The organism is Methylocaldum sp. 14B, assembly GCF_002005105.1.
Classification (GTDB): domain Bacteria; phylum Pseudomonadota; class Gammaproteobacteria; order Methylococcales; family Methylococcaceae; genus Methylocaldum.
Window position 1 is genome coordinate 1 of sequence record NZ_MSCV01000025.1, and the last position, 92,335, is coordinate 92,335.

Annotated in this window: 100 protein-coding genes and 1 tRNA gene; 24 read left to right on the forward strand and 77 right to left on the reverse strand. The window is 54.8% G+C overall.

What is annotated here, in order from left to right:
• Positions 1-49 precede the first annotated feature (49 nt).
• Positions 50-730, forward strand: coding sequence for an NnrU family protein (locus B2A78_RS17040; RefSeq protein WP_077731219.1), 681 nt, complete (start codon positions 50-52; stop codon positions 728-730).
• A 224-nt stretch (positions 731-954) separates the two neighbouring features.
• Positions 955-1,161, forward strand: a complete 207-nt coding sequence (locus B2A78_RS17045; protein WP_077731220.1) for a DUF6494 family protein — start codon at positions 955-957, stop codon at positions 1,159-1,161.
• Positions 1,162-1,705: 544 nt separating this feature from the next.
• Here the strand turns inward: B2A78_RS17045 and moaA are convergent.
• Together moaA and B2A78_RS17055 are read right to left on the reverse strand one after the other, a co-directional pair.
• The gene (moaA, locus tag B2A78_RS17050) at positions 1,706-2,707 is read right to left on the reverse strand and encodes a GTP 3',8-cyclase MoaA (protein WP_077731221.1); all 1,002 of its coding nucleotides are present in this window, start codon (positions 2,705-2,707) and stop codon (positions 1,706-1,708) included.
• Between the two features lie 125 nt (positions 2,708-2,832).
• Positions 2,833-4,038, reverse strand: coding sequence for an HDOD domain-containing protein (locus B2A78_RS17055; RefSeq protein ID WP_077731222.1), 1,206 nt, complete (start codon positions 4,036-4,038; stop codon positions 2,833-2,835).
• Positions 4,039-4,739: 701 nt separating this feature from the next.
• Between B2A78_RS17055 and B2A78_RS17060 the strand changes: the two genes are divergently transcribed.
• Together B2A78_RS17060 and odhB are read left to right on the forward strand one after the other, a co-directional pair.
• Positions 4,740-7,592 (forward strand): 2-oxoglutarate dehydrogenase E1 component, encoded by a 2,853-nt coding sequence (locus B2A78_RS17060; RefSeq protein ID WP_077731223.1) that lies wholly within the window; start codon positions 4,740-4,742, stop codon positions 7,590-7,592.
• Positions 7,567-8,817, forward strand: coding sequence for a 2-oxoglutarate dehydrogenase complex dihydrolipoyllysine-residue succinyltransferase (gene odhB / locus B2A78_RS17065; protein WP_077731224.1), 1,251 nt, complete (start codon positions 7,567-7,569; stop codon positions 8,815-8,817). Before B2A78_RS17060 ends, odhB begins: the two co-directional genes overlap by 26 nt.
• Here odhB and B2A78_RS17070 read toward each other — a convergent pair.
• Both B2A78_RS17070 and B2A78_RS17075 read right to left on the reverse strand, forming a co-directional pair.
• Entirely contained in the window at positions 8,803-11,220 is a 2,418-nt protein-coding gene (locus B2A78_RS17070; protein WP_168175466.1) for a PAS domain S-box protein, read from the reverse strand. The genes odhB and B2A78_RS17070 overlap by 15 nt on opposite strands.
• A gap of 798 nt (positions 11,221-12,018) precedes the next feature.
• A complete protein-coding gene (locus B2A78_RS17075; protein WP_166642602.1) occupies positions 12,019-12,633 on the reverse strand; it encodes a response regulator in 615 nt (204 codons plus the stop codon).
• An 861-nt stretch (positions 12,634-13,494) separates the two neighbouring features.
• Between B2A78_RS17075 and B2A78_RS17085 the strand changes: the two genes are divergently transcribed.
• From B2A78_RS17085 to B2A78_RS17110, 6 genes are all read left to right on the forward strand, one after another.
• The gene (locus B2A78_RS17085; RefSeq protein WP_168175467.1) at positions 13,495-15,567 is read left to right on the forward strand and encodes a VTT domain-containing protein; all 2,073 of its coding nucleotides are present in this window, start codon (positions 13,495-13,497) and stop codon (positions 15,565-15,567) included.
• 10 nt (positions 15,568-15,577) lie between these two features.
• Entirely contained in the window at positions 15,578-16,282 is a 705-nt protein-coding gene (locus B2A78_RS17090; RefSeq protein WP_077731229.1) for an endonuclease/exonuclease/phosphatase family protein, read from the forward strand.
• 173 nt (positions 16,283-16,455) lie between these two features.
• Positions 16,456-16,641: a hypothetical protein gene (locus B2A78_RS17095; protein WP_077731230.1), complete on the forward strand. Its 186-nt coding sequence runs from the start codon at positions 16,456-16,458 to the stop codon at positions 16,639-16,641.
• A gap of 430 nt (positions 16,642-17,071) precedes the next feature.
• Complete coding sequence (locus B2A78_RS17100) at positions 17,072-18,793, forward strand: ABC transporter ATP-binding protein (protein WP_240502571.1); 1,722 nt, start codon at positions 17,072-17,074, stop codon at positions 18,791-18,793.
• A gap of 518 nt (positions 18,794-19,311) precedes the next feature.
• Positions 19,312-19,779 carry an FKBP-type peptidyl-prolyl cis-trans isomerase gene (locus B2A78_RS17105; protein ID WP_077731232.1) on the forward strand — a complete coding sequence of 156 codons (468 nt, stop codon included), beginning with the start codon at positions 19,312-19,314 and terminating at the stop codon, positions 19,777-19,779.
• 51 nt (positions 19,780-19,830) lie between these two features.
• A complete protein-coding gene (locus B2A78_RS17110) occupies positions 19,831-22,374 on the forward strand; it encodes an ATP-binding protein (protein WP_077731233.1) in 2,544 nt (847 codons plus the stop codon).
• 75 nt (positions 22,375-22,449) lie between these two features.
• Here B2A78_RS17110 and B2A78_RS17115 read toward each other — a convergent pair whose 3' ends face one another.
• Positions 22,450-23,412 (reverse strand): carotenoid biosynthesis protein, encoded by a 963-nt coding sequence (locus tag B2A78_RS17115; RefSeq protein WP_077731234.1) that lies wholly within the window; start codon positions 23,410-23,412, stop codon positions 22,450-22,452.
• Between the two features lie 178 nt (positions 23,413-23,590).
• Between B2A78_RS17115 and B2A78_RS17120 the strand changes: the two genes are divergently transcribed.
• Entirely contained in the window at positions 23,591-23,902 is a 312-nt protein-coding gene (locus B2A78_RS17120; RefSeq protein WP_077731235.1) for a pyrimidine/purine nucleoside phosphorylase, read from the forward strand.
• A gap of 12 nt (positions 23,903-23,914) precedes the next feature.
• Here B2A78_RS17120 and B2A78_RS17125 read toward each other — a convergent pair whose 3' ends face one another.
• The 5 genes from B2A78_RS17125 to B2A78_RS17145 all read right to left on the reverse strand — a co-directional run bounded on the left by B2A78_RS17125 (position 23,915) and on the right by B2A78_RS17145 (position 27,414).
• On the reverse strand, positions 23,915-24,628 hold the full coding sequence (locus tag B2A78_RS17125) for a tetratricopeptide repeat protein (protein WP_077731236.1): 714 nt from the start codon (positions 24,626-24,628) through the stop codon (positions 23,915-23,917).
• Positions 24,629-24,689: 61 nt separating this feature from the next.
• On the reverse strand, positions 24,690-25,667 hold the full coding sequence (locus B2A78_RS17130; RefSeq protein ID WP_077731237.1) for an NAD(P)H-quinone oxidoreductase: 978 nt from the start codon (positions 25,665-25,667) through the stop codon (positions 24,690-24,692).
• Positions 25,668-25,703: 36 nt separating this feature from the next.
• Positions 25,704-26,195, reverse strand: a complete 492-nt coding sequence (locus B2A78_RS17135) for a protein disulfide oxidoreductase (RefSeq protein WP_077731238.1) — start codon at positions 26,193-26,195, stop codon at positions 25,704-25,706.
• Positions 26,196-26,199: 4 nt separating this feature from the next.
• Positions 26,200-26,913, reverse strand: a complete 714-nt coding sequence (locus B2A78_RS17140; protein ID WP_077731239.1) for a SprT family zinc-dependent metalloprotease — start codon at positions 26,911-26,913, stop codon at positions 26,200-26,202.
• A gap of 3 nt (positions 26,914-26,916) precedes the next feature.
• On the reverse strand, positions 26,917-27,414 hold the full coding sequence (locus B2A78_RS17145; RefSeq protein WP_077731240.1) for a GreA/GreB family elongation factor: 498 nt from the start codon (positions 27,412-27,414) through the stop codon (positions 26,917-26,919).
• A 223-nt stretch (positions 27,415-27,637) separates the two neighbouring features.
• Between B2A78_RS17145 and B2A78_RS17150 the strand changes: the two genes are divergently transcribed.
• Positions 27,638-29,449, forward strand: coding sequence for a bifunctional diguanylate cyclase/phosphodiesterase (locus B2A78_RS17150; protein ID WP_077731241.1), 1,812 nt, complete (start codon positions 27,638-27,640; stop codon positions 29,447-29,449).
• Here B2A78_RS17150 and lpxB read toward each other — a convergent pair.
• From lpxB to B2A78_RS17235, 17 genes are all read right to left on the reverse strand, one after another.
• A complete protein-coding gene (lpxB, locus tag B2A78_RS17155; RefSeq protein WP_077731242.1) occupies positions 29,425-30,630 on the reverse strand; it encodes a lipid-A-disaccharide synthase in 1,206 nt (401 codons plus the stop codon). The genes B2A78_RS17150 and lpxB overlap by 25 nt on opposite strands.
• A complete protein-coding gene (locus tag B2A78_RS17160) occupies positions 30,623-31,720 on the reverse strand; it encodes a DegT/DnrJ/EryC1/StrS family aminotransferase (RefSeq protein ID WP_077731243.1) in 1,098 nt (365 codons plus the stop codon). Before B2A78_RS17160 ends, lpxB begins: the two co-directional genes overlap by 8 nt.
• Before the next feature lie 106 nt (positions 31,721-31,826).
• Positions 31,827-32,762 carry a Gfo/Idh/MocA family oxidoreductase gene (locus B2A78_RS17165; protein ID WP_077731244.1) on the reverse strand — a complete coding sequence of 312 codons (936 nt, stop codon included), beginning with the start codon at positions 32,760-32,762 and terminating at the stop codon, positions 31,827-31,829.
• Positions 32,763-32,813: 51 nt separating this feature from the next.
• A complete protein-coding gene (gene lpxA / locus B2A78_RS17170; RefSeq protein WP_205780816.1) occupies positions 32,814-33,602 on the reverse strand; it encodes an acyl-ACP--UDP-N-acetylglucosamine O-acyltransferase in 789 nt (262 codons plus the stop codon).
• Between the two features lie 27 nt (positions 33,603-33,629).
• Entirely contained in the window at positions 33,630-34,559 is a 930-nt protein-coding gene (gene xerD, locus B2A78_RS17175; protein ID WP_077731245.1) for a site-specific tyrosine recombinase XerD, read from the reverse strand.
• Positions 34,560-34,686: 127 nt separating this feature from the next.
• The gene (gene rplS, locus B2A78_RS17180; RefSeq protein ID WP_077731246.1) at positions 34,687-35,037 is read right to left on the reverse strand and encodes a 50S ribosomal protein L19; all 351 of its coding nucleotides are present in this window, start codon (positions 35,035-35,037) and stop codon (positions 34,687-34,689) included.
• Positions 35,038-35,048: 11 nt separating this feature from the next.
• Positions 35,049-35,798 carry a tRNA (guanosine(37)-N1)-methyltransferase TrmD gene (gene trmD, locus B2A78_RS17185; RefSeq protein ID WP_077731247.1) on the reverse strand — a complete coding sequence of 250 codons (750 nt, stop codon included), beginning with the start codon at positions 35,796-35,798 and terminating at the stop codon, positions 35,049-35,051.
• 12 nt (positions 35,799-35,810) lie between these two features.
• On the reverse strand, positions 35,811-36,311 hold the full coding sequence (rimM, locus tag B2A78_RS17190; RefSeq protein ID WP_077731248.1) for a ribosome maturation factor RimM: 501 nt from the start codon (positions 36,309-36,311) through the stop codon (positions 35,811-35,813).
• 26 nt (positions 36,312-36,337) lie between these two features.
• Positions 36,338-36,601 carry a 30S ribosomal protein S16 gene (gene rpsP / locus B2A78_RS17195; protein WP_077731249.1) on the reverse strand — a complete coding sequence of 88 codons (264 nt, stop codon included), beginning with the start codon at positions 36,599-36,601 and terminating at the stop codon, positions 36,338-36,340.
• Positions 36,602-36,826: 225 nt separating this feature from the next.
• Positions 36,827-36,919 (reverse strand) — tRNA-Ser (locus tag B2A78_RS17200).
• 24 nt (positions 36,920-36,943) lie between these two features.
• The gene (gene csrA / locus B2A78_RS17205; protein ID WP_077731250.1) at positions 36,944-37,150 is read right to left on the reverse strand and encodes a carbon storage regulator CsrA; all 207 of its coding nucleotides are present in this window, start codon (positions 37,148-37,150) and stop codon (positions 36,944-36,946) included.
• A 133-nt stretch (positions 37,151-37,283) separates the two neighbouring features.
• Entirely contained in the window at positions 37,284-38,513 is a 1,230-nt protein-coding gene (locus B2A78_RS17210) for an aspartate kinase (protein WP_077731251.1), read from the reverse strand.
• Between the two features lie 25 nt (positions 38,514-38,538).
• Positions 38,539-41,139, reverse strand: coding sequence for an alanine--tRNA ligase (alaS, locus tag B2A78_RS17215; RefSeq protein ID WP_077731252.1), 2,601 nt, complete (start codon positions 41,137-41,139; stop codon positions 38,539-38,541).
• A gap of 40 nt (positions 41,140-41,179) precedes the next feature.
• The gene (locus B2A78_RS17220; RefSeq protein WP_168175468.1) at positions 41,180-41,620 is read right to left on the reverse strand and encodes a regulatory protein RecX; all 441 of its coding nucleotides are present in this window, start codon (positions 41,618-41,620) and stop codon (positions 41,180-41,182) included.
• Between the two features lie 17 nt (positions 41,621-41,637).
• Positions 41,638-42,687, reverse strand: coding sequence for a recombinase RecA (recA, locus tag B2A78_RS17225; protein WP_077731254.1), 1,050 nt, complete (start codon positions 42,685-42,687; stop codon positions 41,638-41,640).
• Between the two features lie 40 nt (positions 42,688-42,727).
• On the reverse strand, positions 42,728-43,303 hold the full coding sequence (thpR, locus tag B2A78_RS17230; RefSeq protein WP_077731255.1) for an RNA 2',3'-cyclic phosphodiesterase: 576 nt from the start codon (positions 43,301-43,303) through the stop codon (positions 42,728-42,730).
• A complete protein-coding gene (locus B2A78_RS17235) occupies positions 43,287-43,781 on the reverse strand; it encodes a CinA family protein (RefSeq protein ID WP_077731256.1) in 495 nt (164 codons plus the stop codon). The genes thpR and B2A78_RS17235 overlap by 17 nt, the downstream gene beginning before the upstream one ends.
• A gap of 54 nt (positions 43,782-43,835) precedes the next feature.
• Between B2A78_RS17235 and mutS the strand changes: the two genes are divergently transcribed.
• A complete protein-coding gene (gene mutS / locus B2A78_RS17240) occupies positions 43,836-46,400 on the forward strand; it encodes a DNA mismatch repair protein MutS (protein WP_077731257.1) in 2,565 nt (854 codons plus the stop codon).
• Positions 46,401-46,438: 38 nt separating this feature from the next.
• On the opposite strand, the gene B2A78_RS17245 is transcribed toward mutS, so the two are convergent.
• The 9 genes from B2A78_RS17245 to rpsB form a co-directional block, all read right to left on the reverse strand.
• Positions 46,439-47,158, reverse strand: a complete 720-nt coding sequence (locus B2A78_RS17245) for a DsbC family protein (protein WP_077731258.1) — start codon at positions 47,156-47,158, stop codon at positions 46,439-46,441.
• Positions 47,159-47,189: 31 nt separating this feature from the next.
• Positions 47,190-48,551 carry an RIP metalloprotease RseP gene (rseP, locus tag B2A78_RS17250; RefSeq protein WP_077731259.1) on the reverse strand — a complete coding sequence of 454 codons (1,362 nt, stop codon included), beginning with the start codon at positions 48,549-48,551 and terminating at the stop codon, positions 47,190-47,192.
• Between the two features lie 7 nt (positions 48,552-48,558).
• Positions 48,559-49,746 carry a 1-deoxy-D-xylulose-5-phosphate reductoisomerase gene (gene ispC / locus B2A78_RS17255; protein ID WP_077731260.1) on the reverse strand — a complete coding sequence of 396 codons (1,188 nt, stop codon included), beginning with the start codon at positions 49,744-49,746 and terminating at the stop codon, positions 48,559-48,561.
• A gap of 1 nt (position 49,747) precedes the next feature.
• The gene (locus B2A78_RS17260; RefSeq protein WP_077731261.1) at positions 49,748-50,737 is read right to left on the reverse strand and encodes a phosphatidate cytidylyltransferase; all 990 of its coding nucleotides are present in this window, start codon (positions 50,735-50,737) and stop codon (positions 49,748-49,750) included.
• A 22-nt stretch (positions 50,738-50,759) separates the two neighbouring features.
• Positions 50,760-51,548, reverse strand: a complete 789-nt coding sequence (uppS, locus tag B2A78_RS17265) for a polyprenyl diphosphate synthase (protein ID WP_077731262.1) — start codon at positions 51,546-51,548, stop codon at positions 50,760-50,762.
• Positions 51,549-51,694: 146 nt separating this feature from the next.
• Positions 51,695-52,252 carry a ribosome recycling factor gene (gene frr, locus B2A78_RS17270; protein ID WP_077731263.1) on the reverse strand — a complete coding sequence of 186 codons (558 nt, stop codon included), beginning with the start codon at positions 52,250-52,252 and terminating at the stop codon, positions 51,695-51,697.
• Positions 52,253-52,254: 2 nt separating this feature from the next.
• Positions 52,255-52,977, reverse strand: a complete 723-nt coding sequence (gene pyrH / locus B2A78_RS17275; protein WP_077731264.1) for a UMP kinase — start codon at positions 52,975-52,977, stop codon at positions 52,255-52,257.
• Positions 52,978-53,068: 91 nt separating this feature from the next.
• Complete coding sequence (gene tsf, locus B2A78_RS17280; RefSeq protein WP_077731265.1) at positions 53,069-53,953, reverse strand: translation elongation factor Ts; 885 nt, start codon at positions 53,951-53,953, stop codon at positions 53,069-53,071.
• Positions 53,954-54,073: 120 nt separating this feature from the next.
• Positions 54,074-54,859: a 30S ribosomal protein S2 gene (gene rpsB / locus B2A78_RS17285; RefSeq protein WP_077731266.1), complete on the reverse strand. Its 786-nt coding sequence runs from the start codon at positions 54,857-54,859 to the stop codon at positions 54,074-54,076.
• 232 nt (positions 54,860-55,091) lie between these two features.
• Between rpsB and map the strand changes: the two genes are divergently transcribed.
• The 3 genes from map to B2A78_RS17300 all read left to right on the forward strand — a co-directional run bounded on the left by map (position 55,092) and on the right by B2A78_RS17300 (position 58,982).
• Positions 55,092-55,895 (forward strand): type I methionyl aminopeptidase, encoded by an 804-nt coding sequence (map, locus tag B2A78_RS17290; RefSeq protein ID WP_077731267.1) that lies wholly within the window; start codon positions 55,092-55,094, stop codon positions 55,893-55,895.
• Entirely contained in the window at positions 55,861-58,524 is a 2,664-nt protein-coding gene (gene glnD / locus B2A78_RS17295; RefSeq protein WP_240502573.1) for a [protein-PII] uridylyltransferase, read from the forward strand. Before map ends, glnD begins: the two co-directional genes overlap by 35 nt.
• A gap of 143 nt (positions 58,525-58,667) precedes the next feature.
• Complete coding sequence (locus tag B2A78_RS17300; RefSeq protein ID WP_077731269.1) at positions 58,668-58,982, forward strand: DUF6763 family protein; 315 nt, start codon at positions 58,668-58,670, stop codon at positions 58,980-58,982.
• Positions 58,983-59,022: 40 nt separating this feature from the next.
• Here the strand turns inward: B2A78_RS17300 and ald are convergent, their stop codons facing one another.
• From ald to B2A78_RS17345, 7 genes are all read right to left on the reverse strand, one after another.
• On the reverse strand, positions 59,023-60,129 hold the full coding sequence (gene ald, locus B2A78_RS17305) for an alanine dehydrogenase (RefSeq protein ID WP_077731270.1): 1,107 nt from the start codon (positions 60,127-60,129) through the stop codon (positions 59,023-59,025).
• 637 nt (positions 60,130-60,766) lie between these two features.
• Complete coding sequence (locus tag B2A78_RS17320) at positions 60,767-60,967, reverse strand: Rho termination factor N-terminal domain-containing protein (protein ID WP_077731273.1); 201 nt, start codon at positions 60,965-60,967, stop codon at positions 60,767-60,769.
• A 100-nt stretch (positions 60,968-61,067) separates the two neighbouring features.
• The gene (gene glk, locus B2A78_RS17325) at positions 61,068-62,069 is read right to left on the reverse strand and encodes a glucokinase (RefSeq protein WP_077731274.1); all 1,002 of its coding nucleotides are present in this window, start codon (positions 62,067-62,069) and stop codon (positions 61,068-61,070) included.
• A 28-nt stretch (positions 62,070-62,097) separates the two neighbouring features.
• Positions 62,098-62,580, reverse strand: a complete 483-nt coding sequence (locus B2A78_RS17330; RefSeq protein ID WP_086134459.1) for a DUF411 domain-containing protein — start codon at positions 62,578-62,580, stop codon at positions 62,098-62,100.
• 14 nt (positions 62,581-62,594) lie between these two features.
• Positions 62,595-63,020 carry a secondary thiamine-phosphate synthase enzyme YjbQ gene (locus B2A78_RS17335; RefSeq protein WP_077731275.1) on the reverse strand — a complete coding sequence of 142 codons (426 nt, stop codon included), beginning with the start codon at positions 63,018-63,020 and terminating at the stop codon, positions 62,595-62,597.
• Positions 63,021-63,298: 278 nt separating this feature from the next.
• Positions 63,299-64,288, reverse strand: coding sequence for an ABC transporter ATP-binding protein (locus B2A78_RS17340; RefSeq protein WP_086135217.1), 990 nt, complete (start codon positions 64,286-64,288; stop codon positions 63,299-63,301).
• On the reverse strand, positions 64,285-64,977 hold the full coding sequence (locus B2A78_RS17345; RefSeq protein ID WP_077731277.1) for an ABC transporter permease: 693 nt from the start codon (positions 64,975-64,977) through the stop codon (positions 64,285-64,287). The genes B2A78_RS17340 and B2A78_RS17345 overlap by 4 nt, the downstream gene beginning before the upstream one ends.
• A 180-nt stretch (positions 64,978-65,157) precedes the next feature.
• On the opposite strand from B2A78_RS17345, the gene B2A78_RS17350 reads away from it, so the two are divergent.
• The 4 genes from B2A78_RS17350 (at position 65,158) to B2A78_RS17365 (ending at position 69,552) form a co-directional block, all read left to right on the forward strand.
• Positions 65,158-66,903, forward strand: coding sequence for a proline--tRNA ligase (locus B2A78_RS17350; protein ID WP_077731278.1), 1,746 nt, complete (start codon positions 65,158-65,160; stop codon positions 66,901-66,903).
• Positions 66,904-67,057: 154 nt separating this feature from the next.
• Entirely contained in the window at positions 67,058-68,254 is a 1,197-nt protein-coding gene (gene dapC, locus B2A78_RS17355) for a succinyldiaminopimelate transaminase (RefSeq protein WP_077731279.1), read from the forward strand.
• A 16-nt stretch (positions 68,255-68,270) separates the two neighbouring features.
• On the forward strand, positions 68,271-69,086 hold the full coding sequence (gene dapD / locus B2A78_RS17360; protein WP_077731280.1) for a 2,3,4,5-tetrahydropyridine-2,6-dicarboxylate N-succinyltransferase: 816 nt from the start codon (positions 68,271-68,273) through the stop codon (positions 69,084-69,086).
• A 61-nt stretch (positions 69,087-69,147) separates the two neighbouring features.
• Complete coding sequence (locus B2A78_RS17365) at positions 69,148-69,552, forward strand: hypothetical protein (RefSeq protein WP_077731281.1); 405 nt, start codon at positions 69,148-69,150, stop codon at positions 69,550-69,552.
• Between the two features lie 109 nt (positions 69,553-69,661).
• On the opposite strand, the gene B2A78_RS17370 is transcribed toward B2A78_RS17365, so the two are convergent.
• Positions 69,662-70,984: an AMP-binding protein gene (locus B2A78_RS17370; RefSeq protein WP_168175470.1), complete on the reverse strand. Its 1,323-nt coding sequence runs from the start codon at positions 70,982-70,984 to the stop codon at positions 69,662-69,664.
• A gap of 415 nt (positions 70,985-71,399) precedes the next feature.
• Between B2A78_RS17370 and B2A78_RS17375 the strand changes: the two genes are divergently transcribed.
• The 3 genes from B2A78_RS17375 (at position 71,400) to B2A78_RS17385 (ending at position 74,744) form a co-directional block, all read left to right on the forward strand.
• Entirely contained in the window at positions 71,400-71,912 is a 513-nt protein-coding gene (locus B2A78_RS17375; protein WP_166642596.1) for a DUF3015 domain-containing protein, read from the forward strand.
• A gap of 160 nt (positions 71,913-72,072) precedes the next feature.
• Positions 72,073-73,851 (forward strand): DUF4105 domain-containing protein, encoded by a 1,779-nt coding sequence (locus B2A78_RS17380; protein WP_077731284.1) that lies wholly within the window; start codon positions 72,073-72,075, stop codon positions 73,849-73,851.
• Positions 73,852-73,904: 53 nt separating this feature from the next.
• Entirely contained in the window at positions 73,905-74,744 is an 840-nt protein-coding gene (locus B2A78_RS17385) for an alpha/beta hydrolase (protein ID WP_086135212.1), read from the forward strand.
• A gap of 21 nt (positions 74,745-74,765) precedes the next feature.
• Here the strand turns inward: B2A78_RS17385 and B2A78_RS17390 are convergent, their stop codons facing one another.
• The 4 genes from B2A78_RS17390 to tatA are packed head-to-tail and all read right to left on the reverse strand — an operon-like array spanning position 74,766 to position 76,849.
• Entirely contained in the window at positions 74,766-75,491 is a 726-nt protein-coding gene (locus tag B2A78_RS17390; protein ID WP_077731285.1) for an SAM-dependent chlorinase/fluorinase, read from the reverse strand.
• 41 nt (positions 75,492-75,532) lie between these two features.
• A complete protein-coding gene (gene tatC, locus B2A78_RS17395; RefSeq protein ID WP_077731320.1) occupies positions 75,533-76,282 on the reverse strand; it encodes a twin-arginine translocase subunit TatC in 750 nt (249 codons plus the stop codon).
• Between the two features lie 19 nt (positions 76,283-76,301).
• A complete protein-coding gene (gene tatB / locus B2A78_RS17400; RefSeq protein WP_077731286.1) occupies positions 76,302-76,628 on the reverse strand; it encodes a Sec-independent protein translocase protein TatB in 327 nt (108 codons plus the stop codon).
• A 17-nt stretch (positions 76,629-76,645) separates the two neighbouring features.
• Positions 76,646-76,849, reverse strand: a complete 204-nt coding sequence (gene tatA / locus B2A78_RS17405; RefSeq protein WP_077731287.1) for a twin-arginine translocase TatA/TatE family subunit — start codon at positions 76,847-76,849, stop codon at positions 76,646-76,648.
• Between the two features lie 507 nt (positions 76,850-77,356).
• Here tatA and panD point away from each other — a divergent pair.
• A complete protein-coding gene (gene panD / locus B2A78_RS17410) occupies positions 77,357-77,737 on the forward strand; it encodes an aspartate 1-decarboxylase (protein ID WP_077731288.1) in 381 nt (126 codons plus the stop codon).
• A gap of 94 nt (positions 77,738-77,831) precedes the next feature.
• On the opposite strand, the gene folP is transcribed toward panD, so the two are convergent.
• From folP to rpsJ, 29 genes are all read right to left on the reverse strand, one after another.
• Positions 77,832-78,641, reverse strand: coding sequence for a dihydropteroate synthase (folP, locus tag B2A78_RS17415; RefSeq protein ID WP_077731289.1), 810 nt, complete (start codon positions 78,639-78,641; stop codon positions 77,832-77,834).
• Positions 78,642-78,862: 221 nt separating this feature from the next.
• Positions 78,863-79,228, reverse strand: a complete 366-nt coding sequence (rplQ, locus tag B2A78_RS17420) for a 50S ribosomal protein L17 (RefSeq protein WP_077731290.1) — start codon at positions 79,226-79,228, stop codon at positions 78,863-78,865.
• A 19-nt stretch (positions 79,229-79,247) separates the two neighbouring features.
• Entirely contained in the window at positions 79,248-80,243 is a 996-nt protein-coding gene (gene rpoA, locus B2A78_RS17425) for a DNA-directed RNA polymerase subunit alpha (protein WP_077731291.1), read from the reverse strand.
• A 16-nt stretch (positions 80,244-80,259) separates the two neighbouring features.
• The gene (gene rpsD, locus B2A78_RS17430) at positions 80,260-80,880 is read right to left on the reverse strand and encodes a 30S ribosomal protein S4 (protein ID WP_077731292.1); all 621 of its coding nucleotides are present in this window, start codon (positions 80,878-80,880) and stop codon (positions 80,260-80,262) included.
• 15 nt (positions 80,881-80,895) lie between these two features.
• Positions 80,896-81,282, reverse strand: a complete 387-nt coding sequence (rpsK, locus tag B2A78_RS17435; protein WP_077731293.1) for a 30S ribosomal protein S11 — start codon at positions 81,280-81,282, stop codon at positions 80,896-80,898.
• 33 nt (positions 81,283-81,315) lie between these two features.
• Positions 81,316-81,672 carry a 30S ribosomal protein S13 gene (gene rpsM, locus B2A78_RS17440; protein WP_077731294.1) on the reverse strand — a complete coding sequence of 119 codons (357 nt, stop codon included), beginning with the start codon at positions 81,670-81,672 and terminating at the stop codon, positions 81,316-81,318.
• Between the two features lie 83 nt (positions 81,673-81,755).
• Positions 81,756-81,869: a 50S ribosomal protein L36 gene (gene rpmJ, locus B2A78_RS17445; RefSeq protein WP_077731295.1), complete on the reverse strand. Its 114-nt coding sequence runs from the start codon at positions 81,867-81,869 to the stop codon at positions 81,756-81,758.
• Between the two features lie 43 nt (positions 81,870-81,912).
• On the reverse strand, positions 81,913-83,238 hold the full coding sequence (secY, locus tag B2A78_RS17450; protein WP_077731296.1) for a preprotein translocase subunit SecY: 1,326 nt from the start codon (positions 83,236-83,238) through the stop codon (positions 81,913-81,915).
• Complete coding sequence (rplO, locus tag B2A78_RS17455) at positions 83,239-83,673, reverse strand: 50S ribosomal protein L15 (RefSeq protein ID WP_077731297.1); 435 nt, start codon at positions 83,671-83,673, stop codon at positions 83,239-83,241.
• A complete protein-coding gene (rpmD, locus tag B2A78_RS17460; protein WP_077731298.1) occupies positions 83,674-83,859 on the reverse strand; it encodes a 50S ribosomal protein L30 in 186 nt (61 codons plus the stop codon).
• On the reverse strand, positions 83,856-84,374 hold the full coding sequence (rpsE, locus tag B2A78_RS17465) for a 30S ribosomal protein S5 (protein ID WP_077731299.1): 519 nt from the start codon (positions 84,372-84,374) through the stop codon (positions 83,856-83,858). Before rpsE ends, rpmD begins: the two co-directional genes overlap by 4 nt.
• Before the next feature lie 8 nt (positions 84,375-84,382).
• On the reverse strand, positions 84,383-84,736 hold the full coding sequence (rplR, locus tag B2A78_RS17470) for a 50S ribosomal protein L18 (RefSeq protein ID WP_077731300.1): 354 nt from the start codon (positions 84,734-84,736) through the stop codon (positions 84,383-84,385).
• A gap of 7 nt (positions 84,737-84,743) precedes the next feature.
• Positions 84,744-85,277, reverse strand: a complete 534-nt coding sequence (rplF, locus tag B2A78_RS17475) for a 50S ribosomal protein L6 (RefSeq protein WP_077731301.1) — start codon at positions 85,275-85,277, stop codon at positions 84,744-84,746.
• A 20-nt stretch (positions 85,278-85,297) separates the two neighbouring features.
• Positions 85,298-85,693, reverse strand: coding sequence for a 30S ribosomal protein S8 (gene rpsH, locus B2A78_RS17480; protein ID WP_077731302.1), 396 nt, complete (start codon positions 85,691-85,693; stop codon positions 85,298-85,300).
• Positions 85,694-85,754: 61 nt separating this feature from the next.
• On the reverse strand, positions 85,755-86,060 hold the full coding sequence (gene rpsN / locus B2A78_RS17485; protein ID WP_077731303.1) for a 30S ribosomal protein S14: 306 nt from the start codon (positions 86,058-86,060) through the stop codon (positions 85,755-85,757).
• A gap of 8 nt (positions 86,061-86,068) precedes the next feature.
• Positions 86,069-86,608 carry a 50S ribosomal protein L5 gene (gene rplE / locus B2A78_RS17490; RefSeq protein WP_077731304.1) on the reverse strand — a complete coding sequence of 180 codons (540 nt, stop codon included), beginning with the start codon at positions 86,606-86,608 and terminating at the stop codon, positions 86,069-86,071.
• A 17-nt stretch (positions 86,609-86,625) separates the two neighbouring features.
• A complete protein-coding gene (gene rplX / locus B2A78_RS17495; protein WP_077731305.1) occupies positions 86,626-86,943 on the reverse strand; it encodes a 50S ribosomal protein L24 in 318 nt (105 codons plus the stop codon).
• A 16-nt stretch (positions 86,944-86,959) separates the two neighbouring features.
• Positions 86,960-87,328, reverse strand: a complete 369-nt coding sequence (gene rplN / locus B2A78_RS17500) for a 50S ribosomal protein L14 (protein WP_077731306.1) — start codon at positions 87,326-87,328, stop codon at positions 86,960-86,962.
• Between the two features lie 40 nt (positions 87,329-87,368).
• Positions 87,369-87,629, reverse strand: coding sequence for a 30S ribosomal protein S17 (rpsQ, locus tag B2A78_RS17505; RefSeq protein ID WP_077731307.1), 261 nt, complete (start codon positions 87,627-87,629; stop codon positions 87,369-87,371).
• Complete coding sequence (gene rpmC, locus B2A78_RS17510; protein ID WP_077731308.1) at positions 87,626-87,820, reverse strand: 50S ribosomal protein L29; 195 nt, start codon at positions 87,818-87,820, stop codon at positions 87,626-87,628. Before rpmC ends, rpsQ begins: the two co-directional genes overlap by 4 nt.
• The gene (gene rplP, locus B2A78_RS17515) at positions 87,820-88,233 is read right to left on the reverse strand and encodes a 50S ribosomal protein L16 (RefSeq protein ID WP_077731309.1); all 414 of its coding nucleotides are present in this window, start codon (positions 88,231-88,233) and stop codon (positions 87,820-87,822) included. Before rplP ends, rpmC begins: the two co-directional genes overlap by 1 nt.
• Positions 88,234-88,249: 16 nt before the next feature.
• Entirely contained in the window at positions 88,250-88,921 is a 672-nt protein-coding gene (gene rpsC, locus B2A78_RS17520; protein WP_077731310.1) for a 30S ribosomal protein S3, read from the reverse strand.
• Between the two features lie 9 nt (positions 88,922-88,930).
• Complete coding sequence (gene rplV, locus B2A78_RS17525) at positions 88,931-89,266, reverse strand: 50S ribosomal protein L22 (RefSeq protein WP_077731311.1); 336 nt, start codon at positions 89,264-89,266, stop codon at positions 88,931-88,933.
• Between the two features lie 16 nt (positions 89,267-89,282).
• Positions 89,283-89,555 carry a 30S ribosomal protein S19 gene (rpsS, locus tag B2A78_RS17530; RefSeq protein WP_077731312.1) on the reverse strand — a complete coding sequence of 91 codons (273 nt, stop codon included), beginning with the start codon at positions 89,553-89,555 and terminating at the stop codon, positions 89,283-89,285.
• Positions 89,556-89,573: 18 nt separating this feature from the next.
• Entirely contained in the window at positions 89,574-90,401 is an 828-nt protein-coding gene (gene rplB / locus B2A78_RS17535) for a 50S ribosomal protein L2 (protein WP_077731313.1), read from the reverse strand.
• Positions 90,402-90,447: 46 nt separating this feature from the next.
• Positions 90,448-90,741, reverse strand: coding sequence for a 50S ribosomal protein L23 (gene rplW, locus B2A78_RS17540; protein ID WP_077731314.1), 294 nt, complete (start codon positions 90,739-90,741; stop codon positions 90,448-90,450).
• Positions 90,738-91,352 carry a 50S ribosomal protein L4 gene (gene rplD / locus B2A78_RS17545; protein WP_077731315.1) on the reverse strand — a complete coding sequence of 205 codons (615 nt, stop codon included), beginning with the start codon at positions 91,350-91,352 and terminating at the stop codon, positions 90,738-90,740. Before rplD ends, rplW begins: the two co-directional genes overlap by 4 nt.
• A gap of 10 nt (positions 91,353-91,362) precedes the next feature.
• Entirely contained in the window at positions 91,363-92,001 is a 639-nt protein-coding gene (rplC, locus tag B2A78_RS17550) for a 50S ribosomal protein L3 (RefSeq protein WP_077731316.1), read from the reverse strand.
• A gap of 18 nt (positions 92,002-92,019) precedes the next feature.
• Positions 92,020-92,331: a 30S ribosomal protein S10 gene (rpsJ, locus tag B2A78_RS17555; protein ID WP_026609162.1), complete on the reverse strand. Its 312-nt coding sequence runs from the start codon at positions 92,329-92,331 to the stop codon at positions 92,020-92,022.
• Positions 92,332-92,335 lie beyond the last annotated feature (4 nt).

Sequence of the window (92,335 nt, forward strand, 5' to 3'; positions counted from 1 at the left end):
TTAAGTAAACACCCATGAACCGCAGCCAACTCGAATCCGGAGCATCCTCATGACCCAGCTTACGCTTGCCGCCTTGTTTTTCGTCGGCATTCATTTCTTGATCGCCGGCACCCGATGGCGGGATCGGCTGATCGAGAAATACGGCGAGCGGATCTACCGCATCGGTTTTTCCAGCCTTTCGCTGCTCGGCCTAGTCTGGCTGATTTACGCCTACCGCCGTGCGCCTTACATCGAAACCTGGGGACAGCTCGCGTGGTTCAAACCCGTCGCGGCGCTTTTGATGCTGGTCGCTTTTTTCCTGGCTGTCGTCGGCTTAACGACACCCAATCCGACTGCGGTAAACGGCGAATCTCTGCTCTCTGAAGCAGAGCCGGCACGAGGCATTCTGCGGATCACCCGTCATCCCTTTCTTTGGGGAATCGGCCTGTGGGCCATCGTGCACCTGATCGCCAACGGCGATGCCGCAGCACTCGTGCTGTTCGGGTCCTTGCTGATCCTAACGATAGGTGGAACCCGCTCGATAGACGCCAAGCGTCAAAGGCACTTCGGAGAGCAATGGGCGAAATTCACGGCCGTTACGTCCAATATACCTTTCAACGCCATCCGAGAAGGGCGCAATCAGCTCAAATTGACCGAGATCGGTTGGTGGCGCATCACGCTGGCCGTAGTGCTTTATCTCGCAATACTGCATTTCCACAGCAAACTATTCGGAGTTTCGCCGCTCTTCTGAGTTTATTAATCTGGCCCGTAAATACCCTCCTGGTATTTCGGGCCGGCGCCCAGGCCGCTACACGCTTAGGCCTTGGCTCACGAGGCTGGTCGCCGCGCCGGGGCGCATCCCTGCCCCGGATTAACCCGGTCTATATTGATAGGCCGGGTTAATAACAGCACCGGGATCAAGTCCCGAAATTTTGCATCGAAACTTGAGATTCTTGAAATTTAGGAGTCACGGCAATGAACGACGATACTTTCAACATGGACATCCGCAAGTTCCTGAAAAAGGTCGGTGTGACTTCGCAGCGGGAGATCGAGCTGGCCGTGCACGACGCGCTGCAAGCCGGCAAGCTCGTCGGAAACGAGAAATTCGCCGTCAAGATGACCTTGGAAGTTCCGGCCCTGAACATCCATCACGTCATAGACGGCGAGATCGCTCTGGAGTAGTCCCTTCAAACACGTTCGTCGGCAAAGGATTGCCGACCTACGAATGGGTACGGGCGGTGTCCCCGTCCACGCCGCTATAAAGCGATGAAAAACGCTCTAGCGCGCCGCCCCTCGACGGCGGGCTCAGCCGCAATGCTATTAAGTTAAGCCGTCATTCCGGCAGGGATTGCTCACCCCATCCCTGGGGTTCGTCCTACGGACCGTGCTCCGCACGTCCAAATTTGCTCCTGGCAAATTTGTGCCGGACAAATCGGCAGGGCGAGGCGCAATGCGGCGAGCGGGCAGGCCAGGGAAGGACTGCCCCGGACTCGCGAGCGAAGCGGGACGGCGTAGCGTGGCGAGGCCGATTTGCACACGAAGCGCCCGTAGGGTGCCGCACAGGGACTGTGCGGCATGAATCCAGTGCACAAGGAAGTGATCGGCCTCTGCCGTCCATGGCTTTTGGACCCCGGCATTCCAATCGCAAACGGTGTCTTCGGGAGCACCGAAGCCACCCTTCCCTGCCGGGGTGACGTCATTCGTCTTAACTTAACGGCATTGGGGCTCAGCCGCCGGTAGCGTTCATGTGGCGGAAGATGACGGGCTGTGCCTTGATGTCGAAATAATGCCGTTCGGGCTTGATCGCCATCGAATCGACGATCGCATGTTTCAGCTTGTGCATATCGCCGGGATTGGCTCGCAAGACCCGTTTCAGATCTATCGAGTGTTCGTTGCCCAGACAGAGCAGCAACCGGCCTTCGGCCGTCACTCTCACGCGGTTGCAGGTTCCGCAGAAATTGTGGCTGTGCGGGGATATGAACCCCACACGTGTGTGGGTGCCGGACACGCGGTAATAACGGGAAGGTCCGCCTGTGGTTTCCGGCGTGGGCAGCAGGACAAAACGCCGGTCGAGATCCCGCTTGATGTCGTCGCTGGAATAATACTCCTCGGCACGGTCGTGCCCATCGACCGCGCCCAGCGGCATCTCTTCGATGAAGCTAATGTCGATGTTCTTGGCGATCGCATAGTCGACCAGATCGCTCACCTCGTCATGGTTGCGATTCTTGAGCACGACGGCATTGATTTTGAGTCGTTCGAAACCGGCATCCAGCGCGGCGTCGATCCCGCGGAGCACCTGATCCAAGTCCCCTATCCGGGTCATCTTCCGGAACCGGTCGCCATCCAGCGAATCGAGACTGACATTGATGCGCTTTACTCCGGCGGACTTCAGCAGCAATGCGGTTTTTTCCAGCTGCGATCCGTTGGTCGTCAAAACCAGCTCTCTCAAGCCCCGCAGCTTGCCGATTTCTTGCAATAGATCGACCGCGCCCTTGCGCACCAGGGGCTCTCCGCCCGTGATGCGTATCTTTTCGACGCCGAGTTCCACGAACGCCGTGGCGACGGCCAGGATTTCCTCGAGCGTCAAGATCTGAGCGCGGGGCAAAAAAGCCATGTCCTCGCTCATGCAATAAATGCAGCGAAAGTCGCAGCGGTCGGTGATGGAAATGCGAACGTAACTGATACGCCGCCCGAAGCGGTCTATCAATTGCGCGGGTAAAGCCGCCATAGTCTAGTCATTCCGATCGGGTAGGTTCGAAAGCTTAAATCACGATTTTCCCACGAAGGCGGCCCAATAGCCAAGCAAATCACTCAGGATTTCATCTCCATCTTCTTCCGTTCATAAAGTCCCGGTTAAGAAACCTCCAGCGCCTTTCGAACGTCCGTCGCCCAGCGGATCGATTCCACGTAAGCGCTCGCCGGTACGCCCTGTTCAAACTTGCAACCCTGAATTTCACCGGGCTCGGCGCGCTCGAATGCAATCGCGGCGCGGAGCACATCGCCGATCGGGCCGCTACCATGCAGCAGCGCCTCATCGATGCGGTCATCGAGGTTCAAGTGTCGCAGAATGTCCTCCTTGGGAACGTCCATGACGGCGTCCAGCAGGGAAAATAACCCGGTTATGTAATAAAGCTCGGTATTTGGCCGTTTCATTCGTTCGGCCAGCAGCTCGCAGGTTCGCGCCCGTACCAGTGCCGTGGTCAGCAACTCGCGCGGGCGGTAATCGACGGAATTGACCAGAATGACCGACGCCCAGTTTTTGATCCGCTGTACGCCGAAGAAAATCACGGCCCGGCGGATCGAGTCGATCCGCTTCGTCACACCGAAAAATGCGGCATTGACTAATCGGAGCAGCTTATAACTCAGGGTCATATCGCGCGTGATGATCGCCTCGGCCTCGGCGACGTCGACCTTTGGACTTTGGAGCCGCGCAAGCAGTTCGAGCACGGCCAGGCGGTTTCCCGGTATATCGCAACTGCGCAAATGTCGGGGCCGCTCGAAAAACATGCCTTCGTAATAATCGAAACCCAGCTTGCGGAAACGATCGTATTCGTCCGGCGTTTCTATGTCTCTCACCAGAAGATGCAGATTTTGGTCGTGGCGGGCCGTCCAACTGATCTTAAAACCGTTCAGCTTTCTGGCATCCAGGGAGCAGATCGATACGAAGTCGGCCTCGCGCCTAAGTTCGACCAAATCGCAGGACGGATTATGAAGCGCGATGGTAAAACCCTCGTCGGCCAGGCGGGATACGGTTTCCTCCGCCGCACTATCATTCAAGACGTCTCCCGATACCGCCAGAACCACCTGGGACTTCGGCCAGGCCAATCCTTCGCATACGGTTAAAGAAGTGGACGGCACCCGGAGCATCGCTCGGCTATCGCCGACCAAATCTCTCAAATCCAGCGCCTGGCCGGCCTGCCGCACCGCTTCGGTCCACCGATCTTCGCTGTCTTTGGTCCCTACGCTCAGAGCTTCACCGCTGCAAAAGCTAAGCTCGTAGCCGTATACATCGAGAGTGTGCGTGTATATGGGCACACGGCCGATCAACCCATCGAACATACTGTCTCCCCCACCGTATTTCGTCCAAAATGAAACCAAGCAAGAGGCTAGCACAAGAAACTTTCATGCGCTCGACGTGTTGTCGCCGCGTGGAATGACGACCAAAATCGGCCGACTACCGGTCGTTTAGCCTGCTCCGGAATAATTTATTAATCAGGCCCGTAAATACCCTCCTGGTATTTCGGGCCGCCGCCCAAGCCGGTACACGCCCGGCCTGGGCTCACGCGGCTTGTCGCCGCGCCGGGGCATCCCTGCCCCGGATTAACCCGACCTATATTTATAGGCCGGGTTAATATCGATCAGACCCGTAAATACCCTCCTGGTCTTTCGGGCCGCCGCCCAGGCCGGTTACACGCTTAGGCCTAGCTCACGCGGCTGATCGCCGCCCCGGATTAACCCGGCCTAATTTAGAAGCCGGGTTAATAACGTAGACTTAGACTGTGACGGACGTGGACGGAAACAACGGACTGCCGCAATGGCGAGAAACGACGGCACCGGTGCCGTGTCGGTCCCTCCGGCAGCTTGGTAGCAGGAAATTTTCCGGGCTTTATCGGAGATAAAACTCGGCTCAAAATTGTCTTTAAGTATACGCATACGTATACGCGTCCCACAGTCTGGCCAAACGGACTGACCACCACACGGTAGGCGCAAGACCTTCGTTTAAAATCTCAAAGAACGGGACGGACACACGAGACAACCTAATGAATAAGCTCTTACAACTCTTTAAAGACGCATCGGCTTTCAGCGAAGACAACGTCGGTTTTCTCGAAGATCTCTACGAGAGATTCTTGCGGGATCCCGAGTCCGTCGATGAAAGCTGGCGGGAGAAATTCCGGTCGATCCAGCACGAATTGACAAGAGAGGAGCCCGCAGCCGAAAGAGAGCGCCGCGTCATCAAAGCGGCAATCGGGGAATCCGAAGCGGAAGAAATGCTGCGCAAGCAATCCGCTGTAGACCGGCTGATTTATCAATACCGAACCCGCGGCCATCAGTCCGCCGACAACAACCCGTTAAAGCTATCCCCCCCGGCAGCGCTGAAGGATTTGGACCCTGCCCATTACGAGCTGAGCGAAGATGAGCTGGACCGTCCGTTTTACATCGACATCCTGCGAAGCCCGGAACGGCTGCCATTGCGCGAGATTCTCTCGATGCTGCGGCAGACCTATTGCGGACACGTCGGTGCGGAATACACGCATATCGTCGACAGCGACATCAAGCGATGGATCCAAAAGCGGCTGGAAAGCACGCGCGCCCGCGGAAACTTCAGTGCCGAGGAAAAGAAATGGATGCTGAAGCTCCTTACCGCCGCCGAGGGTATAGAAAAATACCTGCATCGGAAGTACGTGGGCCAAAAGCGGTTCTCGCTCGAAGGGGCGGAAAGCCTGATTCCGCTGCTGGACGATCTGATCCAGCGGGCAGGCGAAAAAGGAACCAAGGAAATCGTGATGGGCATGGCCCACCGAGGGCGGCTGAATGTGCTCATCAACATCCTTGGGAAAAAGCCCAGCTCGCTATTTCAGGAGTTCGAAGGCATATATCCGAACGCACCGCCATATGCCAGCGCAGGCGACGTGAAATATCACATGGGCTTCTCATCGGACATCGAAACGGGCGGCGGCATGGTGCATCTTGCCCTGGCCTTCAATCCTTCGCATCTCGAAATCATCGATCCGGTCGTGGAAGGTTCCGTGCGCGCACGCCAGGACCGGCGCGAGGACGAAGACGGCGAGACCGCCGTACTCCCGGTCCTGATTCACGGCGACGCCGCTTTTGCGGGGCAAGGCGTCGTCATGGAGACGCTCAACATGGCCGAAACCCGTGCTTATACGACGGGTGGAACCATACATGTCGTCATTAATAACCAGATCGGCTTCACCACCAGCAACCCGTTCGATGCCCGATCCACGCTGTATTGCACCGATGTTGCGAACATGATTCAGGCGCCGGTTTTTCACGTAAACGGCGACGATCCCGAAGCGGTGCTCTATGTCACCCGGCTCGCTCTCGATTATCGGATGAAATTCAAGCGAGACGTGGTGATCGATCTTATCTGCTATCGCCGCCACGGGCATAACGAGGCGGATGAACCGGCTGTGACTCAACCTTCGATGTACCGGTTTGTCCGCAACCATCCGCCGGTTCGGAAGCTTTACGCCGACCGATTGATCGCCGAAGGAGTGGTAACCCCCGACGTCGTCCAGCGCATGGAGGAGGATTACCAAAATGGTCTGAAGAAAGACGAAACATTCCTCCGGCCGATCGTTCACGACGCCATGAGCTACTACAAAACCCGCTGGGATCACTACCTCGGCACCGAGTGGACGCTGCCCTGCGATACAGGTTTGCCACAGAAAACGATTCAAGACCTGTCGCAGCGACTGATCGGCATTCCGCCGGGATTTGCCCTTCATCCGCGTGCGGCGGCGATCATGGAAAGCCGGCGCAAAATGGCGGCCGGGGAAATACCTCTCGACTGGGGATATGCTGAAACTCTGGCCTATGCCTCGCTGCTGACCGAGGGTTACGCCGTACGTTTGACCGGTCAAGACGTGGGACGCGGAACGTTTTTTCATCGTCACGCAACTCTGTATGACCAAGATTCCGGCGATACCTATATTCCGCTTCAGAACCTCAGCGACAACCAGGCGCGTTTTTACATTTACGACTCGCTGCTGTCCGAAGAAGGCGTGCTCGGGTTCGAATACGGCTACAGCAGCTCCGAGCCTGACACCCTGGTCATTTGGGAAGCCCAATTCGGAGACTTCGCCAACAATGCCCAGGTTGTGATCGATCAATTCATCACCTCGGGAGAGACCAAATGGGGACGGCTCAGCGGACTGACCATGCTTCTGCCACACGGCTACGAAGGCCAGGGCCCCGAACATTCATCGGCCCGGATCGAGCGCTATCTGCAACTATGCGCCGAACAGAACATTCAGGTGTGCGTGCCGACGACACCGGCTCAGATCTTTCATCTTTTGCGCCGGCAGATGCTGCGACCTTACCGGAAGCCGCTGATCATCATGACGCCCAAAAGCCTGCTGCGGCACAAATTGGCCACGTCGCGGCTGGAAGAATTGTCGGACGGAAGCTTCCGCAACATCATCGGCGAAATCGACGCCCATGACCCGGCCAAGATCACCCGCGTCATCCTCTGCACCGGCAAGGTGTTCTACGATCTTCTGGAGACTCGGCGCAAGGAAAACCTTCACCACGTCGCCATTATCCGCATAGAGCAGCTCTATCCCTTTCCTTACGATCTCTTCATGCAGGAACTGGCGGCTTACCCCCAAATGAAAGAATTGATCTGGTGTCAGGAAGAACCGGAAAATCAGGGCGCGTGGCACCAGATCAAGCACCGCTTCCTGAGCCTGCTGGAAAAGGACATCGTCCTCAGCTATGCTGGACGGCCGATGTCTGCTGCGCCCGCCGTAGGCCAATTCCACCGGCATTTGGAGCAGCAGAAGAAAGTTGTCGAAGACGCATTGTTTGGAACCGTGCCCCGTCAAGAGCCTTTAGGAATAGTTCATGCGCATCGAAGTCACCGTGCCTAATCTGCCCGAGTCCATCACCGACGCGACCTTGCTCGACTGGCGTAAACAGCCGGGCGATACGGTGCAGAAAAGCGAGACTCTCGTCGACCTGGAAACCGACAAGGTGATCCTCGAAGTTCCCGTGCCGGACAACGGCGTGCTGCAGGAAATCCGACACGCCAAGGGTGACGTGGTCGGGAGCGGTGAGCTTCTGGCGGTCATTGAAACAGAGGCCCGTCCCGCGGTCGCCGAAACTGCCGCGCCCCCGGAAATACCGGCAAAGCCGGAACCGGCGGCTGTGCCCGAGGCGGTACCCAGACCCGTGAGGTTCGCCCAACCCATGGGACCTTCGGTACGCAGGCTGATCATGGAGCATAACCTCGATCCGGCGCAGATAAAAGGCACGGGACGCGAGGGCCGTTTGACCAAGCAGGACGTCCTGGATTATCTGGAATCGCAAAAACGCAAGACCGTCGAAGCGGTTGCGCCGGCTCGGAGGCCGGAGCCGGCACCGAAGGAGAGACCCGAGGTCAGAGCGACGGAAGGCCGGGGCGAACGACGTGTGCCGATGACCCGGCTTCGAGCCCGCATCGCAGAGCGCATGATCGAGGCGCAACACACGACCGCAACATTGACCACATTCAACGAAGTCAATCTGCAGAAGATCTTCGACCTGCGGAATCAGCACCGCGCACGTTTCGAGCAGGAATATAAGATCAAGCTGGGCTTCATGTCCTTTTTCGTCAAGGCGGCGGTGGAAGGCCTCAGACGCTTTCCGATCATCAACGCTTCGATCGACGGAAACGACATCGTCTACCACGATTATTACGACATCGGCATCGCAGTATCCACCGATCGCGGGCTAGTGGTGCCGATCCTGCGTGACGCCGACCGTCTCAATTTCGCCGAAATCGAAAAGGCGATCATCGATTTTTCACAAAAAGCGCGGGACGGCAAACTCAGCTTCGAAGAGTTGAGCGGCGGCACGTTCACCATCACCAACGGCGGCATTTTCGGATCGATGCTCTCGACCCCGATCCTCAATCCGCCGCAGAGCGCCATTCTCGGCATGCACGTCATCAAGGACCGGCCAGTGGTCGAGGACGGACAGATCGTGATTCGACCGATGATCTACCTGGCCCTTTCCTACGATCATCGCATCATCGACGGCCGCGAAGCCGTGACTTTTCTGTTCACGTTAAAGGAACTGCTGGAAGATCCGGTCAGATTGCTACTGAAGATCTGAAGCTAAGGCTTTAATAGGCTGCGCCTCGTCCTCGGCCTCGGTCCGATCTGGTTTTCGCCCGGACGATTGGTCGAACAAAGGCAATCGAATCGAAAATTCGGCGCCCTGATCTTTGCCGGCGCTAGCCACCGAAATTTTACCGCCATGCATCTCCACCAGGCTTTTTACGAGAGCCAAGCCGACACCGAGTCCGCTATGGCCACTATGCAGCGGCCGTTCGAACTGAACGAAGGGTTCGAAGATATGTTCGAGCGCGTCCGGCTCAATCCCGATGCCGTTGTCTCTCACCTTAATCGAGATTTCCCGTCCCGTCTGCTTCATCGCCAACTCTATCCGGCCTTTTACAGGCGTAAATTTTGCGGCGTTCATCAATAGATTGGCGATGATCTGCGAGAGCCGTGCCGGGTCGCCCCAAAGATAAATCGGCTGGCCGGCTGCACTATGCACCAACTCCTGCTGGTTCTTTTCGATCACCGGCCGACAGACTTCGATAGCATGGGCGATCACCGAAGCCATATCGGTGACTTCAAAACTCAGCTGTAACTTGCCCCTCGCGACCCGCGATATATCCAAAAGATCGTTGATCAGCCGAGTCAAATATTTAACCTGGCGCTCGATGCTATCGGTAGCCGATTCGAGCAATTCCGGCCGTTCCGAGCCACGCCGTTTCAATAATTGCGCCGAAGTCAAAATCGGCGCGAGCGGATTCCGGAGTTCGTGAGCCAAGAGGGCAATGAACTCGTCCTTTCTTCGATCGGCCTCGCGCAGTGCTTCTTCAACCTCCTTGACGTGACGCAAGCTCTCTTCCGCGCGTTTCCGGTCGGTAACATTGGAAAGAACGCCAACCAGTCTCCGGCCGCTCTCCCGGTTGCCCAAAACATGCTGTCCCCGCGCTTCGACCCAGTTCGATTGTCCATCCGGCGAGACAATGTGGAATTCCTGGCTATAGCTCTCGGCGGGCTGATCGCCGCTCTCGGGAACCGAGGGCAAGTTCCGTTCCGCGATATCCCGTACCCAGGCCAGAAATTGGTTCTCGAAACCGATAGCTGAATGCATATCCGTCGGGTCCAGCCACGTTATTCCGCCGCTCGACGAATCACGCTCCCACACCGCCATGCGGCCGGCTTCGAGGGCCAGCAGCAGGCGTGCTTGACCGTCCCTCCATGCTTTCTCACCGCATTTCATTTGATGGATATCCATAGCGATACCCACCCACTGGCGGACCTCGCCGCGTTCGTCGCAAAGCGGCAAAGCGCGGATGAGATGCCAGCGATACTCTCCGGTCCGATGACAGCGGAATCTGAGTTCTGTCTCGTAAGGGAGCTTTTTTCTTAGCGCCTCCGGCTGCTCGGTGAATACTCGCTCGCGATCTTCGGGGTGCAATACCGACGTCCATCCCTGCCCACGACTCTGTTCCAAGGTCAAACCACTGTACTCGAGCCAATGATGACTTGCGTAGACCAAAGTGCCATCCGGCGCAGCCGTCCAGATCACGAGAGGAGACACCTCCGCGAGAAGCCGGTATCTTTCTTCGCTTTCCCTTAGCGTGTCCTCGAAGCGCTTTTGCCCGGTGATATCTTTAACGGCAACATTTACGCCGGACACAAAGCCATCGTTTTCTTTTATCGGAAAAAAACTCGCCAGCAGAACCCGCTGTGTTTGAGAACTGTTCGGCGTTGTCCCTGAAATCTCTTTTTCCAGAATCGGCTCGCCCGATACGATCACCCGCCGCAGTAAGGGAATGATTGCTCGACCGACCTCCGGTACCACCTCCTGTATGTCCCGCCCGATATGTGCTTCCACGGGAACTCCATGAATTTCGGCAAGCCGACGATTAATTCGGACAAAGCGCAGATCCCGGTCGAGAAAGCAGAGACCTACCGGCGCCGTGGCATAAATACCCTCGATTTCTGCAAGTTGCGATTTGACGGCACGCTGGCTGCGCACCACCGACTCCTCCAATTTCCGGCGACGCACGATTTCTTGCTCCAGCATTTGTTGGCGGCGCGCAGACTCGTGGGCTTGGAATCTGGAAAGCCGGTGCCAGTGACCGATCCCGCTCAGCAACAGCCCCTCGGCTACGAAAAATACGAGCCGAACCTGTTCATCCATATAGGGAAAAAGTCGCTGGATGCCGAAAGCGGATTCTCCGAAAAGAAAATGATCCGCTGCCAGCCCGAGAATCAGCGCCAATATCCCGGCGCCGAATCCGCCTAGGAAGGCACCCACGGCAACCGGAATTAGCAGCAATAGGCTGATCGGAGCCGGTCGGTTCATCGCATGGGTCGCGGCGATCAACCCTAGGATAACCATCAGAGAGGCGAGCGCGGCAATATAGGGCTTAAGAACGGCGAATGCATTCCTGGGCTTCAACGTCTCGCTGGATTTATTGAAGCTGGACACGCCTGACCTCCGTTCCGATAACCCCGGGCAACACTTGCCAAGTCCTAAGCACATTTATCCATCCCAACCCGAATACGATGACGGAATGGACGATAAAAGCTCCTACGTATTTGTATCAGCTACAGATTGACTAACGGCCATCGCGGCACTGCGGTCAGGCTGCGACGATCGGTAGCTTATATTTCGAAGATAAGAACGATTCGTTCAGTCACGCCGAGTTTATTGGAACATTCGGCTCATATGAAAGACCTGAACGCTCTGTGGCCGTAGAGTACGATGTCTAACGCCGATTCGAATGTACGTACTCTTACGTATGTCTGGATTACGCTCTCTGCCTTATCTGCTACCAAAAGGACCCGTGACGCAGAACCAAGAGGAATTTACGGCCTATGCCAGTAATTCCAAATCGCTTTCAATAAGGCATTAATTTTTGTAGGGTGGGTTAGGCCGCGAGGCCGTAACCCATCGAGCGACCTCGAATCGGTGGGTTACGCTCCGCTAACCCACCCTACGTAATGTTCACTCGAATGCCGAATGGAATAAGCCGTTCGCTCGAAGCTTGTCAAAGGGTTTCTATGGCCTACTGGAATAGGCTCCTGATGGTGACGTTCGGTTAACCGACGCCGGAACTGATTCTGGAGCGCAACGCTTCTAGGTTTCGCAAATAGGCGACAAGCTTTGGTTCCCAAGCGGCGACACAAGCCAACGCTGTCGTGCCAAACGACAGTCATCAACCCGCTACAAACCGTACCAACTCAGCCCAAGTATGGCTCGCCCGGTCAAATCTCGTCGTGACGATTAACGGATTCCCATCTGAATCGCGAGTGCCACGAGATCGGCGAGTGACTGAACGCCCAGCTTCTCCATAATGCGGGCACGGTGGATTTCAGCGGTACGATGACTGATGCCCAATGCCTTGCCGACCTGTTTGGCCGAATAGCCACGTGCTAGGTACACCAAAATTTCCTTTTCACGCGGTGTCAGATTAGCGTATAGAGCATCAAGCTCGTGCTGACGCGACTTTTCTTCGTAACGCTGATAACTGAGAGCGAGTGCGTTTCTTATCGCCGGTATCAGGACGTCGGCATCGACGGGCTTTTCAAGAAAATCTACGGCTCCACCCTTGAAGGCTGCTGTCGATTTGGGCACGTCGCCAAATCCCGTCAGAAAAATGATAGGAAGGTTAAATCCCCTCTCAGTAAGGATCTGTTGCAAATCCAACCCGGAAATTTGCGGGAGATTGATATCCAGAATGAGGCATCCTTGTTGCTCGGGCTTCACCGAAGCCAGGAAATCAGGCCCGGACAGGTAGGTTTCAACAACAAATCCCTCAGCCCTCAGTAGCGCTGCCAAGGCATCGCACACGTCGGGGTCATCGTCGACGATGAAAACTGTTAGTCCATTAACAGCCATATCTAACGCCTTTCCAATTAGTATGGTTTCGAGGGTATGCGGTCGGTATTTTCCATGAAGGTCATGCATTTGTATATACGAATATGCAGCCAAACCGGCCCGAAATATGATCGATGAATACGTTATCCTATCTCCCCAAATACAGCTTTGTAAACCTAGGCTTACGTCTATATCGGTTTCGAGAGACCATATTCGTAAGAATGACAAGCTGCATCACGATGAGACAGCGGATCGTTTTTCCGAAGCGAAGGACATTCATCTTAGCGATCAACCCATCCCGCACCTCGCAAACGGCTACAGCAACGCCGAATTGAACCCGCCCCCTCTCGTTTAGACAAGCGAATCCGCATTGTTTGGAGAGCTAGCCGCTAACCCGCATTTCTCACACTCCTCCAATCGCAAACGGGCCTTTAATCGGCCCCTTCCAATCGCAAACGGTCGCTTTAGTCGCGACCCTTCCAATCCTCCTGGAGCACCGGAGCCGCCCTTCCAATCGCAAACGGTTGCTTTAGTCGCACCCCTTCCTTCGTCGGCACATCCTACAGCCTGATGTGCCGGCTACGCCTTCGCCGTCGCTCGGTCCATGCTGCGCCCACAGCATCGTCTCGACGCCCTCGCAACGAAAGGGTGTGAGAAATGCGGGCTAGAGCTTGTCAAACACTCTAAAAAGAGATTCGACCGTTGTTTCCGCGATCTCGATCATACAAGCCGTCAGACTTGCTCCGGCAATTTTCAATGCCTTTAGATCACCACCAAGGGACAAGAATGAGGAATTTCGATGCCCAACGAGAAGGCGAGAACCGCATACTGCAACCTGGACGCAACTGTTGGCGAATTGCCCGCGCCCGTCGAGCTTCATTTTTGATCGACAGCTCGGCGTATTTTCCGGCCTTGCGAGCGGCAGCGACTCGTGCTCAGCGATCTATTTTCATCATCGGCTGGGATATCGACAGCCGAACCAAGTTAGCCCAAGACGGCGTCAGCGATGGATTTCCGATCCAGCTCGGCGACTTTCTGAAAGCGCTTATCGAAGACCGCCGCGGATTGGATGTCTATATTTTGAATTGGGACTTCGCAATGCTTTATGCACCCGGCCGCGAAGTCCTGCCGATTTACACGCTTGGCTGGCAAAGACATCGGCACCTTCACTTTTATCTGGATGGCCGGCATCCGGTCGGTGCCTCGCACCACCAGAAAATCGTCGTGATCGATGACGCCGTGGCCTTTGTCGGTGGCATGGATCTCGCCCAGGAACGTTGGGATACGCCGGACCATGAACCCAACGCCCCCTACCGTCGAAGATCCAACGGCCAAGCCTACGCCCCGGTCCACGATGTGCAGATGATGGTGGACGGAGAAGCAGCTGCGGCGCTCGGCATGTTAGCCCGTGAGCGCTGGCGCAATGCGACAGGCAACCAACTCCGTGCCGACAGCGATGCCGGAACCGATCCCTGGCCCCCGTCGATCGTCCCGGACATCAGCGATGTCGATGTCGCAATCGTCCGAACGGTCCCACGGTTCAACGGCGGTGTCGAAATTCTCGAACTCAGGGAACTGTACGTCGATGCAATCCGGTCAGCGAAGAACACGATTTATATCGAGAACCAGTATCTGACGGCTTCTTCGGTCGGCGCTCTGCTCGAATTGAGACTTCGTGAGCCGAATCCGCCGGAGATCGTCGTCGTATCGCGACTGACCGGCGGCGGTTGGCTCGAGCAAACGACAATGGAAGTCTTGCGGGCTCGATTGCTTCGCCGCCTTCGCGCAGCCGACCGACATGGCAAGTTCCGGATCTATTATCCCGACTGCGATGGGCTGAACGATCAGTGCATCAACGTACATTCCAAACTGATGGTGGTGGACGACCGCCTTGCGCTCGTCGGCTCGGCGAATCTTAACAATCGCTCGATGGGGCTGGACACGGAATGCAATCTTGCCATCGAAGCGACCGAGCCAAATACGGCAAAAGCGATTACAGGTTTAAGAAATCGCTTGCTGGCCGAGCATTTGGGCGTCGGAACGGATCGAATGGAACTGGCTATCAGACAGGCGGGCTCGCTGATTGTCGCCATAGAAAGCTTACGGGGAAACCCGCACACGCTTCGGCACCTTGAAGGCGAAGTATCGCCCGAGGCCGATGCCCTTCTACCCCAGGCCAGCGTAGTCGATCCGGAAGCGCCCATCGATCCCGATCGATTGATCGACGAACTCATCCCCGTGGAACACCGGCCTTCCGCCCGCAAACGGATTACCGCCACCCTCAGCCTGCTCGCAGCTATCGGGGCGCTTGCGGCCGCGTGGCGCTGGGGGCCACTGCACGAATGGCTCGACAAGGAGACGCTGATCAATGTCGGACGCACACTGCAACGGACTCCGGCAACGCCGGTATGGGTCATCGGCGCCTATATACTTGCCGCTATAACAGCGATACCGATCACATTGGTGATCTTCACGACGGCAGTTGTGTTCGGTCCTATCACGGGTTTTGTTTATGCGATTCTCGGGTCGCTGGTAGGTGCCTCTCTCACCTTTGCGCTCGGCCACGTTTTCGGTCGAGATATCGTGCGGCGACTGGGCGGCGCCCGACTCAATACGCTCAGCCGCTGGCTGCGTCATCGTGGCTTGCTGGCCATGCTTACGGTCCGGTTGATACCCGTCGCGCCGTTCACCGTGGTCAATTTAGTTGCGGGAGCCTCCCATATCCGTTTCCGCGACTTTCTATTGGGAACGATCTTTGGGATGGTCCCCGGCGCCATGGCCATCACGGTTTTTTCGGATCGCTTGGCTGCTGCGGTCCATCACCCGAGTCCGATCAATATCGCCTTGCTCGTCGCCGCCGCCGCCATTATCGGGGCTGCCGCATTCGCTACGCACCGATGGCTGCGTCGGCGCGAAGCGGAAAACACGGCATGCGCCGGCGGCTCGATCGGGTAACGGGTCCGGCATGTCGTTAGTCGTTGCAACTTACAATGTTCACGACTGCATCGGACGAGACGGACGTTACGATCCGGAGAGAGTCCTGACCATCATTCGGGAACTCGATGCCGACCTCATCGCGCTCCAGGAACTGCAATGGGAGCCTGAAGTCGCTCTCGACCTGCTTCAGCATTTCGCCTCCCGTCTGCACTACCGGGCCGTTCCGGGCCCGACGCTGCTCCGCCGCAACGGGCACTACGGCAACGCCATCCTTACCCGGCTGCCGGTTCGTAACATTAGGCGTGTCGATCTCAGCATACCGCACCGGGAACCCCGTGCAGCGATCGATTTGTCGGTCGACAGTCCTTGCGGGCCTCTTCGCGCGATCGGGACTCATTTGGGATTGTTTCCCGGCGAGCGGCGGAAACAAATGACCCGGCTTCTGAGCATACTGGCCGATGCCCCGCCGCCCGCGCTTCTCTTCGGCGATCTGAATGAGTGGTTTCTATGGGGAAGGCCTTTTCGCTGGCTGCGCAACCATTTCGGACACATACCCGATATCGCCACTTACCCGTCCATATTTCCTCTGTTCCCTCTCGACCGAATTTGGGTCAAACCCCGCGAGCTTCTTGCGGACATTGCGGCATACTCAACGCCTCTGGCACGCGAAACCTCCGATCATCTGCCCTTGCGGGCAGTACTGAAACCGGCGGATTCGAGCTCGAATCCGTAAGGTTTTTTTACGTTCACTGTCTCAGGAATGACTCATAGTTACTTATCTATAACTCGATATTCATAAGGAATTCTGATTTACCTGCGACTTGAATTTTTTTATAAATTGACTACCGAGGCTTTGCCGAGGTGCAGGACTTAATTCGCAAACTCACTCAAAATAAGGAAAGTACCATGAGAATCAAAGGAGACTATTTGAGGAAGAGTCTGCCAGCGCTTTTAGACAAATGGGCAGACGATGTTGATAGGCTGGATATCCGGATTCAACCCGATGACGAAATGGATGCAGACAACGAAGACCGCTATGAACGCCCCCATTCGATCGGCTTCGAGTCTGGCTTCCACGCGCAAGCCCGTTAGCGAATGCTTACGGATTGACGCGACCCCACTCGTCCGAGCATTTCGGCTATCCCTATAATCCCGAGGACCCGAGGCTCCGCCTCGCTTCGTTGCCCGATCCGTTCGGGCAACGAAGCTAACCACAGACGCGGGCGTAGTCCGCCCGCCGCTCATGTCGTCAACAACGCCTGTCTTGCGACTTTCGCGACAGAGTTGTCCTCTTGCCCCAAAAGCAGTAATCGACGAGATTTTCCGGGCTCGTGCGGATAGATAGCGCCTGAGTCGCCCTGAAACTGACCGCCGCCACCGTTTCCCCAAACACACTGCCTTCATCATGAACGATTCGACAAGGTTCGCTTTTAAACGCGCAACTGACGCCCCCGCTCTGCCGAATACCAGCGTTCGCTTCATTATTCACTGTATGGCAGGGTTTCGTGGATGGTTTCTGCTGATGCTGATTCTGGAAACGGGACAGGCCATGAGCAACATCCTCGTACCCTACGCCATCGGGCAAATCATCGATGGCGTGACCGAGGCAAGCGGTGATTCGATTCCCTTGACGGAGCGCTTGAAAACGCCCTTGATGCTTTTCGCCGCATTGAATATCGCCGAAATCCTGTTCAGCCGGGCCAGCGGCGCCTGTCTGATCATGGTGGGACCGCGCTTGCGCAAAAGGACAACGCAAATACTGTACGCCTACCTGCAGCACCATTCCGTCCGGTATTTCAGCGGGCATTTTGCCGGCGCACTCGCGCACCGGATCACCGAAACCGCCATGAGCGTCAATCATACCGCTTGGGCGATTCTCTTCGATTTCTGGCCGGTCGGAGTCGTATTCGCCGTGTCCGTCGCGTTGCTGCTGAGAACTCACGATAATCTCGGATGGTTCGTAGCGGCCTGGGTGCTGGTCTACGTAGGCGTATCGTTCTGGCTGGCCAAACGCTGCCGTCCTTACGCTCAGGCTTATGCCGAAACCCGCAGCCAAGTGAACGGCAAAATCGTCGACTCCGTGACTAATATCCTGAATGTCAAATTGTTCGCCCGACTGCGTCACGAGCGGGATTATCTCGACCGTTATCTCGAAACGGAGGTCAAAGCCGGGCGCCGGACTTTCTGGTACATGGAGCGGGTGCGCTGGTTTCAGTTCATATCCGCGGCTGCCTTGAAGGTAGGCACGATATACTTCGCCTTGAGGCTCTGGGACCAAGGTCTGATCGGGGTCGGCGACTTCGCGATGAGCGCCGGACTGGCGCTTCTGATCATCGGTGATGCCCGCAATCTCAGCCGCCGCTTTCTGGAGTTCTTCGAATATGTGGGCAATGTCGGCAACGGCGTCACCACCATCGTCAGACCCCATGACATCGTCGATACGCCAAAGGCACAACCATTGCGAATAACGCGCGGACGGATCGAATTCCGCGATGTCCGGTTCGGCTATGTGCCGGGACAGTGGGTATTCGACGGGTTGAGCGTCGTCATCGAGCCCGGTCAGCGGGTCGGCCTGGTCGGATTCTCGGGCTCCGGAAAATCCAGCTTCGTCGGGCTGATCCTCCGCTACTACGAACCTCAAGGCGGTCAGATCCTGATCGACGGCACCGACATCGCTCACGTAACCCAGGACTCGCTTCACGAGCAAGTCAGTCTGATTCCCCAAGATCCCAGCCTATTCCATCGTTCGCTGCGGGAAAATATACGTTACGGACGGCCGGACGCCGAAGATGCCGAAATCGCCGCCGCAGCGCGAATGGCGCGCGCCGACGAGTTCATCGACGGCATGAAAGACGGCTACGACTCCCTGGTGGGCGAACGCGGCGTCAAGTTGTCCGGCGGCCAGCGGCAACGTATCGCAATTGCCCGGGTCATGGTCAAAGACGCGCCGATTTTGATACTCGACGAGGCTACGTCCAGTCTCGATTCGATAACGGAAAAGGCGATTCAGGACAATCTCGATCGGCTAATGGGCCAAAAAACGGTCATCGTCGTCGCCCACCGCTTATCCACGATCGCGCATCTCGACCGTATCCTGGTCTTCGACCGAGGCCGCATCGTCGAGGACGGGAATCACCGGGAATTGCTTGCAGCAAAAGGCTTTTACCACAAATTGTGGACCATGCAGGCAGGGGGTTTTCTTCCCGATACGAGCACAGATCTCTCGCGTTATGCAGCGCAGTAGCGAGACTGTTTACTTGACGCCACTCTTGCAGAAGCAGGCCCAGCCGAGTAAAAACGTGGTTCGCTCGATGATTCGAGCTGCTATTCGGACTCGGCTTTTTTTCTTGTCCGACAATATGCCGCGCATTGGAGCCCGTGCGACAGTGCGCCTCGAAGAACCTACTTGCGGCCCGATTGCTGTGTTGCGCGTGCTCGGACAGTCCTGCGGCACAGGGACGTACGCCGCACAGGACTGCGGAATCCTCATGTACTCCATGTACACTCCGGTTCCTGTGTCGCGGCTCCCATCCGTGGGAGCCGCCCTTAACGGGGCCTGCCATTGGCAGTCCAAATTGGCAATGTCCTTCCGTGGACTTTGCCCTTCGGACGAACGCGGTTCGTCTCATTCCGCTCCCTGCGGAATGGTCGCTTTCGGCGGATTTGTCCGGACGTCTTGGACTCGGGCCGCAAGTAGTTTTTTCGAGGCGCCCAACACGGCATCCGGTTCGCACATCAAACCTAAAATGGAGTGTAAACACTATGAAGAAACTCGGATCTTTTGCCCGAGCAGTTGCTCTTGTCATATTCGGGCTGTCCGGCTGCACCCCTTCGCCGTCTGCCGATGCAGAAAAACACAAGCGGGAAAGCTTGAAATTTTTGGTCGACAACGAGAAAAAGCCCGGCATCTTGAGTACCGCGAGCGGGTTGCAGTACCAGATCCTTAGCGAGGGCAACGGCCTTTCACCGAAGGCCACCGACACCGTAACCGTTAACTATCGCGGCAGCCTGATCTCGGGCCAGGAATTCGACAGCGGCGAAAACGTGAGTTTTCCTTTGAACGGGGTTATTCGCGGCTGGACCGAAGGTTTGCAACTCATGAAGGAAGGCGCCAAATACCGCTTTTTCATCCCCCCTGAACTGGCCTACGGCGAACGTGGCGCAGGCCGCGTGATTCCGCCAAACGCGGCTCTGATCTTCGATGTGGAACTGGTAAAGGTTAATCCTTAATCGGATCTGACTGCGCAACCGGATGCGGTTTTCACTTCAAGTGCGCCTACCATGTTCGAAAATCTCTTCGATTCTCAGACGATCAAAGATTTCATACCTCACGGGACATGCCTTCTTTGGCGCTCCGATTTGCTGCTTCTTCATGTCCTATCGGATTCGCTGATTACGGCGGCTTATTATTCCATCCCCGCGGCACTGATTTTCTTCGTCCTCAAGCGGCGGGACCTTGAGTTCCGCTCGATCTTTGTCCTGTTCGGCATCTTCATCATGGCGTGCGGGACAACGCATCTAATGGAAATCTGGACGATTTGGCATCCCAATTACGTGCTGGAAGGATTCGTCAAACTGTTTACCGGCCTAGTCTCGATCGCGACCTCGGTCCTGCTTTGGCCGCTGATTCCCCACGCCCTCAAACTCCCGAGTCCTGCCAAGCTCGAAGAGACAAACCGCCAGTTGCAGCATGAGATCGAAGAGCGCAAAGGGAAGGAGCAGGAAATCAGACAACTAAACGCCAATCTCGAAAAAATGGTGGAGCAACGCACCGCGCAACTGGTCGAAGCAAACGCCCAACTCGAGGACGAAATCTTGGAGCGCCTCCGCATCGAGGAATCGTTACGCGAATCGGAAAGCCGCTATCGCACGTTATTCGAGCAAATGCCCGATGCGCTGGTGCTGATGGATATCGAAAGCGGCAAATTGATCGACTTCAATCCGAAGGCTCACCAAAATCTCGAATATAGGCGTGACGAATTCCGGAAACTGCGAATAAGCGATATCGATCGGCAGCAATCGGAAGAGGACATCAGACGACATATCGAGAAAACTCGTGATACCGGGGAAGATGTATTCGAAACCGAGCATATTACAAAAAGCGGCATCGTACGGAATATCCGCGTCACCACCAAGGTCATTCAGCTCAATCAAAAAAAATTGATCCAAGCGGTATTCACAGATATCACCGACTACAAACAGCTTGAGCTTGCTCTGCGCACCCAACAGCAGAAATTGGAGCAATCCCAGAATCGGCTCGAATATATCGTCAATACCAGCCCATCCGTAATTTACATACTCTCCCGAACGGGCAATCCGGAATGCCCCTTCAAGGTCGATTTCATGGGCGAAACCATAACCCTGGTGACCGGCTATGAACCGCACCAATGGTATTGCGACGAGACCTTCTGGATCGATCATGTTCATCCGGACGACCGTGCTGCCGCTCTGGAAAATCAAAGCCTCCTGATTAGTCAAGGCGAACTCACGCATCAATACCGGTTTCGACACAAGGACGGCTCGTACCGGTGGATTCACGACAAGCTTAGATCGCTTCGAGATTCCGAGGGAAACATGATCGAAGCGATCGGCGCCTGGGTCGATATTACGGAACGCAAGCAAGGCGAACTGGCCCTAAAGGAAGCAAAAGAGGCCGCCGAAGCCGCGAATCGCGCCAAAACCGAGTTTCTCGCCAACATCAGCCACGAGTTGAGAACTCCTTTGAACGGAATACTCGGGTTTACCCAGGTGCTTCAAAAACAGACCGATCTCACCTCAAAACACAAGGAATATCTGGGTTATATCGGCCGCTCCGGACATCATTTGCTGACATTGATCAACGATCTGCTCGATTTATCCAAAATCGAGGCGGGGCGACTGGAGGTGGAAAATTCCATTTTCCATTTCGTAGAGTTTCTCGACGGCATTGCCGAGATGTTCGAATTCCGAGCAATAAATAAGGGCGTTGGTTTTATCTATGAAAAGGCCGCGACTCTACCCGAATACGTTATCGGTGATGAAAAGCGCTTACGGCAGATACTCATCAATCTCCTCGGCAACGCCATAAAGTTCACCCATCAGGGGTATGCCGCTCTGAAAGTCTTCAGTCATGGAGAAACCGTCTATTTCCGGATTGAAGATACCGGCCAGGGTATCGCCGAAGAGGATATGGGACGAATTTTCCTGGCCTTCGAGCAAGTGGCCGATCACGACTCTACGGAAGGAACAGGCTTAGGGCTAGCTATCAGCAAGCGGTTGGTGGATGCCATGGGCGGACAAATCGACGTGCAAAGCACTCGCGGCCAAGGCAGTGTTTTTACGGTTTCGCTGGCGTTGCCGGCAGCATCGAATCCGTCGAAACCGAAAGCCGATGAGAATCAGGTCATTGGTTACACCGGAAAAGCGCGACGGATCATGATCGTCGACGATAATCCGGATAATCTGACGATGCTGTCGGCGCTTCTGGAATCACTGGATTTTGTCATAGAAACGGCCTCGAACGGCAGAGAATGCTTGGACAAGTTCGCGCTTTTCGAACCTGACCTGATCATGATCGATCTCTTGATGCCCGATATGGATGGGGCAGAAACGGTCAAACATTTACGGCAGACGGAATCCGGGCAAAACGTCAAAGTCATCGCAGTCACCGCGCATGCGTTCGATGACATCAGAGACATGTGCCTGGCATCGGGCTTCGATGACTTCATCACCAAGCCGGTAGATCTCGGGGATTTGCTGAACAGCCTGCAAAAATCCTTGGGCCTGACCTGGCGCTACGCCGACACCGGTTCACATGCAAAGCCGGCACGCGCCAAGGCCTCGTAACCCTGCCCGGATCTTATGTCAAGAATTATCTCCGGTCGGATGTGGGCCGCGCCGGTTTGTGCGACGCCGGAGCTGTCAAAAACCTTCATGGTCTTGCGACGCCGCAACGAGCGTTGCCGGCGGCGACGCCCCGCGTGGTTCGTCGTCGCTGCGGACAGCAGAACCCAACGGATAGGTACCGATTCGTTCCCGTATATCGTCGCCCTTTACACGGTTGGAAGGCTTGGTCAGCTGCGCCGCGGCGAGTACCAGGATCGGCGCGATGATGAAGCTGCCGGTCAGCGCCTGTAACTTCAATTGTTCTTGATCGGGAACCGCCTCTACCCCATAGGCGAGCCAGTAAGTCACTCCCAGTTGAAAAATCACGATGCCGCTCCAGAAACACGGAGCGAACAATCCCTTCAACGGCACATAGACCAGTCTAACCGGCTCTCCGCGCCTTTGCTCCCGGTCCAGCAACAGCCGATCGATGCGCTGATTCAGCAAAATCGTCACCGTCGCGACGATATACCAGCCGGCGTAATTTTCGAGGGTCACGCCGAAATGAACGCCAGGGTCAGGATAATGATAAATGTCCCCCAAGAACCAATATTTGCCGAGGTTGGCGATCGGGTCGACGATAAGGTCGACGACCAGCATAAGAAATGCACCGAGCAGCAACACCGACACCGAATTTCGGACCTCTACCGAGGTTACGCGCTGCACGTCGTACGCCTTGATCCATAGGGGAGACATAAAGAACTGCGCCAGCGAGAAACTGACATAGCTGAGAAATGAAAACGACAGGCTGTCGAAGAACGGAACGCCAAAAACGACCAAATCGTTGCTCAGCGCCTCGTAATGGTAGACATACTTCCCGAACGGAATTCCATGGTTGATGCTCCCCCATTCGGCCAGCAGAGCCACCAAATAGCTGCTGATCACCCAGATCACCGTTCGCCGAGCGCCTTGCTCCAGCCAGGAAAGCAGCAGGAATGCGATCAGAAAAACCGTGATGTACGGACGATGGATCAAGGACCAGAGGAGTTGCTCGAACATTCGACAGGTGCGAGGTTTACGAAACCTTTCATATTAACCGGCAAGGACTTTGACGGCCAGGTGGCCTGAATGCTCATTCACCAACTCGATATCGATTACGCTCTCCGTGAAACCGCGAGATTCTTCAAGACGCCGAACCGTCACGTATAATGGCGGCCTTTGTTTTTAAGGAGCCACCATGTCGCAATTCGACAACGTCAGCGTCGTCAAGAAAGCCAATGTCTATTTCGACGGCAAATGCATCAGCCATACCGTCCTTTTTCCGGACGGCAGCCGCAAGACTGTCGGCGTGATCTTCCCGTCCGCCCTGGCTTTCAGCACCGCCGCGCCGGAAACCATGGAAATCAATGCCGGCGCTTGCCGAGTGCGCTTAGCGGGCGAGACGGAATGGAAAACTTACGGGGCCGGCGATTCATTTGAAATTCCTGGCAACAGCCGATTCGATATCGAAGTGATTGACATGCTGGATTATGTTTGCCACTTCGCCTGAGACAAACAAAAACTAACGCGATTGGCTCTTATGGTTCATCTTGGTCTTTTGAGTCGCTTTCTTCGATGCTTTCTTAACGTGCGCGTTTTTTGCCTTTGGCTTCTCTAGCGAAAGCGCCTCAGCATTCTCCTTTTGCTTCTGCCACTCGGCGAGACGGTCCAAAGCCAGGGCCATTTCGCCGGGAGCCATTTCCTCGACCAGGCTGTCCTTGGCATCGGCCGCGTTCTGATTACCCTGTTCTGCCGCGAGCGTGTACCAGAAATACGCCTGAGCATTGTCCTTGTCGATGCCGTTGCCGGATGCATAAAGCGAACCCAGCACGGCTTGGGCGCTGGCATCGCCCTGCTCGGCCGCTTTGCTGAACCAACGCGCAGCTTCGCCCATGTCGATCGGAGCTCCCAGACCATAGAAGTAAAGAACGCCGAGCTTGCTTTCGGCCGTTGTATCGCCTTGCCTGGCCGCTTGCTCGTACCAGTGCCGCGCCTCGACATAGTCCAGCGGCACACCTAGCCCTTTCATGTAAAGATTGCCCAAATTGACTTGAGCTTCCGGCATGCCCTGCTCCGCCATAGGCTTGAATTCAGCGAAGGCCGCGGAATAGTCACGCTGTTCGATGGCCGCCATACCTTCCTCGAATCCGGCCCAAGCCGATGCCGGGGAGACCAGCCAGACGCTCGCCGCCAATAACGTCAGAACTGGAAATTTCTTGTAGCCAACTGAGATCACGATTTATTCCGGTTTCTTGAATTCAGCTAAAAAAGCGCGCAAGCCGCTAGCCTGTCCGCACTCAAGCGACCGACAAGACGATCTTGCCCATATGCCGGCTGCTTTCCATCAGTCGATGGGCTTCTGCTGCCTTGGCCAAGGTAAACGTGGCGTGCACCACCGGCTTGACGTGACCCGATTCGAGCAGCGGCCACACTTTCCGCCTCAGCGCATCGGCAATCGTGGCCTTCTCTTCCACGCTCCGCGGCCGCAAGGTTGAGCCGGTCAAGGTCAGACGGTTCAAAAAAATGGGAAGCAGGTTGATTTCCGCCTTGGGTCCGCCCTGAACCGCGATCACGACCAAGCGGCCATCTGCGGCGAGACAACTGAGATTCCGCTGGAGATAAGGGCCGCCGATCATATCGAGAATCAGGTTCACGCCCTTGCCCTCAGTCAGTGCCTTGATGCGGTCGACGAAGTCTTCCTCGCGATAGTTGATCGCGGTAGCCCCGAGCTGCTCGCAGAACCGGCATTTTTCCGCGCTTCCCGCGGTTACGAACACGCTGGCGCCGAATGCACGGGCCAATTGAATGGCCGTGGTGCCGATGCCGCTGCTGCCCCCGTGTACCAGCATGCTTTCTCCCGGTTTCAGCCCGCCCCGCTCGAATACATTGGTCCAGACCGTGAAAAACGTCTCAGGCATGGCGGCGGCATCGATCGGCCCAAATCCTTTCGGCATAGGTAAACAGAGTGCCGCGGCGGCCACGCAATATTCAGCATATCCCCCGCCGCTCACCAGGGCACAAACCGATTCGCCGATGGCGGGCTCACGCACGCTTTCGCCCAAAGCTACCACTTTGCCCGCGACTTCCAAGCCCGGTATATCGGACGCTTCCGGCGGAGGCGGGTAAAGCCCTTTGCGCTGCATGACATCCGGCCGGTTCACCCCGGCCGCAGCTACCTTGATCAGCACTTCGCCAGGCCCCGGCTGCGGCATCGGTCGCCGACACAACTGCAAAACCTCCGGACCGCCCGATTGGGCGATCTCGACGGCCGCCATCGTGCCGGGGAAAATACCAGTCAAATCAAAAAACTCCTATAGACCCGCCAGCCAAAGCCGCAACCGGAGCCCCAATTCGCTGGTGTAGCCGATGGTGGAAAAGCGAATATGACCGTCAGGACCCAAAATAAACACGGCCGGTACACCCCGAATTCCGTAGTCTCTGCCGATAGCGCCATCCTGGTCGAGAACTACCGGAAACTCGAATCCTTCCCGCTTGACGTACTCACGGACCTCGGTTTCGTCCCCGGAAAGCAGCGCCACGCTGACCAGCGGCGTATCTCGTGCCAATGATCGAATGGAGCTCTGCATCGCCTTGCAGATCTGACACCAACTCGCCCAAAAGTAGATTACGGCCGGCCGTCCTTCCGGCTTGGGTACATCCAACGCCGTGCCGTCCAAAGCAGTTGCCCGTATCGGGGGCGGCATCCCGGACACCAAGCTGCGAGTGGCGATCAACTGCACACCGATGTACAGCACAACCGCGGTACTGCCGAATACCACTATTTGCTTCAGCTTGTTTGCCACGGCGCTACTCGAACCGTCTCAAAAGAGCCGCACCGTTCTGGCGCAGCCACTGGCGTTCGCCGGAATAGGCGGGCAGATGCCGGGCGACTAAGGCCCAGAAATCGGCCGAGTGATTCCGATGGCGGATGTGACATAGTTCATGCACAACCACGTATTCCAATACCGACGGCGGCGCAAAAGCCAGAAGCCAGTTCAGGTTGATGTCGTTCCTAGGGCCGCAACTCCCCCATCGGCTACTCATCCGCTTGACCCTAATTTGACGCGGATACAATCCGAAGCGAACAGCATGTCTTTGTATGATGAATCCGGCCTGATCTCGTATCCACAACTTCGTCCAGTTAAAAAGTGCATTCCTGGCGAGATGCGGCTGGTTCTCCGTACCCGCAGGTACGGAGACCAGGAAATGGCCATCATACTGGATATGCGTCCGCCGCCCGGTATGCTCGCGGATCACGAGCGGCACTTCACGACCTTGAAACGGAACGGTCGAACCGTTCTCCAAACGCTGCGCCGGCCCGGATTGAGCAGTCGTCGAACGCATCTCCGAAAGCTTGCGTTCGGCCCAGTCGCGATGCTTGTGCAAGAACGCCAGGGCTCGAGCTTCGCTGATCGTGGGCGGCACGACGAGCTCGATTCCTTCGGGTTTCGCGACCAAACGAAGATGCTTGGCCCGTCGGCTATGGCGAATGCTGTAAGGCAAAGGAAAGCCTGACGACACGGCCTAGCCTTTTCGAATCGCGACGACTTCCAATTCCTTATCCCCCACCGGTCTCTTCCACGTCACTACATCCCCCACTTGAGCCTCCAGTAAAGCCCGTGCCAAAGGCGACATCCAGCTGATCTTCTCATGAGTCGCATCCGCCTCGTCCTCGCCAACGATGGTAAAACGCAGCGTCTGGCCGTCGGAATCGAGAACCTCGACCGTTGAACCGAAGCGTACCTTGTCGTCGGACTGGGCTTCCGGCTGCACCACCACGGCGCTTTGAACACGCTCCTCGTAATAGTGCAAATCGCGCTCCACCTGCTTAAGCTGTTGCCGGGCGCCCAGATCGTCGTTCCCAATCAGGGCCTCTTTTTGCGCACTAAGCTCGCGAACCCGCCGTTGCAGCTGCGCCAATCCCTGCGGAGTAACATAATTGGTATACGAGCTCCGAGGCCGTTCGGGAAGATCGTCACCAAGCTGTTCGCCATCCGGTTCTTTGACAAAAGCGCGACTCATGATAACCACCTCAAAATCTTACCGAGAGAGGCATGGAAAAATCCCGTGCCCGGAAGTGCCGAGGCATTCGGCGTCATTGCCGAAGCCAATGCCAAGGCCAGTTGCAATTTATGTTTACACGTTCCTAAAACGTTTGCTGTCATATTTGTCGGTCAAAATGATACAAACTGCTATAGTTCATCATTAAACGACTGCCTCATTCACCGATCGCGACGAGTCCTAGGTGCAGAAGCAAGAAGTCCACGTCAAAAGCCTGCTGGATCGTATTCTCGCGCTGGAACAGCTAACCGTTTTGTTTCAGCCGATAGTCGTATTGGATAAACAAGCGATTTTTGGATATGAGGGCTTAATTCGAGGACCGTCCGAATCTTTGCTACATAGGCCCAACGTTCTGTTCGCCGCGGCGGCCAAGTATGGGCGCCTGGTGGAACTGGACTTTCTCTGCCGCAAGCTCATCATCCGCCAATTCGCCAAACTCGCTCTGTCGGGACATCTCTTCGTCAACATCAATCCCATTACCTTGACCGACGACGAATTCATTCACGGACGAACACTCATGTACCTACAGAATCACAAATTGGATCCGGATCGCGTCGTTGTCGAAATCACCGAAACGCAACCCATTCAAGACTGGACAGTTTTTCAGCATGCCCTCCAGCACTATCGCGGAATGGGTTTCAAAGTCGCCTTGGACGACCTCGGAGCCGGCCATTCCAGTCTTAAGCTCTGGTCAGAGCTGAATCCGGATTTCGTCAAGATCGATCGGCATTTCATCGAGGGCGTCGACGAAGACCAAACCAAGCGCCAATTCATCAAGTCCATCATAGAAATCGCCAAGTCTCTGGGTTGCCAGACTATAACCGAGGGTATCGAACATAAACACGAATATGCTGCCTTGCGCAACCTGGGCATCGACATGGCCCAGGGATTCTATTTTGCTCCACCGAAAAAGACTCCCGATATCGCGCTTAACCCGCAACTGTTCAGTGACCGACAAAAACGCAACGTTTATTCGGAAAAGCTGACGATCGCACACCTGTTGAAAGAAGTTCCGACCATATCGCCACAATCAACCATGGAAGAAGTCGGCGATCTCTTCCGAATCAGTGAAACGCTCCAATCGGTGGCCATTGTAGACAATGGCGAACCCTTGGGACTGATTTTGCGCAACGACCTGATGAATCTCTTGGCGAGCCGATACGGACGCGACTTGCATGGTCGAAAACCCATACAGGAATTCGCCTTCAGGCCAACGCTCAAGTTCGACCTCCACACATCCCTCGAGGACGTCAGTCGCTGCCTGACCAGCGCGGTCAATCACCAAACGGACGAATTCATTATTACGGAAAACGGACGTTTGATCGGCAAAGGCACTCTTCTGGATCTCCTGAGCACGATCACCGATTTGCAGATCACTAAAGCCCGCTACGCGAACCCGCTGACACTATTGCCCGGTAGTGTTTTGATTCAACAGAAACTGGATGAGTTCCTGCGTAATCGAGAGGATTTCGTCGTCGCATATTGCGATATCGATTACTTCAAAGCTTACAATGACGTTTATGGCTATTTACGCGGCGACGATCTCATCCAGCTTGTGGGCCGACTCATGACAGAAACGGCCGATACCGATTTGGACTTTGTAGGGCATATCGGCGGCGACGATTTTATCGTCCTGTTCCGGAGCGCCGACTGGAAAGAACGCTGTCGACACCTGTTACAAACCTTCGAGACGCTCGTACCGGAACATTACACCGCCAAAGACCGACAAATCGGCGGCATCGAAGCGTGCGACAGGTATGGAGAGAAACGATATTTTCCTTTCGTATCTCTTTCGATCGGCATTTTGCCGGTGGCCGCGAGTCAGAATGGCTTGACCAAGGAAGTTATCGCCGAACTGGCATCGATAGCCAAAAAGAAGGCTAAGGAATCTTGCGGCAACGCGATGTACATCGAAAATCTCGAGAGCGAAGAACGAATCAATCTGACTTCGACCCTGGAAGAAATCGCCATTCAAACCAAGTTGTTCATGCACTGACTGACTGATTGATCGGATGCCGCTTTCGGCTTCGATTCCAAGTTCAGCATTTCCGCTGCCAGCTGCGCGAGTTTGAGCGCGCCATTCTTGTCTCCCAAGTCGTCCCTGATTTGCCTGAGCGCCTGCCGCATCGCTTCTGCATAATCGTGATCCCGAAGAATTCGGGTGATCTCGCCGGCGATATTGTCCGGCGCCGCATCGTGCTGAATAAACTCGCGGACCACATGACGACCCGCCAAAATGTTCGGCAATCCGATATAAGGGATGCGGACCAGCAGGCGCCCCAACCAATAACTGAGCGGAGTCAGCCGATAGACGATTGCCATCGGTATACCCAGCAATGCCACTTCAAGCGTCGCGGTGCCGGAAACGGTGATCACGGCATCGCAGCATTGCAGGGCATCGTAATCCTGCCCTTCGATCACGCGGACGGGTAGATCGCTAAGCGCAAGATGGCTGTGCAGCAACTCGTCCGATATCGAAGGGGCGCGAAAAAGAACGAATTGCGCTCCCGGAAACTCGTGCGCCAACCGTCCCGCAGCGCCTAGAATCACGGGCAGAAGCCGGTTAATCTCGTTGACCCGGCTACCCGGCAACAGTCCGATAACCGGGCGTTTGCCCGCAAATCCGAATTTAGCCATAGCTTCGGATCGCTCCATGGAGGGCTTTACCTTTCCCGCCAAAGGATGGCCCACGTAGGTCACCGGTATTTTATAGGCCTCGTAGAACGGCACTTCGAACGGGAATATCACCGCCATGTGGTCCACGATCCGACCGTAGCTCTTCACCCGCCCAGGGCGCCAAGCCCAAACCTGCGGACTCACATAGAACAGGACTTTGACGCCGCATTCCTTTGCCTTCCGCGCCAAACGAAAGTTGAACTCCTTGTAGTCGACACAGATCAGCAAATCCGGTTTCTCTTCGCAAGCTATCTGCTGCATCGAACGGAGCGCTCGCCGAATTTCACCGTAATGCTTGGCCACTTCGGCGAGCCCGATGACGGCGAGATGGGTGGAGTCGCAACGGAGTTCAATCCCCGCCTCGCGCATTCTGACGCCGCCCATGCCGATGCCGCGGAGGTTCGGGATGAGTTTTTTGAGCTCCCGAAATAGATGGGCGGCGTGGAGGTCACCGGACGCTTCTCCGGCGCTCAACATGACGAGAGGCGAGCGCTCAGTCATTCAAAGCCGCACGGATGACCGACTCGATGCGGCGGACATCGGCTTCCGGAAGTTCGGGGTAAATGGGCAAGGACAGGCAACGCGCCGCGACCGCTTCCGTGACCGGCAGAGTTAGCCCGGCACACTCTTCGGCAAATACCTTCTGCCGATGCAACGGCACCGGATAATAAACCGCGCAGGCGATGCCGGACTTCTGGAGTGCCTGCATGACGGCGTCGCGCCGGTCGGTCAGCAGTGTGTACTGATGGTAAACGTGTACGCCTATGCCGTCCTCATAAGGCGTGGTTACCGACAGATCCGCCATCAGGTCCGAATACAGATGGGCAACACGACGGCGATTGTGGTTGAAATCGTCGATACGTCGCAGCTTGATGCGCAGGATTGCCGCCTGCAATTCGTCGAGCCGGCTGTTGTAACCGATCACGTCGTGGTAGTACCGCACCTCGGACCCGTGGTTACGCAACACCTTGACCTTGTCGGCGATATCATCCTCATTCGTGGTGACCAAACCGCCATCGCCATAGCAGCCGAGATTCTTGCTCGGAAAAAAGCTGAATCCGGCGCTCACGCCGAAGCTGCCGGTCTGCTGCCCGCCGATGGATGCACCGAACGACTGGGCGCAGTCTTCCACCATCCTGAGCCCGTGCTTTTCGCAGATCGCGGAAATCCGCTGCATGTCCGCCGGCTGGCCAAACAAGTGTACCGGCATGACGGCCGCAGTCTTTTCGGTGATCGCCGCCTCGATGGCATCAGGATCGATATTGAAGGTCTTGGGATCGATGTCCACGAAAACAGGCTTGGCGCCAACGTAGCGAATGGCTTCCGCCGTCGCGATAAAGGTAAACGGTGTCGTAATGACCTCGTCCCCTTCGCCGATACCGGCTGCCAAAAGGGCCAAATGCAGGGCGTCGGTTCCCGAAGCGACACCGATCGCGTGCTTGATCCCCAGATAAGCCGCCGTTTCCTCTTCAAAGGCCTTGACGTTCGGCCCCAGAACAAAGGCGCAGCTATCCAAGACCTGCCTCAAGCTTTGATCGATTTCGTCCTTGATTTGCAGATATTGGGCTTTTAGGTCGACCATGGGGATCATGAGATCTATCTCTCCTGTAGGCGTTGTCATGACAAGCGTTGCGTAGCGACATTAAGCCCCCGCGACCGCAGCGCCAGGGGCAGGAAAACCATTCAGGCGTGAATGGTCAGGCGTTGAGTAGCCGGGTGATTTCGGTAGCCGTTGCCAGAGCGCGCCGTCCGGCATGCCCGGACACTAAAGGCTCGCGTCCGTTCCGGATGCAAGCGACGAAATGCTTGATCTCCTCCATCAGAGCATCTCCGTTGTCGAACACGGACTCTTCACTGACGATTTCCGGTATGCCGGGAAACATCTCGCCCTCACCTTTACGATGGCGCGTCAGCGCGCGATTTTGGAAATCAACGGAAATATAAGCATTGGGCATGAACATACGCATCTTGCGTTCGACTTTCTGGCTGACGCGGCTGGCCGTGACGTTGGCCACGCTGCCATTCTTGAACGCAATGCGCGCGTTGGCGATATCGACGTCACCGGTCAATACCGGCACGCCTTTGGCGTCGATGCGGTCGACTTCACAATCGACCAAATCCAGGATGATATCGATATCGTGGATCATAAGATCAAGCACTACGCTGACGTCGTTGGCGCGTGGTTTGAACGGCGCCAAACGGTGCGATTCGATAAAAATCGGCTTGTCCTCGGTCAGATCGAGAGCCAATAGAGCGGCGTTGAAGCGTTCCAGATGCCCCACCATGAGCACGCGGCACTTTTCTTCGGCGATGCGGATAAGCTCATCGGCCTCCTCTACCGTCACCGTGATCGGCTTTTCCACCAGCACATGCGCTCCCACCGCCAAGAAATCCTTGGCCACTTGGTGATGCAAGCTGGTCGGTACCACGATGCTCACGGCATCGACTCGGCCGAGCAGTTCCCGGTAGTCAGTCAGCGCCTGGCTACCGGTCTTATCCGCTACGGCTTGGGCTGTCCGCAGATCCGTATCGACTACGGCGACCAATTCGCAATCAGGAAGTGCAGCATATTTTTCCGCGTGGAACTTCCCCAAGTAACCGACTCCGATCACGGCACATTTCAGTGAACTCATGGCGCTTTTTAAACTGAGAAAGAAAGTGGATGCGTCGATGTATCGACCGATTCAATCTTCACCACGGGCATGTATATCGATAAACCCCAAAGTCCCGTGGCGCTTCGATTCTTCCGCCAGCCAACGTCGAAGATAGGCCAGTTCCGGCGTATCCGGCAAGTCGTCCAGGCTCTTTTTGTTCCGCAAACGCCGGTAGGCGGTCGATACGGCTTTCAGACGTTCTCCGTCGATCCCCGCGCGCCGCATACCTACCAGGTTCAGCCGATAATGCTTACCCGGTCTTCCACCTACCATCGTAAAGGGAATAACGTCTTTATTGATACCCGCAAGTCCCTGCAAGATCGCGAAGCTACCGATGCGGCAGAACTGGTGAACCATGACCCCGCCCCCGAAAAAAACCCGATCCCCTACCTGAACATGGCCGCCGAGTGTGGCACCGCTGGCGAAAATATTGTTGTCGCCCAACCGGCAGTCGTGTGCCACGTGACTATTGTTCATCAGATAGTTATTCGCGCCGATCCGCGTAGCGTCGCCCTTTCGGGTGGCTCTACTCACGGTCACGCCTTCGCGAAAAACATTGGCGTCGCCAATCTCCACATAGGTTTCCGTTAGAGGATCGAACCCCAGATCCTGGGGCAATCCGCCGATGACCGCCTGTGGACAGACGTGGTTGTTCCTTCCCATGCGAACGTACGAATGAATGACGGCATGGGCCTCGATGCGACAACCTTCCCCGATTTCGGTGCGGCTCTCAATCACGGCGTAAGGACCCACCGAAACGCCTATCCCTAGTTTGGCATCCGGAGCGATGCAGGCGGTAGGATGTATATTCGCAATCATAAATCCTCGGCTAAGCTCAGAACGGTTTCAACCGCGCGGGTGACAGCGGGCGTGAAGGTCTTTTAAGCGCTCCTGGGCGACGTGGGTATAAATTTGTGTGCTCGACAAATCACTGTGCCCTAATAAGAGTTGAACCACCCGAAGATCAGCGCCATGATTCAGCAAATGTGTAGCGAAAGCGTGTCTCAAAGTATGGGGCGAAAGCGGCTTATGAATGCCGGCCAGCAAAGCATAGCGCTTAATGAGGTGCCAAAAGGCCTGGCGCGTCATTGCGGCTCCGCGATCCGTGACGAACACATCGTCGCTGCGTCTCCCCCTCAGGATCATCGGCCGTGCCGACTTCAGGTAACGGTTCACCCAATCTTCCGCCTCTTCGCCGATGGGTACCAAGCGATCCTTGCGTCCCTTACCCACTACGCGAACGACACCTTGGCGGAGATTCAATTGCCCGAGCGTAAGCCCGACCAATTCGCTTACACGAAGTCCGGTGGCATAAAGGACTTCCAGCATAACCCGATCCCGGCAGCCTAAAGGCTCATCGGTGTTCGGAGCCTCCAGCAAGGCTTCCACATCCTTCTCCGTGAGCGTTTTCGGTAGCGGGCGCCCGATGCGAGGCGCCTCTATGGACACGGTCGGATCTCTATCTACGCAGCCTTCGCGAGTGGCGAATAAGTAAAACTTCCGCAGGCTCGAAAGGAGTCGGGCGCTGGTCCGCTCACTCGCCTTCTGACGATATTTCAGCGCCAAGTAGCCTTCTATCTCGCCCGCCTCTACCTGGCAAAGCGATTTTTTGTGCGTATTGCTCAACCAAACGGCAAACAGGCTGACGTCACTTCCGTACGCTTTTTGAGTGTTCTCGCTTAATCCTTCTTCGACCCAGAGGGCGTTCATGAAACGCCGGATCAGATCACCATCCGAATCGGCAATGCGAGGTTCAATCGAGCCAACAGCCTTCATGCCTTATGAACGATGGCGTTTTCACAAAACGCGCCTGATTTATCTCGGTCCCCATACGACAAACGGGCAGCGCTCGCTGCCCGTCTTCGATTCCCGCATCAATCGCCGCGGCGATTTCTCGTTCCGATCAAATTTTTTCTTTGATACGGGCGGCCTTGCCAGTGCGGCTGCGGAGATAATAAAGTTTCGCGCGACGAACGTCGCCGCGGCGCTTAACCTGAATATCCTGGACCTGAGGACTATAGGTTTGGAAAACCCTTTCCACGCCCTCGCCATGAGAAATTTTGCGCACCGTGAAAGCGGAATTGTATCCCCTGTTCCGCTTGGCGATGACCACGCCTTCATAGGCCTGCAGGCGCTCGCGATTTCCCTCTTTCACCTTCACCTGTACGACCACGGTGTCGCCTGGACCAAAGTCCGGGACCGTTTTCTGGCTCATCCATTCGCGCTCAAGTTGCTGAATAATGTGACTGGACATTGCGATTCCCCTTAATTCGTTCCGGCTTTCAATTCGTGTTTAAACTCTTCCAGCAAATTCCGCTGCTCCGCATCGAGCTCAAGCTTAGCTAATAAATCTGGTCTTCTTAACCAAGTTCGGCCCAGGGACTGTTTCAAGCGCCAGCGTCTGATCGCAGCATGGTCTCCACTCTGCAAAATCTCAGGAACTCGCCGGCCATCGAGCATTTCAGGCCGAGTGTAATGGGGGCAATCCAACAACCCCGCCATGTGCGAGTCCTGAACAGCCGAATCTGCATGCCCTAAAACACCAGGCAGCAATCTAACCACCGCATCGAACATCACCAGCACCGCCAACTCGCCACCGCTCAAGACATAGTCACCTATCGACCACTCTTCGTCGATTTCGGCTTCGATCAGGCGCTCGTCGACTCCCTCGTAGCGTCCGGCAACCAGAACAAGTCTCGGCTGCCGAGAAAGACGAACGACAACATCTTGAGTCAACAAACCGCCTTGCGGGCTCAAATAAATCGTCTTTGCGGCTAGATTCGAGTCAGCTCGTGCCGCACGAATTGCACTGTGCAAGGGCTCGACTTTCATAACCATGCCCGGCCCACCGCCATAGGGACGATCATCTACCGTTCTATGCCGATCCGAGGTCCAGTCCCGCGGATTCCAGAGCTTGAGATCGACAATCCCTCTTTCGACTGCCCGCCCGGTTACACCGCACCTGGCGGCACTTTCGACCATTTCGGGGAACAGGGTAACGACATCGAAACGCATTGAGCTACGGCTCTAAAAATCCGGATCCCAATCTACGATTAGAACACCCTCATTCAAGTCGACACTCTTAACGAATTCGCCGACCACAAAAGGGATCAAGCGCTCTCGCTCGCCGTGAACCGTCATAACATCGTTCGCACCGGTTTCCATCATGCCGGTCACGGCACCCAGACTAATGCCGGATGTCGTACGGACCTCAAGCCCGATCAAATCCGCCCAATAATATTCGCCTGGCTTCGTTGGCTGAAACTGTTCTCTGTTAACGAAGATATTCAGCGTAGATAACTGCAACGCTTGGTCACGGTTATCCACACCCTCCAGATGCGCTACGACCGTGTTCCCATGCCGGCGCCCGCCGACGACCTTAAATTCCTTTTGAGCTTTCTCATCGCCGATCAGCCACGGCGAATAACTCAAGATATTGTCTGGCGGATCGGTATGTGAGCGAACTCTTACCCACCCTCGGACGCCAAACGCACCCAACACTTCACCGGCGACAATCTGCCGCGCCACTGTAAACTTGTGTCGCGGGAATAAATTTAAGCCGCAGCCGAGTCTGCGCCTTTCCGAAATTCCTTAATCAAGGAGTGAACCCGTTCGGTCGTCTTGGCGCCTTGACTCAGCCAGTACTGAACACGCGCATCATTTAAACGCAGTCTTTCGTCTTTCCCGGAAGCGATCGGGTTAAAAAACCCAACTCGCTCAATGTAACGACCATCTCGTTTACATCTGCTGTCGGCAACAACGACATGATAGAAAGGGCGCTTTTTTGCGCCACCACGGGCAAGACGAATCGTGACCATTAAATTTCCTCTTAAGGATGCAAGAACAACCCGAAAAAACCAGATATTTTACCGAAAAACCTGTTTATGTGAAGACTTGGCCGCCAAAATCATGCCAAACCAAGACTCAGCGCCAAAATTGAAACAGATTTGCGTCATACGGGCTAGATTGAAAACAGACTCGCAGCTCCCGAACCCACCCGAACCGGGTAATCGCCACTCGAGATCTTCTGCGCTTTAATGGAATGGCGGAGAGAGAGGGATTCGAACCCTCGATAGAGCTTTTGACCCTATACTCCCTTAGCAGGGGAGCGCCTTCAGCCTCTCGGCCATCTCTCCGAAACTGACGAGATTATAATCGACTTATTCCGTATGCTCAGCTGTTTTTTCTGGTGTTTGAGCCTGCTGCTCTCTTTTTATGCGCTCATAGATCTCTTCCCGATGCACAGAAACTTCCTTGGGCGCGTTCACACCAATGCGAACCTGATTACCTTTTACCCCTAATACGGTAACCGTTACATCATCCCCGATCATCAGAGTCTCACCGACTCTACGAGTCAATATCAACATAAATCCTTCCTTTCCGGTCGCTCGTGACCTACCTTAAAATGGTGCCGCTTGCCGCAACACCAAGCCAACCAACACAAACGGTTAAGCGCTATATTATATCAGTTTTTCTTATGTTTATAATGAAAATTTGACCTCACGCCGCTTCCACCGACTGATCGAGATTAAAGGCTTCGTGCAAACTCCGAACTGCGAGTTCCAGATATTTTTCATTCAAAACTACAGAAATCTTGATTTCGGAGGTCGATATCATCTGGATATTGATCCCCTCTTTTGCAAGGGCCTCGAACATCTTGCTGGCAATCCCGGCGTGCGAGCGCATCCCGACACCAACCAAGGATACTTTGACAATCTTGTCATCACCAGCAACTTCGCGCGCGCCGAGTTCGGCGCAAGTGCTATGCAGAATGTCCAAAGCTTTTCCATAGTCATTGCGATGCACTGTAAACGTGAAATCGGTTGTGCCGTCCTCTCCGATATTTTGGACAATCATATCGACTTCAATATTCGCATTTGCGATGGGACCAAGGATTTTATAGGCGATGCCTGGACGATCGGGCACACCCATAATGGTCAGCTTAGCTTCGTCTCGATTGAACGCTATGCCGGAAATTAGCGGCTTTTCCACGTTTTCTTCCTCGTAACTGATCAACGTGCCAGGGCCTTCCTTAAAACTCGAAAGCACCCGTAGAGGGACATTGTATTTACCGGCGAACTCGACTGATCGAATCTGCAATACTTTCGATCCCAAACTCGCCATTTCTAACATTTCTTCGAATGTAATTCGGTCCAGCCGCCTGGCGCGCGGCTCAACGCGCGGATCGGTGGTGTAAACACCATCCACGTCGGTATAGATCAAGCACTCACTCGCTTTGAGCGCCGCAGCCAGGGCTACCGCCGTGGTATCCGACCCGCCGCGCCCCAATGTGGTGATATCACCATCCTCGGTGATGCCTTGAAAACCGGCTACCACCACCACCCTGCCCCGACCGAGATCACTCAAGATGCGATCGGTGTCGATATTCAAAATACGCGCCTTCGTATGGGCGCGGTCGGTGACGATTCTGACTTGCCCGCCAGTGTATGAGCATGCCGGGATGCCCTTTTCGTGCAGAGCCATGCACAGAAGAGCTATGGTGATCTGCTCACCCGTAGCGAGCAGTACATCCATTTCCCGCGGCTCGGGACGCGCCTGAATATCCTGAGCCAAGGTCACCAGACGATTGGTTTCTCCACTCATTGCAGATACGACAACAACGATGTCCTCGCCTCTCCCTCGCGCTTTGACAATGTTGTCGGCGACATGTCGTATTCGCTCGGTACTACCCACCGACGTACCGCCGTATTTATGTACGTATAAGGCCATGTTCTTCTGAGAAGTCTGTCTGTGATTATGCCGTATGGCGCCGCACCCAATCCGGTACGCTCTTCAACGCTGCGTCCAGCATTGCCGGATTGGTCCCCCCAGCTTGAGCCATATCGGCTCGGCCGCCACCTTTTCCGCCGACCTGCACGGCCACTGCGTTAACCAAATCCCCGGCCTTGATCCGGTTTATCTGATCTTTGGTTACTCCGGCGATCAGCGTCACCTTATCTTCTTTGACCGACCCCAGCACGATCGCTGCGCTCCCCAGCTTATTCCTGAGTTGATCGACCATATCCCGAAGCCCTTTCGGATCGCTTTCTTCCACTTTTGCCGCCAAAACTTTCACTCCGTCGACCGATATCGCCCGAGAGACCAGATCGTCACCTGCGGCACTCGCCAGCTTTGCTTTGAGTCGGTCCAATTCCTTCTCCAAAGAACGATTTCTTTCGAGAAGCTGGTTCACTTTTTCATCCAAAGTGTCCCGCCCGGCTTTCACTCTCTCTTCGAGAGACAGCAAGATGCGATCGTTTTTCTCTATCCAATCGACAGCGGCCTCACCTGTAACCGCTTCGATTCTACGAACTCCGGCTGCCACTCCGGTTTCGCTCACGATCTTAAACAAGCCAATGTCACCAGCGCGTTTGACATGAATTCCGCCGCACAATTCGGTCGAAAAATCGCCGATCCGAAGGACACGCACGTTATCGCCATACTTCTCACCAAACAAGGCCATCGCTCCCGCCTTGATGGCAGTCTCCCTCGGCATCATTTCCGCCGTTACGGCATCGTTGGCACGAATCTGTTCATTCACCAACCGTTCGATCGTCTCGATTTGCTCCGCCGTTACCGGCGCAAAGTGGGAAAAATCGAAACGTAACCGGTCGGGATCAACCAGGGAGCCCTTCTGAGTCACGTGGTCCCCTAGAACTTTCCTCAATGCCGCATGCAGCAAATGAGTCGCGGAATGATTGAGCGCCGTAGCATTGCGAGACTCGACATCGACTTCCGCCTCGCAAATCGAACCGGCTTTGAACTCGCCTTTCAATACTCGCCCGATATGAAGAATCAAATCGCCGGTCTTCTTCTGGGTATCCGATACTTCGAACAGATTGTCGCCCGCGCGAATGATGCCTCGATCGCCGACCTGCCCACCAGACTCGGCATAGAACGGAGTTTTGGCCAAAATCAGAATGCCTTCCTCGCCGGCCGATAGAGTCTCAACGGGCTTGCCATCCCGTAGCGCCGCCTCAACGGCTGTCTCCTCATGCGAACTCTTATAACCGGTGAATTCACAGCGTACGTCGAGATGTACATCGTGGGAGTAATCGACGCCGAAATGACTGGCCGCGCGCGCACGCTCCCGCTGCTCCTCCATTGCTTTCTCGAAACCTTCCAGGTCCAAAATCAGACCATGCTCACGGGCAAAATCGGCTGTTAAATCAACCGGAAAGCCGTAGGTGTCATAAAGCTGAAACACAGCATCGCCGGAAATCGTCTTGCCGCTCATCCCCTTGAGATGGGCTTCCAGAACCCTCATCCCTTGCTCCAAGGTTTCGGCAAAACGCTCTTCTTCCTTCTTTAGGACTTGCTCCACCATGGACCGCGCCGCAGCCAAATCCGGATACGCATCACCCATCTGAGCGCAAAGCGGACCAACCAACCGGTAAAAGAAGGTCTCGCGAATCCCCAGCTTGTAACCGTGGCGAATCGCTCTTCGAATGATACGACGGAGCACATAGCCGCGCCCCTCGTTGGACGGCAAAACGCCGTCGGCAATCAGGAAAGCACACGAGCGAATATGATCGGCCAGTACTCTCAACGAGCTGTTGTCGGTGCTTCCGACTCGCGCAAGATCCGCTGCGGCCCTTATCAAAGCCTTAAAGATGTCGATTTCGTAATTGCTGTGTACGCCTTGAACGACGGCAGCAATCCGCTCCAAGCCCATACCTGTATCGACCGATGGCCTAGGCAATGGCGTAAGCGTTCCATCCGGAGCACGATCGTACTGCATGAATACGAGATTCCAGATTTCGATGTACCTATCGCCATCCTCGTTGAGCGAACCGGGCGGACCTCCCGGAATCCCTTCGCCATGGTCATAGAAAATTTCGGTACAAGGGCCACAGGGCCCCGTGTCGCCCATGCTCCAGAAGTTATCCTTAGAGCCTATGCGTGCAAACCGTGTTGGATCAACGCCTACATCGTTAAGCCAGATCGCCTCGGCTTCCTTATCCTGGTCGTAAACCGTAACCCAGAGCCGCTCGGCCGGCAGCTTCAAAACCCCGGTCAAAAATTCCCACGCGTAATGAATCGCATCACGCTTGAAATAATCGCCGAAGCTGAAATTCCCCAGCATCTCGAAGAACGTATGGTGGCGCGCCGTATATCCAACGTTTTCCAAGTCGTTGTGCTTACCACCCGCTCTTACGCAGCGTTGCGCCGAGGCCGCGCGAACGTACGGACGCTCTTCTCGCCCCAAAAACACGTCTTTGAATTGAACCATACCCGCGTTCGTGAACAGCAGAGTAGGATCATCGGCCGGAATCAACGAGCTGGATGGAACGACCGTATGTTGCCGCTCCTCGAAATACTTCAAAAAAAGTGAACGCAGTTCTGCGCTGGTCATTTCGCTGCTACCGATGGTTTCATTCTTATTCTTGTGAGGATTATTCGCTGTCAGGATATCTCAAGCGTTTGAACAAGCGGCGGATCTGATCCGATTCGAAGCCACGTCGCCTAAGAAAGCGCTCCCGCGCCGCACGCTCTAGGAGCGAATCCGGAATGGTCTCGCCATACCTTTTGACATAAGTTTTATGGATCAACGCGTCCCAATCCCGATCATTTTCCAGCGATTTATCCACGTCGACGCCGTGCTGTCGCAACTCCTGTCTAATCCGGTACGCTCCGTATCCCTTTTCGGCGCGACTGCGCGCGAACACTTCAGCGAAACGCCCATCGCTCTGCAAGCCTTGAGATGCCAGATCTGCAACGACTTGCTCAACCACGGCTTCCGAATACCCCTTGCGGCAAAGCTTCTGCCGCAGCTCCGCACTGCTGCATTCGCGATGTGAAAGATAACGCAGGGCCGCAGCCTTTACCGCCTGCAACGAGTCGGGAACGTCGCTCAGGATCCGGCCTCCTCAAGCGGATCGGACGCAGCGACCTGCCCCACTGCAGGGGCGCTGCTGCCGAAGGCTTTTTCACGAATCTTAGACTCGATGCTTTCAGCCAACTCCGGACGCTCTTTCAGGAAATTGCGAGCGTTATCCTTACCTTGGCCGATACGCTCCGCTCCGAGACTGTACCAGGAGCCCGACTTCTGCAGAATGCCGTAATTCACGCCCAAATCGACCAATTCGCCTTCGTGGGAAACGCCTTCGCCGTAAAGAATTTCGAAATCCGCATTCCTGAACGGAGGCGCCACTTTGTTCTTCACCACCTTGACACGAGTCTCGTTGCCGACCACTTCGTCACCATTCTTGATCGCCCCCAAACGGCGAATATCGAGACGAACCGAAGCGTAAAATTTGAGTGCATTTCCGCCGGTTGTCGTCTCCGGATTGCCGAACATAACGCCGATCTTCATGCGGATCTGATTGATGAAAATGACCAAAGTATTCGAGCGCTTGATATTGGCCGTAAGTTTTCGCAGCGCCTGAGACATCAAACGAGCCTGAAGACCGACATGGGAGTCGCCCATTTCGCCTTCGATTTCCGCTTTAGGCGTTAAAGCCGCCACTGAGTCGATCACGACGATGTCGACGCCGCCCGACCGAACCAACATGTCGGCGATTTCCAGTGCCTGCTCGCCGGTATCGGGCTGGGATACCAGCAAATCGTCCAGATTGACACCAATTTTTTCCGCGTAAACGGGGTCTAGGGCGTGCTCGGCATCGACGAAAGCCGCAACCCCGCCCCGCTTTTGAGCCTGAGCAATGACTTCGAGCGTCAGAGTCGTCTTGCCGGATGATTCGGGACCGTATATTTCTACGATACGTCCGCGAGGCAAACCGCCGCAGCCCAATGCGATATCGAGAGACAGCGAGCCCGTGGGAATGACTTCGAGGTCACGCATTGCGGGGACATCCCCCATCCGCATCACGGACCCTTTGCCAAACTGCTTTTCGATTTGCGAAAGCGCTGCACTCAACGCTTTCTTTTTGTTTTCGTCCATTAGGATTAATACTGACTAAACCGTTGTAAATAATTACTAATTATCTCACAGACGAATCGTCGGGAATAGCCTGAAAACTCGGCAGGTTCCAGCTCTTCCGCACCAGATACAGTGAGCCGGCGCGGCTAATTTGGGACTCGATCAGACTGAACGAACTCACGCGCCAACGGATCGGATCGTCGATAGTCTGTGACGACACACTGTCGCGGCAAGCTTTCCTGGCCAGCGTCAGATGCGCCCGGAATGGCCTGTTTTCCATGACAAACCCAATTCGACCGAGGCCGGCAGTCAAACTGTTTGCCAAATGGTTCAGCGCTTCCGGCGCACTCAGGGGCGACAGGCAGATAATTCCCTTTTTCGGCCAAAACTCGATTCGATCGAGACTCAGCTCAAATGACTGTCCGACAATGCTGTCGCCAACCTGACTGACCACCGGCAACCGATCTTCATTCACTTCTCCCAAAAAAGCCAGTGTAATATGAAGATTTTCCCCCTTTACCCACTTAGCCGTAGCCGTTTGCTTGAGCGTATCGACAAGCTGCGCCAGTGAAGCGCGTACCGCCCCGTCTGGCCAAAGAGCGAAAAACAAACGAAGCGTTTTAATCTCGGCAGACATCAAGAATACCTTGAAGCGCGACTCTAACCGCTTGCCGCCTGACCTGACGCCGATCACCGCCGAACTGCATGTGTTTTACGCGGCAGATGCCATCGCCCCGCTGCCAAGCGAACCATACGGTGCCCACAGGCTTATCCGGCGTACCGCCGGTCGGCCCGGCGATTCCGCTAACGGCCGCCGCCACGCCCGCCGCACTATGACTCAAGGCACCCGCAGCCATGGCTCGCACCGTTTCGACGCTGACAGCGCCATAAACTTCGATGATTTCGCTCGGCACGCCCAGCAACTCGTACTTCGCCTGATTGCTGTAGGTGACGAACCCTCTATCGAACCAAGCGGAGCTTCCGGGCACATCGGTGATACATTGGGCCACCCACCCACCGGTGCAAGACTCGGCCAAGACTAGCACTCGCTCCTGAAGCCTCAGGATCTGCCCAACCTCGCGCGCCAACGCGTATAACGCTTCGTCCTCCGCCATATGTCAGCCATTCGCTCAATCGCAGACCTTTATTCTATCCGATAAACTACTCTGATGACCGATCAAGCAACCACACTCTCCAGACATACCCCACTGATGCAGCAGTACCTGCGCATCAAGGCCGAACACCCCGAGCAGCTTCTCTTTTTCCGAATGGGGGATTTTTACGAACTCTTCTACGAGGATGCGCGTAAAGCCGCACAACTCCTGGACATCACCTTGACCGCTAGGGGCGAATCGGCCGGCGAACGCATACCTATGGCGGGTGTCCCCTATCATGCCGTCGATGGTTATCTCGCTCGACTGATCAAACTCGGTGAATCGGTTGCGATCTGTGAACAAATTGGAGATCCAGCCGCTTCCAAAGGTCCCGTCGAACGCAAGGTCGTACGCATCGTCAGCCCCGGCACAGTGACCGAAGAGGCCTTGCTGGAGGATCGCAAAGAGAATCTATTGGTCGCCATAGTCCAGCTCGGCGAAATTTATGGTCTCGCCGGATTAGACCTGGCCGGCGGACGATTCACAGTTCAGCAGGTCACCAGCCTGGAGAGATTAGCCGGCGAACTGGAGCGTTTAAATCCTTCTGAGCTACTCATCAGCGAAGAATGGTCGCCACCACCAACCATAGCCGCAAGGCGTGGGATCACCCGGCGACCGTCTTGGCACTTCGACCCCGAGAGCGCACGCCATCGATTGCTTCTTCAATTCAAAACTCAAGATCTCTCCGGCTTCGGCTGCGAAGGTTCGCCCGCGGCGATCGCCGCCGCAGGTTGTTTGCTTCAATATGTTCAGGACACCCAAAAAAGCGCGCTGCCCCACATCCAAGGGTTACGGACAGAAACTGGCGAGGAAAGCATCATCCTGGACGCGGCAAGCCGGCGCAACTTGGAATTGGATTTTCATCCGTCGGGTCGGGTCAATCTTACCGTGTTCGGCGTACTCGACCGCACCTCAACCGCCATGGGCGGACGCCTGCTGCGACGCTGGCTCCATCATCCTCTACGAGATCAACGCATTCTTTATCAGCGTTACGAGGCCATAGAGGCACTACGCAAAGATAGGAATTACGCTTCCATTCGCGATGTGCTTGCATCAGTCGGGGACATTGAACGCATCGTCGCCCGCATCGCGCTCAAATCGGCGCGGCCGCGGGATCTCGTGGTATTGCGAGCATCGTTAGGTACGCTACCCGAGCTCTTAAATCAGCTCGAAACCCTGGAGAGCACGCTCCTTACGGACATACGGCAGCGGATTCGAGAGCAGCCTGAAATTTACCAACTGCTCGATCGCGCGATCATAGAAAACCCGCCTATGCTGATCCGCGATGGCGGCGTCATTGCCGAAGGTTACCATCCGGAACTGGACGAACTACGCAACCTCAGCCAAAACACGGAACGCTTCCTGGTTGACCTCGAGCAGCGGGAACGCCAGCGAACTGGGCTATCAAACCTAAAGGTCGGATACAATCGTGTGCAAGGCTTCTATCTCGAGCTTTCCCGCACGCAGGCCGACAGGGTCCCGGCAGACTACATCCGGCGCCAAACCTTGAAGGGTGCCGAGCGCTATATCACGCCAGAACTAAAAGCCTTTGAAGATAAGGTGCTGAGCGCACGGGAACGCTCCCTAGCGTTTGAGAAAGCCCTTTATGACGAGCTATTGGATATTCTTGGCACGTCGATAAAAGCGCTGCAGGACTGCGCTTCAGGGCTCTCGGAGCTGGACGTCTTGGCCAACCTGGCCGAGCGCGCCGAAAGCCTGAACCTCACCATGCCCCTACTAATCAAGGAACCAGGCATTCGCATCACAGGCGGCCGCCATCCCGTCGTCGAAACGGTTGCCGATACGCCGTTTGTCCCCAACGATTTGGAACTCAACTCCGACCGCCGCATGCTCATTATCACCGGCCCCAATATGGGCGGGAAATCCACTTATATGCGCCAAACCGCACTTATCGTCTTAATGGCTCATATCGGCAGCTACGTGCCTGCGGAAGCGGCGATGATAGGCCCGATCGACCGGGTTTTCACCCGGATCGGTGCCTCCGACGACTTGGCCAGCGGCCGATCGACATTTATGGTCGAGATGACCGAGACCGCGAACATCCTTCATAACGCGACATCATCAAGTCTCGTGCTAATGGATGAGATCGGTCGCGGCACCAGCACCTTTGATGGCTTGGCGCTGGCCTGGGCAACGGCCGACTACTTGGCACGCAAGATCCAGGCGTTCACGCTTTTTGCGACCCACTACTTCGAATTGATTACGCTGCCTGACGAGTGCCCCGGGGTACAGAACGTCCATCTGGACGCAGTAGAGCACGGCGATGGGGTCGTGTTCCTTCATGCCGTCAAGGACGGCCCGGCCAACCAGAGCTACGGACTCCAGGTGGCTGCTCTGGCTGGCGTGCCGAGAACGGTGATTGACAACGCGCGCAAGAAGTTGACGGTTCTGGAGAACCAGACCTATGCGGAACATCAAAGCGAAGCACGGCAATTCGACCTTTTCGCGAATGCCGAGCCTCACCCTGCGTTGGATCTGCTCAGAACGATCAGACCCGAAGAAATCACACCCAAACAGGCCTTGGACTTGCTGTTCACCCTAAAGGACTTGACGAACTGAGAGCAAGACGCTGGAGTCGACCACGCCTAAATGGGCGCTTATTTTTCGCTCTCTTGAGCCAAAATCTTGGCCAATTGACTAGCCGGCACGTATCCCGGCAGTATGTTCCCTTTCTCGGTGACAAGCATGGGCGTTCCGGCGGCGCCCATTTGCGTTCCCAGTGTCAGATGCCGATCTACCGGGTTGTCGCATTGCCGGTTTTCGATGGTCTCGCCACGCTTCGCCTTGGTCAAAGCCGCGTTGCGATCGTCCGCACACCACACCGACACCGCTTTCTTGTAGGAATCAGAGCCTTCGCCAGCGCGCGGGAAAAACAGGTAACGAATCTCGATACCTTCCGTTAGATACTGATCGATCTCCGAATGCAGTTTTCGACAGTAGCCGCAATCGATATCGGTGAACACGTATAGCAAGTGCTTCGAACTCTTAGGCTTGAAGACTATCATGTTGTCTGAGCCGACTTTTTTCAGAGAACTGACTCGAGCGTCGGCCAGCTTGCCTTCCGTTAAATCTTCGCGCGCCTTAATATCGATCATCGAGCCCTGAAACAAATACCGACCGTCCTCCGAAACATAGAACAGCTTCGGCCCAACAACGACTTCGTAAAGCCCCGACATGGCGGACGGTGTGATCGAATCCGGCTTGACTCCGGGCAAAGCGTCCTTTAACGCTTGTTCAATGGCTTTATTGTCGGCATAGGCCGGCCCGAAAAAAAGAGCCGCCATGCCCAAGAATGCGACGCCCCAATGTGTTTTCATGAATGTATCCGTGGGTTGCTTCGGTTTCGATTTATGTCAGCAAACGCTCGATGTCGAGAATGAATGCCAGACTCATCAAGGATAACAGAATGAATAAGCCGATTTGCTGAAAGAACGCTTGCGTCTGCTCCGACACGGGACTGCCTTTGACAGCCTCGACCAGATAAAACATGAGATGTCCGCCGTCGAGCACGGGAATCGGCAATAAATTCAACACGGCCAAGCTGACGCTGACAATGGCGAGAAACTTAAGAAATTGACTAAAGCCTATGCTCGCCGATTTTCCGGCATACTGAGCGATGCTGATCGGACCACTCAGGTTTTCGATGCCTGCTTTACCGACCAGCATCCGCCCGATCATTTTCAAAGTCAAAACGGAGTAATCGCCGGTTTTTTCTACTGCGGCCACAAACGCAGGAAGCACGCCGAGACGATACTCTACCTGCATTGCATCAATAAGGTGCTCGGGTATCTGAACTGCAGCGCCTATTCTCCCGATACGACCTTCTTCCGATTCAACCGGCGTCGGCGTTACCGAGCGAGACAAGCGCTCGCCACCGCGCTCCACGACGACTTCGAGCGAAGCGTTGGGATGGGCGCGCACATGATCCACCCACTCCCGCCATGTCCTAATCGGTCTGCCGTCCACACTTACCAGCCTATCGCCAGCCTGCAACCCGGCTCTCTCCGCCGCACCGCCCGGCTCGACCCTATCGATAATCGGCGGAATATCCGGCTCCCAAGGACGAATGCCCAGGCGCTGATACAATAAATTAGGCTGCTGTGCGAGTTCCTCCGGTACCGTCAGGGTTCGCTGCAGTTGTTCACCGCCCTTCGTCTTGACGTCGACGGGAATCGCTTCACCCTCCATGATTCGCTCCAGCAATTCGCCCATGGCTTGGTTCCAGGTAGGCGTCGCTTCACCTGCCACAGCCACAATCTCGTCGCCTTCCGCAAACCCGACCTGAGCCGCCAACGAGCCGCTGGCCACGGGTCCCAACACGGGGCGCATGCCGGTTTCGCCGATCATGAAAACCGCCCAGTAGACCAGAATCGCTAAAATGAAATTGAAGAACGGTCCTGCAAATACAATCGCTACGCGACGAATTAGAGATTGACGGTTGAAAGCATAAGGCAGATCAGCCGGTGCTACTGTTCCCTCCCGTTCATCCACCATTTTCACATAGCCGCCCAAGGGAAGCGCCGCCACGGTGAATTCGGTGCTATCAGGCGTTCTTTGATGACGCCAGAGAATCTTCCCGAACCCCAACGAAAACCGGATAACCTTAACTCCTAATTTCCGCGCAGCCCAAAAATGGCCCAACTCATGAAAGGCGATCAGGATTGTTAACGCTACGATGAAGTAAAAAAGCGTATGAAGGAGCGAAAACATGGGAGCGTTAATACACCGCTAGCCGATTGATATATGACTCGGCCGTCGAGCGAGCGATTCGGTCCGCATCGAGAACGGCATCGATTGTATTGGCGGGGCCCGGCACAATAGTCGCCATGCAATGCTTGATTGTCTCTGGAATATCCGTGAACCGTATCTTACGATCCAAGAACGACGAAACGGCCACTTCGTTCGCGGCATTTAGAATAGCCGGCATCGTTCCGGCTGCACGAACAGCTTGATAAGCCAAACTCAAACATGGAAAACGAGCTTCATCCGGTGCCTCGAAGTCCAATTGTCTGACACTGAATAGGTCCAGAGGTTCCGCCCCAGACTCGAATCGCTCCGGCCAAGCTAAGGCATGGGCGATGGGAATACGCATATCCGGGCTACCCATTTGCGCCAGCACCGTCCCGTCGACATAATCGACCAACGAATGAATGACGCTTTGCCGATGAATAACGACTTGAATGCGCTCAGGCAGCATGTTGAACAACAGGCATGCTTCGATCACTTCTAGCCCTTTGTTCATCATAGTAGCCGAATCGACCGAAATTTTCCGCCCCATAACCCAGTTGGGATGAGCCACGGCTTGATCCGGCGTTACGTCGTCCAACTCATCTAATGGCTTACGCAAAAAAGGACCGCCGGAAGCGGTAAGCAAAATCCGCCGGACGCCGGAAGCCGTCTGACCGGCGCAGTAATCTGCCGGCATGCACTGAAAAATGGCATTGTGCTCACTGTCGATCGGCAGCAGCTTGGCGCCCGACTTGGCAACCTCGGCCATGAAAAGCTGCCCCGACATCACCAGCGCCTCTTTGTTCGCCAAGAATACGGTCTTGCCGGCTCTTGCCGCCGCCAAAGTCGGCAAAAGCCCCGCCGCCCCGACAATAGCGGCCATGACGCCATCCACTTCAGGCAACATGGCCACCTCTTCCAGAGATTTCGTGCCGCTTAGCACTTCGGTATCCGGCAGCCCAGCAGCACAGAGCCGCCGTCTCAATTCTTCAGCCTGCCCTTCGCTACGGAGAACCACATATGAAGGCCGGAACTGCTGACATTGCTCATAAAGCCGGTCCAGATTGTTATTCGCGGTAAGCGCCACGACCCGGTAACGATCCGGATGCCGTGCAACCACATCGAGCGTGCTGACGCCAATGGATCCTGTCGAGCCAAGAATGCAAATGCCTTTCATCTTAATGGGCTCCCTTGTTCGAGGGAGATTTTTCTTCGTTTACGACGCCTTCTTCCACAAAACCTTCATCGTTTGTCCCCTCCTCGTCATGAGGCGTTATGTCTCCGGAACTTTCAGCAGGCAGCTCCTCGGGAATGACGATATTTGTTTCCAACTCCGCCGTCAAAAATACTCCGAGCAGCAACGAACCGGCATAAAAGATCGAAACTGCCGCCAGCAAGCTATCGATGCGATCGAGAATTCCACCGTGCCCCGGTAATACGGCGCCACTGTCCTTCACCCCGCGAACGCGCTTTGCTAGGCTTTCGAAAAGGTCGCCGCATACTGACGCTGCCACTGTAAACAAAGACAGGAACACGAAATCGGCAAGGGCGATAGCTTCGAGCTTTGCGAATAGCCCTACCGCAATTGCCAGGACCGCCGCAGCGAACAAGGCCCCATAAACCCCTTCAACGGTCTTGCCGGGACTGATCGGTTCCAGCAACTTGGTATGGCCCCAGCGCTTACCCACAAAATAAGCCGCCACATCGGCCGCCCAAACGAGAAATACCAGATAAAAAACCTGTTCCTGACGAAAATTCAAGCGCAGCCAGACCATCAAGATCCAACCGGTGATCAGCACGAATGCACCGGCGGCCAGTTTCGCAGCAAGCGGATACTGGATCTTGACCAAACGCTCAGGTATCCGACGGAACGCGATTCCCCACACGAACCACCAGGCCACTACGGGCCAGTAAAACCACTCAGGCAGTTCACCCGGTGCCCAGTCGATGGCGAAATACCGCGCAGCAAGCAGAAAAGCGAACACCACACCGACGAAACTGAGACGCGACGATAAGCTACCGAGACCGGAAAGATTCGCCCACTCCCAAGCGCCAGCTAAAATAATCGCGCCCCAAAACACCGCAAAACCGTCAGCGGGCAAGAATAAAATCGCGGCGATAATGAGCGGCGCCAGCACCAAAGCGGTAATGACTCGATTTTTCAGCATGACTGTCTCGTAAATAGCAAAATTAACGGGATTCGCTTGTCTTAGTGCAAACGTTTTCTGGAACCAGATCCTCGACTTGCTCGCTCGTATATCCGAAGCGGCGCTGTCGACTTGCGTAGTCGTTCAACGCGAGTTCGAGTGATTGTTCGTCGAAATCTGGCCACAAGGCAGGCGTGAAATAGAGTTCGGTGTAAGCCAGCTGCCACAACAAGAAATTGCTAATCCGCTGTTCGCCACCGGTGCGAATGAAAAGATCGGGCTCGGGCAGATCCGTCAGGGTCAACTGAGATTCAAAGACATCCGCGCTAATGTCTCCGGAACACAGCTCGCCTCGTGCGACCTTTTCGGCCAGCGCACGGGCAGCCTGCAAAATATCCCAGCGGCCGCCGTAATTAGCCGCGATGGTCAGGTTCAAATGGGTATTCGAACTGGTAAGCCTTTCGGCGGCCGAAATCTTTTCCTGCAGCGCGGGCGAAAACGCCGCCCGATCGCCGATCACCCGAAGCCGGACGCCATTTTCATGAAGCTTTTCGGTTTCCCGCTCCAAGGTTGTCAAAAACAGCTCCATGAGCAGAGACACCTCTTGCGGAGGACGCCGCCAGTTTTCGCTGCTGAAGGCGAACAGGGTGAGCGCCTCGATTCGGCGCTTCAGACAGTGTTCGATAACCTTTCGTACTGCCGAGACACCGGCGCGATGCCCAGCCGTACGCGGCAGAAAACGCTTTTTTGCCCAACGGCCATTACCATCCATAACGATGGCGATATGGCGGGGCAGCCGGTCATCATCGATAGGGACAGCGGGCACTTCCATATTTAGGTTCCGAACTGATCATCATTTTGGAAAACGAGGTGCCCAACCGTTCCTGAGTGAAATCGGTTTCGCCGGGGGCACCATCGAATACTGGCTGATAATTATTGAAGAAAGAGCCGAATTTCGACACGACCGGAAGGGACCGATTAAATTGCCATTAAGTCCGCTTCCTTTTCGCTCAGCAAACCATCGACGTCTTTAATGTACTGATCGGTCAATTTTTGAACTTGCTCTTGACTGCGTCGCTCCTGGTCTTCCGAGATTTGCTTTTCCTTCAACGCAGCCTTGAGCTCATTATTGGCATCGCGCCGTATATTGCGAATCGCGACCCGAGCATTTTCGGCTTCGTGACGCACGACCTTGATCAGGTCGCGCCGCCGTTCTTCGGTAAGCGGCGGCATGGGGACACGGATTACCGAACCGGCAGTCGAGGGATTCAGCCCCAAATCGGACGTCATGATCGCCTTTTCGATAGCCTGAACCATACTGCGCTCCCATGGGGTCACGGTCAGTGTTCGGGCATCTTCGACAGCGACGTTGGCCGTTTGCGTTAACGGTACCTCGTTGCCGTAGTAAGACACCATGATGTGATCCAAGAGGCTGGGATGAGCTCGGCCGGTCCTTATCTTGGCAAACTCATGCTTGAGCGCCTCGATACTCTTCTTCATTCGTTCCGCAGTCCGTTTTTGAATATCGTCGATCATGGTTATCTACCGGTTTCAATTAAGGATCCAATATCTTCGCCCAGAACCACGCGCATGACGGCCCCGGGATCGAACACGTTCATCACCCTCAGCGGCATATTATGGTCGCGGCACAAAACCAGCGCCGTGGCATCCATTACATTAAGGCGTTGATCCAAGGCCTCGTCATAGGTCAGCCTCGAGTAAAACCGCGCATTGGAATCCTTGAGCGGATCCGCCGAATAAACCCCCTCCACTTTAGTGGCCTTAATCAGCAACTCGGCATTGATCTCGATCGCACGCAGGCTGGCTGCCGAATCCGTCGTGAAAAATGGATTGCCGGTACCCGCAGCAAAGATGACTACCCGCCCTTTCTCAAGGTGTCGGACTGCACGACGCCTGATGTAATCCTCGCAAACCTGATTGATTTTCAAAGCCGACATGACGCGGACCGGCTGCCCGAGTTTTTCAAGGGCGTCCTGCATAGCAAGGGCATTCAGGACTGTGGCCAGCATACCCATGTAATCGCCGGTAACCCGATCCAAGCCTTCTGATGCCTTTTCCGAGCCACGTATGATGTTGCCGCCCCCAATGACCAGCCCCACCTGGACACCGATCTGACACAAATCATTTATTTCGTGCGCTAGACGCTTAATCGTTTGTGGGTCGATACCACTTCCCTGTTCACCCATAAGCGCTTCGCCGCTTAACTTCAGCAGAATTCGGGTGTATTTAGGCGCGCTCATCGGTTCAAATTCTGTGTTGTCGATTGGTTATCCGCAAACCCCTGACGGGTCGCCGTGCAAAGCACTCCGCCAGAGGTTTACTCACGAAAGTTTAACTGTTTCTTACTTGTGCCATCACTTCTTCGGCGAAATTGCTTTCTACCTTTTCTATGCCTTCGCCAACCTCGAATCGTACAAAGCGACCTACGCTAGCTCCTCGGCTACTCAGCAACTTACCGACAGTCTGATCGGGATCTTTGACGAAAGGTTGACCGAGCAAGGTAACTTCCCCCAGGAATTTCTTGATCTTGCCCTCTACCATTTTCTCGACGATATTAGCAGGCTTCCCTTCGGCTTCAGCCTGCGCCTTGGCGATATCCCGCTCCTTGGCGACCGTTTCGGCAGGCACGCCTTTTTCGTCCACGCACAAGGGTTTGCTAGCCGCGACGTGCATGGCAATATCCCGACCCAACTCCTGATCACCGCCGACCAACTCGACAAGAACACCGATCCGGGTTCCGTGCAAATAACTCGCGATATTACCGCTTTCCGATGTAATGCTCTCGAACCGCCGCACATTGATATTCTCGCCGATTTTGGCAACCATAGCCCGGCGCGTTTCCTCCACGCTGGATCCCGAGGACGGCATCACAGTAGCGAGCAATTCGTCGAGCGAACTAGCTGTCGAATCCAATGCGGTTTGCACGACGTTATTGACGAACTCTACGAAATCATCGCCCTTGGCGACGAAATCGGTCTCGCAGTTGATTTCCACGATGACCGCACGCTTACCATCAGCACTCGTTTTCGTAGAAATACGGCCTTCGGCGGCAGTGCGGCCAGACTTCTTGTCTGCTTTCGCGAGACCCGCTTTCCGCATCAACTCAACTGCGGCTTCCATATCACCGTTGGCATCCTGCAACGCCTTCTTGCATTCCATCATCCCCGAACCGGTGCGTTCGCGGAGCTCCTTCACCATTGCGGCACTGATATTCATTGACCGAACCTCATCATTAATTGCTTATCATCGCTATTCAAGCATTTACGCTTATAAAAACGCCCCCTGATGGAGGCGTTTTGAGCGTATCAACGCATTCAGGCACGAAAAACGCATGCCTTACTCGGCATATGCGCTAGCCGCTTCCGCAGCGGAATCCGAACTCGTCTCGGTATTTGACTCCATCTCCACAAATTCGTCTTCCCCTCCGGCAAAATCGAGACTGTGCGCCTTGCCTTGCAGGATGGCTGTCGCGGCGCTCTGCGCATACAGCTGAACAGCACGAATGGAGTCGTCGTTGCCCGGTATGACATAGTCGATGCCGACCGGGCTGTTGTTGGTATCGACAATGCCGACGACCGGAATGCCCAGCTTTTTCGCTTCGCTGATGGCATTCTTTTCATAGCCTACATCCATAATGAACAACACCTCCGGAAGCCGGTCCATATCCCGAATCCCGCCCAAACTATGCTCCAACTTCTCCAACTCGCGCATCATGCCGAGCGCTTCCTTCTTGTTGAACCGCTGCAAGCGACCGTCGTCCCGCATCGCTTCAAGCTCTTTCATGCGAGCGATAGATTGTTTGATGGTCTTGAAATTGGTGAGCATTCCGCCCAACCAGCGATAATTCACATAAGGCATACCACAGCGCTTGGCTTCATCTTCGATGACCTTGCGGGTGGTTCTCTTGGTGCCGACGAAAAGAACTCTGCCTCTGTTGGCCGCCTGCTGTTCGAGGTATTTCATGGCCTCATTGAACAGAGGTATAGTCTTTTCCAGATTGATGATATGGATGTTGCTCCGCGCGCCGAAAATATACGGAGCCATCTTGGGATTCCAATAGCGCGTCTGGTGACCGAAATGTACGCCGGCCTCCAGCATTTGGCGCATGGTTACATTGGACATTCAAATCTCCTAATAGAGCTGAGCCGGATTGAACCGGCGATGGGTTGAGCCTCCACGCACCCCAACCGGCGACCAAATCACGGGGATGTGGCACCCCGCCGGACGTGACGATACGTGTGTGTTATTGCCAAAAATAGCAGCGCTTTATACCATAACCTGCTTTATTCAACAATCCGACCCTTTTCCCGCATCCTCGCTCGACCGAGCGCCACACGAACCAACGAATCTCGCGATGAGCATCATCCTGAAAACGCCTGCCGAAATTGAGAAAATGCGTGTCGCGGGCCGACTCGCTGCACAAGTATTGGAAATGATTGAGCCATTCGTGGTTCCCGGGGTAACGACTGAAGAACTGGATCAAATTTGCCACGACTACATTGTCGATGTGCAAAAAGCCATTCCCGCTCCCCTGAATTACAAGGGATTTCCCAAATCCATCTGCACCTCGGTGAACCATCAGGTATGCCACGGCATACCAGGTCCGAAGAAACTGAAAAGCGGCGATATCGTCAACATCGACATCACCGTAATTAAGGACGGCTATCACGGCGACACCAGTAAAATGTTTCTGGTCGGTGAAGTGCCCATACGAGCCAAACGCCTGGTGAAGATCTGTCAGGAGGCCATGTATCTGGGAATTCAGCAAGTACGTCCTGGCGCGCGGTTGGGCGATATCGGCTTTGCCATTCAGCGTCATGCGGAGTCCCACGGCTATTCCGTCGTGCAAGAGTTCTGCGGGCACGGTATCGGCCGGAACTTTCATGAAGACCCCCAGGTGCTCCACTACGGCAAATCTAATACCGGAATAATGCTGGAACCGGGTATGATTTTCACCGTCGAACCCATGATCAACTTGGGCAAACGCTACGTGAAAATACTTCCCGACGGATGGACCGCTGTAACTAAAGACCACAGCCTGTCCGCACAGTGGGAGCACACGGTTTTAGTTACGGCGGATGGCTACGAAATCCTCACCCTGCGTCAAGAAGAGGCACACGCGATTGAAAACGGCCGACTTAAACTCGCCGCGTTATGACGATATCCTTTCGTCCGCCGAGCGCATCAGGTCGCTTAGAGAACATATCCAACAGAATAATGCGGAGCTAACCGAGCGCTTTCACGCCGGCATACCAGCCGCCGAACTGATTCGGGCGCGCTCCGATTTCATCGATGAACTGCTCGGAGCCTGCTGGAATCATTTCCTCGGATCCGACGCCGAACAGCTCGCACTTATTGCGGTAGGGGGCTATGGCCGACGCGAGCTGCACCCTTACTCCGATATCGATGTTTTGATTCTCCTCGATTTTCACCACAGCGGCGCGAATCGAGCCGAAGAACCGCCCTACCGGCAAGGCTTGGCCGATTTCTTCAATTTGCTGTGGGACATTGGCCTCAAGCCCGCTCACAGCGTCCGTACGATCGAAGAGTGCGTGGAACAGGCCCGGCAAGATGTGACGGTCATCACCAATCTCATGGAATCCCGACTGCTCCATGGTTCCTCGGCGTTGTTCAAGGAGCTGTGGGCGCGTATCGGCCCCGAACATCTCTGGTCCTCGCGAGAGTTCTTCGAAGCCAAGATGGCTGAACAAGCCGCACGCTATGCCAAATACCACGACACGGCCTACAACCTGGAGCCTAATATCAAAGAGGGCCCGGGCGGTCTCCGGGATATCCAAATCATCGGATGGATTATCAAGCGCCATTACAATGCGTCGAATCTGAACGATCTGCTCCTGCACGGCTGGCTAACCGAAGCGGAGCACGGCGAGCTCATGCAAGCGCAGCATTTCCTCTGGCAGCTCCGTTTCGCCTTGCACACGTTGACCGGGCGTTGCGAAGATCGCCTGCTGTTCGAGTATCAAAAGGAGCTGGCCCTACAGTTCGGATATCAGGATCCGGACGTCAACCAAGCGGTCGAGCAATTCATGCAGCGCTATTTCCGCACCGTCATGGGACTGGAGCGGCTGAACGAAATGCTATTGCAACTGTTCAAGGAAGCCGCACTGCATCGCGATGAAGATGCCGTAATCCTCCCGATCAACAGAAACTTTCAGGCGGTCAACAACTACATCGAGGCACTGCACCCGAACGTTTTTCGGGAACAGCCTCTTGCCCTGCTGCAAATATTTCTCCTATTGCAGCAAAACGCCAGCTTGTTAGGCATACGCGCCGCGACCATCCGGCTCATTCGCCAACATCTCTACCTGATCGACGAGAATTTCCGCAACGATCCGGAAGCTTGCCGGCTTTTTATGGAAATCCTGCGCCAACCGGGAGGCATCACGCATCAACTGCGGAGGATGAACCGCTACGGCATTCTGGCCGCGTATCTCCCGGCTTTCGGCCGCGTCGTCGGCCGCATGCAGTATGATCTCTTCCACGTTTACACCGTGGACGAACATACGCTCTTCGTAGTACGCAACCTCAGACGATTCGCTCTAGAAAAGCACAGAGCCGAGCATCCCCTCTGCAATGAAATTTTTCAGATCATCGAAAGACCGGAGCTTCTATACATTGCCGGCTTAATGCACGACATCGCCAAAGGTAGCGGCGGCGATCATTCCGTCATCGGCGCGGACATTGCCGAGGGTTTTTGCCAACGCCACGGCATAAGCCGTCGGGACACCGACCTGGTCAAGTGGCTGGTTCAGAACCATTTGCTCATGTCCATGACAGCTCAGCGCAAGGATATCAGCGATCCAGACGTCATTCATGAGTTCGCCACCGCCATCGGCAACCAAGACACGCTGAATTATCTATATCTCTTGACCGTGGCCGACATTCGCGCCACCAACCCGAACCTGTGGAACTCGTGGAAAGACGCCCTGCTCAAGGAACTGTATCTCACGACGCGGTGGACATTCCGACGAGGACTCACAAAACCGCTGGAACAAGAAGAAAAGATCAATGCGGTCAAAGCGGAAAGCCTTGCTCTGCTGAGGCGCTTAGGCATCAGCGACCGAACCATCGAAAAAGTCTGGCAGATGGTTAACGACGAATATTTTCTGCGCTATTTGGCGGAGGAAATCGCCTGGCATACCGTGGCCATCAGCGCCTGCAAGCCGGGAGACTTACCCCTGGTCCTGTTGCGCCCGGTCAGCCAGCGGGGGAGCGCGGAAATTTTCCTGTATGCGAAAGACCAGGATTTCATATTCGCTTACAGTACGGCGGTTTTGGACCAACTCGGATTGACCGTCTTCGACGCCAAGATCATCACTTCCGCCGATGGCTATGTGTTGAACAGCTATCACGTCCTCGAGCAGACTGGAGAACCGATCAACGATCACCTGCGGCAGGCCCAGATTTGCAGCCGATTGCGGGCATGCCTGCTACAACCGAGCTGCACACCGCTACGCGTCCATCGGCGCGAACCGCGGGAAATAAAACATTTCACGGTACCCACTCAAATTTATTTTCACGACGACCCGCAGAACCGTTATTCGATTCTGGAATTGGTCGCCACCGACCGCCCTGGGCTTTTGTCGAAGGTCGGCCAAGCGTTCAGGGAATGTGACGTGCGCCTCTATAATGCAAAAATTTCCACCATCGGCAGCAGAGCCGAAGACATTTTCTATATCACCGACCATCGCGATCATCCGCTAAACAGCGAACTCCAGAAGCGCCAATTGAGCGAAGCGATCATCGCGCTGGTGGGAACAAATTAAACGTTTTTCCGCATCCGTTTCAGATATAGCGGAGTCCGCAACCCCGTTTTTTCGTCAAAGACTCGTGCTATGCTTGCGGCGACCGATCAATGGGTCGTACCTTTTGGAAGCCATGTTTCCAAGCCTAATCGGAGGATAAAGCCATGCCGACGGTTGCAGATCCGCTGCTCGAAAACTGGTATCAAGATGCCGAGACCGGACGATCGTTTCGTGTTGTCGCATTGGACGAGGAAAACGACGCCATCGAAATCCAGTATCTCAACGGCGATCTCGGCGAATTTGACTTTGCCTCTTGGTACGAATCGCCTTTTGCGCCTATAGAGCCCCCCGAAGACTGGAGCGCTCCTTTCGATGACGTGGAAATCGATGACCTCGGTTACACCGATCCGGATTTGCATGAACCGGATCAGCGGGATCTCACCTTGGACGACTTTCTAAACGAAGAAGACGAGCATTGATTTTCGCTTGGCTTGACTCGCCTCGTCGCCGCCCGAACGATCACGATGCGGGAAATGCGCTGTATCGCTCGATGAATCCGAACGTTTCGGCTACGGGCTTGCAGGTTAGATGTCCCTGGTAAGTGTTTACGGCCTTGGCAAACCCTGGATTTTCGCGAAACGCCGTCAAGCCCTGATTGGCTAACTGGAGGACATAGGGAAAGCTGGCCTCGGTTAAAGCGATCGTCGATGTCCGGGGATAAGCGCCGGGCATGTTGGTCACGCAGTAATGGATGACGCCGTGCTTCTCGTAAACGGGTTCTGAATGAGTAGTGGGCCGCGAAGTTTCCACGCAGCCGCCCTGATCGATGCTGACGTCGACGATCACGGAACCGGGCTGCATCGATCCGACCATTTTCTCGGTCACCACGTAGTCTGCCTTGGCCCCGTGCCGCAATACCGCGCCGACGACTAAATCGGCTTCACATATACGGCGTGCAATGACGTCCGGCTCGGAAGCAAAAAACTCGAGTTCCCCTGAAATTTCGCGCTGCATCCGCTCGCCCTTGGCCTTGTCGATGCCTGCAACAGAAACCTGAGCCCCAAGCCCCCACGCCGTCTGCGCGGCGTGAAAAGCCACGACCCCGTCGCCTACGATCAACACCCTTCCGTGTCTCGCGCCCAGAACCTTGCCGAGCTGCACCCCTCTACCGCCATTGAACTCGGCCAGATAATAAGCACCGACCAGTGCCGCCATATTACCCGCGACCGCGCTCATGGGAGCGAGAATCGGCAATCGACCGGATCTGTCCTCCAAGGTTTCGTATGCCACCGCCATAGTGCGGCGTTCCAGTAAGATCTCAGTGAGCGAGCGAGGAGCCCCCGCAAGATGGAAGAAGGTAAACACGATCTGATTTCGGAGAAAAAGGTACTCCGGTTCTATCGGCTCTTTGACCTTGAGAACCAAGTCCGAATTCCATGCGTCCTCGACGCCGCAAATACGAGCGCCCATCCGAACGTATTCCTCATCCTTAAATCCGGAACCGAGCCCCGCATTCGTTTCGATCAAAACTTCGTGCCCCGCCTCGACAAGTATCGATGCTTGATGCGGCGTCAGCGCGACGCGGTTTTCGTTATTCTTGATTTCTTTAGGTACCCCGATTCTCATAGCAGTATGCAGCTCTACAGACTTGAAACTTATGAACGATTGTATACGTTCGGAGGAACCAGGCCATCCTCAGAACGACTCGAGCTTATTCTCTAGTCTAACCGTAGTCGACGCTTTGGCGTGTAACCCAGAGCCACATACTCTGTCGAGCGATCAGTCAGCAAAAACAATTATCGAGGCCGACATCTCCGCGATTCTAAAGTGAACATCAGAGCCCGACTGAATCGGCCTCAATATCGTAGCGAGGCGGAGGTTTGTGCCTCCGCCCCGATGCAGACAATCTTGTTCGCGCTTTGCCACGCGAATCCAAGACCGGAAGGTCTGGTCCGCGAGATCGCTCACCGGCGCCATTCGGCAACCAGCTTAAGGCATTCCCGGCGCCACTGGCACTCGAATTCTTTGCACTCCATGCGATCCTCGGACAAAAAACATGCGGCTTTACCCCTGGCTCGTTGGATAGCCCACACGAGTTGTTTTTCTGTACGGAAATATTCGAGGTCTCGGATACCCTCATGGCGGGCTAAATTCAATAGCTCTGCAGCGATCATCAATCTCTCCTTGGTTTCAGATGCATAAAAACAGCGCGACTACGCGTCTCAACTTCCTTGGAACGAACTTATCGATTAATTGAAAGCCCCTAATTCTCCTTTTTAGCCTGTGAAAAACATTCTTCTCGCCATAAACAACCATGCTGATCGCAGGCAGCATCGCGAGCCGTACCGAAGCAGTCGAAGTTTCCTTCGACAATCTGGATCTTTCGGATCAGATCCCGCTTGTTCATGCGGCCTGGAACCAAGCCCATACGTTTGGCGATCTCCCGAACTTCATCGACACGCATAACGAACCTCCTCCGGAAATCGATTAATTCTGAGATACGAAGTTGATGATTGCATTACAAGGACCAAACCAGCCTTAAGGAAATCCAGCCATCAAGCGTCTCAGGACTTTTCAAGCAACATGCGTGCCGCAAAATCGGCCGCCCCGATCAACCCAGTGTGAAAATTCAAGGCAACACGGACCGGGACAGCGCAGAGAAACTCTGAAAGCCGGCCTTTAGCACAAAAACCTTGCATGAAATGGCCGTCCTGTAGTGCGGGCAGAATCTTTGGCGCAATGCCGCCGCCGACCAGCACGCCGCCGGTAGCGAAACACCTCAAGGCCAAGTTGCCGGCCTCCGCACCAAAAATGCGCGCGAACAGGGCCAGAGTTCCCCGACACAGCGCATCTCCCCGATGCAAGGCATGCGTGGTGATTTCCCGTGCGGGGTCCTCCGCCTTCTTTATCGCGCCGGCCAATTCGGGCGATTCGGGCGCATAGTTTATGTCGCGTAGATACTCATAGACATTGACGATTCCCGGTCCGGACAAGATCCGTTCATAACTCACGTGCCCTCCGAACTTGTTTCGAAGATATACAAGCAAGCCGTCTTCCATGGTGTTGTTGGGCGCAAAGTCCCCATGCCCGCCTTCGGTTGCCAATGCACGATAGAGATGACCATCCCAGTACAATACCGCCTGGCCGAGCCCGGTACCGGCTGCGATGACCGCCCGGTTGCCGGTTGCGGGCACTGCACGGGGATTCAGCTCGACCCACTCGTCGGGCCGCAGCCAGAGCAAACCTAAGGCCATGGCCTGAAGGTCGTTCAGCAATTTCACCTTGGAGATGCCCAGCAGGGGCATCAGGCGCCTCTCGTCAATCAACCAGGGTAGATTGGTCGTTTGGCAGCGGCCGTCGACGACGGGGCCCGCGACTCCGAAGCAAGCGGCGTCCAGCGGTTCGCTCTGATCCCTCAAGAAATCTTTAACAATGTCCTCGAACGAGCCATATCCCGCACTCGGATAGGTCTCCTCCCTCAATATTGATGCGGGCAGTCCTTCCAGCCCCCCGTCGTACAAAGCCAGGATCGTTTTCGTTCCACCCACGTCGCCCGCTAGTAGCATGACGGCCCTCCCTGTCTCTTAGGAGAGATCAATAAAATCGGTATTCCTGAAACGTGCTCACCCTCCCCTTCTTGTCGAAGAGCAGCACGGCGAACGGATCCTTTTTCCCGCCCATTTCCATTCCGGGCGTACCCGCAGGCATGCCGGGAACGGCTAATCCCGCCGCCTCGGGCTTGGCTTGCAACAGCTTCTGGACATCCGCAGCGGGAACATGGCCTTCGACTACGTAACCGTTGACCAGCGCGGTATGGCAGGATTGCAAATTCTCCGGCACTCCCAGTTCTTTCTTGATCCTGTCCATATCGTTGGATTTGATATCGCGCACGGTAAAGCCATGTTTTTTCATGTGCTCCAGCCATTTTCCACAGCAGCCGCAAGTAGGGCTGCGATAAACGGTCATTTCCACCGGGTTCTCGAGGACCGGTACGCCTTTGTCCCATACGCTCTCTTCGGCACGGATCGAAAACGGCGACAGAACTACCGTTAGTAGCATCAAACGCAAAAATTTCATTGATCACTCCAGGTTTAAAACGTTTCCCCGTTCAAAGTGGCGACCACCGAGCGCGACCCTGCAAGATCACGGTGCTCGCCCAAATAGATGCCCTGCCAGGTGCCTAACAGCAATCGCCCGTCGCCGACCGGAACGGTTACGCTGGAGCCCATCAGACAGGATTTGATGTGGGCCGGCATATCGTCCTCCCCCTCCAAGGTATGGGTGTAATGAGCCGAGCCGTCGGGCGCCAGACTTCTCAGGTGAGTTTCCAGGTCGCGCCGCACGCTCGGGTCGGCGTTTTCATTGAGAACCAACGATGCGGAGGTATGCTGAATGAAAAAATGAGCGATACCGATGCGGAATTTCCTCAATTCAGGCAAAAGCCCCAGCAATTCTTCGGTGATTAGGTGAAAACCGCGCGCTCGCGGTTTTAACGCGATTCGTTTTTGTAGCCACATTTTGGCGTATCGGATTATCTGCTTTATGAATTTTATTAATCAGGCCCGTAAATACCCTCCTGGTATTTCGGGCCGCCGCCCAGGCCGGTACACGCCCGGCCTGGGCTCACGCGGCTTGTCGCCGCGCCGGGGCATCCCTGCCCCCGATTAACCCGGCCTATATTTATAGGCCGGGTTAATAATTATGGTTTCACCATAGCCAATCCGTCATACGGCGTAAATACGCGTTTTCCTGACTTGATTAAAACGTCGAGAACACTGCGGCGGACTCCGAACGGTCAAAACACTTTCACCGCCGTGGCTTTAAAACTGACCCAAACTTCCTTCCCCAGTTCCAAACCGAGGCTTTGCAGCGATTCGAGTGTAATCCGGGCGTTAAGTTTCTCGCCGATATCAATGGTAATCCTCGCCCGCCCCGCCTCTTCCGCGATCATGATGATACGGCCGCGAAACGAATTACGGAGACTGGAATTCAGAGGTTCCGGGGAGAGCACGATCTCCTCGGGATCGACGGAGAGATGCGATCCCTGATCCAGCGCACGCGGCACCTGTATCGCCAGCTTGCCGGTGTCGAACACGCCGTTTCGTAGCGCTCCGCGAAACAAATTGACGAGCGGCGCCCCGACCGATCTTCCGGCGAAAAGGCTGATGGACTCGTCGGCGAGCGCGATACCCTGCACCTGCTCATGGGTGCTGAACACCACCGTGTTCCCACTTTGCCGCGCATAATTCGAGAGCACCTGCTCGACCAAGCGCACATTACTTTGATCGAGATACGTAAATGGCTCGTCGAACAACAGCACTTCGGGTGCCGGAGCCAGCGCTCTCGCCAAGGCAACCCTCTGTTTCTCGCCTCCGGAAAGCGCCCTGACGGATCGCTTTTCGAATCCGGCAAGTCCCACTCGCTCCATTGCATCCATTGCCCTGCGGTGCCGCTGTTCCTTTCCGATACCGCGCAGCCTCAGTCCCAACTCCACGTTATCCATCACGCTACCCTGAAGCAGATAAGGACTTTGCGCCACCAACCCAACGCGGCGCCGAAGTGCCAGAACGTCCTCTCGCCTGACCGGCTGACCGAAAAAATACATTTCGCCGGCATCCGGATGAATCAGAAAAGCGAGCAGCTCGAGAAGCGTGCTCTTACCGGCGCCGTTCGGACCGATCAGCGCCGTAATCCGGCCGGCGGAGATCGCCAGATGATCGATGGTCAACGCCGGCTTATCGCCATAAGCAAAAACCACGTGCTCCAGCCAATACGCTCGCTTCAACCGGCACTCCGGTCCGCAGATTGCAATAGCCAATTCACCGAAAACGCGACCAGCAGCAACATCATGCCCAAAGCCAAACCGAGCTCGAACTCGCCTTTACTCGTCTCCAGCGCGATGGCGGTCGTCATGGTACGGGTAAGCCCCTGGATGTTTCCACCCAACATCATCGCCGTTCCCACTTCTCCGATGGCTCGCCCGAAACCGGCCGCAACCGCCACCAACAGGGCCAAGCGGGTTTCCGACAATACCAGCCCGAACTGCTGCGCCGGGCTGGCACCTAACGAGCGCAACGTAGGCAGCAGACGCGGATCGGCGGATTCGACGGCGGTCATCGCAAGATTCATGATGAGCGGAAAAATCAGCACCGCCTCGCCGATGATGACGGCCGTCGGGGTGTACAAAAGAGCGAGTTCGCCCAACGGCCCGCGGCGGCTGAACAACCCGTAAAAAATCAGGCCGATCATAACCGTCGGCATCGCCATCGAAGCGTTCAAGCTCCGCCGCAGGAGCCGTTTTCCCTTAAATTCAATAGACGCCGACCAAACTCCGGCCGGAACCGCGAGAAGCGCTGCGCAAACGGTTGCGGTAAGCGAGATCTCGAGCGATGTCCAGACGATTCGGTAAACCTCGGGATCGAACTGAAAGATTAGACGGAGCGCGGCAAAAAAAGAATCGACAAAGTAGTCCATGAAGGAATAACAGGAGCGGCAGGACCGAATTTTGCGAAAACACGAAAGAACAAGCAAGTTTTCCAGTTACTCTGTTCTCGCGCTCAAAAAATCGACCTGCACGATTCAATCTTCGCTGACGGCCCGTGCTGGCTGACGATACAATAGAATCATTTCTCATTTGGACGTATTCCATCCATCATGCGCACCAGCCAATTTCCGCTCAACACCATCAAAGAAACCCCGGCCGATGCCGAAATCGTCAGCCATAAGCTGATGCTGCGCGCCGGTCTGATCCGCAAGCTAGCCGCCGGCCTTTATACGTGGCTCCCTTTGGGGCTGCGCGTACTCCGCAAGGTGGAAAACATAGTCCGCGAGGAAATGGATCGCAGCGGCGCTTTGGAAGTGCTCATGCCGGCGGTGCAACCCGCGGAGCTCTGGCAGGAATCGGGGCGCTGGGATGTGTTCGGCCCGGAACTCTGCCGATTCAAGGATCGCCACGAGCGCGATTTCTGCCTAGGTCCCACTCACGAGGAAATCATCACCGATCTGGTCCGCAGCGAAATCAAAAGCTACAAGCAGTTGCCGGTCAACTTTTACCAGATTCAAACGAAATTCCGGGACGAGATCCGCCCGCGGTTCGGCGTCATGCGGGCTCGCGAATTCCTGATGAAGGATGCCTACTCTTTCCATCTCGACAAGGACTCCTTGCAGGAAACCTACGACCGGATGTACGAGACTTACTCCCGTATCTTCGAACGGCTGGGACTGCGATTCCGTGCGGTGCTGGCCGATACCGGCGCTATCGGCGGGAGCATGTCCCATGAGTTTCACGTGCTGGCCGATTCCGGCGAGGATGCCATCGCCTTTTCCGACCGGAGCGATTATGCCGCCAATATCGAGATGGCCGAAGCTATCGCTCCCGCCGAAGCGCGTGCGCCTGCGAGCCGTCCCATGGAGAAGATCGCTACCCCTGGCAAGACCAGTATTGCCGAGGTAGCGGAATTCCTGAACGTCCCTGCTGAAAAAATCGTCAAGGCCATCGCCGTGATGATCGGCAAGCGCGACCTCGATAGGGAGTGGGAAGAGTTTTGCCTGTTACTGCTGCGGGGCGATCATGAGCTCAACGAAGTGAAGGCCGGAAAGATCCTCGGCAGTTTCCGCTTTGCCACCGACGATGAAATCGAGCAGCACATGGGCTCTCGGGCGGGCTACATCGGCCCGGTCCAAATGCCCGGCGCGAAAGGAGCCATAAACGTCATCGCCGATCGCCCCGTTCCGGCCATGAGCGATTTCGTCTGCGGCGCCAACGAGAAGGGGTTCCATCTGATCGGCGTCAACTGGGACCGAGACCAACCGGCGCCCCGACATGTCCACGACCTCCGCAAGGTGACGGAAGGCGATCCTAGCCCGGACGGCAAAGGAAATCTCCGCATCGCACGCGGCATCGAAGTCGGGCATGTCTTCCAGCTCGGCACCAAATACAGCGAAGCGATGCAGGCCACGGTGCTCAACGAAGAAGGAAAAAACCAGGCGCTGATCATGGGCTGCTACGGCATAGGCGTGTCACGCGTGGTCGCCGCCGCCATCGAGCAGAACCACGACGAACGGGGAATCGTCTGGCCCGAAGCGCTCGCACCGTTCCAGGTCGCTCTCGTGCCGATCAACATGCACACATCGGAACGGCTGCAGGAGATCGCCGAGCATCTGTACCGCTCTCTTCGGAACGAAGGGATCGAAGTCTTGTTCGACGACCGAAAGGCTCGTCCCGGCGTCATGTTCGCCGACTTGGAACTGATCGGCATTCCGCATCGGGTGGTCGTCAGCGAGCGTCTGCTCGAATCGAATCAGGCCGAATACAAGGGGAGACGGGATGCCGAAGCGATTCAAATTCCGCTGGAGGAAGTCGTGCCGTTCATTCGGGCGCGGCTAAACGGCATCGGTTAGCCGCAGCCCGGCGTCCAGTTGCGGGACGCCGGGCCGTCCGTCCACAATTTGCGCGGTTTGATCGCGCAAGTTGGAACCGCCCTCGTATGCCCTTATACTATGGCCCCGCTTTTTAAGCGGTAAGGCGCTGAACTATGGAACCGAACCGTCCGGCATGAATCCTCATCTGCAAAAACTACAGCCCTACCCGTTCGAAAAGCTGTCCGAACTCAAGCAAGGAATTACTCCCCCGGGCGACAAGCCTCATATTGCCCTGTCGATAGGCGAGCCCAAGCATCCGACGCCTCACTTCATTGCCGAAAGCCTGATCGCGCACCTCCACGGGCTGGCCAATTACCCGGCCACCAAGGGGCTCTTGGAACTGCGCCGAACCATCGCGGACTGGCTGTCGCGCCGGTTTTCCCTGCCTCCGGCGAGCGTGGACCCGGAACGCCACGTACTGCCCTGCAACGGGACCCGCGAGGCGTTGTTCTCGTTCGCTCAGTATGTCATCGATGCCGCCGAGCAACCGCTGGTATTGATGCCCAACCCGTTCTATCAGATCTACGAGGGCGCAGCCCTGCTGGGCGGTGCGGAACCCTATTTTCTCAATACGACACGAGAAACAGGCTATCTGCCGGACTTCGAATCGGTGCCGGACAAGATTTGGGAACGTTGCCAGCTGATTTACATCTGCTCGCCCGGCAATCCCTCAGGCTCCGTCATTAGCGCCGAGACGCATAGAGCGCTCATCAATCTGTCCGAGCGCCATGATTTCATCATCGCTTCGGATGAGTGTTATTCCGAGATTTATCTTGACGAATCGGTTCCGCCTCCAAGCTTGCTGCAGTCTGCCCATGACATGGGCAATACGGAATTCAAGCGCTGCGTCGTGTTTCATAGCCTCTCCAAGCGTTCCAACGCGCCGGGACTGCGGTCCGGTTTCGTTGCCGGGGATGCCGATATCCTCAAGCAGTACCAGAGGTATCGCACCTATCACGGCTGCGCGCTCTCGCTGCCGGTTCAGCACGCGAGCATCAAAGCCTGGCAAGATGAAAAGCATGTCACGGAAAGCCGAGCGGCGTATCGGCGGAAGTTCTCCGCAGTCCACGATGTTCTGAAGGACCATCTGGATCTGTCGATACCGCCAGGCGGCTTCTATCTCTGGCCCGATGTCCACCGCGATGATTGCCAATTCGCGCAGGATCTTTATGCGCGGCAAAATCTGACCGTGCTGCCCGGCAGTTTTCTGTCCCGCGAAGCGCATGGGATCAATCCCGGCCAAAATCATGTCAGGATAGCCTTGGTCGCCCCTCTGGAGGAATGCGTGGAGGCGGCCCACCGCATTCGAGAGTTCATTCAATCCATGTAAATCGAAAAGTAAAGCCATGTCCTTAGAAAACATCATCAACGAAGCCTTTGAAGACCGAGCCCAGCTCACTCCGACCTCGACCAGCGCGGTGATCCGTGAAGCCGTTCAGGAAGCCTTGACGTTGCTGGACAGCGGACGCGCGCGTGTCGCCGAAAAGAAAAATGGGGATTGGGTCGTCAATCAATGGCTCAAGAAAGCCGTGCTGCTGTCTTTCCGGATCTCCGACAACCGCATCATGGAAGGCGGCGAGACGAAATATTTCGACAAGGTCGAACCGAAATTCGGCGGCTTCAGGCCGGAACACTTTGGCGCCATGAGCGCCCGCGTGGTGCCGCCGGCGACCGTCCGGCGCGGCGCCTACATCGGCCCCGGTGTCGTGCTGATGCCGTCGTTCGTCAACATCGGCGCTTACGTCGATTCCGGCACGATGGTCGACACCTGGGCGACGGTGGGCTCCTGCGCCCAGATCGGCAAGAACGTGCACCTGTCCGGCGGCGTCGGTATCGGCGGCGTGCTGGAACCCTTGCAGGCTGCGCCCACCATCATCGAGGACAACTGCTTCATCGGTGCGCGCTCGGAGATCGTCGAAGGGGTGATCGTCGAAGAAGGTTCGGTCATCTCCATGGGTGTCTACATCGGCCAGAGTACCAAGATCTACAACCGAATGACCGGCGAGATCACTTACGGACGCGTACCGGCCGGCTCGGTGGTGGTATCCGGAAACCTGCCCGCGAAGGATGGAAGCCATAGTCTTTATTGCGCAGTCATCATCAAGCAGGTGGACGAAAAAACCCGCAGTAAAGTCGGTATCAACGAACTGCTACGCGATTGATCGAATTCCGAGACGCGCAAATCCATTCGGGAGAGTTCCATCCCAACTACGAGGTAATACCATGAAGAAGAGCCTGTTTTTGACTTTCGCCCTGTTGTTTTCGGCAAATGTTTTCGCCTCCACGGACCATTACATCCGTCGTGAGGGCGATCATGTCCAGCATCTTAAAATCCGCAAATTCGGAGACGACATCAAGGTGACCATGGACGTGGATTTCGAGCCCACCGGTTCGACCGAGGAAGGCCGGAGATCATGTTCCGCGGAAATTTCAGGCGAAGCCAAGGCAGTCAGCGAAAACGAGATCGTGCTGAAAAAACAGGCAGAAGGCGAAGCTCACTATTGCGCGCTGAGGATTTTGCTGTCCAATGACGGTGCCAAGGTCGAGCAATCGCCGGACTGTAAATATTTCGTCGCAGGCATCTGCCATTTCGACAGCGAAGGGCGAGAACTGATCAAGGTTAAATAAACGGGTTGGTTGTCCTCGAAAATGCGAAGCCCTGCTCACACTGCGGGGCTTTTTTTATCCCAGGAGAGCGTTTCGACTCCTCGTCGAGTACCGAAGCAGAACGCCACGGTCAAATCGTCGACAATTGCTCCGCCATCTCGGCCAAAGTTTGCCGGGGCAACTTGCCGGTCTCCGAACGAGGCAATTTGTCCAGCAAATACAAAGGGCGAGGCAGGAAAACCGGATCGAGACGCGCCTGCAATTCTGCAAGCAGCTGTTCCTTAGTCTTGCCGGGAGCTACGGCGAACGCGATCAGGCGGACGGTCCCTTCAGGGCCATCCGGCAAAAAAAAGACCCCGTCCCGGACCCCGTCTATCTCGTTCAGCACATGATTTAGAGCATCGAGCGAGGTGCGCTTTCCGGCGATGTTGACCAGATCCGCGTTGCGTCCCAACAGTTTGAACTGCCGAGCGCCACAACATTCGATCAAATCGTTCAACACGACAGGTCCGGGAAGATGGTGGGCATCGACCCATGATTCGCCACCTTTCGCCTGAAAACGCACGCCGTCGAACGCATGCCACATGTCGTCTCGACTCGTGCGGCGGGAGGCAATCGATCCCGCTTCCGTACAGCCGTAAATCTCCAGCACGCGGGTTCGAAACAGACCTTCCGCCTTGGCTGCCCAGTCGCGAGAAAGCGGTGCCGTAGCGGAGACGATGAGCTCGATCTCCGGAAGATCTTCCCCGGCCTCGATCAGTGCCCGTATGTGCACCGGCGTCGTTACGAGGATTCGCGGCTCCGGGCACAATTCCAAAGCGGCGCGGATATCGGCCGGAAAAAAAGGCTTACCGGAGTGCAGCGCCATTCCGCCAAGGCAAAGCGGCAGAAGAATACTGGTCTCGAGACCGTACATGTGCTGCGGCGGTACCGTGGCGATGACACTAGCCGACTGCTCCGGCCTCAAACCTAGGCCAGCCCCGATCAGTTTCGCACTCTCGCAAAAGCTCAGCCACGTTTTGACGTGAGCTTTCGGCTGGCCTGTGCTACCGGACGTAAACGCGATTGCAACTACTCGATCTCCCGGAATCTCCGGGATGTAAGCGTCCTGGCGTGGCGTCTGTCGTGGGCTGCAATCGTAACGGACGATCGTATCAAGTCCTTCCGGAAAATCCGGACCGTCAACCAGGGAATAAAGCTGCGGATAGTGTTCCGTCACTTGCTGCAAGACCCTAGGTGCCCGGCTCGGCGGCAGCAGGTTGATCTGCCCTTTGAGCACGGCTGCGGCGAAAGCCGCAAGAAACCGGTATCGGTTCTCGCAGAGATTGACCATGTAAGGACGATCGGGGAGATTTGCCGCCAGATTGATTACTTCCCGGAAAAATTCGCCCAAAGTTATGGAACGGCCGTTATCAATAGCGATAATTCGGGCATCGCTAAAACGGTCGATCAATGGATAGTGCGGCCTGAGGAGGCTGGCGCCGTGGGAAATGATTTTGTCTTGATATTTTGTTAATGGCCTGTTTGGCACGGGTGTTATTCGCTATTTTTAGGATGACTTTTGCGCAAAAACTATACGCAAAGCGCTAAGGTATTTAAATGAAGCGACTGTATTCTCTTGTATACGAACCGTAACTCCTTTGGAGCCGGCGATCCATCTCCCGCTTTTGCTAAAAGAATTACTGCAATACGACCTGCCTGCAAAACGTCGCGCCAATTTGCCGGACTGAAACACTGAAAACCGCTCCAAACTCGACTTAAACCAGCAGATAAATTTACAAGCTTCGGCACAATCTGGTATTAAGGGAATGGCGCTTCATTTCGCGCTCCGTGTCGATCTAAGTTCAACAACCTCAAGGAGAATTCCAATGAAAAAGATGATGACAGTGGTGGGTGGTTTGTTGTTAATCAGTCCTATCCTAGCCCACGCGACCAGCCATACCCAAGGAGCCGGTCCCAGGGGAGATGGCGCGAGTGGTTGCGGCTGGGGAGCGTTGCTGTTCGACGGCAACAGCGGCGTCGGCGCCCATTCACTCGCGATTACCACCAATGGAAGCTTCGGCAATAACACTTTCGGTATATCGTCCGGCACCAACGGTTGCGACGCCAACCAAACCATTCGCTACAGGGGCGGCCGCATGTACATCGGGGCCAACATGACCAAGCTGGCCGAGGACATGTCTCGCGGAAACGGCGAAACACTTGCCGGGCTTTCCGAAGTTATGGGCATCGCAAAAGAAGATCGCCTGGCCTTTTTCGCGCTGGTCAAGAAACATTTCGCCGTGATTTATCCGCGAGAATCCGTTACCAGCGACGAGGTAATGGACGCCTTGATCGTCGTGATGAAGTCCGACTCCGCATTGGCGAAGTACGTCGGCTGATCCCTGGCTTGCGAGGCGCTCCCCGAAATATGAAGCGCCTCTTCTTTCATCCGCCGTGAAGTCGCTCTTATGCCTCGTTGTTGTTCTGACATTTCAGACGGCAGCTTTCCGCGCCTTTGGGTCGGAAAATCCCTCGATACTGCTTCGACAGGCGCGAGCGATGCGTCTGCACGACGACCCTACCTGGCTGGCCCTGGGCCATTACCGGCGCACTCCCTTCGGAGACTGGGCCAGCGATGCGGACGACCCGGCCTTTTTTCTTGCCGAAACGGGTCAACACGATCCCGACGCGGAATTATCCGCCACCCTTCTAGCCTATTTTGCGCCAGGAGACGGAGACGAGCACCCTCGGTGCCGATTTCCCGCTCGTTATCATTGGCTAAAAAGCCGGCTCGATTTCGGCGGTTCGCTATCTTCGGATCACGACTGCAAAGCGTTTTCCGAATGGACCGAGACCCTGAAGGCCCATTCGGTAAGCCTGATCTTTCCCGCATCCTACCTGAACAGCCCGTCATCCATGTTCGGGCATACTTTTTTGCGCCTGGACCGCGAAAATCAGGATGAAAATGCACGTCTGCTGGCCCATACGATCAATTATGCGGCGGACGTGAATGTGGCGGACAACGAATTGTTCTACGCGTACCGAGGTCTGTTCGGTGGCTATCCGGGCGTGATTTCGGTACAGCCGTTTTATGAAAAAGTTAAGGAATACAGCGACTTCGAAAACCGCGATATTTGGGAATATTCCCTTAACCTGTCGCCCGCCGAAACCGCGCAACTGATCCGTCACGTCTGGGAAATTCGGCCGATTCGGTTCGACTATTACTTTATCGGAGAAAACTGCTCTTATCGTATTTTGAGCTTGCTGGATGTCGTGCGTCCGGCTCTTGCGCTTCGGGAGAAATTTCCCTACCGCTCCATTCCCTCGGATACCGTGCGCGCCATCGTTGATGCGGGATTGGTCGAGCATGTGGATTACCGTCCATCCGCGGCAGCGGTGTTGAACGAGCATACCCGCCAGCTCACGTCTGACCAACGCCGCGTGGCCAGACAGTTGGCAGATGGAAAAATCGCGCTGGACAGCGCTGCTCTTAGACCGATGTCTGCCGCCGAACAAGCGGCTACACTGGAGACGGCATACGAGTCTTTGCGCTACCGGTCGTTGGCCGACAAATTGCCGAGGGAGCGTGTTGCCGGTCTGAGTTATAAACTCCTGCTGGCCCGCAGCCGGATCGATGACGTTTCACCGCTAAAACCGCCGGAGCGTCCGGCCACTCGGGATGATGAAGGGCACAAGCCTTGGCGCGCCGACCTCGGCTTCGGTTTTTTCGATCATACGGCGTTCGGCTCATTCCGATTGCGCTCCGCCTATCACGATCTGACCGATCCTTTAGCCGGCTACCGGCTGGGAGCCCAGATCAAATTTCTCGATGCCAGTGTCCGGTATTACGAAGACGAGAGATTCCGCGTCGAAGCCGTGGATGTCATCAATATCGCATCATTAACCCCGCGCACAGAGTTTATCCAGCCCTTGTCCTGGTCCGTCGGCCTCGGCGCCCGGCGAAAATTGCTTGAAACCGGCCGACCGTTGGTCGGCTATCTGGACGGAGGCGTCGGTTTGAGCTACAGCATCGGCGACGGAATGATCTTCGGCCTAGTGAACGGCACGCTTGAAGTAAGCGAGTCGGTTCGACCGAACGTCGATATCGGGCTTGGCCCCCGCATCGGCTGGCTGTATCGCGGCCTGGGCGGGCAGGGACTGCTGGACTTTCGAATTGACTGCTATATCGTGGAAGACGAGTATTGCACGGGCGGATTGCGCTTGGACCATACGGTGAATCTAGGCAAGGACTATGCGCTGAACCTGCGTCTCGGCCGAGACCGGGGAGAGCGTACTTATGCGAGTGAATTTCTTTTGTCGGTGCGGCGGTATTTTTGAGAGTCGAACAAATATTGCCGCGTATTTGCATCCGGCGCTGATGGAGCATTACCGTGTCCCGATGCTTTTTCCGAAATCTTTTGATTATTCCGTTCGCCCTTAGCCTTTCCGGATGCGCCAGCCTGCTTTTTTATCCGGACCGGGCGATGCGGCTCACACCCGATGCCTTAGGCCTGAAATACGAAGATGTGAACCTGGTCACCCCAGACGGGATTAAATTGCACGGCTGGTTCTTGTTTGCTCGCGGCGCCCCGCGCGGAACGGTATTTTTCCTCCACGGCAATGCCCAGAACATCAGCACTCACATCTATAGCGTCGCCTGGCTGCCGGAAAAAGGATATCAGGTGTTTCTCCTCGACTATCGCGGCTATGGACTATCCGACGGCTCGCCAGGTCTGCCGGAAGTGTTGACCGATGTGGCTACAGGCTTTCAATGGCTTTTGAGCGAACCTCGCGTAGCGAACAGAAACCTTTTCCTTGTCGGCCAAAGCCTAGGTGCAAACTTGGGCGCCTACTACGCGGGCGCGAATCCGGAAGCGCGGCAACGCTTAACTGCGATCGTTTTGGATGCGCCTTTTGCCAGCTATCGCGAAATCACCCGTGACAAACTGGCCCAAGTCCCGATCACGTGGCCGCTACAGTATCCGCTCTCCCGGCTGATGCCGGACGACTATAGCCCGATCAAAAATATCGCCGAGATATCACCATTGCCGCTGCTCATCATCTGCAGCGAAACCGATGACATAGTGCCGGCCCGTCACAGCATCACGCTGTTCGAAGCGGCCGGCGAACCCAAGTCGCTCTGGGTCACCGAAGGATTTCACATCGCCACCTTTGGTCAAGAGAAGAACCGCCAACGCTTGCTCTCTTTTCTCGAGGAACACGGACGCTAAACGCTCCAGCGACCAACAATCTTATGCCTTGAACGAAATGGCCGTACCGAGGGACAACTTTAAGTCGCAATCGGCGCGTCCACAGTTGACTGCGATTTCAATCAGTCCGATTGAGTTTTGATACCAGAAGGCTTGGCCGGCGGGAACCGAACAAAATGTGTTAGCCTGCCGTAACGACTGGCCATTTGCACAGAGCGTCATTCCGCAGTATTCAGTCCTGTGCCGCATTCCAGTAATGGCATTGCCGTAGTGATCGAAATAGATGATCTCGGCGAGATCGGACGGCCATTCGATCAGATCCGGTTTCTGATGGTTGTGGCTCGCCCAGCTGAAGTCATGGGTGGCAATGCGTGCAGCGATAGGAGCGAAAAGATCGCGGCCGTGAAAACTCGACGAGAGCATCCTTGGACGCCAATCGATCACCCGCCATTCCGCTTCGGCCGATTGCGCTGCCACAGTATTGAGGAGACCGTTATCCGGCCCCACAAACCATTGCCCATCCGCTTGTAGAACAACCGGCAACCGTTCACCGCCGACGCCGGGATCGACCACGGCAAGAAATACGCTACCGGTCGGAAGTTGTTTGCACAGGGCTGCGAGCAGATATGAACTCCACCGGGGCTCGCCCATGGGTGCGTTGCTAACGAGATTTACAATGTCGACTCCCGGCGCCCGCAATCGCAGCACCGCTTCCATTTGCCCAAGATACGGCCCGTCTGAACCGAAATCGGTAAATAGAAAAATCATATCGGTGTCAGCAACAGCGGATTGACGGCTATGGTCTGACCTTACTCGTCTTGGAGGTTTGGAATCTGCTCTATGCGTCTAGGCCGAAACAATCGCGAAAATACAAGCCCCAACTCGAACAGCAGCCAGATGGGCACTGCCAAAAGACTTTGCGAAACCACGTCGGGAGGTGAAAGCACCATTCCGATGACAAAAGCGGCCACAATAATGTAAGGCCGTTTTTCGGACAGGCTCTCTCGGGTAGAAATGCCGCTCCAAATTAGCACGATGGTCGCAATTGGAACCTCAAACGAGACCCCGAAAGCGAAGAACAAAGTTAGTACGAAATCCAGGTAATGCGTAATATCGGTCATTACCGCTACTCCCGCCGGCGCCGTTGCGGTCAGGAACCCGAAAATCAGAGGGAAGACCAGATAATAGGCAAACGCCATACCCCCATAAAACAGCACTGTACTTGCAAACAGAAGCGGCAGCACCAGACGGCGCTCATGCTCATATAAGCCCGGCGCGACAAAGGCCCAAACTTGGTAAAGAATATACGGTATCGACAGGAAAACCGCCGCCACCAGCGTAAGCTTGAACGGTGTCAGGAATGGCGAGGCGACATCGATCGCGATCATTTGCGAACCGGGCGGCAAATGCTTCATGAGCGGCCCTGCCAAATAAGCGTAGATCTCGTTGGCAAAATAGGCCATGCTCATAAAAACAAACAAAACCACGAGTATGCACCGCAGCAGTCTATCCCGTAGTTCTACTAGGTGAGAAATAAAAGGTTGCTCGGTGTCTTGCATCTGTCCCCGACTATACTTTTTATAGTTCACCATCGCGGTGCTTAGAAGCAGGCTCTTTTTCGTCCGTTTCGTTCGGATCAGATATCGACACGCGATCTTTCTTTTTGCCAGGTCGCACCGGAGTCGATAATAACTCCACCTTTTTCTTTTCTTCTAATAAAGATTGACGCAACTCTTGCAACTGAAGCTCATGGTCAATTTCTTGCCTCACCGAAGCGGCCATTGCACGAGCCCTTCGAACCCACAGTGCGACCTCTCTTGCCACCTTGGGTAGACGCTCCGGACCGAACACCAGAAGCGATACGACACCTACCAAGACCAATTCCCAAAAGCCAATATCGAACATGCTTTTTTGAATCGTTGTTAGGTCGTCTTGTCTTTGTTCTCGTGGACCGCCTCTCCGTCGATCGTCCTCCCGGATTTCTCTTCGTCCCCCTCGCTCATCGCACTACGAAAACTCTTTATTGCCGATCCCAGATCGCCGCCAATGTTACGTAGTCGTTTGGTGCCGAACAGCAACAGTACGATCAAGAAAAGGAGCAGTAGCTCCCATATACCGATACCCATCAATTTACTCCTACATGCTTTTAGTGACGTTAACTCGAGAGATATTACCGAATTCGCTTCGTTAAAAATAACCAGGCATTTTCCCGGCCAAGATCCAGTACGATTCTCTGCATCCGTTTCTTGGTCATTGGTAATCGCCATATTCTACTGTTAAAGAATTTACGGGCACATAGAGCGAGCTGGCCACTGCAAATTAAAACCACGAAAATAAGACCGCACAAAATTAAATAAGTTAGGCCTACCGTATAAAACTAGCACTACTTCCATCCGACATCCCGTTTCACTCCGACCTTGGCGACCGCTGACACCTCAGTGCCTAAGGTAAATCATCCATAACAGCCCCTCCGGCCAAGAGACAAGATCGCTGGCACTTTCCTTGCGACGTTCTGCCTTAATCACCTATAATCAATGGTTCCGCCAAGCCGACTAATTCTACGCCGGGTTGCTACTGTCTAGCTTTTTCTGGATAATCCCCGACTCGAACGAGCCTACTCACAGGTTTACCGTATGCAAACGATGATGCTCAAAGCAAAGCTACACAGAGCTCGAGTGACACACTCCGAACTCGAGTATGAGGGCTCTTGTGCCATTGATGGTTTGCTACTCGAACGCTCGGGAATCAGAGAATATGAACAAATCCACATTTATAATGTTAACAACGGGCAAAGGTTCACTACCTACGCCATTCGCGCACAAGAGGGATCGGGCGTAATTTCTGTCAATGGCGCTGCCGCTCGTCTTGCTGCTCCTGGAGACGTCATGATTATATGCGCCTACGTAGGGTTAAATCAGAGCGAACTCATCGGCTATAAACCCACACTGATCTATCTTGGAGAACACAACCAAATCGTCCGGACGGGTCAGTCGATACCCATACAAGCAGCCTGAGCTCAACTGCGTCACCTACTGATTTAGCGGTTTGCATTTAATAACTTAGCCGAATCGCCGGGACTAACTGACAGTTCGCCATCGTGCCGCCAATTCACATCCGCAAAACCGCCGCGGTCACATCCGCAGCCTGACGGTTGGGCTTAACATCGTGCACGCGAAACAAAGCCACTCCAGCCGATACTCCAAGAACAGTAGTTGCTATCGTCGCCCCCACCAGTTCCGGCGGATGACTCTCGCCGCAGATCGCCCCCATAAAGCGCTTCCTGCTTGTCCCTAATAAAACCTTATAACCCGTCGCCACGAAGCGACTTAGCTCTTTAATCAACCGCAGATTGTCGTCTTTCCGCTTTCCAAACCCGATGCCAGGATCGATGACAATGTTCTCGGCCGCAACCCCTTCTTTCATTGCAGCTTCTGCCCGTTCCATTAAGAACACCAATACTTCTTCGACTACATCCGTATACACGGGGTTATCTTGCATACCTTTTGGCTTGCCCTGCATATGCATAAGTACCAACGGCACACCAACCTTTGCTGCTACCGAGAACATCCTTGGGTCATCCCTACCGGCTGAGATATCATTCACCATGTTTACGCCAGCAGATATCGCTTCCTCTGCGACGCGACTTCTTGTCGTATCGACGCTTAACATCACATTGTGCGGCAAATGGCTGCGCAAAGTACGAACGACCGGAATGACGCGGCTAAGTTGCGCCTCTTCGCTAACCGGCTCTGAGCCGGGCCGCGTCGACTCCCCACCGATATCGATGATATCCGCACCCTCTAATACCATACGTTGCGCATGCAATAACGCGTCCGCTGGCACACAATACCGGCCACCATCCGAAAAGCTATCTGGAGTTACGTTCAGAATCCCCATGATAAGGGGCTTATATTGCATGACGGAGTTCCCGCGCAAGAGCACCGTTAGATGCCGAAAATTCCGCTTGGTGACGGTAGTATAAATGAGCGACCGATATTTTCTCAGCCGCTTCCTACGTTATATGAGTAGGCTAGGCAATGCGGAAAACTTTACTTTGCTGCAGAGCAATTGGCCCGCATAAGCGGGCCAACGACATTGGCCATTCAGGCCAATCTTGCACCTTAGCCGGCGTCCGGCTCTTATGCGTTTGACCGATCAACAAGTTCTACGTATGCCATGGGTGTGGCATCGCCCCTGCGGAAACCGCATTTCAAAATCCTTAAATAGCCACCCGGCCGATCCTTAAATCGGGGTCCTAACTCGTCGAACAGTTTTACGACTGCGTCACGGTCTCTGATACGCGCAAACGCAAGGCGTCGTGCGGCTACGCTATTCTTCTTCGACAAGGTGATCAAAGGCTCAGCAAACCGCCTGATCTCTTTCGCTTTCGGCAAAGTCGTTTGAATGATCTCATGTTGGATCAAGGAGGCAGTTAGGTTTCGAAACAAGGCGTTTCGGTGACTGCCGGTAATATTTAGTTTTCTACCCGAATTACGATGCCGCATTTGTTACACCCACACAAATTTAAGAGTCTTGTTGGTCACGTTTAAGACCCTCGGGAGGCCAATTTTCAAGTCGCATACCAAGTGACAAACCCTTCGTCGCCAAAACATCCTTAATTTCAGTCAGCGACTTCTTTCCAAGGTTTGGGGTTTTGAGCAAATCCACTTCGGTCCTTTGAATCAGATCGCCGATGTAGAATATGTTTTCCGCCTTCAAGCAATTAGCGGAGCGAACAGTCAGTTCGAGATCATCAACCGACCGAAGCAGCAACGGATCGAACTGCGGCCTTTCTTCGCTGATTCTCGGCGTCTCCTCACTTTTGAGGGCAACGAATACCGATAGGTGTTCGTTCAAAATCGATGCAGCTTGTCGAACCGCTTCTTCTGGATCAACCGTCCCATTAGTTTCCAGCTCCAGAATAAGCTTATCTAGATCCGTACGCTGCTCGACACGAGCGTTCTCTACCAAATACGAGACGCGCCGAATCGGGCTAAAAGAAGCGTCGATATTAAGCACGCCAACTGCGGTTTCCGCCTGCCCGGAATTCCGCGCGCCCACCGGCTGATATCCTCGACCCTTTTCAACTTTGAGCGTCATGCTTAACTTCCCGGAGTGCGTCAGATTCGCGATCTCCAACTCCGGGTTAAGAATTTCCGCATCGTGGGTAAGCTCTATGTCGCTTGCGGTAACTTTGCCAGGACCCGACTTGTTTATCTTAAGCGTAACCTCTTGTCCGGTCGGTATACGAATCGCGAGGTTCTTAAGGTTCAAAAGAATGTCAATAACGTCTTCTTGAACGCCATCTATCGTAGAGTACTCATGCAATACCCCTTCTATTGTTACTTCCGTAACTGCACAGCCGGGTATCGAGGAGAGCAGAACTCGCCTCAGCGCATTGCCCAGGGTATGACCAAACCCCCTTTCCAGAGGCTCGATTACAATCCTCGCACTGTTTCGATCTATGGGATTGACGTCAACCAACCGCGGTTTAATTAGATTCGCCAAGTAGTTTTGCATCGATTAGGAACAACAATTATTTGGAGTACAACTCGACAACCAGTTGCTCGTTTATTTCAGCGCCCAGATCACTACGTTCAGGCACTGACTTAAACACGCCCCGCATTTGCTTTGCGTCGACATCCACCCAAGCAGGAAATCCATACTGTTCCAAAACTTGCAGTGCATCTTTAACTCTTAGCTGATTCTTTGCCTTTTCCCGTACTGAGACAACATCTCCTGGCGCGACTTGGTAGGACGGCACATTCAAGACCTTGCCATTAACCGTAATCGCTTTGTGGCTAACAAGCTGGCGCGCTTCGGCCCTGGTGGAAGCAAAACCCATGCGATAGACCACGTTATCTAAACGAGACTCGAGCAGGTTCAGCAAGTTTTCGCCGGTTGATCCCTTTCTGCTCGACGCGGCCTTATAATAATTCCGGAATTGGCGCTCCAATACGCCGTAAATTCTGCGCAGCTTCTGCTTCTCGCGGAGCTGAGTTGCGTAGTCCGACATACGGGCGCGCTTCTGGCCGTGCTGCCCCGGCTGTTGATCGAGCTTGCACTTTCCTTCGAGCGACTTGCCGCGCGATTTAAGAAACAGATCCGTGCCTTCTCTTCTACTGAGCTTGCACTTCGGCCCTAGATATCTAGCCATTTTTCGCCCCTCTGCTTATACCCGCCGTTTCTTTGGAGGACGGCACCCATTGTGCGGTATCGGTGTGTCATCAATAATATTCGTGATCTTAAATCCCATATTATTGAGCGTCCTTACCGCCGACTCTCTGCCTGGCCCAGGTCCCTTTATTCGCACATCCAGATTCTTCACGCCATAATCCTTTACTATGCTTCCCACCTTTTCTGCGGCGACCTGAGCAGCAAACGGCGTGCTTTTCCGAGACCCGCGAAACCCCGAGGCCCCAGCAGTTGCCCATGCGAGCGCATTACCCTTACGATCTGTAATCGTTATTATGGTGTTATTGAATGACGCGCTGATGTGAACAACTCCGTCAGAAATATCTCGTTTAATCCGTTTTGCGGGACGACTAGATGCAGCCATGTCGATGTCTTACCTCGAAACCACTCTTTAGATTTATTTGCGAATCGGCCGTCGCGGACCTTTTCTGGTTCGTGCGTTAGTACGGGTCCGTTGCCCGCGAACAGGGAGACCTCGCCGATGCCGCATTCCACGATAACAACCCAAGTCCATTAGGCGCTTGATATTCATCGCGCTCTCGCGCCGAAGATCCCCTTCCACAACAAACTTCGCAACTTCCTCGCGGATGCGCTCGATATCACTGTCCCCGAGTTCCCTGACCTTAACCGAGGGGCTCAGACCAACGTTCTCACAAATCAGTGATGCCCTAGATCTGCCGATACCATAAATCGCCGTAAGCGAAATAACTAGGTGCTTGTGATCCGGGATATTAACTCCCGCAATTCGTGCCATTTATCCTGCCTCCACATCAACTCTCTAGACTTAGGCTGAATCTCGCATCATACCACGTCATTTAAGAATACGCTATTCAATGATTAGCCTTGGCGCTGCTTATGACGCGCATCCTTACATATTATGCGAACAATCCCTTTTCTCTTCAAAATCTTGCAGTTTCGGCAGATCTTCTTAACTGACGCACGAACCTTCATTAAAATTCCCCTGATGATTGTAAACCGTGATTCTAAAACCAGGTTAACTGAGCTTGATATTGGACTTCTTTAGTAAACCTTCATACTGGTGCGAAATGATGTAGGTTTGGATTTGTGACATAAAATCCATTACCACCACCACTATGATCAGCAGAGAGGTTCCGCCGAAATAGAACGGCACGTTCCAATAAACGATTAAAAATTCGGGCAGCAAGCATACAGCGGTAATGTAAATGGCGCCCGCCAATGTCAAACGCGTCATCACGGCATCAATATAGGCTGCGGTTTGCTGGCCAGGCCTGACACCCGGAATAAACGCGCCCGATTTCTTCAGGTTCTCCGCCGTTTCATTCGAGTTGAACACCAACGCGGCATAGAAAAAGCAAAAAAAGACGATCGCGCCGGCGTAGCACAACACGTATAGCGGTTGCCCGGGTGATAAAGTTGTGGCGATATCCTGCAGCCAACCAAGGTTCTTAGTGTTTCCGAACCAACCCGCCAACGTTGCAGGAAATAGGATGATACTAGACGCAAATATCGGCGGTATCACACCCGACATATTCAACTTCAAGGGCAGAAAACTCTTGTGAGCAGCATACATCCGCCGTCCTTCCTGCCGTTTCGCATAATTAATGGTAATCCGCCGCTGCCCCCGCTCAACAAACACGACGAGCGCCGTTACTGCTAGCGCAATACCAAACAGAGCGACGATACTCATCATGCTCAATTCACCGGTTCGCGCTAATTCGAGGGTGCCGCCAACTGCCGACGGAAGCCCAGCCACAATACCGGCAAAAATTATGATAGATATCCCATTTCCAATCCCTCGTTCCGTAACCTGCTCGCCAAGCCACATCAAAAACACGGTTCCGCAGACCAGCGACACAGCCGTGATAAACAGGAAGTGAATTCCCGGGCTAATAACGACAGGGACACCTGAGGCGGATTGGTTTTGTAGCGCAAGCCCGACTCCGATGGCCTGGAACGTTGCGAGAAAAACGGTGCCGTACCTTGTGTACTGGTTGATTTTTTTCCGCCCTGACTCACCCTCTTTTTTTATCTGCTCCAGCTTCGGGATTACGCCTGCCATCAATTGCATAATGATTGAAGCCGAGATATACGGCATGATCCCAAGAGCAAATATACTCAGGCGCTTCAGCGCGCCCCCTGAAAACATGTTCACCATGTCCAGTATCGACCCGCCTTGCTGCGCGAACATCGCAGCCAAAGCCTTTGGATCAACTCCAGGAATGGGAACGTGTGCCCCAATTCGGTAAACGACGAGAGCGCCGATTACGAAGAGAAGCCGTTGGCGAAGCTCTGTGAGCCTACCAAACCTTTCGCTTAGGGTGGAGTTCGCGATGCTCACTTATGCCTCGATTGTGCCGCCAGCCGCTTCGATTTTTGAACGCGCGCCCTTCGTAACTTTAATGCCGACAAGGGTCACCGAGGACGTCAACTCTCCCGAGTCAATAACCTTGACAGAGCGAGCCTGCGCCGGAACCAAATTTGCCGCCTTTAACGCTTGGATATCGACTTTCTCGCCAGCCAGCCGATTAAGTTCGTTTAACCGAACCTCAGCGACGAACGCTTTTACTCTCGATTTAAATCCGACTTTCGGCAGTCTCCGTTGAAGCGGCATCTGTCCGCCTTCGAATCCTACCTTATGAAAGCCTCCGGCTCGGGCTTTTTGGCCTTTATGTCCTTTTCCGCTGGTCTTACCCAATGTAGAGCCAATGCCGCGCCCGACGCGGGTTCTCTTTTTTCTGCTGCCTTCCGACGGCCTAATCGAATTTAGGAACATTTAAGCATCCTCAATCTTGAGCATGTACGCAACCTTGTTGATCATCCCGCAGTTAGCCGGTGTTGCGCTAACGTATACCGGTCGGTGCATACGTCTGATGCCAAGCCCGCGAAGACACGCCTGGTGAGACTTAAGACGCCCGATCTCGCTCTTTATCTGCGTAACTTTGAGTTGCTTCTCGCTCATTTATCTTTCCCCGAACGATTATCTGCCAATTTCCCGCGCTTGGCTGCGATGGAACGAGGGTCTCTGATCCCCGTCAGTCCTTTAATCGTTGCGCGAACGACGTTAATGGGGTTATTTGTTCCAATACACTTGGCAAGCACATTATGTATGCCAACAACCTCGAATACCGCGCGCATCGCACCTCCCGCGATGATCCCGGTACCTTGAGATGCCGGCTGCATAAATACCTTGGCAGCCCCAGTGCTAGCAGTGATTGCGTAATGCAAGGTGTCACCGTTGAGGCTCACCTTACGCATATTTCTCCGGGCTTGCTCCATTGACTTCTGGATCGCGACAGGAACTTCGCGCGCTTTGCACAAGCCATACCCGATCCGACCATTCCCGTCACCAACAACAGTTAACGCGGTGAACCCGAACTGACGGCCGCCCTTTACAACTTTGGCGACGCGCCTGACCGCCACCAACTTTTCCTGAAACCCTTCGGCCGAACTGCTCTGAACGTTTAGGCTCGCCATAACTCCCCCTAAAACCCAAGCCCGGCTTCACGCGCGGCGTCAGCCAATGCTTTGACACGACCGTGATATTTGAATCCTGATCGATCGAAGGCCACATTTGATACTCCCGCCGACAGCGCCCGTTCCGCTATTAGCCTGCCAATCGCTTTGGCCGCCTCAACGTTTCCGGTCGACGCCAAGCTGGCCTTGATATCCGGCTGCAACGTAGATGCCGACGCGAGGACCAGCGCCCCATCGGCGCTCGTTACCTGTGCATAGATATGACGCGGCGTCCGATGGACGGTAAGCCGATTCACGCCTAATGACTTGATGATCGCTCTGGCTTTCGTCGCCCGCTTCAATCTCGCCGATTTCTTATCCATCAATCACCTACTTCTTTTTCGCTTCTTTTCTGACGACTTCCTCTTCCGCGTATCGAACACCTTTTCCCTTATAAGGCTCCGGTGGTCGATATGCTCTGATGTCGGCAGCAACCTGACCCACCCGCTGTTTGTCGCACCCCTTGACCACAATCTCGGTCTGGGAGGGCGTTTCGATCGTAATACCCTCCGGAGCGGTAAGCTCAAGAGGGTGGGAAAATCCCAGCGAGAGACTCAATACGTCTCCTTTCGCTTGAGCCCTATAGCCAACGCCAACCATCGTCAATTTACGAGCGAAGCCAACGCTCACGCCCGTTACCATATTCGCAATGTTTGCACGCGTGCTACCAGCAAGCGCATTAGCTTGTCTATCGGCTTTATCGGCTAAAATCGATATATGACCGTCTGCGATTTCAACTCGAACTTTGGGACTCAAACTGCGAGTCAGCGCACCTTTAGCACCCTTTACGGTGATTACGTCACCGGAAATGCTAGCCTCCACTCCTTTCGGAAGAGCGACCGGATTTTTTGCTATTCTGGACATTGATAAGTCTCTATGCTCGATTACGACACCAGACAGAGGACCTCGCCACCATGCCCACCCTCTCGTGCATCCTTGTCTGTCATAACGCCTTTCGAGGTGGACACGATCGCCGTACCTAGCCCGCCCAGAATCAGGGGAAGCTTGTCTTTCGATCGGTAAATGCGACGGCCGGGCTTACTGACGCGTTCGAACTGCTCGATAACGGGCTGCCCTTTGTAATACTTGAGCTGCACACAAAGCGAGGCCTTCCCGGCATCCTGGCTTACCTGATAATCCGTGATGTAGCCTTCGTCCTTCAATACGCGGCATACTGCGATTTTAACGTTCGACGACGGCATAACGACTTCGTTTTTTCCGGCGGCTTGCCCGTTTCTTATACGGATGATCATATCAGCCAACGGATCGGTCATACTCATTTCAAATTCTCCGTAAACAAAACGGTTGGGCTCAGACGGTGATTGGGTCGACGATCCACTCTTACCAGCTTGCCTTCGTCACGCCCGGCACATCGCCGCGCATAACCGACTCACGCAGCTTATTCCGTCCGAGACCGAACTTCCGATAGAACCCGTGCGGCCTACCGGTCAAACTGCACCGGTTGTGGAGGCGCGACGGCGACGCGTCTCTGGGGAGCTGTTGAAGCTTTAGTTGCGCTTGGTATTTCTCTTCATCCGTCGACGACACACTCTGAACGATGGTTTTCAGCTCAGCCCGCTTTTTGTAGTGCTTGCTAACCAACGCTTGACGCTTCTTTTCTCGTGCGATCATAGATTTTTTTGCCATTGCCGTTCCTATGTTCTAAACGGAAACTTAAACTGCTCCAACAGCGCACGGGCTTCGTCATCGCTGCCAGCCGAAGTCGTAATGGTTATGTCGATACCGCGTATAGCGTCGATTTTGTCGTAATCAATCTCGGGGAAGATGATCTGCTCCCGGACACCCATGCTATAGTTGCCACGACCGTCGAATGACCTTGGGCTCAATCCGCGGAAATCTCGAATCCGCGGTATCGCTATATTGACAAGCCGATCCAAAAATTCATACATCCTATCACGCCGCAGCGTTACTTTGCAGCCTATGGGCATGCCCTCTCTGATCTTGAACCCGGCGATTGACTTTCTGGCGATCGTTACGATGGGTTTTTGGCCGGAGATCTTTTGCAGGTCTTCCATCGCGTTCTGGAGTATCTTCTTGTCGGCTACGGCTTCGCCTACTCCCATATTAAGGGTGATCTTTTCCAGTCGCGGAACTTGCATTACCGATTGGTAGTTAAATCGCTTGATCAGCTGCGGAACTACCTGTTCTTTGTAAATAGATTGAAGCCTAGCCATTTCTGTTATCCGCAAAATCAAACGTCAATAACTTCGTTCGTGGACTTGAAATAACGAACCTTTCTACCGTCGGCCAAAAGCTTAAAGCCCACTTTATCGGGTTTGTTTGTTCCCGGGTTATACAGTGCCACATTAGACCGGTGAATCGGCATAGCCTTTTCAACTATTCCGCCATTTATTCCCCTCATCGGAATCGGTCTTTGGTGTTTCCGAACCAGGTTGATACCTTCGACGACGACCCGATCGTCCGAGGACACCGACAAGACCGCACCCCGCTTCCCTTTGTCTTTCCCGGTGAGCACTACAACTTGATCGCCTTTCTTAATCTTTCGCATGACGCAAGGATCCTCGTTAAAGTACTTCAGGTGCGAGCGAAATGATCTTCATGAACTTTTCGGACCGCAGTTCTCGCGTAACCGGCCCGAAAATGCGCGTGCCGATGGGTTGATGCTGATTGTTAAGCAACACTGCCGCATTGCCGTCGAACCGGACAACCGATCCATCTGTCCGACGAACGCCTTTTCTTGTCCGCACAACCACGGCATTGTAAACCTCGCCTTTCTTAACGCGTCCGCGAGGAATAGCATCCTTAACGCTAACCTTGATGATGTCGCCGATGTTTGCATACCGGCGATGCGAACCACCGAGCACCTTGATGCACATGACCTTTTTAGCGCCGCTGTTATCAGCCACATCCAGGTTGCTTTGCATCTGAATCATCTTCGATACCCCTTATTTATTGCCGTTGCCCTTCTCGTTGTCATTTAGTCCGCTCGACCACTCTGTCCAGCATCCAAACCTTTTTCTTCGATAGCGGACGGCAGGAAGAAACAACTACGACGTCACCCTCGTGACACTCGTTATTCTCGTCATGGGCCAACACATTGCTCGTTCGACGTACGAACTTTCCATAAACTGGATGAGATACCAACCGCTCCACCAGAACCGTGATCGTCTTATCCATTTTGGAGCTGATAACTCTTCCCGTGATGGTACGGGACGTCTTGACTGTTTCGCTCATACTGAAAAGCTCTTTTCGGTTAGAACCGTATTTACCCTGGCGATGTCCCGCCTAATCCCTTGCAGTTGATCCGATTTGGTTAATTGACCGGTAGCCTTTTGCATCCTGAGGTTAAAGCGCTCTCGGTGAAGTTCGAGCAGCATTTCTTTAAGTTCGCCCTCGGTTTTCGATCTAAGTTCGCTGGCTTTCATCACATGACCGTCCGAAACGAAAAAGTTGTCTTTATCGGAAGCTTAGCTGCGGCAAGCTCGAACGCTTCACGCGCTAACTCTTCGCTCACTCCCTCAAGCTCGTAAAGCATCGTGCCAGGCTTTATCTCCGCGACCCAGTACTCCACGCTTCCTTTTCCACTCCCCATTCGAACTTCGAGCGGCTTTTTCGATATCGGTTTATCGGGAAATACGCGAATCCACATCTTTCCACCACGCTTAACATGTCGTGTGATAGCACGGCGCGCGGCTTCAACTTGCCTCGCAGTGATCCTTCCCCTCTCCACGGCCTTCAGACCAAACTCGCCGAAACTGACCCGGTTACCTTTGGTGGCGAGGCCTGTGTTTCTGCCTTTCTGCTGTTTTCTATATTTCGTTCTCTTCGGCTGCAACATGGTCTACTAGCCCCGGTTATACCTCAGATGAAGCGACGCCTTTGGATTCGCTTTCTCCGGTTGAAAAAACCTCGCCCTTGAAAATCCACACTTTCACTCCGATGACTCCGTAAGTTGTCTTCGCCTCGGCGAACCCATAGTCGATATCGGCACGAAAGGTGTGAAGAGGAACACGTCCCTCGCGGTACCACTCACTACGTGCAATTTCTGCGCCGTTCAGCCGCCCGCTTACGTTAATTTTCACTCCTTCGGCACCAAGCCGAAGAGTGTTGGTCACGGCGCGCTTCATCGCACGCCGGAACATGATTCGCTTTTCCAACTGCTGGGCAACGCCTTCCGCCACGAGTTGAGCGTCCAGTTCAGGTTTACGAATTTCCTCTACACTTACCTGAACGGGAATGCCCATCATCGATGACAACTCTCGACGCAAGGCATCGATATCCTCACCCTTCTTTCCAATGACTAGACCAGGTCTTGCCGTGTGGATGGTGATATGCGCATTGTTCGCCGGCCGGTTAATTTGGACACGGCTGATCGATGCGTGTCCAAGTTTCCTTTTTAGGAACTCCCGTACCTTCAAGTCGTTGAAGAGAAACGCCGAGTAGTCCTTGCTGGACGCGTACCAGCGAGAGGTCCAATCTTTGATGTAGCCGAGCCGTATCCCGGTCGGATGAACTTTCTGCCCCATAAATATCCTTTATCGATGCTCTGAGACGTGAATCGTTATATGACATGTACGCTTGAGGACACGATTAGCACGCCCCTTGGCACGTGGCGACATGCGCTTCAGCGTAGGGCCCTCGGCCACTTCGATCACACTGACTAACAACTCGTCCACGTCGGCGCCGTCGTTGTGCTCGGCGTTCGCTATCGCAGATTCCAGCACTTTCTTTAAAATTCGCGCAGATTTCTTCGTGCTATAGCTGAGTAAATCGATCGCCTTGTCGACCCTCAGTCCCCGAATTTGATCGGCCACCAACCTGCACTTTTGAGCAGATACGCGCGTATTGTTTAGCTTCGCTACCGTTGCCATGTTTCACCGCCTCCAATCACTTTGTCTTCTTGTCGGCTTGATGGCCTTTGTACGTTCGAGTCGGGGCAAACTCTCCAAGCTTGTGCCCCACCATGTTGTCGGTCACGAGCACTGGAACGTGTTGGCGGCCATTGTGTACCGCCAAGGTGTATCCGATCATCTCAGGGATGATCATCGAACGGCGAGACCAAGTCTTTATGGGCTTTTTCGCCCCAGACTGCCCCATGTCCGCTACCTTTTTAAGTAGGTGATAATCGACAAACGGTCCCTTCTTAATCGAACGTGGCACGTCTTCTACCTCTCATATCTATTTTTGCTTACGACCCCGCACGATCATGGCGTCGGTGCGTTTGTTGTTTCGCGTCTTATACCCTTTGGTTGGCGCACCCCATGGAGATACCGGGTGTCTGCCACCAGAAGTTCTACCTTCACCACCGCCGTGCGGGTGGTCGACGGGATTCATCGCCACGCCGCGCACGGTAGGCCGAATACCGCGCCATCGGGTAGCTCCAGCCTTACCTAAAGAAATCAAGTTATGTTCGTGATTTGAAACTTCACCGATCACGGCTTTGCATTCGGCAAGCACCTTGCGCATCTCGCTCGACCGCAGGCGGATAGTTGCGTACGCACCCTCTTTTGCAACGAGTTGCGCGGACGCACCTCCGCTACGTGCTAGCTGAGCACCTTTTCCCGGCTTGAGCTCGATGCAGTGAATCAGCGTACCAATGGGGATGTTTCTAATCGGTAAACAGTTGCCAGGGCGTATGGGCGCATACTCCGATGAGACAACCTCGGCCCCGACGGTCACCCCTTTGGGCGCAATGACGTATCGCCGCTCGCCATCTTTGTAAACCACGAGCGCGATATGAGCCGTTCTATTCGGATCGTACTCTATACGCTCAACTCGGCCGGGTATCTCCAGCTTGTCCCGTTTAAAGTCGATCACACGATAAAACTTTTTGTGGCCGCCGCCTTTATGACGCGTCGTCACTCGGCCTTGATTGTTTCGACCGGAATTTCTCGTCTTTTTTTCGACGAGACCTGCATAAGGCTTCCCCTTGTGAAGACCTTCTGTCCGTACTCGAACCACAAACCGTGAACCGGCCGAGGTGGGTTTCGATTTAATTAGCGCCATCTGAAATTCCCGCAATTATTTACTGTTCTATGTTCTCGCGTTTTTCCTACGCTACGGACAGATCGATATCGAATCCCGGCTTCAGTTTCACGTACGCTTTTTTCCAGTCGGAACGTTTACCTATAAACCGCCCGGATCGCTTAACTTTTCCGCCCACATTCAGGACATGAACCGAGGCCACCTTAACATTGAACATGAGTTCAACGGCCTCTTTAATCTGAGGTTTACTCGCGGTCCGTTTTACACGAAAAGCAACCTGACCTACTTTTTCAGCGGCCGCAGTGCTCTTTTCCGAAATAATTGGCGCCTCGATGACGCTCATTAGTTCCAGCTGTCTCATGCTAGGCCGACCTCAAGTTGCTTTGCTGCTTGTGACGTCAAAATCACTTTCTCGCTATGTACGAGGGCCACCGGATTCACGGAGCTGGCAGTGCACACCAACACGTCTTGGAGATTCCGCGCAGCCAAGAACAAGTTTTCATCAAGCGCATCGGTAACAACCAACCCTCGCTTAAATCCGAGACCTTGAAGCTTCTGAAGAAACTCCTTTGTTTTAGGAGCCGAAGGATGAATATCATCGCTGATATACAACCGCCCTTGACGCAACAGCTCGGACAGAATCGACCGCATAGCAGCCCGGTACATCTTCTTGTTCAGTTTCTGTTCATAGGACCGGGGACGCGCTGCGAATGTAACACCGCCCGTACGCCAGAGAGGGCTTCGAGTTGTACCGGCACGAGCACGACCACTGCCTTTTTGTCGCCACGGCTTCGCACCGCCGCCGCTAACTTCTGAGCGCGTCTTTTGCGCTTTTGTACCGGATCGAGCTCCAGCGAAATACGCAACTACTAGCTGGTGAACAAGAGAATCATTGTAATCCCGCCCAAACACTGCCTCGGAGACTTCGAGCGGCGTGCCGCCATCGACAGCCGATGGAATCTGCAACCCCATATTACCCTCTTTACTTCTTAACAGCCGGCTTAATTAAGACCTCGGCACCTTTCGCGCCTGGCACAGCCCCCTTGATCAGAAGCAACGAGCGCTCCTTATCAACCGCGCACACCTTCAAACTTTGCACGGTGGTCGTGACACTACCAAGGTGTCCGGCCATTCGTTTGCCTTTAAAAACGCGACCAGGCGTTTGGTTCTGACCGATAGAACCCGGCGCACGATGCGATAACGAGTTTCCGTGCGTAGCATCCTGGGTTCTGAAGTTGTGACGCTTAACCACACCCGCAAAACCTTTACCGATACTCGTACCCTGAACATCGACGCATTGCCCTTCCTGGAAAATGTCTACGCCCACCTCGGAGCCCACCGAGTATTGACCCGCATCGCCCTCTTCTACACGAAATTCCCATAAACCGCGCCCAGCCTCGACACCCGCCTTAGCGTAGTGCCCGGCCTCCGGCCTGGACAAACGGGACCTCTTCTTAACCCCAGCGGTCACCTGAATCGCCCGGTAACCGTCTGTATCCAATGCCTTGACCTGCACGACGCGATTCGGCTCCACATGGATTACGGAAACCGGCACTGCGGAGCCGTCTTCGGCATAAATACGGGTCATGCCGCACTTCCGCCCAACCAAACCTAACGCCATCGATCGCTCCTAAATACGTCAATTCAACTTTATTTGTACGTCTACGCCGGCAGCAAGGTCGAGCTTCATCAAAGCGTCAACCGTTTTATCCGTCGGCTCAACGATGTCCATCAAACGCTTATGGGTCCTCAGTTCGTATTGGTCGCGCGCGTCTTTATTGACGTGTGGCGAGATGAGAACGGTGTAGCGCTCTTTTTTGGTCGGCAAGGGGATCGGTCCCAAAACCTGGGCACCGGTTCGCTTGGCCGTTTCAACGATTTCGCTGGCAGACTGATCGATCAGTCGATGATCAAACGCCTTCAGACGGATCCTGATTCGCTGTTTTTGCACAGAA

What these genes read in the sequence shown, in the direction of transcription:
- B2A78_RS17040 (WP_077731219.1), top strand. Translation starts at nt 50, where the DNA reads ATGACCCAGCTTACGCTTGCCGCCTTGTTTTTCGTCGGCATTCATTTC.
- B2A78_RS17045 (WP_077731220.1), top strand. Translation starts at nt 955, where the DNA reads ATGAACGACGATACTTTCAACATGGACATCCGCAAGTTCCTGAAAAAG.
- moaA (WP_077731221.1), bottom strand. Translation starts at nt 2,707, where the DNA reads ATGGCGGCTTTACCCGCGCAATTGATAGACCGCTTCGGGCGGCGTATC.
- B2A78_RS17055 (WP_077731222.1), bottom strand. Translation starts at nt 4,038, where the DNA reads ATGTTCGATGGGTTGATCGGCCGTGTGCCCATATACACGCACACTCTC.
- B2A78_RS17060 (WP_077731223.1), top strand. Translation starts at nt 4,740, where the DNA reads ATGAATAAGCTCTTACAACTCTTTAAAGACGCATCGGCTTTCAGCGAA.
- odhB (WP_077731224.1), top strand. Translation starts at nt 7,567, where the DNA reads ATGCGCATCGAAGTCACCGTGCCTAATCTGCCCGAGTCCATCACCGAC.
- B2A78_RS17075 (WP_166642602.1), bottom strand. Translation starts at nt 12,633, where the DNA reads ATGGCTGTTAATGGACTAACAGTTTTCATCGTCGACGATGACCCCGAC.
- B2A78_RS17090 (WP_077731229.1), top strand. Translation starts at nt 15,578, where the DNA reads ATGTCGTTAGTCGTTGCAACTTACAATGTTCACGACTGCATCGGACGA.
- B2A78_RS17095 (WP_077731230.1), top strand. Translation starts at nt 16,456, where the DNA reads ATGAGAATCAAAGGAGACTATTTGAGGAAGAGTCTGCCAGCGCTTTTA.
- B2A78_RS17100 (WP_240502571.1), top strand. Translation starts at nt 17,072, where the DNA reads ATGCTGATTCTGGAAACGGGACAGGCCATGAGCAACATCCTCGTACCC.
- B2A78_RS17105 (WP_077731232.1), top strand. Translation starts at nt 19,312, where the DNA reads ATGAAGAAACTCGGATCTTTTGCCCGAGCAGTTGCTCTTGTCATATTC.
- B2A78_RS17110 (WP_077731233.1), top strand. Translation starts at nt 19,831, where the DNA reads ATGTTCGAAAATCTCTTCGATTCTCAGACGATCAAAGATTTCATACCT.
- B2A78_RS17115 (WP_077731234.1), bottom strand. Translation starts at nt 23,412, where the DNA reads ATGTTCGAGCAACTCCTCTGGTCCTTGATCCATCGTCCGTACATCACG.
- B2A78_RS17120 (WP_077731235.1), top strand. Translation starts at nt 23,591, where the DNA reads ATGTCGCAATTCGACAACGTCAGCGTCGTCAAGAAAGCCAATGTCTAT.
- B2A78_RS17130 (WP_077731237.1), bottom strand. Translation starts at nt 25,667, where the DNA reads ATGGCGGCCGTCGAGATCGCCCAATCGGGCGGTCCGGAGGTTTTGCAG.
- B2A78_RS17145 (WP_077731240.1), bottom strand. Translation starts at nt 27,414, where the DNA reads ATGAGTCGCGCTTTTGTCAAAGAACCGGATGGCGAACAGCTTGGTGAC.
- lpxB (WP_077731242.1), bottom strand. Translation starts at nt 30,630, where the DNA reads ATGACTGAGCGCTCGCCTCTCGTCATGTTGAGCGCCGGAGAAGCGTCC.
- B2A78_RS17160 (WP_077731243.1), bottom strand. Translation starts at nt 31,720, where the DNA reads ATGATCCCCATGGTCGACCTAAAAGCCCAATATCTGCAAATCAAGGAC.
- B2A78_RS17165 (WP_077731244.1), bottom strand. Translation starts at nt 32,762, where the DNA reads ATGAGTTCACTGAAATGTGCCGTGATCGGAGTCGGTTACTTGGGGAAG.
- lpxA (WP_205780816.1), bottom strand. Translation starts at nt 33,602, where the DNA reads ATGATTGCGAATATACATCCTACCGCCTGCATCGCTCCGGATGCCAAA.
- xerD (WP_077731245.1), bottom strand. Translation starts at nt 34,559, where the DNA reads ATGAAGGCTGTTGGCTCGATTGAACCTCGCATTGCCGATTCGGATGGT.
- rplS (WP_077731246.1), bottom strand. Translation starts at nt 35,037, where the DNA reads ATGTCCAGTCACATTATTCAGCAACTTGAGCGCGAATGGATGAGCCAG.
- trmD (WP_077731247.1), bottom strand. Translation starts at nt 35,798, where the DNA reads ATGCGTTTCGATGTCGTTACCCTGTTCCCCGAAATGGTCGAAAGTGCC.
- rpsP (WP_077731249.1), bottom strand. Translation starts at nt 36,601, where the DNA reads ATGGTCACGATTCGTCTTGCCCGTGGTGGCGCAAAAAAGCGCCCTTTC.
- csrA (WP_077731250.1), bottom strand. Translation starts at nt 37,150, where the DNA reads ATGTTGATATTGACTCGTAGAGTCGGTGAGACTCTGATGATCGGGGAT.
- B2A78_RS17210 (WP_077731251.1), bottom strand. Translation starts at nt 38,513, where the DNA reads ATGGCCTTATACGTACATAAATACGGCGGTACGTCGGTGGGTAGTACC.
- alaS (WP_077731252.1), bottom strand. Translation starts at nt 41,139, where the DNA reads ATGACCAGCGCAGAACTGCGTTCACTTTTTTTGAAGTATTTCGAGGAG.
- recA (WP_077731254.1), bottom strand. Translation starts at nt 42,687, where the DNA reads ATGGACGAAAACAAAAAGAAAGCGTTGAGTGCAGCGCTTTCGCAAATC.
- thpR (WP_077731255.1), bottom strand. Translation starts at nt 43,303, where the DNA reads ATGTCTGCCGAGATTAAAACGCTTCGTTTGTTTTTCGCTCTTTGGCCA.
- B2A78_RS17235 (WP_077731256.1), bottom strand. Translation starts at nt 43,781, where the DNA reads ATGGCGGAGGACGAAGCGTTATACGCGTTGGCGCGCGAGGTTGGGCAG.
- mutS (WP_077731257.1), top strand. Translation starts at nt 43,836, where the DNA reads ATGACCGATCAAGCAACCACACTCTCCAGACATACCCCACTGATGCAG.
- B2A78_RS17245 (WP_077731258.1), bottom strand. Translation starts at nt 47,158, where the DNA reads ATGAAAACACATTGGGGCGTCGCATTCTTGGGCATGGCGGCTCTTTTT.
- rseP (WP_077731259.1), bottom strand. Translation starts at nt 48,551, where the DNA reads ATGTTTTCGCTCCTTCATACGCTTTTTTACTTCATCGTAGCGTTAACA.
- ispC (WP_077731260.1), bottom strand. Translation starts at nt 49,746, where the DNA reads ATGAAAGGCATTTGCATTCTTGGCTCGACAGGATCCATTGGCGTCAGC.
- B2A78_RS17260 (WP_077731261.1), bottom strand. Translation starts at nt 50,737, where the DNA reads ATGCTGAAAAATCGAGTCATTACCGCTTTGGTGCTGGCGCCGCTCATT.
- uppS (WP_077731262.1), bottom strand. Translation starts at nt 51,548, where the DNA reads ATGGAAGTGCCCGCTGTCCCTATCGATGATGACCGGCTGCCCCGCCAT.
- frr (WP_077731263.1), bottom strand. Translation starts at nt 52,252, where the DNA reads ATGATCGACGATATTCAAAAACGGACTGCGGAACGAATGAAGAAGAGT.
- pyrH (WP_077731264.1), bottom strand. Translation starts at nt 52,977, where the DNA reads ATGAGCGCGCCTAAATACACCCGAATTCTGCTGAAGTTAAGCGGCGAA.
- tsf (WP_077731265.1), bottom strand. Translation starts at nt 53,953, where the DNA reads ATGAATATCAGTGCCGCAATGGTGAAGGAGCTCCGCGAACGCACCGGT.
- rpsB (WP_077731266.1), bottom strand. Translation starts at nt 54,859, where the DNA reads ATGTCCAATGTAACCATGCGCCAAATGCTGGAGGCCGGCGTACATTTC.
- map (WP_077731267.1), top strand. Translation starts at nt 55,092, where the DNA reads ATGAGCATCATCCTGAAAACGCCTGCCGAAATTGAGAAAATGCGTGTC.
- B2A78_RS17300 (WP_077731269.1), top strand. Translation starts at nt 58,668, where the DNA reads ATGCCGACGGTTGCAGATCCGCTGCTCGAAAACTGGTATCAAGATGCC.
- ald (WP_077731270.1), bottom strand. Translation starts at nt 60,129, where the DNA reads ATGAGAATCGGGGTACCTAAAGAAATCAAGAATAACGAAAACCGCGTC.
- B2A78_RS17320 (WP_077731273.1), bottom strand. Translation starts at nt 60,967, where the DNA reads ATGCGTGTCGATGAAGTTCGGGAGATCGCCAAACGTATGGGCTTGGTT.
- glk (WP_077731274.1), bottom strand. Translation starts at nt 62,069, where the DNA reads ATGCTACTAGCGGGCGACGTGGGTGGAACGAAAACGATCCTGGCTTTG.
- B2A78_RS17330 (WP_086134459.1), bottom strand. Translation starts at nt 62,580, where the DNA reads ATGAAATTTTTGCGTTTGATGCTACTAACGGTAGTTCTGTCGCCGTTT.
- B2A78_RS17335 (WP_077731275.1), bottom strand. Translation starts at nt 63,020, where the DNA reads ATGTGGCTACAAAAACGAATCGCGTTAAAACCGCGAGCGCGCGGTTTT.
- B2A78_RS17345 (WP_077731277.1), bottom strand. Translation starts at nt 64,977, where the DNA reads ATGGACTACTTTGTCGATTCTTTTTTTGCCGCGCTCCGTCTAATCTTT.
- B2A78_RS17350 (WP_077731278.1), top strand. Translation starts at nt 65,158, where the DNA reads ATGCGCACCAGCCAATTTCCGCTCAACACCATCAAAGAAACCCCGGCC.
- dapC (WP_077731279.1), top strand. Translation starts at nt 67,058, where the DNA reads ATGAATCCTCATCTGCAAAAACTACAGCCCTACCCGTTCGAAAAGCTG.
- dapD (WP_077731280.1), top strand. Translation starts at nt 68,271, where the DNA reads ATGTCCTTAGAAAACATCATCAACGAAGCCTTTGAAGACCGAGCCCAG.
- B2A78_RS17365 (WP_077731281.1), top strand. Translation starts at nt 69,148, where the DNA reads ATGAAGAAGAGCCTGTTTTTGACTTTCGCCCTGTTGTTTTCGGCAAAT.
- B2A78_RS17375 (WP_166642596.1), top strand. Translation starts at nt 71,400, where the DNA reads ATGAAAAAGATGATGACAGTGGTGGGTGGTTTGTTGTTAATCAGTCCT.
- B2A78_RS17380 (WP_077731284.1), top strand. Translation starts at nt 72,073, where the DNA reads ATGCGTCTGCACGACGACCCTACCTGGCTGGCCCTGGGCCATTACCGG.
- B2A78_RS17390 (WP_077731285.1), bottom strand. Translation starts at nt 75,491, where the DNA reads ATGATTTTTCTATTTACCGATTTCGGTTCAGACGGGCCGTATCTTGGG.
- tatC (WP_077731320.1), bottom strand. Translation starts at nt 76,282, where the DNA reads ATGCAAGACACCGAGCAACCTTTTATTTCTCACCTAGTAGAACTACGG.
- tatB (WP_077731286.1), bottom strand. Translation starts at nt 76,628, where the DNA reads ATGTTCGATATTGGCTTTTGGGAATTGGTCTTGGTAGGTGTCGTATCG.
- tatA (WP_077731287.1), bottom strand. Translation starts at nt 76,849, where the DNA reads ATGGGTATCGGTATATGGGAGCTACTGCTCCTTTTCTTGATCGTACTG.
- panD (WP_077731288.1), top strand. Translation starts at nt 77,357, where the DNA reads ATGCAAACGATGATGCTCAAAGCAAAGCTACACAGAGCTCGAGTGACA.
- folP (WP_077731289.1), bottom strand. Translation starts at nt 78,641, where the DNA reads ATGCAATATAAGCCCCTTATCATGGGGATTCTGAACGTAACTCCAGAT.
- rplQ (WP_077731290.1), bottom strand. Translation starts at nt 79,228, where the DNA reads ATGCGGCATCGTAATTCGGGTAGAAAACTAAATATTACCGGCAGTCAC.
- rpoA (WP_077731291.1), bottom strand. Translation starts at nt 80,243, where the DNA reads ATGCAAAACTACTTGGCGAATCTAATTAAACCGCGGTTGGTTGACGTC.
- rpsD (WP_077731292.1), bottom strand. Translation starts at nt 80,880, where the DNA reads ATGGCTAGATATCTAGGGCCGAAGTGCAAGCTCAGTAGAAGAGAAGGC.
- rpsK (WP_077731293.1), bottom strand. Translation starts at nt 81,282, where the DNA reads ATGGCTGCATCTAGTCGTCCCGCAAAACGGATTAAACGAGATATTTCT.
- rpsM (WP_077731294.1), bottom strand. Translation starts at nt 81,672, where the DNA reads ATGGCACGAATTGCGGGAGTTAATATCCCGGATCACAAGCACCTAGTT.
- rpmJ (WP_077731295.1), bottom strand. Translation starts at nt 81,869, where the DNA reads ATGAAGGTTCGTGCGTCAGTTAAGAAGATCTGCCGAAACTGCAAGATT.
- rplO (WP_077731297.1), bottom strand. Translation starts at nt 83,673, where the DNA reads ATGTTCCTAAATTCGATTAGGCCGTCGGAAGGCAGCAGAAAAAAGAGA.
- rpmD (WP_077731298.1), bottom strand. Translation starts at nt 83,859, where the DNA reads ATGAGCGAGAAGCAACTCAAAGTTACGCAGATAAAGAGCGAGATCGGG.
- rpsE (WP_077731299.1), bottom strand. Translation starts at nt 84,374, where the DNA reads ATGGCGAGCCTAAACGTTCAGAGCAGTTCGGCCGAAGGGTTTCAGGAA.
- rplR (WP_077731300.1), bottom strand. Translation starts at nt 84,736, where the DNA reads ATGGATAAGAAATCGGCGAGATTGAAGCGGGCGACGAAAGCCAGAGCG.
- rplF (WP_077731301.1), bottom strand. Translation starts at nt 85,277, where the DNA reads ATGTCCAGAATAGCAAAAAATCCGGTCGCTCTTCCGAAAGGAGTGGAG.
- rpsH (WP_077731302.1), bottom strand. Translation starts at nt 85,693, where the DNA reads ATGAGTATGACCGATCCGTTGGCTGATATGATCATCCGTATAAGAAAC.
- rpsN (WP_077731303.1), bottom strand. Translation starts at nt 86,060, where the DNA reads ATGGCAAAAAAATCTATGATCGCACGAGAAAAGAAGCGTCAAGCGTTG.
- rplE (WP_077731304.1), bottom strand. Translation starts at nt 86,608, where the DNA reads ATGGCTAGGCTTCAATCTATTTACAAAGAACAGGTAGTTCCGCAGCTG.
- rplX (WP_077731305.1), bottom strand. Translation starts at nt 86,943, where the DNA reads ATGCGAAAGATTAAGAAAGGCGATCAAGTTGTAGTGCTCACCGGGAAA.
- rplN (WP_077731306.1), bottom strand. Translation starts at nt 87,328, where the DNA reads ATGATTCAGATGCAAAGCAACCTGGATGTGGCTGATAACAGCGGCGCT.
- rpsQ (WP_077731307.1), bottom strand. Translation starts at nt 87,629, where the DNA reads ATGAGCGAAACAGTCAAGACGTCCCGTACCATCACGGGAAGAGTTATC.
- rpmC (WP_077731308.1), bottom strand. Translation starts at nt 87,820, where the DNA reads ATGAAAGCCAGCGAACTTAGATCGAAAACCGAGGGCGAACTTAAAGAA.
- rplP (WP_077731309.1), bottom strand. Translation starts at nt 88,233, where the DNA reads ATGTTGCAGCCGAAGAGAACGAAATATAGAAAACAGCAGAAAGGCAGA.
- rpsC (WP_077731310.1), bottom strand. Translation starts at nt 88,921, where the DNA reads ATGGGGCAGAAAGTTCATCCGACCGGGATACGGCTCGGCTACATCAAA.
- rplV (WP_077731311.1), bottom strand. Translation starts at nt 89,266, where the DNA reads ATGGCAACGGTAGCGAAGCTAAACAATACGCGCGTATCTGCTCAAAAG.
- rplB (WP_077731313.1), bottom strand. Translation starts at nt 90,401, where the DNA reads ATGGCGCTAATTAAATCGAAACCCACCTCGGCCGGTTCACGGTTTGTG.
- rplW (WP_077731314.1), bottom strand. Translation starts at nt 90,741, where the DNA reads ATGAGACAGCTGGAACTAATGAGCGTCATCGAGGCGCCAATTATTTCG.
- rplD (WP_077731315.1), bottom strand. Translation starts at nt 91,352, where the DNA reads ATGGGGTTGCAGATTCCATCGGCTGTCGATGGCGGCACGCCGCTCGAA.
- rplC (WP_077731316.1), bottom strand. Translation starts at nt 92,001, where the DNA reads ATGGCGTTAGGTTTGGTTGGGCGGAAGTGCGGCATGACCCGTATTTAT.